The 115343-nt window shown below is 61.7% G+C and carries 103 protein-coding genes and 4 pseudogenes (2 of these 107 cut by a window edge); 54 read left to right on the top strand and 53 right to left on the bottom strand.

All coding sequences use genetic code 11. The features are described from left to right. On the bottom strand, window positions 1–648 hold the 5' end (the start) of the coding sequence (locus ACBG85_RS30105) for a DHA2 family efflux MFS transporter permease subunit (protein ID WP_372027954.1). 810 nt of this gene lie to the left of the window's left edge; 648 of the gene's 1458 nt are visible here — the first part of the coding sequence; it begins with the start codon at window positions 646–648; the stop codon falls past the left edge of the window. Window positions 649–725: 77 nt separating this feature from the next. Here ACBG85_RS30105 and ACBG85_RS30100 point away from each other — a divergent pair, with 77 nt between their 5' ends. The 6 genes from ACBG85_RS30100 (at window position 726) to ACBG85_RS30075 (ending at window position 6737) form a co-directional block, all read left to right on the top strand. Beyond that, window positions 726–1337, top strand: a complete 612-nt coding sequence (locus ACBG85_RS30100; protein WP_054186550.1) for a TetR/AcrR family transcriptional regulator — start codon at window positions 726–728, stop codon at window positions 1335–1337. Between the two features lie 420 nt (window positions 1338–1757). After that, on the top strand, window positions 1758–2165 hold the full coding sequence (locus tag ACBG85_RS30095; RefSeq protein WP_082661398.1) for a four-helix bundle copper-binding protein: 408 nt from the start codon (window positions 1758–1760) through the stop codon (window positions 2163–2165). A gap of 398 nt (window positions 2166–2563) precedes the next feature. Beyond that, window positions 2564–2983, top strand: a complete 420-nt coding sequence (locus ACBG85_RS30090; RefSeq protein ID WP_082661399.1) for a hypothetical protein — start codon at window positions 2564–2566, stop codon at window positions 2981–2983. 102 nt (window positions 2984–3085) lie between these two features. Beyond that, entirely contained in the window at window positions 3086–4201 is a 1116-nt protein-coding gene (locus ACBG85_RS30085) for a PLP-dependent cysteine synthase family protein (protein ID WP_054186548.1), read from the top strand. Further along, window positions 4198–5487, top strand: coding sequence for an MFS transporter (locus ACBG85_RS30080; RefSeq protein ID WP_054186547.1), 1290 nt, complete (start codon window positions 4198–4200; stop codon window positions 5485–5487). The genes ACBG85_RS30085 and ACBG85_RS30080 overlap by 4 nt, the downstream gene beginning before the upstream one ends. Before the next feature lie 557 nt (window positions 5488–6044). Further along, on the top strand, window positions 6045–6737 hold the full coding sequence (locus tag ACBG85_RS30075; protein WP_054186546.1) for a TVP38/TMEM64 family protein: 693 nt from the start codon (window positions 6045–6047) through the stop codon (window positions 6735–6737). Here the strand turns inward: ACBG85_RS30075 and ACBG85_RS30070 are convergent. Further along, window positions 6734–9586 (bottom strand): (Fe-S)-binding protein, encoded by a 2853-nt coding sequence (locus tag ACBG85_RS30070; protein WP_322943263.1) that lies wholly within the window; start codon window positions 9584–9586, stop codon window positions 6734–6736. The genes ACBG85_RS30075 and ACBG85_RS30070 overlap by 4 nt on opposite strands. Before the next feature lie 915 nt (window positions 9587–10501). On the opposite strand from ACBG85_RS30070, the gene ACBG85_RS30065 reads away from it, so the two are divergent. The 3 genes from ACBG85_RS30065 (at window position 10502) to ACBG85_RS30055 (ending at window position 14157) form a co-directional block, all read left to right on the top strand. After that, window positions 10502–10951, top strand: a complete 450-nt coding sequence (locus ACBG85_RS30065) for a hypothetical protein (protein WP_147343784.1) — start codon at window positions 10502–10504, stop codon at window positions 10949–10951. 96 nt (window positions 10952–11047) lie between these two features. Then, a complete protein-coding gene (locus ACBG85_RS30060) occupies window positions 11048–11836 on the top strand; it encodes an N-acetyltransferase (protein ID WP_054186705.1) in 789 nt (262 codons plus the stop codon). After that, entirely contained in the window at window positions 11833–14157 is a 2325-nt protein-coding gene (locus ACBG85_RS30055) for a transglycosylase domain-containing protein (RefSeq protein ID WP_181991982.1), read from the top strand. Before ACBG85_RS30060 ends, ACBG85_RS30055 begins: the two co-directional genes overlap by 4 nt. 294 nt (window positions 14158–14451) lie before the next feature. Here ACBG85_RS30055 and ACBG85_RS30050 read toward each other — a convergent pair whose 3' ends face one another. After that, complete coding sequence (locus ACBG85_RS30050; protein ID WP_051720984.1) at window positions 14452–14778, bottom strand: metal-sensitive transcriptional regulator; 327 nt, start codon at window positions 14776–14778, stop codon at window positions 14452–14454. 521 nt (window positions 14779–15299) lie between these two features. Between ACBG85_RS30050 and ACBG85_RS30045 the strand changes: the two genes are divergently transcribed. From ACBG85_RS30045 to ACBG85_RS30020, 6 genes are all read left to right on the top strand, one after another. After that, the gene (locus ACBG85_RS30045; protein WP_019747382.1) at window positions 15300–16142 is read left to right on the top strand and encodes a F510_1955 family glycosylhydrolase; all 843 of its coding nucleotides are present in this window, start codon (window positions 15300–15302) and stop codon (window positions 16140–16142) included. A 7-nt stretch (window positions 16143–16149) separates the two neighbouring features. Further along, on the top strand, window positions 16150–18075 hold the full coding sequence (locus ACBG85_RS30040) for a copper resistance protein CopC (protein ID WP_030537779.1): 1926 nt from the start codon (window positions 16150–16152) through the stop codon (window positions 18073–18075). 519 nt (window positions 18076–18594) lie between these two features. Then, window positions 18595–19266, top strand: a complete 672-nt coding sequence (locus ACBG85_RS30035; RefSeq protein ID WP_223304577.1) for a DUF305 domain-containing protein — start codon at window positions 18595–18597, stop codon at window positions 19264–19266. Window positions 19267–19451: 185 nt separating this feature from the next. After that, window positions 19452–20636 (top strand): Ig-like domain-containing protein, encoded by a 1185-nt coding sequence (locus ACBG85_RS30030; protein WP_019747378.1) that lies wholly within the window; start codon window positions 19452–19454, stop codon window positions 20634–20636. A gap of 399 nt (window positions 20637–21035) precedes the next feature. Then, window positions 21036–21395 carry a BlaI/MecI/CopY family transcriptional regulator gene (locus tag ACBG85_RS30025; RefSeq protein ID WP_019747377.1) on the top strand — a complete coding sequence of 120 codons (360 nt, stop codon included), beginning with the start codon at window positions 21036–21038 and terminating at the stop codon, window positions 21393–21395. Further along, window positions 21392–22339 (top strand): M56 family metallopeptidase, encoded by a 948-nt coding sequence (locus tag ACBG85_RS30020; protein WP_019747376.1) that lies wholly within the window; start codon window positions 21392–21394, stop codon window positions 22337–22339. Before ACBG85_RS30025 ends, ACBG85_RS30020 begins: the two co-directional genes overlap by 4 nt. Window positions 22340–22578: 239 nt before the next feature. On the opposite strand, the gene ACBG85_RS30015 is transcribed toward ACBG85_RS30020, so the two are convergent. After that, complete coding sequence (locus ACBG85_RS30015) at window positions 22579–23808, bottom strand: prolipoprotein diacylglyceryl transferase family protein (RefSeq protein WP_051720982.1); 1230 nt, start codon at window positions 23806–23808, stop codon at window positions 22579–22581. Window positions 23809–24409: 601 nt separating this feature from the next. On the opposite strand from ACBG85_RS30015, the gene ACBG85_RS30010 reads away from it, so the two are divergent. After that, window positions 24410–25159 (top strand): acyl-[acyl-carrier-protein] thioesterase, encoded by a 750-nt coding sequence (locus ACBG85_RS30010; RefSeq protein WP_051720985.1) that lies wholly within the window; start codon window positions 24410–24412, stop codon window positions 25157–25159. A gap of 149 nt (window positions 25160–25308) precedes the next feature. Here the strand turns inward: ACBG85_RS30010 and ACBG85_RS30005 are convergent, their stop codons facing one another. Together ACBG85_RS30005 and ACBG85_RS30000 are read right to left on the bottom strand one after the other, a co-directional pair. Further along, on the bottom strand, window positions 25309–26490 hold the full coding sequence (locus tag ACBG85_RS30005; protein WP_030537784.1) for an ATP-binding protein: 1182 nt from the start codon (window positions 26488–26490) through the stop codon (window positions 25309–25311). Then, a complete protein-coding gene (locus ACBG85_RS30000) occupies window positions 26487–27245 on the bottom strand; it encodes a response regulator transcription factor (RefSeq protein ID WP_030537785.1) in 759 nt (252 codons plus the stop codon). The genes ACBG85_RS30005 and ACBG85_RS30000 overlap by 4 nt, the downstream gene beginning before the upstream one ends. A 140-nt stretch (window positions 27246–27385) precedes the next feature. On the opposite strand from ACBG85_RS30000, the gene ACBG85_RS29995 reads away from it, so the two are divergent. The 6 genes from ACBG85_RS29995 (at window position 27386) to ACBG85_RS29970 (ending at window position 35992) form a co-directional block, all read left to right on the top strand. Then, on the top strand, window positions 27386–27655 hold the full coding sequence (locus tag ACBG85_RS29995; protein WP_030537786.1) for an SHOCT domain-containing protein: 270 nt from the start codon (window positions 27386–27388) through the stop codon (window positions 27653–27655). Between the two features lie 81 nt (window positions 27656–27736). Beyond that, window positions 27737–29320 (top strand): multicopper oxidase family protein, encoded by a 1584-nt coding sequence (locus ACBG85_RS29990; protein WP_030537787.1) that lies wholly within the window; start codon window positions 27737–27739, stop codon window positions 29318–29320. 514 nt (window positions 29321–29834) lie between these two features. Continuing rightward, complete coding sequence (locus ACBG85_RS29985) at window positions 29835–30062, top strand: heavy-metal-associated domain-containing protein (RefSeq protein ID WP_030537788.1); 228 nt, start codon at window positions 29835–29837, stop codon at window positions 30060–30062. A 48-nt stretch (window positions 30063–30110) separates the two neighbouring features. Next, window positions 30111–32414, top strand: a complete 2304-nt coding sequence (locus ACBG85_RS29980) for a cation-translocating P-type ATPase (protein ID WP_047270630.1) — start codon at window positions 30111–30113, stop codon at window positions 32412–32414. Between the two features lie 363 nt (window positions 32415–32777). Next, the gene (locus tag ACBG85_RS29975; RefSeq protein WP_019747368.1) at window positions 32778–35243 is read left to right on the top strand and encodes a cation-translocating P-type ATPase; all 2466 of its coding nucleotides are present in this window, start codon (window positions 32778–32780) and stop codon (window positions 35241–35243) included. After that, complete coding sequence (locus tag ACBG85_RS29970; RefSeq protein ID WP_019747367.1) at window positions 35240–35992, top strand: DUF305 domain-containing protein; 753 nt, start codon at window positions 35240–35242, stop codon at window positions 35990–35992. The genes ACBG85_RS29975 and ACBG85_RS29970 overlap by 4 nt, the downstream gene beginning before the upstream one ends. An 822-nt stretch (window positions 35993–36814) precedes the next feature. Here ACBG85_RS29970 and ccsB read toward each other — a convergent pair. From ccsB to ACBG85_RS29950, 4 genes are read right to left on the bottom strand one after another with little or no spacing between them, the layout of a single operon-like run. Then, a complete protein-coding gene (gene ccsB, locus ACBG85_RS29965) occupies window positions 36815–37792 on the bottom strand; it encodes a c-type cytochrome biogenesis protein CcsB (protein WP_019747365.1) in 978 nt (325 codons plus the stop codon). Between the two features lies 1 nt (window position 37793). Further along, window positions 37794–39419, bottom strand: a complete 1626-nt coding sequence (locus ACBG85_RS29960) for a cytochrome c biogenesis protein ResB (protein WP_054186706.1) — start codon at window positions 39417–39419, stop codon at window positions 37794–37796. Then, window positions 39416–40222, bottom strand: a complete 807-nt coding sequence (locus ACBG85_RS29955) for a cytochrome c biogenesis CcdA family protein (RefSeq protein WP_019747361.1) — start codon at window positions 40220–40222, stop codon at window positions 39416–39418. Before ACBG85_RS29955 ends, ACBG85_RS29960 begins: the two co-directional genes overlap by 4 nt. Further along, window positions 40219–40785 carry a TlpA disulfide reductase family protein gene (locus ACBG85_RS29950; protein ID WP_019747360.1) on the bottom strand — a complete coding sequence of 189 codons (567 nt, stop codon included), beginning with the start codon at window positions 40783–40785 and terminating at the stop codon, window positions 40219–40221. Before ACBG85_RS29950 ends, ACBG85_RS29955 begins: the two co-directional genes overlap by 4 nt. A gap of 227 nt (window positions 40786–41012) precedes the next feature. On the opposite strand from ACBG85_RS29950, the gene ACBG85_RS29945 reads away from it, so the two are divergent. Next, on the top strand, window positions 41013–41258 hold the full coding sequence (locus ACBG85_RS29945) for a hypothetical protein (protein WP_054186707.1): 246 nt from the start codon (window positions 41013–41015) through the stop codon (window positions 41256–41258). Window positions 41259–41485: 227 nt separating this feature from the next. Here ACBG85_RS29945 and ACBG85_RS29940 read toward each other — a convergent pair whose 3' ends face one another. The 3 genes from ACBG85_RS29940 to lnt form a co-directional block, all read right to left on the bottom strand. Next, complete coding sequence (locus ACBG85_RS29940; protein WP_029537714.1) at window positions 41486–42127, bottom strand: TlpA disulfide reductase family protein; 642 nt, start codon at window positions 42125–42127, stop codon at window positions 41486–41488. A gap of 130 nt (window positions 42128–42257) precedes the next feature. Beyond that, on the bottom strand, window positions 42258–42971 hold the full coding sequence (locus tag ACBG85_RS29935; RefSeq protein ID WP_019747357.1) for a M23 family metallopeptidase: 714 nt from the start codon (window positions 42969–42971) through the stop codon (window positions 42258–42260). Window positions 42972–43219: 248 nt separating this feature from the next. Continuing rightward, entirely contained in the window at window positions 43220–44740 is a 1521-nt protein-coding gene (lnt, locus tag ACBG85_RS29930; protein WP_054186708.1) for an apolipoprotein N-acyltransferase, read from the bottom strand. A 368-nt stretch (window positions 44741–45108) separates the two neighbouring features. On the opposite strand from lnt, the gene ACBG85_RS29925 reads away from it, so the two are divergent. Next, entirely contained in the window at window positions 45109–47283 is a 2175-nt protein-coding gene (locus tag ACBG85_RS29925; RefSeq protein WP_054186709.1) for an MMPL family transporter, read from the top strand. 129 nt (window positions 47284–47412) lie between these two features. Continuing rightward, window positions 47413–49197, top strand: a complete 1785-nt coding sequence (locus ACBG85_RS29920) for an N-acetylmuramoyl-L-alanine amidase (protein ID WP_054186710.1) — start codon at window positions 47413–47415, stop codon at window positions 49195–49197. 169 nt (window positions 49198–49366) lie between these two features. Here ACBG85_RS29920 and ACBG85_RS29915 read toward each other — a convergent pair whose 3' ends face one another. Further along, window positions 49367–49843: a hypothetical protein gene (locus ACBG85_RS29915; protein ID WP_054186711.1), complete on the bottom strand. Its 477-nt coding sequence runs from the start codon at window positions 49841–49843 to the stop codon at window positions 49367–49369. A gap of 503 nt (window positions 49844–50346) precedes the next feature. Here ACBG85_RS29915 and ACBG85_RS29910 point away from each other — a divergent pair. Further along, window positions 50347–51342, top strand: a complete 996-nt coding sequence (locus ACBG85_RS29910; protein ID WP_082661359.1) for a DMT family transporter — start codon at window positions 50347–50349, stop codon at window positions 51340–51342. A gap of 187 nt (window positions 51343–51529) precedes the next feature. Here the strand turns inward: ACBG85_RS29910 and ACBG85_RS29905 are convergent, their stop codons facing one another. The 6 genes from ACBG85_RS29905 to ACBG85_RS29880 all read right to left on the bottom strand — a co-directional run bounded on the left by ACBG85_RS29905 (window position 51530) and on the right by ACBG85_RS29880 (window position 58601). Further along, on the bottom strand, window positions 51530–52087 hold the full coding sequence (locus tag ACBG85_RS29905; RefSeq protein ID WP_147343785.1) for a hypothetical protein: 558 nt from the start codon (window positions 52085–52087) through the stop codon (window positions 51530–51532). 77 nt (window positions 52088–52164) lie between these two features. Further along, window positions 52165–53883, bottom strand: coding sequence for a cytochrome c oxidase subunit I (ctaD, locus tag ACBG85_RS29900; RefSeq protein WP_054186713.1), 1719 nt, complete (start codon window positions 53881–53883; stop codon window positions 52165–52167). Window positions 53884–54202: 319 nt separating this feature from the next. After that, on the bottom strand, window positions 54203–54649 hold the full coding sequence (locus tag ACBG85_RS29895; protein ID WP_181991983.1) for a rhodanese-like domain-containing protein: 447 nt from the start codon (window positions 54647–54649) through the stop codon (window positions 54203–54205). A 579-nt stretch (window positions 54650–55228) separates the two neighbouring features. Beyond that, window positions 55229–56842 (bottom strand): NlpC/P60 family protein, encoded by a 1614-nt coding sequence (locus tag ACBG85_RS29890; protein WP_172827046.1) that lies wholly within the window; start codon window positions 56840–56842, stop codon window positions 55229–55231. A gap of 296 nt (window positions 56843–57138) precedes the next feature. After that, window positions 57139–57462, bottom strand: coding sequence for a hypothetical protein (locus ACBG85_RS29885; protein WP_147343786.1), 324 nt, complete (start codon window positions 57460–57462; stop codon window positions 57139–57141). Window positions 57463–58238: 776 nt separating this feature from the next. Further along, window positions 58239–58601, bottom strand: coding sequence for a metalloregulator ArsR/SmtB family transcription factor (locus tag ACBG85_RS29880; RefSeq protein ID WP_054186626.1), 363 nt, complete (start codon window positions 58599–58601; stop codon window positions 58239–58241). Between the two features lie 98 nt (window positions 58602–58699). On the opposite strand from ACBG85_RS29880, the pseudogene ACBG85_RS29875 reads away from it, so the two are divergent. Then, window positions 58700–60720, top strand: a pseudogene (locus ACBG85_RS29875) (heavy metal translocating P-type ATPase). A 185-nt stretch (window positions 60721–60905) separates the two neighbouring features. Then, entirely contained in the window at window positions 60906–61082 is a 177-nt protein-coding gene (locus ACBG85_RS29870; protein ID WP_156423133.1) for a hypothetical protein, read from the top strand. 658 nt (window positions 61083–61740) lie between these two features. On the opposite strand, the gene ACBG85_RS29865 is transcribed toward ACBG85_RS29870, so the two are convergent. From ACBG85_RS29865 to ACBG85_RS29815, 11 genes are all read right to left on the bottom strand, one after another. Beyond that, entirely contained in the window at window positions 61741–62436 is a 696-nt protein-coding gene (locus ACBG85_RS29865; protein WP_054186625.1) for a TIGR02206 family membrane protein, read from the bottom strand. 252 nt (window positions 62437–62688) lie between these two features. After that, window positions 62689–63486 (bottom strand): hypothetical protein, encoded by a 798-nt coding sequence (locus ACBG85_RS29860; protein WP_054186624.1) that lies wholly within the window; start codon window positions 63484–63486, stop codon window positions 62689–62691. Next, window positions 63486–65447 carry a hypothetical protein gene (locus tag ACBG85_RS29855; protein ID WP_372027953.1) on the bottom strand — a complete coding sequence of 654 codons (1962 nt, stop codon included), beginning with the start codon at window positions 65445–65447 and terminating at the stop codon, window positions 63486–63488. Before ACBG85_RS29855 ends, ACBG85_RS29860 begins: the two co-directional genes overlap by 1 nt. Window positions 65448–65475: 28 nt before the next feature. Next, a complete protein-coding gene (locus tag ACBG85_RS29850; RefSeq protein WP_003941269.1) occupies window positions 65476–65778 on the bottom strand; it encodes a type II toxin-antitoxin system PemK/MazF family toxin in 303 nt (100 codons plus the stop codon). Further along, complete coding sequence (locus ACBG85_RS29845; RefSeq protein WP_003941254.1) at window positions 65779–65994, bottom strand: hypothetical protein; 216 nt, start codon at window positions 65992–65994, stop codon at window positions 65779–65781. It lies immediately after the preceding gene. Between the two features lie 142 nt (window positions 65995–66136). Further along, on the bottom strand, window positions 66137–66484 hold the full coding sequence (locus ACBG85_RS29840; RefSeq protein ID WP_003941264.1) for a hypothetical protein: 348 nt from the start codon (window positions 66482–66484) through the stop codon (window positions 66137–66139). A gap of 29 nt (window positions 66485–66513) precedes the next feature. Next, the gene (locus tag ACBG85_RS29835; RefSeq protein WP_003941272.1) at window positions 66514–67815 is read right to left on the bottom strand and encodes an AAA family ATPase; all 1302 of its coding nucleotides are present in this window, start codon (window positions 67813–67815) and stop codon (window positions 66514–66516) included. A 70-nt stretch (window positions 67816–67885) separates the two neighbouring features. Further along, window positions 67886–69073 (bottom strand): hypothetical protein, encoded by a 1188-nt coding sequence (locus ACBG85_RS29830; RefSeq protein WP_075836621.1) that lies wholly within the window; start codon window positions 69071–69073, stop codon window positions 67886–67888. Continuing rightward, entirely contained in the window at window positions 69070–69264 is a 195-nt protein-coding gene (locus ACBG85_RS29825) for a hypothetical protein (RefSeq protein WP_125053203.1), read from the bottom strand. The genes ACBG85_RS29830 and ACBG85_RS29825 overlap by 4 nt, the downstream gene beginning before the upstream one ends. Then, window positions 69261–70499 (bottom strand): VWA-like domain-containing protein, encoded by a 1239-nt coding sequence (locus ACBG85_RS29820; RefSeq protein WP_073513802.1) that lies wholly within the window; start codon window positions 70497–70499, stop codon window positions 69261–69263. The genes ACBG85_RS29825 and ACBG85_RS29820 overlap by 4 nt, the downstream gene beginning before the upstream one ends. Continuing rightward, window positions 70496–71596 (bottom strand): ATP-binding protein, encoded by a 1101-nt coding sequence (locus ACBG85_RS29815; RefSeq protein WP_084326104.1) that lies wholly within the window; start codon window positions 71594–71596, stop codon window positions 70496–70498. The genes ACBG85_RS29820 and ACBG85_RS29815 overlap by 4 nt, the downstream gene beginning before the upstream one ends. Before the next feature lie 805 nt (window positions 71597–72401). Between ACBG85_RS29815 and ACBG85_RS29810 the strand changes: the two genes are divergently transcribed. Then, window positions 72402–72776 carry a hypothetical protein gene (locus ACBG85_RS29810; protein ID WP_125461381.1) on the top strand — a complete coding sequence of 125 codons (375 nt, stop codon included), beginning with the start codon at window positions 72402–72404 and terminating at the stop codon, window positions 72774–72776. 78 nt (window positions 72777–72854) lie between these two features. Here the strand turns inward: ACBG85_RS29810 and ACBG85_RS29805 are convergent, their stop codons facing one another. The 3 genes from ACBG85_RS29805 to ACBG85_RS29795 form a co-directional block, all read right to left on the bottom strand. Beyond that, window positions 72855–73106, bottom strand: a complete 252-nt coding sequence (locus tag ACBG85_RS29805; RefSeq protein WP_084326105.1) for a hypothetical protein — start codon at window positions 73104–73106, stop codon at window positions 72855–72857. Window positions 73107–73280: 174 nt separating this feature from the next. Beyond that, window positions 73281–74411 (bottom strand): lipase family protein, encoded by a 1131-nt coding sequence (locus ACBG85_RS29800; protein WP_372027952.1) that lies wholly within the window; start codon window positions 74409–74411, stop codon window positions 73281–73283. Between the two features lie 366 nt (window positions 74412–74777). After that, a complete protein-coding gene (locus tag ACBG85_RS29795) occupies window positions 74778–75197 on the bottom strand; it encodes a hypothetical protein (RefSeq protein WP_256921939.1) in 420 nt (139 codons plus the stop codon). Between the two features lie 500 nt (window positions 75198–75697). Here ACBG85_RS29795 and ACBG85_RS29790 point away from each other — a divergent pair, with 500 nt between their 5' ends. Together ACBG85_RS29790 and ACBG85_RS29785 are read left to right on the top strand one after the other, a co-directional pair. After that, window positions 75698–76315 carry a cutinase family protein gene (locus tag ACBG85_RS29790; protein ID WP_084324754.1) on the top strand — a complete coding sequence of 206 codons (618 nt, stop codon included), beginning with the start codon at window positions 75698–75700 and terminating at the stop codon, window positions 76313–76315. 1430 nt (window positions 76316–77745) lie between these two features. After that, complete coding sequence (locus tag ACBG85_RS29785; protein WP_084324753.1) at window positions 77746–78534, top strand: hypothetical protein; 789 nt, start codon at window positions 77746–77748, stop codon at window positions 78532–78534. A gap of 756 nt (window positions 78535–79290) precedes the next feature. Here ACBG85_RS29785 and ACBG85_RS29780 read toward each other — a convergent pair. Both ACBG85_RS29780 and nrdF read right to left on the bottom strand, forming a co-directional pair. Next, a pseudogene (locus ACBG85_RS29780) lies at window positions 79291–79698 on the bottom strand (hypothetical protein); the annotation flags it as partial. 109 nt (window positions 79699–79807) lie between these two features. Then, window positions 79808–80776, bottom strand: a complete 969-nt coding sequence (nrdF, locus tag ACBG85_RS29775; protein WP_046380438.1) for a class 1b ribonucleoside-diphosphate reductase subunit beta — start codon at window positions 80774–80776, stop codon at window positions 79808–79810. Between the two features lie 257 nt (window positions 80777–81033). On the opposite strand from nrdF, the gene ACBG85_RS29770 reads away from it, so the two are divergent. Continuing rightward, the gene (locus ACBG85_RS29770; RefSeq protein WP_080945847.1) at window positions 81034–81429 is read left to right on the top strand and encodes a pyridoxamine 5'-phosphate oxidase family protein; all 396 of its coding nucleotides are present in this window, start codon (window positions 81034–81036) and stop codon (window positions 81427–81429) included. A gap of 91 nt (window positions 81430–81520) precedes the next feature. Here ACBG85_RS29770 and ACBG85_RS29765 read toward each other — a convergent pair whose 3' ends face one another. The 4 genes and pseudogenes from ACBG85_RS29765 to ACBG85_RS29750 all read right to left on the bottom strand — a co-directional run. Further along, on the bottom strand, window positions 81521–82057 hold the full coding sequence (locus tag ACBG85_RS29765; RefSeq protein WP_080945848.1) for a DUF6262 family protein: 537 nt from the start codon (window positions 82055–82057) through the stop codon (window positions 81521–81523). Then, complete coding sequence (locus ACBG85_RS29760; RefSeq protein ID WP_372027951.1) at window positions 82054–84153, bottom strand: tyrosine-type recombinase/integrase; 2100 nt, start codon at window positions 84151–84153, stop codon at window positions 82054–82056. Before ACBG85_RS29760 ends, ACBG85_RS29765 begins: the two co-directional genes overlap by 4 nt. Window positions 84154–84551: 398 nt before the next feature. Next, window positions 84552–85682 carry a site-specific integrase gene (locus ACBG85_RS29755; protein WP_046380351.1) on the bottom strand — a complete coding sequence of 377 codons (1131 nt, stop codon included), beginning with the start codon at window positions 85680–85682 and terminating at the stop codon, window positions 84552–84554. 143 nt (window positions 85683–85825) lie between these two features. Beyond that, window positions 85826–86236 (bottom strand): annotated as a pseudogene (locus ACBG85_RS29750) (hypothetical protein); the annotation flags it as partial. A gap of 144 nt (window positions 86237–86380) precedes the next feature. Between ACBG85_RS29750 and ACBG85_RS29745 the strand changes: the two are divergent. After that, window positions 86381–87370, top strand: a complete 990-nt coding sequence (locus tag ACBG85_RS29745; RefSeq protein ID WP_372027950.1) for a DUF2971 domain-containing protein — start codon at window positions 86381–86383, stop codon at window positions 87368–87370. Here the strand turns inward: ACBG85_RS29745 and ACBG85_RS29740 are convergent. Next, window positions 87367–88083, bottom strand: coding sequence for an SOS response-associated peptidase (locus tag ACBG85_RS29740; RefSeq protein ID WP_372027949.1), 717 nt, complete (start codon window positions 88081–88083; stop codon window positions 87367–87369). The two genes, ACBG85_RS29745 and ACBG85_RS29740, sit on opposite strands and share 4 nt — an antisense overlap. Window positions 88084–88249: 166 nt before the next feature. On the opposite strand from ACBG85_RS29740, the gene ACBG85_RS29735 reads away from it, so the two are divergent. Next, a complete protein-coding gene (locus tag ACBG85_RS29735; RefSeq protein WP_372027948.1) occupies window positions 88250–88378 on the top strand; it encodes a hypothetical protein in 129 nt (42 codons plus the stop codon). A gap of 276 nt (window positions 88379–88654) precedes the next feature. On the opposite strand, the gene ligD is transcribed toward ACBG85_RS29735, so the two are convergent. Continuing rightward, a complete protein-coding gene (gene ligD, locus ACBG85_RS29730; RefSeq protein ID WP_372027947.1) occupies window positions 88655–89629 on the bottom strand; it encodes a non-homologous end-joining DNA ligase in 975 nt (324 codons plus the stop codon). Window positions 89630–89694: 65 nt separating this feature from the next. Between ligD and ACBG85_RS29725 the strand changes: the two genes are divergently transcribed. Beyond that, a complete protein-coding gene (locus tag ACBG85_RS29725; RefSeq protein WP_372027946.1) occupies window positions 89695–89859 on the top strand; it encodes a hypothetical protein in 165 nt (54 codons plus the stop codon). A 138-nt stretch (window positions 89860–89997) separates the two neighbouring features. On the opposite strand, the gene ACBG85_RS29720 is transcribed toward ACBG85_RS29725, so the two are convergent. Beyond that, window positions 89998–90402 (bottom strand): phosphotransferase, encoded by a 405-nt coding sequence (locus tag ACBG85_RS29720; RefSeq protein ID WP_372027944.1) that lies wholly within the window; start codon window positions 90400–90402, stop codon window positions 89998–90000. Between the two features lie 439 nt (window positions 90403–90841). On the opposite strand from ACBG85_RS29720, the gene ACBG85_RS29715 reads away from it, so the two are divergent. Further along, entirely contained in the window at window positions 90842–91861 is a 1020-nt protein-coding gene (locus ACBG85_RS29715) for an aminoglycoside phosphotransferase family protein (protein WP_372027945.1), read from the top strand. A 168-nt stretch (window positions 91862–92029) separates the two neighbouring features. On the opposite strand, the gene ACBG85_RS29710 is transcribed toward ACBG85_RS29715, so the two are convergent. Further along, window positions 92030–92434, bottom strand: a complete 405-nt coding sequence (locus tag ACBG85_RS29710; RefSeq protein ID WP_372027944.1) for a phosphotransferase — start codon at window positions 92432–92434, stop codon at window positions 92030–92032. 228 nt (window positions 92435–92662) lie between these two features. Here ACBG85_RS29710 and ACBG85_RS29705 point away from each other — a divergent pair, with 228 nt between their 5' ends. Beyond that, entirely contained in the window at window positions 92663–92851 is a 189-nt protein-coding gene (locus ACBG85_RS29705) for a hypothetical protein (protein WP_372027943.1), read from the top strand. A gap of 337 nt (window positions 92852–93188) precedes the next feature. Here the strand turns inward: ACBG85_RS29705 and ACBG85_RS29700 are convergent, their stop codons facing one another. The 5 genes from ACBG85_RS29700 to ACBG85_RS29680 all read right to left on the bottom strand — a co-directional run bounded on the left by ACBG85_RS29700 (window position 93189) and on the right by ACBG85_RS29680 (window position 96757). Beyond that, window positions 93189–94361 carry an IS30 family transposase gene (locus ACBG85_RS29700; RefSeq protein WP_372027972.1) on the bottom strand — a complete coding sequence of 391 codons (1173 nt, stop codon included), beginning with the start codon at window positions 94359–94361 and terminating at the stop codon, window positions 93189–93191. A 116-nt stretch (window positions 94362–94477) separates the two neighbouring features. Next, window positions 94478–94663, bottom strand: a complete 186-nt coding sequence (locus ACBG85_RS29695; RefSeq protein WP_372027942.1) for a hypothetical protein — start codon at window positions 94661–94663, stop codon at window positions 94478–94480. A gap of 304 nt (window positions 94664–94967) precedes the next feature. After that, window positions 94968–95252, bottom strand: a complete 285-nt coding sequence (locus tag ACBG85_RS29690; RefSeq protein ID WP_372027941.1) for a hypothetical protein — start codon at window positions 95250–95252, stop codon at window positions 94968–94970. A gap of 22 nt (window positions 95253–95274) precedes the next feature. Next, window positions 95275–96492, bottom strand: a complete 1218-nt coding sequence (locus ACBG85_RS29685) for a hypothetical protein (RefSeq protein ID WP_372027940.1) — start codon at window positions 96490–96492, stop codon at window positions 95275–95277. A 37-nt stretch (window positions 96493–96529) separates the two neighbouring features. Further along, window positions 96530–96757 (bottom strand): hypothetical protein, encoded by a 228-nt coding sequence (locus tag ACBG85_RS29680; RefSeq protein ID WP_372027939.1) that lies wholly within the window; start codon window positions 96755–96757, stop codon window positions 96530–96532. Between the two features lie 109 nt (window positions 96758–96866). On the opposite strand from ACBG85_RS29680, the gene ACBG85_RS29675 reads away from it, so the two are divergent. The 6 genes from ACBG85_RS29675 to ACBG85_RS29650 all read left to right on the top strand — a co-directional run bounded on the left by ACBG85_RS29675 (window position 96867) and on the right by ACBG85_RS29650 (window position 100029). Continuing rightward, window positions 96867–97850 carry a hypothetical protein gene (locus ACBG85_RS29675; RefSeq protein WP_372027938.1) on the top strand — a complete coding sequence of 328 codons (984 nt, stop codon included), beginning with the start codon at window positions 96867–96869 and terminating at the stop codon, window positions 97848–97850. Between the two features lie 237 nt (window positions 97851–98087). After that, window positions 98088–98339, top strand: coding sequence for a hypothetical protein (locus ACBG85_RS29670; protein WP_372027937.1), 252 nt, complete (start codon window positions 98088–98090; stop codon window positions 98337–98339). Then, complete coding sequence (locus tag ACBG85_RS29665) at window positions 98336–98599, top strand: hypothetical protein (RefSeq protein WP_372027936.1); 264 nt, start codon at window positions 98336–98338, stop codon at window positions 98597–98599. The genes ACBG85_RS29670 and ACBG85_RS29665 overlap by 4 nt, the downstream gene beginning before the upstream one ends. Window positions 98600–98743: 144 nt before the next feature. Further along, on the top strand, window positions 98744–99049 hold the full coding sequence (locus tag ACBG85_RS29660) for a hypothetical protein (RefSeq protein ID WP_144440173.1): 306 nt from the start codon (window positions 98744–98746) through the stop codon (window positions 99047–99049). Continuing rightward, the gene (locus tag ACBG85_RS29655; protein WP_372027935.1) at window positions 99039–99431 is read left to right on the top strand and encodes a hypothetical protein; all 393 of its coding nucleotides are present in this window, start codon (window positions 99039–99041) and stop codon (window positions 99429–99431) included. The genes ACBG85_RS29660 and ACBG85_RS29655 overlap by 11 nt, the downstream gene beginning before the upstream one ends. Window positions 99432–99600: 169 nt before the next feature. Then, window positions 99601–100029 (top strand): DUF6301 family protein, encoded by a 429-nt coding sequence (locus ACBG85_RS29650; RefSeq protein WP_372027934.1) that lies wholly within the window; start codon window positions 99601–99603, stop codon window positions 100027–100029. 206 nt (window positions 100030–100235) lie between these two features. On the opposite strand, the gene ACBG85_RS29645 is transcribed toward ACBG85_RS29650, so the two are convergent. Further along, a complete protein-coding gene (locus ACBG85_RS29645) occupies window positions 100236–100796 on the bottom strand; it encodes a recombinase family protein (RefSeq protein WP_372027933.1) in 561 nt (186 codons plus the stop codon). Between the two features lie 107 nt (window positions 100797–100903). On the opposite strand from ACBG85_RS29645, the gene ACBG85_RS29640 reads away from it, so the two are divergent. The 5 genes from ACBG85_RS29640 (at window position 100904) to ACBG85_RS29620 (ending at window position 107263) form a co-directional block, all read left to right on the top strand. Then, complete coding sequence (locus ACBG85_RS29640; protein WP_054827568.1) at window positions 100904–102586, top strand: Mu transposase C-terminal domain-containing protein; 1683 nt, start codon at window positions 100904–100906, stop codon at window positions 102584–102586. Between the two features lie 4 nt (window positions 102587–102590). After that, entirely contained in the window at window positions 102591–103556 is a 966-nt protein-coding gene (locus ACBG85_RS29635) for a TniB family NTP-binding protein (RefSeq protein WP_054827569.1), read from the top strand. Next, window positions 103553–104791, top strand: a complete 1239-nt coding sequence (locus ACBG85_RS29630; protein WP_256670145.1) for a TniQ family protein — start codon at window positions 103553–103555, stop codon at window positions 104789–104791. The genes ACBG85_RS29635 and ACBG85_RS29630 overlap by 4 nt, the downstream gene beginning before the upstream one ends. A gap of 193 nt (window positions 104792–104984) precedes the next feature. After that, entirely contained in the window at window positions 104985–106151 is a 1167-nt protein-coding gene (locus ACBG85_RS29625; protein ID WP_024793402.1) for a site-specific integrase, read from the top strand. 368 nt (window positions 106152–106519) lie between these two features. Next, window positions 106520–107263, top strand: a complete 744-nt coding sequence (locus tag ACBG85_RS29620; protein ID WP_238704818.1) for a recombinase — start codon at window positions 106520–106522, stop codon at window positions 107261–107263. A gap of 138 nt (window positions 107264–107401) precedes the next feature. Here the strand turns inward: ACBG85_RS29620 and ACBG85_RS29615 are convergent, their stop codons facing one another. Further along, the gene (locus ACBG85_RS29615; protein WP_118606494.1) at window positions 107402–108430 is read right to left on the bottom strand and encodes an AraC family transcriptional regulator; all 1029 of its coding nucleotides are present in this window, start codon (window positions 108428–108430) and stop codon (window positions 107402–107404) included. A 109-nt stretch (window positions 108431–108539) separates the two neighbouring features. On the opposite strand from ACBG85_RS29615, the gene ACBG85_RS29610 reads away from it, so the two are divergent. The 6 genes from ACBG85_RS29610 to ACBG85_RS29585 all read left to right on the top strand — a co-directional run bounded on the left by ACBG85_RS29610 (window position 108540) and on the right by ACBG85_RS29585 (window position 114631). Beyond that, on the top strand, window positions 108540–108860 hold the full coding sequence (locus ACBG85_RS29610; protein WP_024793405.1) for a 2Fe-2S iron-sulfur cluster-binding protein: 321 nt from the start codon (window positions 108540–108542) through the stop codon (window positions 108858–108860). Between the two features lie 24 nt (window positions 108861–108884). Then, window positions 108885–110273, top strand: a complete 1389-nt coding sequence (locus ACBG85_RS29605) for a cytochrome P450 (RefSeq protein WP_094643793.1) — start codon at window positions 108885–108887, stop codon at window positions 110271–110273. Next, entirely contained in the window at window positions 110270–111478 is a 1209-nt protein-coding gene (locus ACBG85_RS29600) for an NAD(P)/FAD-dependent oxidoreductase (RefSeq protein ID WP_032370840.1), read from the top strand. Before ACBG85_RS29605 ends, ACBG85_RS29600 begins: the two co-directional genes overlap by 4 nt. Window positions 111479–111547: 69 nt before the next feature. After that, entirely contained in the window at window positions 111548–112288 is a 741-nt protein-coding gene (locus ACBG85_RS29595; protein WP_032370982.1) for a transglutaminase family protein, read from the top strand. 395 nt (window positions 112289–112683) lie between these two features. Beyond that, a complete protein-coding gene (locus tag ACBG85_RS29590; protein ID WP_142006809.1) occupies window positions 112684–113520 on the top strand; it encodes an SDR family oxidoreductase in 837 nt (278 codons plus the stop codon). A 46-nt stretch (window positions 113521–113566) separates the two neighbouring features. Beyond that, window positions 113567–114631, top strand: coding sequence for a BtrH N-terminal domain-containing protein (locus ACBG85_RS29585; protein ID WP_142006811.1), 1065 nt, complete (start codon window positions 113567–113569; stop codon window positions 114629–114631). A gap of 55 nt (window positions 114632–114686) precedes the next feature. Here ACBG85_RS29585 and ACBG85_RS29580 read toward each other — a convergent pair. Next, window positions 114687–114806, bottom strand: a pseudogene (locus ACBG85_RS29580) (transposase); the annotation flags it as partial. Window positions 114807–114994: 188 nt separating this feature from the next. Further along, window positions 114995–115343: the 3' portion of an integrase core domain-containing protein gene (locus ACBG85_RS29575; RefSeq protein ID WP_369293741.1), read on the bottom strand. 125 nt of this gene lie beyond the right edge of the window; 349 of the gene's 474 nt are visible here — the last part of the coding sequence; the start codon falls outside the window, past its right edge — the gene reads right to left on this strand; it ends in the stop codon at window positions 114995–114997.

The raw sequence follows: 115343 nt of genomic DNA, 5'->3' as shown, positions 1-115343 counted from the left end.
CAGCGCGCCTGCCACGTCGATCCGGCCGGCTCGATCCCCCTCCCCTGCCGGCAAGACAACGATTGCCACCCCGGCAGCGGTGATCGCGACCGGGACGTTGATCCAGAACACCCACGACCACGACAACACCTGAGTCAGGACTCCCCCCAGGATCAGACCGAGCGCGGTACCTCCAGCGGTGACACCGGCCCACACTCCCAAGGCCACCGTCCGCTCCCGGCCCGCCGGAAAAACTCTCATCAACAACGCCAGCGCTGCCGGCGCCATCACGGCAGCGCCGATTCCTTGTACTGCCCGGGCAGCGACCAGCAGCGCGGCTGTCTCGGCGCAGCCACCCACGAACGAGGCACCGGCAAATGCCAATGCACCGATGACCAGCATCCGACGGTGCCCGAACCGGTCGGCCAGACGGCCACCGAGCAGCAATAACCCACCAAACGCGAGCGTGTAGGCGGTGATCACCCACTGAAGGTCCTGAAGCGAGAAACCCACGTCGTCACGAATTGCCGACAGCGCCACGTTCACGATGGTCGCGTCGACCACGATCAGTAGTTGACTGCCCGCCAACACTGCCAACGCCCAAAGTCCACGCTTTCGATCCGGGACCGCTGGTTGCGGCGGCGGAGTCGCACTCGCTGTACCGGTCATCAGCAACCTTCCGATCGTTTCACTCAACGACCGTAGAGCGAAAGGCAGTTTCAGTCAACACCCGTAGAGTTAACGACATGGTGAAGGAAAAGCCCGAGAAGATTTCACGCGCCGAGCGCAAAGAACACACTGCAGCAAAAATCCTGTCGGCGGCCCGCAGACAGTTCGCCGAGCACGGCTTCGACCGCACCACGATCCGGGCCATCGCTACAGATGCCGGGATCGACCCGGCACTGGTGATGCAGCTACACAGCAACAAAGAGCAACTATTCGCCGCAGCAGCACAGGCCGACGTCGACCTGCACAGCTTGATCGAGGCGCCTATCGCCGATCTTCCCGAAGCTGCTGCGGCACACCTATTCTCAGGATTCGAAGACCCATCACAGCGAGACAGCTCAGAGGCGCTACTGCGCAGCTGCCTGACCCATCCCCTCGCTGGACAGGTTTTGCGCGATCAGGTCCTGGCGCCGGCTCAAGCGACCGTCGCAACGACGATCGGCGGTGACGACGCTGAGCTGCGGGCAGCGGTGCTCAACGCCTGCACACTGGGAGTCACTATTGCTCGGTATCTGTTGAAAGTCCCAGCCATGGCCCAAGCCGACCAAAGCGATCTTGAGCGAATCCTCCGACCGGCCCTCAGCGCACTGACCGAGACACACCCAGCCCCCCAAGGGGCACGACCCGCCTAACGGCACCTGCACGTCCCGACTGACATCGAATACCGGTATTCATCGCCAGATCAAACAGAACCCATACTCAAGGCGGTCAGCCACGGGTCGTGCAGTCGCCGTGATATCTCACCAGATCGAGAGGCATCGAGTCGCCGTTGCCGCAGGAATTGAGGCCTAAAACGCGTGCCCGCGCGAGGTCGGCGAATAGACTCGCAATGTTACTCACGCGTGCCGTTTTCAATGTGGTAGCGCCCCGCGTGCGCCACCTTGCGGCGGTTTACCGAATGTGAAGCAACTGACTATCTAATCTATTGCTACTACCCCGAATCCTGTCAATCACAGTTTGTCCGTACGTGGTAACGGGTAAACGGTGACCTGTATCAGCAGAATTTCGAATGGCACATCCTGCAGGCGCGCACTCTAAAGAGGGGAGTCATCGTGAGTACCACCTCATCCATGCTCGACACCTACCCACTGGATCTTGGAGGTATCGACCGTTCTAAATTGGTCGCCTGCATCGACTTGTGTACTGATTGTTCGCAAGCATGCACGGCGTGCGCCGACGCGTGTTTGAGCGAGACTGCCGTTGCCGATCTCACAAAATGCATCCGCACCAATCTCGATTGTGCTGACATCTGTCAGACAACCGGACGTGTGCTCTCACGCCACACCGGATCCGACGAAAGTCTCACACGCACGGTCCTCGAAACCTGCGCGGCGGCTTGCAAGGCCTGCGGCGCCGAATGCGTCAAACACGGGTCGATGCACGAGCACTGTGACATCTGCGCCAAAGCATGCCATCGTTGTGAGCATGCCTGCCGCGAGTTAATTTCCACGCTTGGTTGACGTCCACGCGCACCCGAATACCTCCCCAGACTCACGTGCGCAGAATGGTTCATCAGGCACTCCATGCCGGATTGCCCAGCCGTTGTGGGTGGCAAGGCACGGGCATAAGCACCATCCCCAAGAAGCGCGGGTGGCGCCAACCCGCCAGAACGGTCCTCGAAAATGAGGCATCGGGACTCATCTTCAGTTCTACCGATGCCTTGCGAGTCATCGGCTTCTTGGAACGACAGACAGCGGTAGTTCATCTGGATTCGGCTAGAGTCACACAGAAGTGACCTGAAACATGTGACGCCAGCGAAAAGAGTTGCTGGCCAAAATATTTCAACACTAGATAGAGTTCATGCCGTTTCCCGACGAGACCGTGCACCGATTCCCGCTGCTACAGTCGTGAAACTGTGATGGCATCTGCGATACGTACCCCGCATTCGCGGACCGTACTCGCGCTCGCCGCTACCCTCTATTTGCTCGCTCAGACAATTGCCCAGTGCGGGATCTCCCTGATGCACGCCCACGATGAGGGCATCGACCTCCACATCACGTCCGCCACCTCATCACTGACCGCGGAAACGGCTCCCGACCACGCGCACATCGACAACGGATCGACACACGTAGCGCACGAGGCGCACACCGTCGTCGCCATGCCCCGATCCGACAATCCACTCCGCCCGCTGACCGTCGCCGCGATCGTTGCGATGACCCTGGCTGTGGTGCTGGTGGCGATATCGGCTCCGCGCGCTCCGCGGGCCCCGCCGGATCTATCCATTCCTATCCGGCACGGCCGGATCCTCTTGAACGAACTCTGTATCAACAGGTGCTGATCAGCAGCCCGCAGGCCATCGAGGACTTCTCCTCATGGCCCAGCTCGTGCTGCCCTCACTCACCTACTGCCCCGTCGCAGTCATATACAGGGATTACTCATCATGAACACTGTTGTTCCCTCCACACTCGTTCCACCGTCCGCCGCCGCCCACCTGCTGACCACCGCTCACCGTTACCCACATCCGAGCACCATGGTCGGCAACACCCCCGTTCTGTGGATCAGTGAACCGTTCGCCGACCACGGCCGCGGCTTCTGGGCGAAACTCGAAGGCAGCAACCCTGGTGGGATGAAAGACCGCCCCGCGCTGCACATGGTCGAGAAGGCGAAGGCACGCGGCGACCTCGCTCCCGGCGCGATGATCATCGAATCCACCAGTGGAACCTTGGGCCTGGGCCTTGCCTTGGCCGGGATCACCCATCACCATCCCGTCACCCTCGTCACCGACCCCGGTCTGGAACCGATCGTGCACCGGATGCTCGCCGCCTACGGCGCCCACGTCGAATTGGTCACCGCACCGCACCCCACCGGCGGCTGGCAGCAAGCCCGGCGCGAGAAGGTCCGTGAACTTCTCGATGCACATCCGAGGTCATGGTGCCCGGACCAATACACCAACCCGGACAACATCGAGGCGTACGAACCACTCGCTCATGAACTCATGGCCCAGCTCGGCCACATTGACACCCTGGTTTGCTCTGTAGGTACCGGCGGACATTCCGCTGGTATCGCCCGAGTGCTTCGCCGGTTCTGTCCAGATCTGAAACTGGTTGGCGTCGACACCGTCGGATCGACGATTTTCGGACAACCAGCCAGCACCCGGCTCATGCGCGGACTGGGTTCGAGTATCTATCCCGACAATATCGACTACGCTGCCTTCGACGAAGTGCACTGGGTGGCCCCCCAGGAAGCCGTGTGGTCCTGCCGCACCCTGGCGTCCACCCATCACGCCAGCGGCGGCTGGAGCGTGGGTGCTGTCGCTCTGACCGCCGGCTGGATCGCTCGCACCAGCCCACCGGAGGCCCGGGTTGCGGCTGTCTTCCCTGACGGACCGCAGCGCTACTTCGACACCATCTACAACGACGATTACTGCGCCGAGCACGGTTTATCGGACGTGAACCCTCCGGCCGATCCGGCGACCATCGACCACCCCGCCGACCAGATCGTGAAGTCCTGGACCCGGTGTGCCACCGTGGTCGACCCCACAGAGAGCGTTTCATGAAGAACCTTCTGACCCAATTCCGCAGCTTCGACCGGCCGGCTCAGGTGTTGATGGTCAACCAGTTCTCCATCAACGTAGGTTTCTACATGCTGATGCCTTATCTGGCCGGCTACCTGGCCGGCCCATTGGGCCTGGCGGCGTGGGCTGTCGGTCTGGTTCTGGGCATGCGAAACTTCTCCCAGCAGGGGATGTTCCTGCTCGGGGGCACGCTCGCGGACCGCCTCGGCTACAAACCCCTGATCGTCGCCGGCTGCCTGCTGCGGGTCGCCGGTTTCGTGCTGCTCGCGGCGGTGGAATCGCTGCCGGCGATTCTGCTCGCGTCGGCCGCCACCGGGTTCGCCGGTGCGCTGTTCAATCCGGCGGTGCGGGCATATCTGGCCGCCGACGCGGGGCCACGGCGGGTCGAGGCGTTCGCGGTGTTCAACGTGTTCTATCAGGCCGGGATTCTGCTGGGCCCATTGATCGGTCTCGCTCTGACCACCCTCGATTTCCGGGTCACCTCGCTGGTAGCGGCCGCGGTCTTCGCCGTGCTGACAATCGTGCAGATCTGGGCGTTACCTGCCCACAGGTCGAAGACAACCGCAGCCAAGACCTCGGTCCTCGAGGACTGGCGACTTGTGATAAGGAATCGGCCCTTCGTGCTGTTCGCGCTGGCGATGATCGGATCCTATGTCCTCTCGTTCCAAATTTATCTGGCGCTGCCGCTGCAGGCGGCGGTTGTGGTCGGCGACGACCGCTCCGACACCGCCTTGGTGACCTCGCTGTTCGTGGTCTCGGGCGTGGTGGCGATCGCCGGACAATTGCGGATAACATCCTGGTTCTCCGGAAAGTGGGGCTCAGGACGAAGCCTGGTCGTCGGCATCACGATCATGGCGATGGCATTCCTGCCCCTGATCGTGCTGCCCAGTCCAGAAACTCTCGGGGGATGGGCTGCCGCCAGCGCCTTGGTGCTCACCGCTGCGTTGTTGGCGGTCGGCACCGCCGCCGTGTTTCCATTCGAGATGGATACGGTGGTCGCACTCTCGGGCGGCAAGCTCGTGGCCACCCATTACGGCTTCTACAACACCGTTATCGGGATAGGCATCCTGCTCGGCAATTTAGGTACCGGCGCTGTCTTCGGATTCCTCAGTGAAGCAGGTCTGGGCGCGCTGATCTGGGTGGCGCTATCTGTTGTCGGGGCGGTGTGTGTGATCGCCCTGTATCTGCTCGACCGGTCCGCCCGGCTCTCCCCTTCGCCGCTCAAGACCACGGTGACCGAAACCGATGAGGTACCGGCCCCCAGCTAGTCTCCGGGGCCTCGATGTAGTGAGGTCGCAATCCCGCCCAAGTACGCAGTTTCGAGTGGGTGGGGTTCTGGCAAACACCGGTACTCTGCGCTCGACCAGGAGTTGTGCATGATCAGACGAGTTCCCTGTCCCATCCGACTGTCCCCGAGATATCGACAAGGGCGGCGCAAAGGTCGTCGACGCCCGAGCCTTCGACGACGAGATGCGCTGACTGAAATCTGGCTGACTCGCGAGGGTTTGTCTCACACTGAACTGGGTAACGTCCTCCCGACCGAATCGACCAGCTGTCGGCGTGGTGTCGCACTGCGCAATGACAAGGGTGGGAGGCGGAGGCCACCCAGTGCGCCATCGCCTCCACAACCCGTTCGCCCCAACGACGGGATTCTCGCCCCACAAACCGGCACCGTTGTCTCCGCCTCAGATCTGGATGCAATTCGGTCGGGCGTCTACCCCCGATCGGCGTGGAAGATACTGCGCAGCGAGATGATTGCCTCAACGCAAAGACGAATGCGCGTTCCTACGCCAGATCCCCGCGCCGCGGTACCCGGCGAAGACCTATGATCCTGCGCAATGCACGATTCCTCGTTACCGTGGCGGTCCTCGCGGTGCTGGCAGTGGCCGCCGCCCTCGCCCCCCGCCCGTCGATCTCCGTGGTGCGGGACTGGGCGGAGTCGGTGGGTCCAGCGTTCGTATTGGTGTTCTTTCTGGTCCAGTCGGTGCTGACAATCGCTCCGGTGCCGCGAACGGTGTTCACCGTCAGCGCCGGGCTGTTGTTCGGTCCCACTGGCGGAGTCGCCGTCGCGATCGGCGCCACAACTGTCAGCGCTGTGCTGGCGTTCCTGCTGGTGCGGGCGCTTGGTCGCACGGTGGTACAAGCGCGGATGACGCACCCCGCGGTGAAGGCCATCGATGCCCGACTGGCCAAACGAGGGTGGCTCGCAGTCGGGTCCCTGCGACTCATCGCCCCGGCACCGTTCGCCCTGGTCAACTATTGCTCCGCACTCTCGGCGGTGCGCTTACTGCCCTACACCGCGGCTACGGTGGTGGGGATTCTGCCTGGCACTGTCGCAGCAGTGTTGCTCGGTGACGCATTGTCCGGGGGGGCGAACCCTGTCCTGATGGTCGTGACGTTGATAGGAATAGCGGTCGGGCTTGCGGGATTGCTGGTAGACGCCCGCCTGCCCGTATCGCGGGCCAGGCACTCCCAAGAGTCGGTCGAAACAGAGCCACACGAGCGGCAAATCCGTTAGGACCAGTCGCCGCCTTCGACTTCGGCAGCTGGCGGAGCCTCTGCAGGTGCAGCAGGTGCAGCGGCAGGTGCTTCAGAAGCAGGGGCTGTCTTCGCGCCAGGAGCCTTGGCGGCGCCCTTCATCTGCAGTCCCTTGCCGTCGGGAGCCTTGGCTCCGCCCGCAAGACCGAGCCCCTTGGGCTTTGCCACAGGTGTGGCCGGTGCAGCAGGTGCAGCGGCAGGTGCTTCAGAAGCAGGGGCTGTCTTCGCGCCAGGAGCCTTGGCGGCGCCCTTCATCTGCAGTCCCTTGCCGCCGGGAGCCTTGGCTCCGCCCGCAAGACCGAGCCCCTTGGGCTTTGCCACAGGTGTGGCCGGTGCAGCAGCTTCGGCAGCGGGAGCCGCCTTCTTGGCGCCGGGAGCCTTTGCCCCGCCGGCCATTCCGAGGCCCTTGCCTGGTGCCTTGGCGCCGGGAGCTTTTGCGCCTGGTGCTTTGGCGAGGCCCTTCATGGCCAGACCCTTGCCTGCCGGTGCAGCCTTGGCTTCCGGAGTCGCGGCGGCTTCCTCGACTTCGGCGACCCGATCCTGCTCGACAGTCTCAGCCTTTGCCTCAGCAGCGACCGGGGCCTTCTCACGCGGGATCACCTTGATGTTCTCGCCGAGCTGGGCGGGATCGAGGCGGGTGACGGAGTTCAGCATCAACTGCGCGACGTCGACGACCTCGACGCCTTCGCCCTGGCCTTGCTCCTGGCGGGCAGTGACGCCGTCGGTGAGCATGACGCGGCAGAACGGGCAACCCGTGGCGATCTTCTTGGGGTTGGTGGAGAGCGCTTCGTCGACGCGGTCGACGTTGATGCGCTTACCGATGTTCTCTTCCATCCACATGCGAGCACCACCGGCACCACAGCACATGGAACGTTCGCCGTGACGCGGCATTTCGACCAGCTTGGAGCCTGAGGCTTCCATGAGTTCACGGGGAGCGTCGTAAACCTTGTTGTGGCGTCCGAGGAAGCACGGGTCGTGGTAGGTGACGTCTTCGCTCACGGACGCAACCGGGATCAGCTTCTTCTGGCGCACCAGACGGTTGAGCAGCTGGGTGTGGTGCACGACCTCGTAGTCGCCGCCCACCTCCGGGTACTCGTTGCCGAGGGCGTTGAAGCAGTGCGCACAGGTGACGACGATCTTGCGCTTCTTCTGCTCGATACCGTCGAAGACCGAGTTGAGCATCTCGATGTTCTGCATTGCGAGCTGCTGGAACAAGAACTCGTTGCCGGCACGACGTGCGGAGTCGCCGGTGCAGGTTTCGTCGGCGCCGAGGACCATGAACTTCACTCCCGCGGTGGCGAGGAGTTCGGCGACAGCCTTGGTGGTCTTCTTGGCACGGTCTTCGTAGGCGCCGGCGCAGCCGACCCAGAAGAGGTACTCGTAGTCCTCGAAGCTGTCGGCGTCCTTGCCGAAGACGGGGATCTCGAAGTCCATCTCGTTGATCCAGTTGAGGCGATCCTTGGAGTTCTGGCCCCAGGGGTTGCCCTTGTTCTCGAGGTTCTTGAACAGGCCGGCGAGCTCGGAGGGGAACTCCGATTCGATCAGGACCTGGTAGCGACGCATGTCGATGATGTGGTCGACGTGTTCGATGTCGACGGGGCACTGTTCGACGCAGGCACCGCAGTTGGTGCAGCTCCACAAGGTTTCGGCGTCGATGACCGGGGCCATCTCACCTTCGACGGTTTCACCGACGAGCTTGCGGTCGGCCTCGAGGCGTGCGGCCTCGGGGATGGCTGCGAGTGCGGCTTCCTTGACGTTGCCTTCGCTGTCGACGAGTCCGATCTCGTCGCCGCCCATGTCCTTGCGTCCACCAGCGAGCAGGTACGGGGCCTTGGCGTAGCCGTGGTCACGCAGCGACATGATGAGCAGCTTGGGGGAGAGCGGCTTTCCGGTGTTCCAAGCAGGGCACTGGGACTGGCAACGCCCGCACTCGGTGCAGGTGGTGAAGTCGAGCCAGCCCTTCCAAGAGAAGTCTTCGATGTTTCCGGCGCCGAGAGTGTCGGTGTCGGGGTCGACGTTCTCCATCGTCAGGACTTTGCCCTTGGACATCATGGGCTTTGCCGCGCCGAGCGCGACGGTGCCGTCGTCTTCACGCTTGAAATAGATGTTGAAGAACGCGGAGAAGCGGTGCCAGGCGACGCCCCAGGTGATGTTGCGGCCCACAATGTAGAGCCACACCATCGCCGACATCAATTTCACGAACGCCATGACCGAGACCATGACCACACTCGCGGGAAGCAGTTTGGCGACCTGCATGGTGAAGAAGTCGGTCCACGGGTTGGCGTGACCGTAGGTCGCGATCTTGCCGGCCTTGACCATGATCATGCCCAGGCCCTCGACCAAGACGATCGTCTCGACGAAATAGGCGGCCTTGAAGTTGGAGCCGCCGAACCGGGACAGGCGCGCAGGCAGACGCGGGTGGTTGAGCTGACGGATCACGATCAGCGTGGTGATACCGACAACAGTGCCGAGACCCAGCAGTTCATCGATGAAATGGTAGGCAGCCCAGCCACTCACAAACGGCCAGCCCCCGGCGGGGTTGAAGGTCTGGATGTAGGCCTCCATCGCAACGAACATCCCCAACGCGAAACCGATCATGACGAGCCAGTGGGCCCAGCCGACGCTGCGGAACTTGTTCATGCGCGTGTGCGCGATGAACTCGATGATCATCTGCTTGAAGCGAGGGAAGAACGGGCGCCATCGATCAGGTGCCGACTGGCCGATGCGCACGGTGTTGAACATCCTCAACGCACCACTCACGAAGGAACTCCAGCTAAAAACACTTAGCAGCACACCAATTGCGCCGAGTGTGATGGTCAGGCTATTCATCGTCGTCTCTCTGTTTTGAAGGCATTATCGAAACCGGCCTCCGAGGTACTCAACTAGTACACACCACGTCAAGTTACTTGCCGGTAACTTATCGCGAGGTCATCAAAGGCCAGGACACGCGATGGCGCCAAACCTGTCGCAGCGATCGAACGAACTGGGGGTGCGTACCCCACCCGACACCAGGAGGAGACGGAAATCGCCGGGAAATTCGCAGCCGACCGACACTCTAAACTACTACGGACCTTAGTAGCTAAGGATGCTTCCCCCGAGATGCGGACACCAATTTCTATGCGACGATGGTTGACGTAGCTGATCGCTGCTCGTGCTCGATCGGACGGAGATCCGGCCGAGAATGCGGCGTCTACGTCGCATCCTGTAATACGTGTCCCAGCGGAAGACGGCGACGCAAGTCTCACCCGCCCATTGTTGATGACGATGCCCGACAACAGCATTGAACCAAGAGATCATATCGACAGGGGTACCCCGACCACACCCCACGATCGGGTTACACCCACCTCCTGGCACACGTCGGTGAACCCCGCCGACGCATTCCGGGGCCCGCTGTCGCCGTGGGAGATTGCGCCCCACCCCCTGCTGCGCCCCGGGACGGAGACGGCTCGGCGAGCACCCCGGCGCACAATTGGTTGGCGTTAGGTCAGCCCGGGAAACCCGTTCGAGCTCAGGCCCAATATTATTGCTAGACAACGGATTCCATCATCTTCGATAACGGGTAAGTGACGCCCCGGACGTACCTGATGTTCGGTGCACTCGCGATCAAATCCCGGCGGTATACCTTGTCCGTGCCCCTACCTCGTCAACTACCTCTGCATCTGGCACCGCCGGTCCGTCGTAGGTTTCGGCATCGATGGATGCGCACTTCTGAATTTGAACTCTCACCGATGCTATCTTTGCGGTGTGTGTCCGATACGAATACGCGCGGCGGTGCAGCGGGCCTTGCTCGGTGCCGCGATACTCGCTGCGGTGTTCACAGTGCTCATGTCGTCGCAGATCACGCACACGCCTACGAGTTCGTCGATCGCTGCGAGCCATGCCCCGATGGTCGCTGTCATGGAACTCGTCGCCGATGGACCCGACGCCACCAGCGACAGTGACAGCGTCCTTACCGGCCATGCTCACGACATACGTGGCGAGGGTGACAGCCCCGCTTCGGGGCTCGATTCGATGCACGTGCTGTTGGCGATTGTCTCGCTAGGGCTCGTCGTCGCCGCCTTGCGTCTACTCTGGGTCGCATGGGCATACCCCCACCCTGACGGTGAAAAGCAAACCAGCGCAATCTTTTCGGCGGTCGACGCGACAATGCGTCCCGTATCGATTCTCGACGCAGCCTGCGTGCTGAGGGTGTGACAGGTCTGCGTTAGCCAGCAGATCCTCCACACCCAACTCGGTTCAGCGTCTGCCATCTGTCGAGATGGCGCGCGATCGCACCACAGGAGCGCCGTCGTGCGTGTCATAGTCAGCTCTACCCGGCCCCCGTCCGCACCGGAACCACCCGGTGCACCACGACTCGGCCCCATCCATGTCCGCCACGCCGCTCTCCCCGACCTGTCCACCAGCGCCCGCCTGCACCTCGAGGCCCTACCGGTAGGCCTGTTCCCCCAACTCGGATATCGATTCCTGCGGCGCTGGCATGCAAGCTTCGTCGCACGACCCCATGCAGTTGCGTTCGTCGCAGCCGACGCCGACCAGAACATTCTGGGATTTCTCCTCGGAACACTCGATCACCGGGCGCACCTGAGTCAGGTATTGCGCGATCGCCGGACAGTGGTTTCTCTTGCTGCGCACGGATTCATCGCACTGGCAGTGCGGCCACGCCTCGCTGCTCGATTCGTTCGAACCCGAGCCCGGCCGTGGTGCTCAGCCGTGAGCGAACTGCTTTCACTCCGCCCGCCGAAAGCACGTAGAAACCACTCATCCGCCCGGGAACCCGCCGATGCAACGGCAGTGCTGGTCGCCATCGCCGTCGACCCCACACAGCGCGGACATGGGATCGGAGCGCAGCTCACTGTCGCCTTCGAAACCGCTGCGTCCCGATACGGCACACCGACCGCCGAACTCGTTACCGCGGTAGGCGACGACGACTCGGACAGTTCACACGGCTTCTACGACCGACTCGGATGGATACCCGCGCGGGTCTATCTCGACCGGGACGGGTGCCGCATGCAGGTCTATCACCGAGCACTTCCCGCGACTGCGCCCGCATCGAACTCGAACAAGGCAGGAACGACATGACCAGCGCACGACGAACCGTGACGAAACTCGTCGGTTGCACGATACTCGCCGGAGTCCTACTCGCGGGTGTACTTTTTCCTCTCGCCGGAGGCCTGGGATACGCATCGAACCAGGCGTCGAACACCGTCGAAAACGTCTCGTCCGAACTGGTTGAGGGCCTTGTTCCCGGTGTCTCGACCATGGTCGATGCTGCTGGCACCCCGATCGCCTGGCTGTACGAGCAACGCCGCTTCGAGGTGGCGAGCGAGAAGATTTCCAATGAGATGAAACTGGCGATCGTCTCCGTCGAGGACAGACGGTTCGCCGATCATCAAGGCGTGGACTGGCAAGGCACGCTCCGGGCGTTCTTGACCAACACCACAAGCGGACAAGTCGAACAGGGCGCGTCGACCATCAACCAGCAATACGTGAAGAACTACCAACTACTCGTGCTGGCCAAGACCGATTCGGAACGGCGGGCAGCTATCGAAACGACACCGGCCCGCAAGATTCGTGAGATCCGTATGGCGCTCACACTCGATCGACAACTCACCAAGGACGAAATCCTGACCCGATACCTCAACCTGGTTCCCTTCGGTAACGCATCCTTCGGAATTCAGGACGCCGCCCAGACCTACTTCGGCATCGACGCCAGCAAGCTTTCCGCCGTACAGGCGGCCATGCTTGCGGGCATGGTCCAGTCCAGTTCGGCACTGAATCCGTACACGAACGCAGAAGGGGTCACGATACGTCGCAACACCGTTCTCGACACCATGATCGATAACCTTCCCGACCGAGCCGACGAACTTCGGGCAGCCAAGACCCAGCCCTTGGGAGTGCTCCCGGAACCCAACGCACTGCCACGCGGTTGTATCGCCGCCGGCGACCGAGGGTTCTTCTGCGACTACGCCTTGCAGTACCTCGAAGAGGCAGGGATCAGCCGCGAACAAATCGACAAGGGCGGCTACCTGATCAGAACGACCCTCGACCCGGTCGTCCAAGGCTCGGTCAGAACTGCCCTCGTCGGCAACACGAGCCCCGACGTGGATGGTGTCGCGTCGGTGATGAATATCATCGAGCCCGGCCAGGAACAGCATCGCCTCCTCGCGATGGGTAGTAGTCGCATCTACGGGCTCGACGCCGATGCAGCTCAGACCGTACAGCCGCAACCATATTCGCTGGTCGGCAACGGTGCCGGCTCGATCTTCAAAATCTTTACCGCCGCCGCGGCTATGGAAAAAGGGCTAGGCAGCAACAGCGTCTTGCAGGTGCCGCGGCGCGTAGAAGTCAAAGGTCTCGGAAACGGCGGCGCACGCGGATGCCCCGTGGCCACCTACTGCGTCGAGAACACAGGCAACTACCCGGCATCTCTGTCACTGACGGACGCCCTGGCTCAATCTCCGAACACCCCGTTCGTGAAACTACTCGAGACCGTCGGTGTCACACCGACCATCGAGATGGCCGTACGCCTCGGACTACGCTCCTACAACGACCCGGGCACCTCGGGCCAAGGTGAACGCAGCATGACCGATCTTCAGAAAGAGCAAAATCTCGGTTCGTTCACCCTCGGTCCGACGCCCGTCAATCCACTCGAACTCTCCAATGTCGCAGCCACACTCGCATCGTCGGGCGTGTGGTGCCCGCCTACCCCCATCGACTCTATAGTCGACAGCGACGGCAACCCGGTGCCGATGACGCAACAAGGATGCGAACAAGTCGTCGACCCCGGGCTGGCGAACACCTTGGCCAACGCGATGAGCAAGGACGATCAACCTGGGGGCACAGCATCCGGCGCCGCCCAATCTGCCGGATGGTCTCTGCCGATGTCGGGAAAAACCGGGACCACCGAGTCGAACCGATCCTCTGGTTTTCTCGGCTTCACCAATCGCTACGCGGGCGCGGTGTATACCTATGGCGATTCGCCGACGCCGAGTGCCATCTGTTCGTTCCCACTGCGCTCGTGCAATTCGGGCGATTTGTACGGCGGCAATGAACCTGCCCGAACGTGGTACAACGCGATGGGACCGATCGCGAGCAACTTCGGACCCATCACGCTACCCCCGCTGGACCAGAAATATGTTCGCGGTTCGGCCGGGGATCAGGTACCCGACGTGGTCGGGATGACCGAGTCCGCCGCAACATCTCTGTTGCAGAACGCCGGGTTCAAAGTGACGGTCTCCCTCACGTCAAGTCCGAGCGCGAGAGGGACAGCAACCGCGACAGCTCCGTCGGGAGCGGCACTTCCGGGCTCCACCATCACCCTGTACATAAGTGACGGATCCTCGACACCGAGCACCACCACGACGAGCCCATCACCGTCAGATACCCCAGGCCCACGATAAGCCCGGGTGCGCCACCATGATGCTTCGGCGATCCCCACCCGGTGGGGACTGCCACCGCACGCGCTCATCATGAACTCGATTCCCGTCGAGGACCTCGGATCCCGGTTGTGGCGAGCAGAAATCGCTCCGGAATACGGAACATGCGGAGTGCTTCCCTATGTGCCGCCCGCTCCCGCATTCAAAAAACATGATTCGATCGTAACTACATTCTAAGTAAATGACTTTCGATAAAACGGCATCGAAATTCCGCCCCACCGACTAGTAGATCGTTTCGGACATCAGATGGGAGGGTCCTCACGAATTCACGAGCCGTCTGATCGCCTCGGCGGCCTCCCTGATCTTGGCGTCGGATTCGGCGCCCCCTCTTGCGGCGGCATCGACGACACAATGACTGAGATGGTCTTCGAGCAATTCCATAGCTACTGCATGCAGCGCTTTTTTCATCGCCGATATTTGGGTAAGGATGTCAATGCAGCACCTTTCTTCTTCAACCATTCGCTGCAGCCCTCGCGACTGACCCTCAATACGCTTGAGGCGTTTGAGGTACAAGTCCTTTGCGCTGATGTATCCGTGGGTCGCATAGTCACGACGGCCTGGACCAACCGGATTAGTTGTGCCCACGAGATTCCCCTGGTCTCGTCGCCCGTAGTGGGCCAGACGCGAAATCACGTCGTCTCCATGGTGGGCGACAATCGATTGGACCTGCCCTGGCTACGGTGTAGTGCAGCAGTGGCACACACGAAGGCACGTTGAGCAGCATCCCGTCTGTATGGGCGCTTCGCCAACTGCAAGATCTCCGGGTAAGTGACCACACGAGAAGAACTCTCAATCATTCCTGCCACCAGGGCTAGGCAGTACCGCTGCACCCGCCCTGTGTTCAAACTTCCTGCCCACCGCCGGTTGCGCCACCAATGACGCGATGCGCCGTCATCCCGTCGACCCGTGCGTGGGACCAGACCAATTGCACCTCCCTGCCGTATCAGATCAGGGGCTTCGACGGCGAGCATTTCCCTTGCACTAGACCATTGCAGGGGGTGAATTCGCAGCCAGCCAACACCCTCATCTACTATGCATCTTAGTAGATAAGGTACCAGTCGCCCGGAAATGTTGCCATCCCTTCGAATACAGGACGAGACACCCAGATGCCCAATAGTCGTCGTGCGCGAACGTCCCCAATCGTGGGGCTCGTCGGCGCCGCTCTCATCGCCGTTTCTCTTGCGGCTTGTTCGACGCAGGGAAACGACGACAAGGCCGGCCAGTCCATCGTCCCGCCCATACCAGGGGTGGAGCTCACACCCGAACTTGACCATCTGCACGGGTTGCATATCAACGCCGATGGCACCATCTTGGCGGGTACGCATCGCGGACTGTTCGCGATCGGAGATTCGGGCGACACAGTGCGAGTGGGTGATTCCGACGACGATTTGATGGGGTTGGCGGGCGTGGCGGGCAGTGACACGCTCTTTTCCTCAGGGCACCCGGGACCGTCCAGTACCGCAGCCAACCCACTTGGCCTACGCACCAGCAACGACGGCGGCCGAACCTGGACGGATAGCTCGCTCGCGGGACAGGTCGACTTTCATTCTCTGGTTACAGATGGCACGACACTCGTCGGCTTCGACGGGGCCAGAGGTGTCACGGTGTCGAAGGATCAGGGAAAGTCGTGGGAATCCGGCGGTGCCCTGGGTGTGGCGTCCCTCGCTCTCACCGAGAGTGGGACATGGGCTGTCACCTCGTCAGGGCTGCAGTACAGCAGCGACGACGGGCGCACCTTCACAAAGGTCGCTGGAGCGCCGTCCATGGTGCTGATCGCGGGCTCCTCGGATGCACTGTGGGGGGTCGATCAAGATGGATTCGCCTGGCGGAGCAGGGAGGGAAAAGGCTGGGAGAAGCGCGCTAATGTCGGAGCAGTCGAAGCGTTGACTGCGGCGAGTTACGACAGCGCGTACGCGGCGACTTCTCAGTCTCTGTATGCCTTGAACTGACCTGAACATGTCGTTGTTCGTTCGAATGTTCCAGAGCATCACACTTGTGCTCGTTGCGGGAGTCCTTGTGGTTCTGGGCGCCGGCATCGCCAACGCTCACCCCACGCTGCTCTTTACCGAACCTGGCTCGGAGACTGCCGTTTCCGAGCCTCCGCAAGCCATCACCCTGATCTTCAACGAACAAGTCACCGCCGGGACCGATGCGATCAAAGTCCTGGACGGCGCAGGCCGTGAGAGCCCGATGGAGGCAGCAGAGTCGTCCAAAGGTGGCCGTGCAATCACTTCCCGGCTCTCGGATGCTCCGTCGCCGGGCACCTACACCGTCCGGTGGCAAGTGATCGGCGCAGATGGTGACCTCGTCGAGGAAGACTTTCGGTTTGCCGTCGGCCTCGCTTTGACCGACAGCGGCGGTGGCGGTGGCGACGACAGCGCCTCGACCTCGTGGACGGAAACCGTGCTCCGGTGGCTGCTGTTCGTCGGGTTCGCCCTCGCGCTCGGGACACTTGTCGCGGAGAGATTGTCGTCTGTACCGCACGCCGAGAACCCTTCGTTGAAGAAGTTGCGCACCTGGTTTCCGGCCGGCGCTTGTATTGCTTTGGTAGGTGTTGCAGGCCTTATGGTTTCGCTCGCCGCTTCGTCCAGCGTTGCTGCGCTATGGCAAGAACGTGCGGGCATCATCTTGCTCGTAGAGACGTGTGGGCTCATGTTGGCCTTGGCGCTGAAAGCCGCGGGGAGCCCCAGACTTGCGAGCGCAGCCCTTCTGCTGGTCATTGCCGCCGAAGGGCTGCGCTCGCACGCAAACGTCGTCGCTCCCGGATGGGGCGCGTTTCTCACCGCCGTTCATCTCGCGGCAGCGGCAATCTGGGTCGGCGCTTTGCTCCACACGGTTCGCACTGCATTCGCGTGGCGGGGTCAGCATGCCCCGGTTCGGTGGGTCGTGGCCGGTTACACACGACTTGCGCTGTGGACCTTCATCGTCGTCGTGACCACCGGTACGATCTCGGCATTGTTGCTGATCCCCGTTGCCGCAATGTTTTCCACCCCGTACGGGCAACTTCTGACGGTCAAACTACTCTTCGTCATCGCCGCCTCGGGTGTGGCGATATCTGCACGGCGGACGATGCGCAGAACTGAACAAGTGGGCAAACTGCGCAATCAGATTCGTATCGAGAGCATCCTCCTGATCTCCGTGCTCGCCATCAGTGCTGCATTAGTCTCGACGGCGCCTGCCAATTCACCCGCCCAGCCGGGACCACCTGCAGCCATCGGTCCGGTTCTGCCGCTGGGAACATTGGCTGGACAGATTGGGGTGAGCGTCGCCGCCAGCGAAGGGCAGCTGGTGGTTCGACTGTCGACTCCGCGCCGCGTCGACTACTACGCTCAGGAACCGGACCAGGAATACACCTTGATCGGCGCACTGCGGGCGAGCGGGCAGAACACTTCCCTTCCCTTGCGCGGGTGCGGATCCGGATGCTTCGTGGCGCAAGCCGATTGGCCACTGGGTGAAAGCATGCTCACGCTCGAGGCCGCGGCGACAGGGTGGCTGGGCGGGACGGTCAGCATGTTAATTCCATGGCCTGTTCAGTCCGGGGACACCGATCTCGCTCGAGCCGTAGATATCACCCGCACTCAGAAGAATCTGACCTTTTACGAATCGGTGACCAGTGATGCCGCAAACGTCGGACCCGAACCTCAGCAACTAAGTCTGTCCAGCGAGTTCTTCCTCGCCCAGGAGCCGTATGCGGACGGGACTGCGCCCATCGCGGTGCGCTTACCCAGCGCCGGACGGCAACTCCGTCTGGCATTGGGCTATCCGGCTGCGGGTATGAACGTACTGCTCGACCTCGACCAAACTGGACGAATAGTTTCCGAAACACTAAGCGATGCAAAACATCTCATCACCCGCACCTTCGTCTACCCCGAAGTGAACTGATGGGGGAGAACTGACGAGATATTCACGTCCAGTGAACTGTCACCGTGCAATAGGAACGGAAGCTGCGATGATCTCCCCTTACTCGTTCATTCACCCCTGCCAGTTCTGTCGCACCCGCGCACTGGCCGCGCCCAGGCCTTCGAAATTCCTACGGCATACGCAGGGTGACGAACCGGTAGCGGTGGCTCTGGCCTGCAGTCTGTTCAACCACTCATCCCCTGCTGTCGCTTGTCTTGATCACCGCAACCTTCTGATTGCAGGTTCCACCGTCACCTCGCTGGTCCTGCCCGGCGCGCACGACACCACGCTGATCACCGCGACAGTCGTCATCGAGCGCGAAGACAAGGATCATACCGGCACGCGTGAGTGGAGGGTTGCACGTTCCCCTGTTGCCGCAGACGTGCATCGTGCACGACACCTTGCCCCTACACAACCAACTGTCGGCGCTGCGGATACGACAGACGCTCATAGCGGAACTACTGACCATCCGAGTCGACGGCCCCTCCCCAGAAGAATTTTTTGCACAACAACACATTCCAGGAGAAAAATATGATGCTTACACGTGCTGTTTCCACACGTATCGCAGTCTCAGCGGGGTCTGCCGCCGGTCTGATGCTGATCGCCGGCTGCGGCGGCCATGACATGAGCCAAATGTCGAGCAACGACAGCGGAAACATGTCCAACTCCTCCGCGGCCTCGCAGCCCAACGGCGCCAACAGCGCGGATATGCAGTTCGTCGCGATGATGTATCCACATCACGCACAGGCCGTCGAGATTGCAAAGATGGTTGACAGTCGCACCACCAATCCTCGAATACTCGAACTCGCCGCTTCGATCCAAACCGCTCGCGGGCCCGAAATGGATCAGATTGCAGCGCTCATCGAACAATGGGGTCAACCTACGTCCGACGCCACCTCCCCTGTGGACTCCATGGATGGAATGGACCACGGCGGGGTTGATTCAGGAATGATGTCCCAGCAGCAGATCGCTCAATTGGAGGGGCTGCGCGATGGGGACTTCGACACCGCGTGGCTGAAGATGATGATCGAACATCACTCCGGCGCGATCGCGACGGCCCAATCGGAACTATCCGATGGCGACAACGCCGACGCCAAGCAATTGGCTACCGATATCATCGCCGCACAGCAGTCCGAGATCACCGCGATGCAAGCACTTTTGCAACAGAACTGATCCGGAAACTGGCGAGTGGCTAGGCCTGTCCGTCGAAGCCTCTCTTCTCGTTGTCCGCTCTGATCTTCCATCTGATTACTTGCGTCCCTTGCGAATCACTGTCTTCGTCGGCGCTCCCCACCCACTGACGTGAAGGAACAATTATGGCCTCAACACGGCATACAGGGTTAGTCGTCCTTGTCCTTATGGTCGCAACGCTGACAGGATGCACCTCCACAGCACCGCAGTCCGCACCGAGTGACACGGGTGCGCCCGCCGAGAACGACTCTCCTGTCTCCGCGCTGGTGATGACTCCTTCCGGGGGGACAGATACCGTCAACCCCCTTGATCCGGTCACGGTGGAATCTGTTGGCGGGAGGCTCGACTCGGTAGTGCTCACCGAAGTGGGCGGGGCTGTGGTCGATGGCATCTTCACCCCTGACCGGCAGGTGTGGAAACCCGGCGCGTCCTTGGACTACGGGAAGACCTACACGATGACAGCGTCAGCCACCCAAAACGATGGCTCACGTCTCGATCAGTCCAGCACCTTCTCCACAGTCAAGCCGCGGAACCTGACCAAACCATCCTTCGTGACGGCCGGGGGTAACCTCCTCACAGATGGTGGCACTTTCGGGGTAGGGATCGTTATTGTCACGCATTTCGACGAGCCGATCCTCGATCGTGCAGCGGCGGAGAAAAGCCTGACTGTGCAAACGTCGGTGCCGCTCGAAGGCTCGTGGTACTGGGTGGATGACCAGAATGTTCACTGGCGACCTCGTGCGTACTATCCCCCCGGCACCGAGGTCACGGTCCGGGCTGCGGTCTTCGGCGTCCCGCTCGGTGGCGGACTGTTCGGACAGGAAGACGCCACGACTGCATTCACCATCGGCGACTCGCATATCGCCGTCGCCGACGATACGACCAAGCAAGTGACGGTCACGAGCAACGGCAAAACTGTGCGCACTATGCCGACATCGATGGGCATGGGAGGAACCGAGCTCGTCAACGGCCAAACGATCTCCTTCTGGACCCAACCAGGCATTTACACCGTCCTCGATCAGGCCAACCCCGTGATCATGGACTCGTCGACCTACGGACTTCCCGTCAATTCCCGGCTGGGGTACAAGGAAAAAATCAACTACGCCACCCGAATAAGCACCGACGGAATTTACCTTCACGAACTCGAAGACACAGTCTGGGCGCAAGGCAATACCAATGTTTCACACGGCTGCTTGAACCTCAGTCGCGCCAATGCTCAATGGTTCTATGATTTTTCGCTTCCCGGAGATGTCGTGGAGATACGCAATACCGGCGGCGCCCCTCTCGAATTGTGGCAGAACGGCGACTGGAGTGTGCCGTGGGACCGATGGTCGGAAGGCAGCGCGCTGTAAGACCTGTCGCCCTGCCGGCAAACGATGCTGAATCGCAAACAGAAGCTCCGCGCGAGACGTTCTCCCGTAGTCGACGCGAAAGTGCTGGATAAACCTTTTGACACTGTCAGAGCTGACAGGGGTTCGGCAGATCGTCACGGGAGGAGGTCGCCAGACACCGCCGCCGTATCGGGGCGGCGACGGGAAGCAGAACAGATAGTATTTCTACAGGGCTTCGGTTCGCCGTCTCGGCAACCTCCAGCGTGCAGAGTCGACACGACACCCTCATCGAGCGGTCCCACATCACTGTGACCGACGAATCACCGACAGCGCTGGTTGGGCCCCGTACGAAAGCGACGGAGGTTGCAGGTTGGGCACTCGCACGGTGCGGTGACGAATGCAGCTCTACGAGGAGGAAAAATGCAAGGTCTGGGAGAGCTCGAGGCGCTGGTGATGGATGTGCTGTGGCGCTCCACCGAACCGGTCCGTGTGCGCGACGTCATCGACGGCCTCGATGACGACCGTGAACCGGCGTACACGACGGTGATGACCGTCATGGACAATCTTCATCGCAAAGGTTGGGTGCATCGTCAGCGAAACGGGCGCGCGTACTGGTACGAAGCCACGCGAAGCCGCGAGGAAGCGGCAGCTGACGGGTTGCGCGCACTTCTCGAATCCACCGGAGACCCGACCGGGGTCCTGTTGCATTTTGTTCGCGGGACATCCGACGTCGAATCGAAGATCCTGGCGCGTGGATTGCGTGAACGAGGCAAGAAGTGACAGCCGTCCTCGCGTGGGCGGTCGGTGGCCTTCTCGTTGCCGCACTCTCCCCGCTGTTCCTCGGATCGATGATGCGTCGCGGCGTTGATCCGCATGTCGTCCTCGTCTTGTGGGGCGCTCTGGCACTCGGAACTGTAGTGAGTATCAGTGTCCCGGTGATCTTGAGCCTTTTACCCAGTCACGGTGGTGTCTCGTCGCTGATCGAATTCGCCCACAGCTGTTGGCTCGCCCTTCACGACGACGCGCCGGCCAGGCTCGAGACGGCGGTGGGTGTACTCGGTGGGTCAGCCCTGGTCATCGGGGCGGTGCGAGGCACCGTCCATCTGTTCAGCTTCTCCCGCACTCGCCGCGAGCTACACCAGCAGCACCTCGGGTTGCTGCGCATTCTGGGGGGTGCACGGTCCTCGTCACTGCTCTGGCTCCCGGTTTCTGTGCCCTTCGCCTACAGTATCGCTGGGCGCCCCGCGCTTGTAGTTGCGAGCGACGGATTGAGAGATCAACTCGACACCGAGGCTCTTGCTGCAGTACTCGCACATGAACGAGCACACATCACGGGGCGGCACCATCTGCTCGTCAGCGCAGCTCAAACGCTCGCCTACGCGTTTCCGTGGCTTCCGATCATGCGATCTTCGCCCCCATTGGTCCGTGCGTTGGTGGAAATCGAAGCCGACTCCCGAGCCGTTCGTCAGCATGGGCGCGAATCCGTGCACCGCGCACTCTGCAGTATGACACCTCACGAGGTGCCCGTGGCGGCTCTGGGAATAGCGCAGGATTGCCTGGCGTTGCGACTTGATCGTCTGTCCTCCCACCGCACCCACCACCCGGCGCCCATTCGCTACCTCCGCACCCTTGCTGCCTGCGGAACGGCGATCGTCCTACCTGCGGCGCCTCTTCTGGCGCTACTGGGTGCGATGGCGATGGCTTCATGCGCAGCAGGTGCTTGAAACAGTGCGAAACCGGGTCGTGGACGAACAAGGAGTCCGGCCCGCAGGGGGCCAGTGCTCAAGGCCGGTTCACCCCCTCCTCGAACTGAACCGGCCTCATGCACCGAACGCGGCGCCAATCGAATTGGCCAGATCCCGCGCGAAACTTGATTCGTGGCCATCCCAATTTTCGTGAGACTCACCTTCTGCGCACGTGGCATCGGCAGAAAAGCGCAAAAGGCTACTACTCTGGGTCACGATCACACCACGCCCAGCAGAATCGTCGCGACGATGACAATTCCGCATGCCGCGCTGGTCAGAAGCCGCCCGCGCCGTGTATGAGGGTCCGCACGATAGGGGAACAACCCTTGACGGACCCACGTGTAGATAGCCGCGGCGACAACGAATACTGCTCCGTCATAGGGCGTTTCGGTGCCGTAGAGGACGAAAATCAGTGTCGCGAGGCCGATGATCAAGCCTGCGAACGCTTCGATCAGTTGCACGGGGATTCGGCGCACCGCGAGAGTCCGGTCCGAAGCCCACATTCCCCATCTCGACCTGGTAGGTCGACCCGAACAGCATCCTGTCAAAAAGCATCCCGGGCGCCCGATCGCAATCCCGAGAAACAACCCGGGCGTTGTCATGTCCAGTAACACACCGACGCCCAGACCGAAGGCTGCTCCGCCGAGCACCAATACCGCGAGCGACACCACCAAAAATCCTTGTATGCATGCGCCGGCAGAGACGAATTTTCGAAGGCTCTGGCGGTGAAGTGCCAAGTACCAGAGCTTCGCACCCACGTAGCCGAGAAGGCAGCCGAGGATCGAAATGAGAACTGCCGCAGTGGCGTTCTCGCTCATACGGGTCAAGAGCAGTGCCTGCATGACGATGGCGAACACTGCACCCAAACCGACCAACAGCGGCCACGTCCAGAGTCGCACGCCGGGCCCGTGCACCAATGGCGCTGCGGTAGTCCAGGCCGTGGCGGTCTGCGGAGCTGCGATGTCGAACTGCCCGGTGGTGTCGTCCGGAGTTTCGATGCGCTCGGCACTGACAGTCCAACTACCAGTGGCGATTCCGCGGATTCTCGCAGTCACCGCGAAGCGTTCCCCCGCTGGAACACCGTTGACGTGGGTGACCCTCTCGAAACGTTCCGGTTCGCTGCCCGGGCTGTTGCGGGCTCCTCGGAACAGAATCGACAGATCGGAAGTAACCTCGGGCGATTCTCCCCAGTACGTTGCTGCGAGCCCCTGTGGTTCTATCTGCGTGAACGCTTCAGCGCACCCACCGCCGGGCGCAGCGAGTTCCGTTGCAGCGGTCGACTCGTCGTCACCCAATGGCCGGGCAACGCGTTCAGTGCCCGATGGCTTGGTGGGCATCGCCTTTTCGGCGATGGCCGGCGCCGGCGGTGCTTGAGCCAAGGCCGAGGCTGGCGTCGGCGCTGCTTTACTCAGATACGCCGCTGCGGCCGCTGCGGCCAGTTCTTCCACGGCACTACCGGCCGGACTGGGCCTAGCACGGGGTGTTGTGCCGACTTCGTCGTGCGGTCGTGAAGTGGGGTTCCGCTTCGGTGACGTGGCGCGTCGGGCTCGACTCTGCGTCGTAGACCGCTGTTTCGCGCGGGTTTTGGTTGATTTTTTGCTCACCGTCGCCCCAATCTCTCGGTTGGCGCGGATGCCCACCGAACTACTAAGGTCGATAGTAGCTGAACTACGAACCTGGATAGTAGGTAGAGGTCGAGCGCGAACGCGCGGGTGGGCACTGCGGCGAGACGAGGCGCTTCGAGGCCGAGCCGAGGAATATGGGAATTCCATGGTGCCGCAACGATCTTGGGCACACTCAAGAAGGACCTGGAAAGGACATCGAACGTCAACCGGCAATCGCGCGGACAGTGTAGTAGTTTGCGAGACTGGATAGGCTCCTTGTTCACCATGTTCGGAGACCGGGCACGGACTACTGGGTACGACTGCGGCAGACCCGGCGGCTGATGCGGGACTGGGCGTAGGGATCGCACTACGTTGCAGCAAGGGTGTGCAAAGTATCGAAGCGAACAATCACATCTAAGGGATCTGCAAAATGGAAGCTGACGCGATGCGCAACCACCGCCTGGTGGATTTGCCGACCAATGGCGCGGTGTTCGAAACCTCTCGGCCGGTACGGACGGGAGATATCGACGTCTCCGGGACGGTGCGACTCGATGGCGTTGCACGTTATCTGCAGGACATCGGTTTCGACGATCTCGATGCGAGCGGCGCAGCGGCTGCCCACCCGGTGTGGGTCGTGCGCCGCACAGTCATCGATGTCATTCGTCCGGTCAGCTGGCCGGCTCGTGTGCGCATGCGCAGATGGTGCTCGGGGTTGTCGAGCAGGTGGTGCACGATGCGTGTCCGCATCGAATCCGACGGCGGCGGCTTGATCGAGACCGAAGGATTCTGGATAAATCTCAATCCGGTCAACGGGATGCCTTCCAGGATCGAAGAGAGTTTCATGGCCGGACTCGGTTCGACCGCCAACGATCACCGATTGAAGTGGAAACCCTGGCACACCGCTCATCCGGGCGATGGGGAGGAAACGACATTCGTCTTACGATCGAGCGATATCGATCCGTTCAACCACGTCAACAACGCCACGTATTGGCAGCCTGTCGAAGACCTGATCAGAGATTGGGCCGGACCCCGAAATCCACTCCCCTACCGAGCGATTCTCGAATATCGCTCTCCCATCACCGCGGGAAACGACGTGACCGTGCGGTATCACAGTTCAGGGGAGAGCCTGAGTAGTTGGTTCCTGGTCTCGGGTTCGGTGTGCGCGAGTGCCTACGTCACAGCGATCGAAGTGTAAGTCCCCGGGCCGGGTCACCTCTGCGCTCTGGTCTCTTGAATCGTCATTGATCGGTTCACCTCACGAGTTCTTGACCAGGTGTGCCGGTAGCGGCGGGGTGAGTGGGTGTTCCCGGAGCGTTTCCATTACCTCGAATGTCGCGTCGAATGTCACGCATCGACAGTTCCCCGGCAGTCGATGTGCCGCCCTTTCGGACGATGTACTGGCAACGCGATAACGAAGGTGGTGCCTTGCCCGGCTCCGTCACTCGCGGCGGTGATCTGTCCACCGTGTGCTTCGACGAGTGCTTTCGCGATGGACAGTCCGATCCCTGCCCCTCCGTGAGCACGATCGCGTGCTGCGTCGGCGCGATAGAAACGCTCGAACAGATAGGGGAGGTGCTCGGCGGCGACTCCATCGCCTTCGTCGGTGAGTGTGAGGATGAACCGATCCCCTTTCACCCGTCCCCGCACCTTCACTGTGCTCTGTGATCGACTGTGGCGCAGTGCGTTGTCGAGCAGATTGCTCAACACTTGCCCTATGCGCTCCGGGTCCAGCCACACCGACGGCAGATTTCCGGGGACGTCCACGCTCAGAATGACTGCTTTCGTGTCGTATCGTTCTTCGTGCGCCGCTACCGCTGAGCTCACCAGTACCTCAGGTCTGGTCCATGTCGGTTCGATTGCAGCTCGATTCGTCTCGGCATCGGACAGCGCCGAGACGTCGCCGGAAAACCGTGCCAGACGTCGGGTCTGATCTCTGAGCATCGCAATGGTGTGATCATCGAGAGCTTCCACTCCGTCTTCGAGCGCTTCCATGAATGCTTCGAGAACAGCTACCGGCGTCCGGATCTCGTGCGCGAGATCTGCCAGCAACCGTCGACGCATCGACTCGGCAGACTCGAGACGGACCGCCATTTCGTTGAAGGCCGTCGCAAGTGCGTCGAAGTCGTCACCGAGCTGCGGCGGCGGGACTCTGGCCGCGTAGTTTCCCGCCGAGACTGCCGTGGCGGCAGTTGACACCGCAGTCACCGACCGCTGCAGCCGACGACTGAGATACCAGGTCACAGCCAGCGCGCACAACGCAGCTGCGCCGATCGCCACGGACAACGAGACCGCAGTTGCCGAGCGATATGCCTGCTCGGCATGCATTTGCTCCTCAGACATCGGAGGCACGCCCGCGCGGCGCAGATGCTCGCGGAACAAACTCGGACCGACAGTGACTGCAACGACCCATGAGGTGGCCGCTCCTGCCACCAAGACCAGCGTTTGGGCCATCAACAAACGCACGCCGACACCGAGTCCTCGGCGGGTACGCCCCTGATGAGACGAAAGTTCTTCCAGGGTAGTCATTTTCCGGAACCCATTCGGTACCCGATGCCGCGCACGGTATTGACATACAAAGGCGCGGCGGGATCATCGCCGAGTTTGCGGCGCAGATGACCGATATGAACATCGACAAGATGTTCGTTCCCCGTCCACGCAGGACCCCACACTGCTTCGATCAGTTGCCGACGGCTGAACGCCATCCCCGGCCGAGCGGCCAATGCCGCCAACACGTCGAATTCCGTCCGAGTCAGCAGAACCGGTTTCTCGGCGACCGAGACCTCTCGCCCGGCAACGTCGATCCTGAGCACCCCGAACGTCATTGGCGGACTCTCCTCGTCTCGGGTTACCGCTCTCGCAGTTGTACCGTGCGCGACTCCGCTGCGGGGTCTGCGCATCATCGCGCGGATCCTCGCTACCAACTCTCGGGGGCTGAACGGCTTGCTCATGTAATCATCGGCACCGACAGAAAGCCCGACGATGGTGTCCACTTCCTCACTGCGAGCAGTCAGCATCACCACGTATGCATCCGAAAATGTACGAAGTTCCCGGCATACCTCGATGCCGTCGATACCGGGCAACCCGAGATCGAGGACCACCACATCAGGATCGACCTCACGTGCCAGGGCGAGAGCGTCGAAACCGTTGTAGGCCACACTCACCTCGAATGACTCTCGTTCGAGGTAACTCGAGATGATCGAGGCCAGTGGGCGTTCGTCGTCGACGACCAGTGCCCGAAAACCTGCGTACCCGTCGGTTGACCGTGTTGACGTACTGTCCATGCCACCATCGTGGACTGCTCAGTCGCCGCTGCGCACGCGATACACGGTATGCGGTCACCTCTTCAGCGAATCTTCATAGAAAGCACACCGATCCCAGAGGGTTCGGCGAGCACTGTCGAAGGTGAGGAGAGTGAACGGACATGATGTGGTGGAGCGAGAATTCGGGTTATGGAATGGGTTGGGTCAGCTGGATTCTGATGGCGCTGGCGATGATCGCATTTTGGGGGTTGGTCATTGCGGCCCTACTTGCTTTGTTTCGTCCCAGGCGCAGTACCCGCAGCGAACTCCGTGGTACGAATGCGCAGCATCTGTTGGATGAGCGCTACGCCCGCGGCGAGATCGACGATGACGAGTATCGCTCCCGCAGTGAAGCTTTGGATCGATCCTCTCGTCGACACGAGAGTCGTTGACCTCTGCCGCACGCGCGCCCCGGGCTCGGTGGCGTATCAGTTCCGTTTCTCCACAACGACTAGACAAGGACAATCACAATCATGGCTATTGCGCCGTTCACAGGATCGGCTTTCAGTCGACGTACGTTTCTCGCCGCCACGGCGGCGGGGGCGGGTGGCCTGGCGTTGACCGCATGCACCACCAGCGGATCGTCCAACCCGAACCCCCCGCCGTTCGACAAGAATGCCATCACGTCCGCTGAGGCAGCGCGCCCGCATACCGGTCGCACCGTGGACTACACGCTCAATCCGCAGGGTGCCGATATCGATCTCGGCGGCATCACGGTGCGCACTCTGGCATACGGCGACAGTGTTCCCGGTCCGTTGATTCGCGCGAATGTCGGTGACGAGTTGGCGATCACCGTCAACAACGGACTCGATCATCAGACATCGGTGCATTGGCACGGCATCGCGCTTCGCAACGACATGGACGGCGCCATGCCGGCAAGCCCGAACATCGAATCGGGGCAGAACTTCACATACCGGTTCTCAGTACCTCATTCGGGAACGTATTGGGCTCACCCGCATGTCGGTCTCGACACCGACTACGGCCTGTATCTCCCCATCGTCGTCGACGACCCCCGCGAGCCCGTCGACTACGACGCCGAATGGATCGTGGTTCTCGACGACTGGACGGATGGAGTCGGCACGAGTCCGCAACAGATCCTCTCCGACCTTCAGTCCGGAAACGGCATGGGTTCGATGGGCGGATCCGGGATGGGCAACATGCCTGGCATGGGTGGAATGAACCACGGGTCGGCCGAAACCACGCTGCCCGCCACCTCGGGTGGCCCTAACTCGGTAGAATCAAGCGCTCTGCTCGGTGGGGACGCGGGTGACGTCAGCTATCCGTACTATCTGATCAACGGGCGGATAGCTTCTGCACCGACAACTTTCTCGGCCGCTCCCGGTCAGCGTGTGCGTATTCGCATCATCAACGCGGGTGCGGATACCGCTTTTCGAGTCGCCCTTGCCGATCACGTGATGTCCGTGACCCATACGGACGGTTTTCCGGTCGTACCGACAGAAGTCGATGCGCTTCTCCTCGGCATGGGTGAGCGCTACGACGTGATCGTCACGGTCAAGGACGGTGTATTCCCGCTCGTCGCCGCGGCCGAGGGTAAGAACGCTCAGGCTCGGACGCTGCTGCGTACAGGCTCGGGCGCTGCGCCCGACGCGTCGTTCCTCCCTCGGGAATTGGCAGGTCGAGTGGGCACGGTCGAGTCGTTCACTGCAGCCGAAAGTGTCGTTCTGCCGCGAAGCGATGGCACCGGTGTCGATCTCGTGGCAGACCTCGGGGGGGACATGATGAGCTACCAATGGACGATCAACGGTCGGAACTACGACCAAACCGAACCTCTGACCGTCAAAGAAGGGGACCGAGCCCGGCTCACGTTCACCAACATGACGATGATGTGGCATCCCATGCATCTGCACGGGCATACGTTCCAAGTGGTCAAAGGTGACGGCGGTGTCGGCCCTCGTAAGGACACAGTCATCGTTCGTCCGATGGAATCTGTCGCTGTCGATCTCATCGCCGACAACCCGGGCGACTGGATGCTCCACTGCCACAACGGATATCACCAGGAGTCGGGTATGATGACCCGCTTGGGCTACATCGTCTGACACGTGGAGACGTCCGAACACACGATCACACCAGCACGGGAGGCGCGACCTGATTGGGCCGGCATCTCATTCGATGCCTCTTCCTACCCCGTTCGGCGAGGTGAGATTGTGGCCGCCCCGGCATCGGGTCAGCGTCCCGGAATCCCCGGCCTCTGCCCTGCCGCTGGACTGGGATCGAAATCCCGCGAACGGCGCAACTGCCCATGGCTCCGGTGTACACCTGGCGACACTCCACGGGCGCTCGAAATTCGACGTTCTCTGCGCGGGCGAATACACGAGGGAGAATCCGACCAAATGTCCGACGGAAGTAGTCGAGGCGCAGCCTTGACTCACCTTCTCCTAACGCGAGTATAGTAGAAACAGGTACCCCCCTGGGGTACCAGACGGGAAGGGAATCATGAGCGGTCAGACTAACTCGCAGCCGAATCTACTCGATAAGACGCAACGCGGCTGTGGATGCAACTCGACGAAGAAATCACCCACGACATCCGCGCCCACCCCTACGGAGGACATCATGTCTGCAACCAACAACACGTTCGCGGTCACCGGCCTCACCTGCGGGCATTGCGTCGGCGCCGTCACGGACGAGCTGCGCGCCCTCCCCGGAGTGAGCGAGGTCGAGATCGATCTCGTCGCCGGAGGAGTCTCCACCGTGACCGTCACAGCTTCAGCGCCACTGACCGAGGAACAAGTAACTGCCGCGCTCGACGAAGCCGGCAACTATCATCTCGCGAACATCTGACCGGGCGCCCACACCGCCAGCGTAGGCAGGTCAGGAGAGGTACATCTGATGAGCACCCTGGACAACACGACCGTCGCTGCCGAGTCCGCACACAGTGTCGAACTGGTCATCGGCGGCATGACCTGCGCCTCCTGCGCCGCGCGAATCGAAAAGAAGCTCAACAAGATCGACGGCGTCACCGCGACAGTGAACTACGCGACCGAAAAGGCGAAGGTCGATTTCACGGGTGCGGTAGCACCTGAAGACTTGATCTCCACCGTCGAGGCAACGGGATACACCGCCACCTTGCCTGCCCCCAAGGGCTCGTCCGGGGAGGTCGGCACTACCGACGGGGTGGACGCCCGAATCCAGGACGAGGCTTCGCAACTGCGGACCCGACTGCTCGTCTCGCTCGCATTGACTGTGCCTGTGGTCGCATTGTCGATGATCCCGCCATTGCAGTTCACGAACTGGCAGTGGCTGGCCTTGACGCTCGCATCTCCCGTCGTCGTCTGGGGCGCACTCCCCTTCCACCGCGCTGCACTGACGAATGCCCGACACGGCGCGGCAACAATGGACACTCTGATCTCGGTGGGGGTGTCGGCGGCCTACCTGTGGTCACTGTGGGCGTTGTTCTTCGGTCATGCCGGAATGGCCGGCATGAAGATGGAGTTCAGCCTGTTCCCACAGCAGGAGGGCGGAGCGGACCACATCTATCTGGAAGTCGCTGCTGCGGTCACCGTCTTCATACTGGCGGGGCGATATTTCGAAGCCCGCGCCAAGAAGCAGTCGGGTGCAGCCCTACGCGCACTGATGGACATGGGAGCCAAAGACGTAGCGGTGTTGAGGGAACACACCGAGATCCGAATTCCCACCGAACAATTGGTGGTCGGTGACATCTTCGTCGTACGCCCCGGCGAAAAGATCGCGACCGACGGCATCGTCACCGACGGCACATCTGCGGTGGACGCCTCCATGCTGACCGGCGAATCCGTGCCAGTCGAAGTGCGCCCTGGCGACGCCGTTGTCGGCGCCACCGTCAACGCTGGAGGGCGACTCCTCGTTCGAGCAACTCGTATCGGCGCCGACACTCAGCTCGCTCAGATGGCACGACTGGTCGAAGATGCACAGAACGGCAAGGCTCAGGTCCAACGTCTCGCCGACCGCATCTCCGGAATCTTCGTCCCGGTCGTCATCGTTCTCTCACTGATGACGTTGGGTGCGTGGCTTTTGACCGGTCACTCGATGGTGACGGCGTTCACCGCCGCCGTTGCCGTGCTGATCATCGCGTGCCCCTGTGCATTGGGGTTGGCAACACCGACGGCGCTGATGGTCGGAACGGGCCGCGGCGCCCAGTTGGGGATTCTCATCAAAGGCCCCCAGGTTCTCGAATCCACCCGTCAGGTCGACACCATCGTGCTCGACAAGACCGGGACCGTCACCACCGGGCGCATGAGTGTCGATTCGACAGTCGGCGCAGATGGCGAGAATATCGACGAATTACTTTTTGTCGCAGGAGCGTTGGAGGACGGCTCCGAACACCCGATCGCGCAGGCCATCACTCTTGCAGCTCGGGCTGACGGCCGGCCGTTGCCGAGAATCGAAGGTTTCTCCAACCACGACGGCCGAGGCGTCTCCGGTGTCGTAGACGGCCGAGCCGTTGCTATAGGTCGGCGAACCTGGTTAGAGCAGGACTGGTCTCTCGTCGCACCCAAGAATCTGGAAGTGGCCGCACACGACGCGGAAGCCGACGGAAAGTCCCCGGTGTGGGTTGCGTGGGACGGTTCGATCCGCGGAATCGTGGTCGTTTCGGACACTGTCAAGGACACCTCGAAAGAGGCCATCACTGCATTCCGAACCTTGGGACTACGTCCCATCCTGTTGACCGGCGATAATGCTCGCGCCGCCGTCGCCGTCGCAAAACAAGTGGGGATCGAAGCCGCCGATGTCATCGCCGAAGTCTTGCCCGCGGACAAAGTAAGCGCCGTCAAAGACCTCCAAAGCCGTGGGTATACAGTCGCTATGGTCGGTGACGGTGTCAACGACGCCGCTGCTCTGGCACAAGCAGACTTAGGTCTGGCCATGGGCACCGGCAGCGATGTCGCCATCGAAGCCTCCGATCTCACCCTTGTCCGAGGCGACCTGCGCTCCGCCGCAGATGCGATCCGTCTGTCGCGCTCGACGTTGAAAACCATCAAAGGGAACCTTTTCTGGGCCTTCGCCTACAACGTGGCGGCGTTGCCTCTGGCGGCGCTGGGGTTGTTGAACCCGCTGATCGCCGGCGCTGCCATGGCTTTCAGCTCCATCTTCGTCGTCACGAACAGTTTGCGCCTACGACGATTCACCAGTCATGCCACAAGCTCCGATCACTGATTTGATCCCGAATTCGACTGCCCCGATGACCTTCCGTCTGCCCTGAACTCTTCGGACGCGATGTGCGGGAGAGGTCCCACTGTCCACCCGCAACGAATCCAAAGGTTTCACTTCACGACGACCACCATCACGGACGAGGGCAGTCGTCGACTGCTTGGGACACCATGGTCCTTCATCGAATCTTCACCAAACATCTAACCAAGGCATATCCGCCACCGGCAGGCTCAGTATTGAGACACACGTGGACCCCACAACATCACGCCCCAGAGGTGCCGACGATCTGCCACAACACGGGAACATGCCACCGAGGTATCCGCACAGTCGCTGCCGCAAGAATGGCGGTCACAACGAGAGGGCGCAGAGATGAATCGAACCACCGTTCTCGAAGTACAAGGATTGCAGTGGGCGACATCGAAAGCCGCAGTCGAATCAACTCTCCTTCGCCGACGTGGCGTCGTCTCTGCTGAGGCCAACGTCCTCAACCAAACTGCCACGGTCACCTACGACCCGGCTGCAACCTCGATACCCGAACTGTCCCAATGGATCCGGGACTGCGGCTATCACTGCGCAGGGCGATCAGTGCCCTCCCACAGCTGCGACCCCCTCTCCGAACCAAACGACAGCACCAGCGCCACGCCCTCTGAATACCACGTTCATTCAGACCACGCCGACACATCAACCGACGCACCGGTCGAACACCCCGGCGAATCTCCTCACGGCGAACACACAGCGCACGAACCACATGCTCAACACTCTGCACAGGACATGATGGGGCACGGAGGCGCCCACGCCGGAATGTCGATGGACGACATGGTCCGGGACATGCGAAATCGCTTTCTCGTCGCTCTCGTTCTGTCCATTCCGATCATGCTGTGGTCCCCGATGGGGCGCGACATGTTCGGATTCACAGTTCCCGCCCCGTTCGGACTCCGCGACGACGTATTCACCCTGATACTGAGCTTGCCAGTGGTGTTCTACTCGGCCTGGATCTTTTTCGACGGCGCTTATCGGGCTCTGAAGGCCCGCACCCTCGACATGATGGTCCTCGTTGCCGTCGCCGTCGGGGCGGGTTGGCTCTACAGCGTCGCCGTCACCTTCACCGGCGGCGGCGAGGTCTTCTACGAGGCCGCGTCGGTGCTGACGGCTTTCGTCCTGCTCGGACATTGGTTCGAGATGCGAGCCAGAGGTGGAGCCAACGACGCGATTCGCACACTGCTCGAACTGACCCCGCCATTGGCAATCGTGTTGAGAGACGGCGAACCCGTCGAAGTTCCCACCGCCGACGTTGTCGTCGGAGACCTGTTACTGATCCGACCAGGCGGCAAAGTCCCTGTCGATGGAACGGTCGAGAGCGGAACTTCCGAAGTCGACGAGTCAATGGTGACCGGGGAAAGCCTTCCCGTATCCAAAGAACCGGGATCCGCAGTCATCGGGGCTTCCATCAACACGACGGGCACACTTCGCGTCCGAGCAACCAAAGTCGGTGCCGACACCGCCCTGTCCCAAATAGTGGCGTTGGTCCAGGAAGCGCAGAACTCGAAAGCGCCGGGGCAACGGTTCGCTGATCGGGCCGCGTTCTGGCTCGTCCTTGTTGCTCTGATCGGCGGCACCGGCACCTTCCTTGTCTGGTGGGCGGCGGGTGCAGGAGTGCAGACCGCGCTTCTGTTCGCAATCACCGTCGTTGTCATCACCTGCCCCGACGCTCTCGGTTTGGCCACGCCCACCGCCATCATGGTCGGCACCGGACTCGGAGCTCAACGAGGAGTGTTGTTCAAAAATGCCACCGCGCTGGAATCCTCGGCGCGCATCGAGACGGTAGTGATGGACAAGACCGGCACCCTCACCAAAGGCGAACCCGAAGTCACCGACGTCGTCGTCGACGGTATCGGCACCGATGAACTCCTTTCCCTTGTGGCCGCGGTCGAACGCGAGTCCGAACACCCCCTCGCCGGCGCGATCGTCCGCTACGCGGCCGAACGCGGCGCCCCGGAAGTTCCACTCACAAATTTCCGTAATGTGCCAGGTCACGGTGCGGCTGCGGAGGTGGACGGTCGTCGAGTGGCGGTAGGCAACCGCAAACTGATGATCGCCGAAAACGTCGACTTCGGCACATTGATGGGCACACGCGACGACCTCGCAGCCAGCGGGCGAACAGCAGTACTCGTCGCCGTCGACGGACACGGCGTCGGGGTGATCGCACTCGCCGACGCTGTCCGAGAGACTTCCGCCGCCGCAGTGGCGGCGCTGCACGACTTGGGCGTCGAAGTCGTCATGCTCAGCGGCGACAACGAAGCCACCGCACAGCGCATCGCGGGCCAGCTCGGTATCGATACCGTCATCGCGGAAGTGCTCCCCGGCGACAAAGCCGCCAAGATCGTCGAGCTGCAAAATGCCGGCAAAAAAGTTGCAATGGTCGGGGACGGAGTCAACGATGCTCCCGCGCTCGCACAAGCGGACCTCGGTATCGCCATCGGCGCAGGTACCGACGTCGCAATCGAAACAGCGGACCTCGTGCTGATGCGGTCGGACCCACTCGACGTACCGGTCGCACTACAAATCGGGCGAGGCACCCTCCGCAAGATGCGACAGAACCTCGGATGGGCCGTCGGGTACAACGTCATCGCCCTCCCCATCGCCGCTGGAGTCTTCGAACCCTCCCTCGGACTTGTACTTCGCCCAGAGATCGCAGCGCTGTCGATGTCCGGGTCCAGCTTCATCGTCGCCGTCAACGCACTACTGCTGAAGCGACTACGACTCCCTTCTCCCCCGGATCAACACCGGCCTTCACCAAGCACTACCCCGAAGACGACCTCACAGAACGCCTCATGACCGGACAACCGATCTCCCAACGAAAGGGTTTCCCCGATATGAAGAAGATCCTCGCAATCAGCGCTGCAGCAACTGCGGCACTATTCGTCCTCACCGCATGTAACAGTTCCAATTCCGATGGAACCACCTCCACACCGATGTCAATGAGTGTCGAGTCCAGTAGCTCGGCGGACGCGAGCACTCATAATCAGGCAGATGTGACATTTGCCGAGCAGATGATCCCGCATCACAGTCAAGCCGTCGAGATGAGCGACATGCTCCTCTCCAAAGACGGTATCGACCCCCGAGTGACAGCGTTGGCTGAACAGATCAAAGCGGCGCAGGGCCCAGAAATCGAGCAGCTGCAGGCCTGGTTGACCAGCTGGGGACAGAGTTCGTCCTCCTCTGGCATGGATATGCCGACCACCTCTCACAACATGGAAGGCATGACACCCTCCAGCAGCATGAACATGCCGATGCCCTCCACCAGTATGAACATGCCCATGCCCTCCGAAAGCATGGGAACGATGCCCGGCATGGAGGGGATGATGTCCGCCGAGGACATGACTGCACTGCAGAATGCGCAGGGAACAGATGCCGCGAAACTGTTCCTCACACAGATGATCGACCATCACCGCGGAGCAGTCGCGATGGCGCAAACTGAAGTTGATTCCGGACAGTATCCAGAAGCGATCTCCATGGCGCAGAACATCATCCGCACGCAAAACGAGGAAATCACCACCATGGAAGACATTCTCGCCACGCTGTGATCACAACTTCAGGCGGTCGTTACCGAGATCTCACTCGGATGTGAGCGCACGCGGCTCGGTGTCTCTGCTCGACGAGGATCCCGGCAGAGGCACCGAGCCTTCTCGGCGACAGGCCAATACCCCTCTGAGGACGCCGAACAGTCTGGAGGCAACCTCATGTGGAGGGATTGGTCATCATCCGCCGATATCTGGAGATCAGCGTGCGCGGGTCACATTCGTCGTTCCTCAAGACGAGGATGGAACGCGAACACAAAGGAACCGACGCCTGAAACCGAGCCGAATCGATTCATTTACATCCTGAAACGGTTCAGGCGCAAACCGTGCCCATCGACCAGCGAGGGACTGATCGGGTACGCGAACGAGAACAGACGACGTGGAGGTCGCAATGCAAGACGTTCGGCGGGGGATGACCGACTCCGAGCTGATCGCGGAGGCGTACCGACTCGAAAGCCAGCCGGCACTGAGCAGGTGCGACCATATCAGATTGACAGTGATACACGATGAACTCGAGTGCCGGCGCAGGTTGCCGGGCAAAAATACTCCCTGACGCGCCCCACAACGACTACCTTTCGGGTAGGGGCCAAGTGTGCACGATTCACGTTTGATCACCTCGTACAGAAAGCAATATCAGAATGGGTTTGCCGGTCCGCTCGGCGGCGCAGTTCCAGCCGTCCAGTGACCGATAGTCGAACGCAAATAGTTGTTTTGCAGCGGGTTTCACTCGAATTGCCCAGCGTGAGCCGCCTCGGGTCGCGCCGGCCCTTTGCAGGCGCGGTGCTCCCCTGAGTTTTATGTTCCGCGTCGCTTTCACCCAGCTCGCTCTCAGTTGAGTCCGGCGTATGAATGGAGGCCGGAGACGACCATATTGATGATGAAGAGATTGAACAGCATTGCGACGAAACCGGCGATGTTGATCCAGGCGGCACGGGTATCGCGCCAACCAGAAGTGGCGCGCGCGTGCAGATACGCGGCGTAGATCACCCAAGCGATGAAGGAGACCGTTTCCTTGGGGTCCCACCCCCAGAACCTACCCCAGGCCGCTTCCGCCCAGATGGCTCCCAGAACCACTCCCGCCCCGAAGAGCGGGAAGGCGAAGATCGTTGTCTTGTAAGCCAATCGATCCAACACGTGCGCCTCGGGTAGGCGCCGCAACCATGTGCCGAGCTTCGAGTCGACACCACGGTCGTCATATCGGACTCTGAGCAGAAACAACATGCTCGATACGCCCGAGATCAGGAACACCCCACTACCGATCGAGACGATCGAGACGTGGATCGGAAGCCAATACGATTGTAGGGCAGGAACGACGGGGGCGGCATTCGCGTACAGGACAGTTCCTGCCACGAACATGAGAACGAGGATCGGTATCAGAGCGAAGACCCACAGTGTTCGCAGATCAGGTCGCCGTAACAGCAGCAGTCCGGCGAGTACTGCTGCCGCGCATGTCAAGGTGACGAATTCGTACATGTTGCCCCAGGGCACTCGTTGCGTCGCTACCCCACGGAGGACGAGCGCACCGAGATGGAACACGAATGCGACTACTATCAGAGACAACCCCATGTTGCCGAGCCGATCCGACATCGATCGGGGAGAAGATTCGACGATACGCCCAGGGGCTCTCGCATCGGGTGCGGTCGGTACAGGACCAGCGTTGACGCCCACCCTCGCAGTCGGCGTGAGCGACTGTGTGCGTACCGAGGCGAGTTGCGCGCAGAAGAGAATAAGGGCAAGTAGATATACGAGGAATGCCGTGCCGTAGCTGAGATCGCTGTATCGGGAAAGGGTTTCATTGATCGTCATGTCACTCTTCTCTGCGGGCGGGCTCTTCGGATTGCCAGATGCGTCTGTGCACGATGTCGAATTCTGCGCCCCATCCGGCGTGGTCCGTTCTCGCCAGTCCCCCGAGTTCGATCAGCGATACGGGACCCGGGCCTGATGTTGTCGAGGTGATTCGCACCCAAATTCTGCGACGCTTTATCACCAGTGACGTGATCAGGCCGGTAATCATGGTGACGGCGAAGACTAGTACCCAAATCTGTGCCGGGTCGTGGGAAACTTGAAGATTGGCGAATTCCTTTGCGCCGTCGAATGTCACGCGAGTGCCATCGGGCAAGTTCGACGATTCTCCTGGCCGTAGATTGACGCGCGCTTGCTTGGTGAGGCGGCCCTGGTTGATCATCTCGGTGTTGAGGCTGAAGATTGACTGTGGAATGCCGGTATCGAGACCTGTGTCCCCTTTGTAGATGTCGATGGCGACCGCAGGGTCGCGCATGTCGGGAAAGGCAGACGTGAGAAGGTTACCGTTGAATGCCGCTGTGGGTGCGAACAAACCCTCGACGGCGATCTGATTGGTGCGACGCTCCTCCGCTGATCCGTATGTCCCGCCTGGGGGGTCGAATCGCAGTGCGCCGCTGCTGAGGAAAGTGGTGGCGTCGTCCGGGCGGAATTGCAGTGATTCCGTCCGTGTCTGGCCGTCGGGGAAAGTGACAGTGAATTGGGGCGCGTATCCGTGTCCTGTCAAGTACACGCGTTCGCCGCCAATTCTCAGTGGGGAGTTCACTTTCAGTTGATAGTTGTTCCATTGACCGTCGTCTGTCGCGTCCTGTTGGTAGGAAATGTTGGAGGTGAACATCGAAGCTTGGCCATTGTCTAGATAGTCGGCGGCGAAGTCGTTGACCCTGATACAAAATGGTTCGAGACCGGTTCCGTCCGTCGCATTTCCGGTTTTGAACGAGTCGTAGACGGCGGGTGAGGTGTTGCAGAATCCGGGTCCTCCATCGGCGATGACGATGACGGAGCCCTCATATCCGAACAGCTTTCCGATCGCAATCGTAACCAGCAGTCCGAGGAGGGAGAAGTGAAAGAGGAGGTTGCCGGCTTCTCGGAGATAACCTTTTTCGGCCGAAAGCTCAGTTGTTCCGTCGTCTGTTGTTCGCACCGCGAGCCGCCATCGCGGCAATGCCGCACGGACGCGCTCGACTGCGGCTGTGGAATCTGCAGTCAGTTCCTGCGCGGCGTGGTGGTGCGGCAGGCGGGACAGATTGCGCGGCGCGCGGACCGGCGTGCTGCGGAGGGCTCGGAGGTGCTCTGCCAGGCGCGGGATCAAACACCCGATGAGTGAGACGAACAGCAGAACGTAGATGGCGGTGAACCAGGAGCTGGAAAAAACGTCGAACAGTTCGATCTTGTCCATCCACTGTCCGAGGCTGCCACGTGCTGCAATGTATGTGTTGACTTTGCCCACGTTGAGGTTTCGCTGTGGCAGGAGGGCGCCGGGTACTGCGGCAAGCGCGAGCAGGAACAGTAGCACCAACGCGGTACGCATCGAAGTCAGTTTGCGCCAGGTGTTGCGGACCAGCGCGATTGCTGGGCGGAAGAACGAGCGGTGGTGGGGCGCCTTCGTCTCGTGAGTGTCCTGTTGTGTCATATCGGTAGCACCACGTTGCTGACGAATTCGTCACGAATCCAGGAGACGAACAGTTCCCAGAATCCGGTCAACAATGCCAATCCCACGAGGATCAACATGACACCACCGAAGATTTGGATGCTTCGCGAATGTCGACGAAGCCATCCAACTCCGCGAAGCGCTTTCGATGAGCCGAAGGCGAGTGCGATGAACGGAAGACCCAACCCCAGGCAGTACGCGATGATCAACACGACACCGCGTGCAGCAGTCGCGCCTTGTGTACCGGCGGTGACCGAGAGGACTCCGGCCAGGGTCGGCCCCAGACACGGGGTCCACCCCAGCCCGAAGACGGCTCCCAGCAAGGGGGCACCTGCCAAGCTGGACAGACGGCGCGGTGTCGGACGGGTGTCGCGCTGAAGGGCAGGGACCAGACCGATGAAGGTCATGCCCATGACGACGGTGATCACGCCGCCGATCCTCTGCAGGAGTTCCCGGTTGAGTTGCAAGATCCCCATGACTCCGAAGACAGAGGCAGTGGCGAGGACGAAGACCACCGTGAATCCGGCCACGAACAACACAGCGGCTCCGGTCACCCGCCAGCGGCCAGTCGTGACTGTTGTCGTGTCGCCGTCGGCGACTGCTGGCGTCTGCGCCCCGGATATTCCTGCGAGATATGACAGATATCCCGGAACCAGGGGGATGCAGCAGGGTGAGGCGAAGGAGATCAATCCTGCCAGGGCCGCCGCGAGGAGCGCCACGAACAGTGGACCTGTGGACACTGCATTCTGGAAGGTGGTTCCCAAGTCTTGTGCCAGCACGGTCATTCCGAGGCCACCCGTTCGATCACTGGTGTGAGATCGTCTGCGAGCAGCGCCTTCAGGAAGACGCCGGCGACTCGGTGTTGACGATCGAGAACCAGGGTCGACGGAATCACACTCGTCGGATAGTTCCCGCCCAGCGCGGCCAAGGTGCGCATCGGCGGATCATAGATGGATGGGTAGGTCACCTGGTTGTCGACGACGAAGTCTTGCGCTTTGTCGCGTTGTGGATCTCGGACATTGATACCCAGGAATTGGACGCCCAGATCGCGAGTGGCTTCGTACGAGGTTTCGAGGTCGTCCGCTTCGGCACGGCACGGTGCGCACCACTGCCCCCAGAGGTTGATCACGACGACTTTGCCGACATAGTCGTCGAGTGACACCCGTTGTCCTTCCTCCATCAGGTTCGGACCTGCGAGAGCGCCGATCGTTCCGCGGATTTCTGGTGGGTCGTAGAAGATTTCGGTTTGTCCACCGGGAGACACGAAGTCGAAGCTACCGCCTTGCGCGACAGCGTCTGTGCCGGTGGCACACGACGACGCGGCCAGGACGACGGCCGTTGCAAGCACCAGTCCTCGCAGGATTCGGTGGGAGTGTTTCACACACGGGTGAGGTGATGTGGATTCGGCCGTCACAGATCGTCCTTCTGCCGAGAACAGTCGAGTTCGACTATCGGACTGAACTTTCCGACCGGATGACTGGTTATGGGCACTGCGCAACCCTTCGGTGAACTACGTACTGTAATACTAAGTAGCATAGTAGCTGGGTTGGGATCCGAACTGCACGGAGGACTGAGATGGCGAAAGATTCCCTGTACACAACCGAGTATCGCCGTGAACGTCGCCGTCAGGTGCTCGGATGGATTCTGGTCGGAATCGGGGTGGCGATGGCCCTGCTTCACGTCATCACACACCTCTGCCAACTTCATCTTCTCGCTTCGGCGGGAGGGCAGGACCTGCTCTTGGGTTATCCGATGGCGTTCTTGATCACCGGACTCGGATTCCTCTGCGTGCTGACACGCGCGAGACCATCACGGAACTAGTGCGGCCCTCACCAAGGACGAACCACGTTCCGACTCTGGCGACTCGCTCCTCCAGCAGCCTGACGAACTTGCACCCCTCCCCACGGCCGAGCTGCCGTCCCGCATCCGTCCCCGACTTTCGGGAGCTGGTCAGAAACTACAGGCAGTCCGACAACGATCGGCGAATGCCCGATCGGACGCAGTTCCGGTTCGGTTCAGGGTCTGCTTTTTCGTTCTCCCCCAACGCATTACCGCACCATGCGCGCAACTGCGTCGCGAATTTGCTGGGTATTGCGGAAGACCGGAGGATCGGTAACCCGCTCGACACTGCCGTCGCGTTGCACGACGAAACTCAGGGGCAGAACTGGAGGTGCGACAAGTGTTCCTTGAACCTCGTCGGCGTCGCCGTAGGAGGGGTAGTGCACTCCGAGGTCGGCGAGCAGCGCCAAGGCTGACGATTGACTGTCCTGTACGTTGACACCGACGACCCTCACTGAATCGGGTTCCTCAGCATAAGCCCCCAGAATGGGGATTTCCTCTCGGCAGGGTGCACACCACGACGCCCAGAGATTGATCAATGTCGGTTCGCCGGCGAGGGCGTCTCCTACATCGAATTTTTCCCGGGACCCGAGGCATGAAACATTCACGCCGGACAGTTGTCCCGAGGTGGTCCGTTGCGGATCAGGTAGGGGGCATGGACGCAGTGCCGCCGCGACGGCAAGTGCAGCGAGCGAAGCGCCGTCGGCCGTGGCAGATCCCCCGGCATGAGAGGCAGTGGCAGCGGGCGGTTGCGCAACTTCAGTCGATTCGCGTCCCCGTGGCCACATCGCTGCTATGAGCAGGGCGACGACCGCAAGAGCAAATACCGTCCACCGCCATTGAGTGCGCATCTGATCATCTTTCATCCCTGTCGATACCTGGCGGATACCGACCTTCTCGTCGACTCAAATCCGAAAGCGATGTTTGAAACATGAAGTCTCGGCGTCACGTTGGAGCCTGGTGGGTGCACCTGGCCGTAGTTCAGGAACTGGTGTAGTCCGTAACTTCCACACCCCGAGACGCAAGCCACTGCTTGGGATCTACCTTTTGCCCCGAGGGGTCTGCAATCTCGAAGTGCAGGTGCGGCCCGGTGGATTGACCGCGGTTTCCCACTGTCGCGATCTGTTCGCCCACGCGTACCTGCTGCCCGACGCTGACGAGGGTTTCGTTGATATGGCCGTAGGTGCTGATCGAACCGTCGTCATGTTGGAGCCGAACCCATAACCCGAATCCGGAAGCGGGCCCGGAATCGATGACGGTCCCGTCTGCGACAGCGTAGATCGGAGTCCCGATCTCGTTCGCGATATCGAGACCTGTGTGTGTGGTTCCCCATCGAGGTCCGAAATCTGAAGTGAGAGTGCCTGATACAGGCTTGATCGTGCGCGCCGCCGATCCGGTGGATACAGATCCCGTCGAGATGGGGATCGAGACCGCGGATTCGAGCGCGTCCCGTTGTTCCGCCAGCCATGCACCCTTGGCAAGCTGCTCGACCATCTCGCCGGCACCGGCCGTGGTCGGAGAAATGAGTGCTTGCGGCGGAGCTGCATCCGCAACAGTGTCGGGCGCCGGATCGGGTGTTGCACGAGACTGGTCGGACTCGTCGTGAACCGTGTGTGCATTTGCCAGGGCGGGGCCGGAGATCTGGGTTCCCGCGGCGATCAGCGCTCCTGCCGCGACTGCCATCGTGGCTGCCACGACCGCATTGTCTCCATGGCGCGTAATCGTGCGATGTCTCCCACGAACGGCGACCTGGCAGTTTCCCGACCCGACGGATATTGCAACGAGCTCACTGACGTGCCGGGATGTGGCGCCGGCTTCCTTACGGTGACGGGACAAAACTGCACTCCTCCGGGTTGTCGTACCACGCATGTTTTGCGATGTGGACCACCCGCGTTGAGCAGCGCCTCCATCCGAATGTAACGAAACGATATACGAAACCGCTCTCAATTACTATTCATCTTAGTAGGTGGAGCGGCGCGGGTAACCCGGAAAGTGACGCTCACCAGCAGCGCTCCGAGCGCGAGCAGTGAGATCACGATTTCGGGCACAGGACCGATCCGTGTCGCCAGAGTCATGTCCGAGCGCAGTTGAACATCGCCTACCAGTACGTCGTCGGTGAAGATGCCGCTTTGCTGAAGTACGGCGCCGTGGGACTCGATGATCGCACTGACACCGCTCGTCGCGGCCACAAGCACGGGGCGCCCGTGTTCGACCGCCCGAACCCGTGACATCGCGAGTTGTTGGTACGTCATATCGGTACGCCCAAATGTCGCGTTATTTGTTGGGACGGTGATGACTTGGGCACCGCTTCGCACCGAGTCCCGCACCAGGTCGTCGAATGCGACCTCATAGCATGTGGCCACAGCAGTGGGAGTGCCGTTGAGAGTAACGACACCGTTTCCGTCACCCGGCACAAACTTTCCCGCTCGAGCGGCATACGAGGACAGCGCATTCATCACACCGGGTAGCGGCAGATATTCACCGAACGGGACGAGCTTTCGTTTGACGTGCTGCTCCCCGGGCCCGGAAGCAGGGTCCCATACGATCGCGCTGTTCAAGGTCGTTCCGTCCTCGCGCGTCAGCACCGCACCGACCAAAATGGGCACACCAACCGCTCGCGCAGCATCGGTGATGCGCGTTGCCGCATCACCGTTACGTAACGGGTCGATATCCGAGGCATTCTCCGGCCAGATCACCAACTGCGGCCGAGGGAGCCGTCCCGCGTCGACATCCCTGGCCAATTCCTTTGTTTTGGCGACGTGGTTGTCCAACACCGCGCGGCGTTGGGAGTTGAAATCCAGACCAAGCCGTGGGACGTTTCCTTGAACGAGGGCAACTGTGCTCATCGCCGCAGGTGCGGGCGTAGGACGTGCGGAAAGCAGCATCGCCGACATCAGCGGAACGGTCACAATCGCCATGCATGCGAACATTCGCATCCAGTGCCGACCGCTCAACGCTGTTATCAGCCCCGCAAGTCCACAGCCCAGGAGCGCGACGGCGAAACTCAGGCCGGGGGCTCCAGCTACGCCGGCCAGGGGCAACAGCACACCGTCCGCCTGACCGAATGCCAGACGCCCCCAAGGAAAGCCGCCAAAGGGAAGTCGCGAGCGAACCCCTTCGAGGAGCACCCACACCGAGGCGATCCACACCACCGAACACGGCAGTCGACTCAGCGCCGCCGCCGTCGCCCCGAAGAGCCCGATCGACAATGCTTCGATCGCCGCAAGAACCAGCCACGGGAGCGCTCCGACGTAGACACCTACCCAGGGCAGCAATGGGACGAAGAACGCCAATCCGGCGAGATACCCGTACCCGAAGCCAGCTCTCACCGATCGGCCGCGAAGGACCAGCACCAGAAGAGCCAACCCGACGGGAGCCAGATACCACGCTGAGTACGGAGGGAAACTCAGATACAGCGCTCCACCCGCCGTCACTGCGCCCGCGGCCCGCCCGCTCACCTGCATCCACCCTCGACGAGGTGGTTGCTCTACCGGAGTTCGACGGGGGACGTTTTCGACGAGATCGACCATCGTGATTGATGCCTTTCGTGATGTATCGGAATCCGCATCGCACGCGACATGTACTACTATGCACCATAGTAGTACATGTGGTTTGATTCTCCGGGCGCACCGTACAACGCTCGGCATCCGACAGACCGTGCGTCACCGTCGACCGTTCATCACTGAACTCGGTCGTAAGTTCCTGCACAGCAACGCCATACCGTCAAGAAGACAGTACGGACAAAACCGGTTGCGCATCGGCGTCGTCGGGGTCCTGCCGCAGGGAACAGTCTCGATCCAATCCACCGTCCCGCTCGATATCACGGAGAAAAATGACACGTTGGGCATTGTTCGTCGTCTCCCGCCCCTGGTGGATTCTCGGTGTCATCATGGTGACAGTCGCCGCCAGCGGGATATGGGGCATCGGAGTCTTCCGCGAGATGGGGCAGAGCGGATTCACCGACCCGGGTAGCGATTCCGCCGAGGTCGCGCGTACCGTCGAGGCCAATTTCGGGCCACAAACCCCCGACATCGTCGCGATCTACACCCCCGCGGCAGGTGTTGAACTCACCGACCTCACCAGCGGGGCAACGGAGATGCTCGACAAGTTCACCGCATCGGTACCCACTCATTCGGTGAAGTCGTATTGGTCATCGACCCCACCCGAACAAATCCTTCTGCGTTCGACAGACGGAACCAAAGCCGCCATCGCAATCACCCTCGCCCCAGGACCTCGAGGTCAAGAAGCGAACACCGCAGAGATGCTGCCCCTACTCGAACTCCAGGGAGCGCAAGCGGAATTCGCTGGGGGGTCGATAGTCGGGACGGCCTTCAACCACCGGCTGCAGTCCGACCTCGTCCGGGCGGAATCGATTGCACTGCCCATCACACTTATTCTGTTGATCTTCATCTTCGGTGGGTTGGTCGCTGCAGCGGTTCCCGTCTTGGTCGGGATCTTCGCGATCATCATCTCCCTTGCAGCTCTACGACTTCTGACTCTACTCACCGAAGTGAATTCGTTCGCCCTCAACGTTGCCTCCCTCATCGGGCTCGGACTCGCGATCGACTACGGGCTTTTCATCGTCAGCCGTTTCCGTGAAGAACTCACCGCATCCGGAGGCGACGCTCGCGAAGCGGCACTCCGGACGACCACGACGGCCGGGAGAACGGTCATGTTCTCCGGCTTGCTTCTCGTCTGCGCATTCGCGGGCATGCTGGTTTTTCCTCAAGCCGTGATTCGATCGTTGGGCTTCGGGGCAATCGCCGCGGTCGCCAGTGCCGCGATCTTGTCCGTCGCGGCGGTCCCCGCCGTCCTCGCCGTCCTCGGAAGCCGAATCAACGCGCTCACCTGGCGTAAACACGCCGTGCACTCAGGAGAAGCCCGAGCTCGCCGTTTCTGGGGCACGGTCGTGGCATGGGTCATGAAACGTCCTGTCATCGTCGCAGTCACCATAGGGACGGGCTTGATGCTCATGGCCACGCCCTTGGCCAGCGCCTCACTCGGAGAGGCGACCTTCACCGCCCTCCCCGCAGACGACCCGGCACGCTCGGCTGCACAGACCTTGGTCTCCGAATTTCCCTCCACCGGAGACGGAGCGACCCTTCTCTTCCGAAGCCTGAGCGGAGCCACCCCCGATGCCGGAGCGGTCAACGCAGTCGTATCGGCTGCTGCCCGAATCGACGGAATCGCCCAAGCATTCGTCGTCGCCTCGAGGGACGACACCGTCATTGCCCAAGCGCTTTTCGCGGAGATCCCCTCCGACCAAGCCAGCGCCGTGATTGCGAATCTACGGGCACTACCTGCACCTGCAGATACGGAATATCTGGTCGGGGGAAGCCAAGCAACCTTCGACGACGGAAACTCCGCGATCGAGCGCTGGCTTCCGGTGATGGTGTCCATCATGATCGCCTCGACGCTGGCGCTCTTACTTCTTGCATTCGGCTCGATCGTCCTGCCCCTCAAGGCTGTGGCGATGGCATGCCTGAGTCTGGCCGCAACTTTCGGAGCGTTGACATGGATCTTCCAGTTGGGCAACGGAGCCCAGTGGATTGGCGTCACACCGGCACCCCTCGAAGCGACGTTCGTGGTCCTCATTCTCGCAGTCGTGTTCGGTCTGTCCACCGACTACGAAGTGTTCCTCATGGCACGAATGTCAGAAGCCCACAGCGCAGGAGCAACGACGGAAGAGTCAGTCCGTATCGGTGCGGAGCGCACAGGCAGGGTGATCACCGCGGCGGCGCTCCTGCTGATCGTCGTGACCGGAGCCTTCACATTGTCCGGCCTGTCGATCATGAGGTTCTTGGGTGTCGGAATGATTCTGGCATTGGTTCTCGATGCCACCCTCGTACGGATGCTCCTGGTCCCGGCGTTGGTGAAACTGATGGGAGAAGCCAATTGGTGGGCGCCTCTATGGTTGTCGCGCATCCATTCACAGATCGGCATCGGCGGCTCTTCCACAACCGCGCCACCACCTGCCGACCACATCCACGCCGCAACCCTCAAGTAACAGTCGAGACTTTATGGCAGAATGACGATGTCGGGCCTCATCCGACCCGCCCGGCCGACACCGGACCTCAACAGTCGACGTCGGTGTGCGAATCGCCGAAAACTCCCGCATCACAGGAAGTTCTGCCATATGCCCCAACGACGACGATCAAAATTCTCGCTGGTCCTCGGCTCCGTCGCAGCCCTCGCCGTCGCCAGCCCCTTCATCTCCCATGTCACGACGGACACCTCACCCGAAGTCCGCTCCGCACAGTCTTCGTCGGCCTCCGAATCTGCGGCACAGATAGCCGACGTCGCCCTTACGAGCATTCCGGATCTCTCGATACCCCTCAAAGAGTTCACGGGCATCGACCTCTCAGCCCTGCTCAGGCTGGGATTAAATGTCCTTGCCGCAGCCACCGGCACTGATCTGCCCACCGATGATCCACGTTCGAAACCGAAGGTCGATTCCGAACCGTCACCGAGGCAGGAGATCCCTTCGGAGATGTCGGTCAAGGAGATCACCAGGGAAGAGCCATTTCGGATGGTCGCGTTGACATCGAATGGCCCCACAGCGCCGGCAGCGGCCGTACGAGCGCGCCAATCGGACGGAGGCTGGGGCCCATGGCTTTCGACCGCGCCAGCCGACACATCGCCGGGCCGGCACTTGCAAGGCACGGACCCGGTATTCGTCGGAACCACGAATACCGTTCAACTCCTCGTCCCCTCCATCCAAAATCCGGCCGTGCCGAGTGAGCAACCACGACCACCGCTTCCCGTCGTCCCTCCCCTCGTTACCGCCTACACCCCTGCGGCCCTGACACAACCATTGGTCCGCTCCCCAGCGAAAGAAGGTGATCTCTCCGCCGTACTCATCGAGCCCGGCAGCGGTCCCGCATCTCCCCTGAAATCAGCCGACACCAATGCAAGTCCGGGATTCTCCGTGATCACCCGTGCACAATGGGGAGCCGACGAGTCCCTTCGATGCGAGGCACCCGTCTACGACGAGTTCCTCGGGGGAGCTGTCGTTCACCACACAGCCGGAAGCAACGAATATTCCAAGGAAGAATCCGCCGACATCGTGCGTGGTATTTATGCCTACCACGCACAAACGCTCGGATGGTGCGACATCGGCTACAACGCGCTCGTCGACAAATACGGTCAAATCTTCGAAGGCCGAGCCGGCGGCCTGGACAAGCCCGTCCAGGGAGCACACACCGGCGGATTCAACGAAAACACAGTAGGCGTGGCAATGATGGGCGACTACACGTCAACCCCGCCGACCTCCTCCGAAATCAACACCGTGGGAACCTTTCTGGGGTGGCGACTGAAACTGGCCGGCCTGGATCCACTAGGACGCACGACCATGTACTCGGAAGGAACCGAATTCACGTCCTTCCCCGAAGGGGCCGCCGTCGACATCCCGATCATTTCTGCGCACCGCGACCTCGGCAACACCGCCGATCCCGGCGAACAGGGGTACGCACAAATGGATACCATTCGAACTATTGCGGCCTCATACGGCGACGGTTCCGACCCGACGCCACAGACCGCCACCCCCTCCGACAACTCCAGCCTGAACCCCCCTGTCAGCACAACACATTCGAACCCACAAGAGTCCGCAACCGCGACGAAGTGGGCCGCCTCAGGCGCCCAGGACGGACCCCTGGGAGGTCCGGTCGAAACCGATTCCCCCACCCCAGGCGGCCTCATCCGAACCAATTATCAAAATGGCGCTATCTACGAAATCGCCGGCAACGCCTGGGTAGTCCTCGGCCGAATCTACGAGGCATGGAAAGCCGCAGGCGCGGAGAACAGCATGCTCGGCCTCCCCATCAGCGATGAGTACAACACCGTGAACGGCCCACGCTCCGACTTCGAGGGTGGGTCCCTGCTGTTCGACCCACATACCGGAGCGGTCTCTCGGCTACCGTGACATCGCCGAGAGAGTCAAGGACGCCACGAGTCCTTCTCTCGCAGAAACGGACTCAACTGAACGCCCACCACAAAGAGTGGAGTTGACACTCCCGAGTCCCTCGCAGGATTCGGGAGTGCGACAGACTTCTCGGGGGCTCACTCGGGACATCGCAACTGTCAATGTCGTCCTAGGACCGTTCGGGGACCGCAGTGCCGATCAAGTCCTTCGATACAGGAGGGCGCACTCTGCACGCCCGCTCACCTTTCAGCCGCTGCCGAAACGCGCCCGCCATCAAAGCCAGTGAAATCAGTCCCACGGCCGGTTGTATCGGTGCCCACAGATTCAACGCACCCGTCACACCGACAGTCATGATCACCAATTTGTTGCACACCGGACAGCCGACGGCCAACAGAGCCAGCGCATTACTGCCAATGCTCACACGCGAGGGGGCTGCAGAACTGGATTGCGTGCGCACGTACGTCGCGAGTATCAATCCACTCAATATCGCGGTCGCGATCCACACCGGATAGTTCCACCACAGCACCGGAGTCATCCGCTGGTAGAACGAGGTCGGTACTATCCCGGCGGGGACGCCCACGATGAGCGCTGCAACCACCGCCCCTGCCGACGCCGTGATCCAACGCCAGAGCGACCAATTCGTCATCGCCGATGCCCCCTCGTACAGTGAACTACTAAAAGAGATAGTAGTTCACTGTACGAGGCGACCGGAAACGGCAATCCTTCACATCGACGTGCATCCCACCCGAGGCGGGGTATCACCTGACGTTCAGGTCGCATCACTCGTAGATCTCCACCATATTCAGTGCACCTCTCGTCGGTCTCTCGACCGCCGCACGCGCTGGACACACCCGATGACGAACGTCATTTCATCCCGTCGTCGGGCGCACAATGGGATGAGCTGATCGTTGCACGGTTACACCCCTCACAGACCTTGCACATTCGTGGACTGCGCCGCCCCACGCGAACAGGAGGGCTACCAATGGAGTTCACCATTACGATCGCTACCGGTGCGCCGTCAAACCCGGTCACCCATCCACTTGTGCGGGCCGGTTCGCCCACGACGGCGCTGTTCTGGGCCGAGCCGGTCTCTGCTGGTGTCTCGCTACCGCGCCGCGGATCCAAGTCGGGGTCAGGAAACGCCCCCCGATGACCGGCTCATCCGGTGAGAGCGGGTTCACTGCGACATTCACACATCGCCCGGCACGACTACGCATGTTCTGGATCACTGCTTCTCTCGGAGCCTGTTTTCTCGGCGTCCGGTGGGGGCTCCGTGACGCGCCGTTATTGTGGTTCGCCGCACTGAGAGCCCTGCTCGGTGGAGCAGCCCTGGCTGTTGTTGCCATCACCCAGCGCCGATCACTGCCACGGTCCGCAGCTAGCTGGGGCAGGATCGGGCTCCTCGGGCTTGTCAACGTCAGCCTGGCGTTCTGGGCGATGTTCGCCGGAATCGCCGGGCTCGCAACCGGTACTGCTGCTGTACTCGCGAATGCGCAGCCGCTGCTGATTCTGCTACCTGCTTGGTGGCTGTTCGGCGAGCGTGTGACGGCCCGGACCGGCTTGGCATTGGTGGTCGGGTTCGGAGGGTTGTTGGTGGTGGCGGTCCCGGGCGGCGGCGGCCAGGGTGCGGTGTTGTCGCTGTTGTCCGCCGCCGCGGTCACTACGGGGACACTGATGGTGCGCCAATTGGACGGCGACGTAGTGGTCGCGAGCGCAGCACATTTATTGTTCGGGGGGACGGTCCTGGCGAGCGTGGCATTCGTCATCGAGGGCGTTCCGCGTATCGACTGGACTCCACGGTTCGTGGCAGTTCTGCTTTTTCTCGGGTTGATCGCGACTGCAGCGACCACCTTGGCCTGGTTCGTAGAGACCCGGCGATGCCCTCTGTCCTCGCTCACACCCTGGATGTTTCTTGTCCCCGTCTTCGGCCTGCTCATCGGCATAGCGGCCCTGCGCGAACGACCTGACGGATGGATGGTGACCGGAATTGTCTTGGTTCTGCTCAGTATGCGGGTGGCCCTCACGAAACATGCCACCGCCGGGGCGGGTCCACCGGGCCACTTGTATGTTGCAGACTCAGATTCAGCCGAGCCTGAGGTCGAGGTCCACCGCAAGTCTCCACATCCGCCCCTCGATGATCGATGACCACGATCACCTCTCCCCGCTCCGGTTCTGGTACCGCTACCTCACGTCGACGGTTCGACTACGCCGTCCGTGTGAACAGTCGCCGCCGGTACGACTTCCCCGATGCAACGACAGTCCTCAATCGCCGTTGTCCGAACGAATGATTCCTCTCGCCGGTGGCCGTTCCGATCTTCCGAACGGTAGTTCGTCATCGGTTCCGCAGTTGGACGTGCACCTCGAGGTCCGTACTCCACAGCAGTGCAAGCACCCCGCAGTAGGAATCACGGACCGCATAGTATGCATCCGGTGTCGACAGATCACCCCGGCCGGTACCGATGACCGCACCGGCCGCGAACAGCGCACGATTGGCCAATGATGCTATTTCACAGCCACTTTCGTCCAGATCACCGCTCAGCCGCGCTACCGCGTCCATCACCTGCTCTGGCATCACCCGTGCGGGTGGGACGGCGACCCCTGCGCTGCCGTGCGTCGGATCTTCGATCGCCCCGGCATAGTTGTCGGCCAGTCGTGCTTCCGCAGCGCCGATCGCTGTCCGTAGTGCCCGTGTGTGAAAGCGAAGTCTCCACGGCGATCGAATACGACGTGCGGTGACAGAGGGGAGCTTGCGCAGTGTCGAGGCAGGGCGACGGAGGCCCGCGCCGGCAAACATGAGCGGTAAGAGTTCGCGTAACAACCAATCGGTCAGTGCGGCTGTCGTCTCATCTGTCGCCGGCACAGTCATCACCGAAATTGAGTCCTGCCTCATAGCGACTTCGTACCCTCACTTCTTCCCGAGACACGTGCGACATATATTGCGTACGTGCAGTTTGCGGACGAGACGGCTCACTCGGATCCGGTCCCCGACAGTGTGCTCGTTGTGGGCTGGAACCTTCCGGTGTGAGCTTCGGCGCGCATCCGATCCACCATATGTGGGTAGTGCATCTCGAACGCCGGACGCTCAGAGCGGATGGGGGGAAGCTCGGTGAAGTTGTGACGTGGCGGCGGACAGCTGGTCGCCCACTCGAGGGAATTGCCATAACCCCACGGATCGTCGACGGTGACGACCTCACCAAATCTGTAGCTTCTGAAGACGTTCCAGATGAACGGCAAGGTGGATGCACCCAAGACGAAGGATCCTATGGTCGAGATGGAGTTCAGCACCGTAAAACCGTCCGAGGGTAGGTAATCCGCGTAGCGGCGCGGCATCCCCTCTGCGCCGAGCCAGTGCTGCACGAGGAAGGTCATGTGGAATCCGACGAACGTCGTCCAGAAATGCCATTTACCCAGCCGCTCGTCCATCATGCGGCCAGTCATCTTGGGGAACCAGAAGTAGATACCCGCGTAGGTGGCGAACACAACCGTGCCGAAGACCACGTAGTGAAAATGTGCCACGACGAAGTAACTGTCGGTGACCTGAAAATCGAGCGGTGGACTGGCCAGCAGCACCCCCGAAAGACCACCGAAGAGGAAGGTGATCAGGAAACCGATCGAGAACAGCATCGGCGACTCGAAAGTCAATTGTCCCTTCCACATTGTCCCGATCCAATTGAATATTTTCACCCCCGTGGGGACCGCGATGAGGAACGTCATGAAGGAGAAGAAGGGGAGAAGGACCGCCCCGGTCGCGTACATGTGGTGAGCCCAGACAGCGATCGACAAGGCGGCGATAGCAAGCGTTGCGTAGACCAGTCCTGTGTAGCCGAATATCGGTTTGCGGCTGAAGACCGGAAATATTTCCGACACGATGCCGAAGAAGGGCAGCGCGATGATGTACACCTCGGGGTGTCCGAAGAACCAGAAAAGGTTCTGCCACAGCAAGACTCCTCCGTTTGCTGGATCGAACAAATGCCCACCCAATTGACGGTCGACCAGGAGGCCGGCCAACGCTGCAGTGAGCAAGGGAAACGCTACGAGGATCAGGATGGACGTGATGAAGATGTTCCAAGTGAAGATCGGCATGCGGAACATCGTCATTCCCGGCGCGCGAAGGCAAATGACCGTCGTGATCATGTTGACACCGCCGAGAATGGTCCCCAATCCCGACAGCGCCAACCCCACGATCCACATGTCCGCGCCCACACCCGGCGAACTGACAGCCGAACTCAGAGGTGTGTACGCAGTCCATCCGAAGTCGGCTGCACCTCCCGGGGTGACGAAGCCAGCCGTCGTGATAATCGCTCCGAACAAGTACAACCAGTAGCTGAAGGCGTTCAACCGCGGAAATGCGACGTCGGGCGCGCCGATCTGCAGTGGGAGAACGAAATTGGCGAAGCCGAACACGACCGGCGTCGCATAGAGCAGCAACATGATCGTGCCGTGCATGGTGAACAGTTGGTTGTACTGCTCGTTCGACAGGAACTGCATCCCCGGTATTGCGAGCTCGCTGCGCATCATCAGTGCCATCAACCCGCCGATAAGGAAGAAGGCAAACGAGGTGAACAGGTACATCACTCCGAGCGTCTTGGGGTCGGTCGTGGTGATCATTTTGACGATGAACGACCCCTTGGCTCCCTTCGGAGGGTAAGGCCGCGCGACCACCGGCGTGGGTGCGAGGACGATCATGAGTTGCCTGCTTCCTGTCGAGTCGTTCGTAAAGACACATGGCGAGCATAAACCAACTACTATGTTGCATAGTAGTTGAGGGTCGGGGCTACCACAGATTCCGCCACAGCCCTTTGGCTGCAACATTTCCCATCGTTGATGTTCACGACGGCGGCGACTACAAATGTGATGCAGGTGCGATCGTGGAAGGGCGGAACACGAATTCGGCCATCACCACGCCGTCGTATCTCCGGGCCGAGTGGGCAGGATTTTGTGTGCTTGACGAGGAAAGCGCTCGTCCACACCGAAGGCCGCTCGTTCGACGTGAGCAGCTAGGCTCCTACGCGCCGGGCGGCAGCAGTTCTCGGCCCTCCGCCTTCCACGCTTTCATACCTCCGCCGAGTTCGACTATCTCCGTGAACCCCAATGCGGAGAGCGTTCGAACTGCAATTTCGCTCATTCTTCCGGTCATGCAGTACACCGCAATCGGAGTCGATCTCTCGCGTGGTAGTTCTGCAGCACGCCGATCGAGCTGATCGAAGGGAATCCGTGCATTCGTCCCCGGAATCGATCCCTCGTCCGGCGTATGAACGTCCACGACGAAATAGTCCTGCGAGGAGACCGCTCCGGCGAAGGTCGGAACATCAACCGTCATCGGAAGTCCGCCCTGCTCGACACGCATGGTTGCCGGAAGGTCGGTTCCACAACCGGCTACCAACACAAGGATGACCAGGAGCAACGAGACGCCGATCCACCGATCACCCCTGCGAGCCCTGCGCCATTGCATCTGAGAACGCGAACGACCCACTGACCACGTCACCTTGCCCATCCACGGCACCTGTCTCACGATTCGGCGAACGTACTGTCATGACCCGGTGACCCCATCGCGCCGAAATGAACTACTACCGCACATAGTATATCGAGTCGATCTGCAATGCCAGGAGAGATCGACTCCACTGCAACTGCCTGAAACTCGCCAAAGTCGATTCTGCCCAGAAGGTTTCGTCCTCGCGGAGCCTCTCGAGAGAATCCCGCCAAGTCGCCTCAATCTGGAATGAACTAGGCGCCGCGCGCGGTTCTACCCGAATCTCACCCCACCACTCTTCGATTCACCTGGGCAGGAATTGCTTTCCAGATTCAAACCTGCGAATGCGGGGTGACAATGCTCTGCGGGACCGACTTGGCCGACCCGGCATTGTCGGGGTTGAGGCCCGCGAAAAGCTGGGCCCACAACAAAGTCTGCCCCACCTTACGAGCAGCTCGACCGCACGTGTCCAGATTCGGAGCACAAACATGTGAACGACGCGCGTGCAACGTTTTCGGCCGACCTCGAAAGCCTACCCATACCACCGACGGTGAAGAGCGCCTAGAGAAGCCTGGTCACGTTGGGAACCATGCCATCCCAACGCACCGGGGAAACCTTGACCACATCGCCGGACTGCGGGGATTCGAGCATCTGATTGTTGCCAAGGTACAGCGCCTCGTGCTGACTTGCGTTGGGCCCGTAGAAGATCAGGTCTCCTCGCTTCATCTGAGAAGCTGGCACCTGTCTTCCCGCGGTGTACTGGTACCCGGAGTAGTGCGGAAGTGAAATTCCCACACCAGCAAACGCGTAGATCATAATTCCGGAACAGTCGAAGCCTGCATTTTCGAAATCACCGAAAGTGTCCGCCACTCCACCGTCACGAATTCCGAAGGTAGGCCCGTTCGCGTCTCCGCCTCCCCACGAATAGCGCACACCGAGTTGCGACATGGCCCGGTCGATGACGGTTTCGATGGCACCGTCACCCGTGGCCGAATTCTGGCCGTTGTCCCCCTCGCCGTCACCGGGATCCGTCGTCGTGGCCGGAGGAGCAGTCGGCGGTAGCGTCGTCGCCGACGGCGGAGCCTTCGTCGGAGAAGCAGTCGGCGGTAGCGTCGTCGCCGACGGCGGAGCCTTCGTCGGAGAAGCAGTCGGCGGTGGCGTCGTCGCCGACGGCACTTCCGTCTCCGAGGGGCCGTCGTTGATCTGTGTATGCGGGCGCTGCCTGCTGGCGATGTCCGCGGCTCGATCACGTGCTATTTGATCCGCAGCAACCCGAGCCGCAGCTTCCGATGCTGCTTGCTGAGCTGCTGCGATCGCCGCTGCGGTAGCTGCTTCGTCTGCTCGGCGCTGAGTGTCCCATTGGTCGTAGACCTGTCGCTGGTTCTGCAGTCCCGTCACGCTGTTTCTCGCTGCATCCAACTCGCTTTGCGCCGAATTGCGCTCCTTCATGACCACTGCCTGTTGGTCTGTTGCCGACTTCTGCACATCTGTCACGCGCTGGATTGCTTCCATTGCAAGGGCTTTGTTGTCTTCTGCTCTCGCTGCAGCAGCGTCGGCAGTGGCCTGGGCTGCCCGTGCCACAGACTCCGTGTTCGAGCGCGACGTTCGTGCGCGCTGAAGCTCGTCCATGACGGCGTTATGTTTCTTCGTAATCATCCGCACCAGATCAGCTTTGGCCAAGAGATCGTCAGGGCTGTCGGTTCCGAGGAAGGCGGTCAGCGAGCCGGCGGTGCTGCCTTGCCTGTAGCTGGCGGCAACGAAATCGTCGAACTGCTGCTGCGCCACCTCGATCGCCTGCCCAGCCACTCCCATGTCAGTGCGTGCAGAGGCCACAGCGGCAGTAGCAGCCACCGCGACATCACGTGATGACTGAAGGTCCACCAACGCCTTGTTGACATCCTCCCGCTTGATCGCAACCTGGGCGGCGATCTCGGCGAGTTGCGCATTCGCCGACGCAACGTCGTTGATCAGATCGCCGATGCGGCCCAGAGTTTGATCCACGCGCGAGTCCGCCTGTTGCAACTCGGAATCGCTCGGATTCGGTGGTGGTGGTGGTGGGGGAACCGCTGTCGCGATACCGGGAATGGTTGCGACGATCGAGCTTGCGAGAGCCAGACCGAGGACAGTGTGAGCGACTCTCGTGCGAGCACGCGTGGGTCGATTCCGTTGCCTCACACACACCCCGTCCTCGATTATTCACCTGAACTCGACACCCATGTACTAAGGACAATAGTAGATAAATATCACCAACTGCCCCATATGACAAAAAGCGTCACATGTTCCCCTCGAGCACCACAGATCGGCTGACCGTGCCGTCGCACCGGATTGGACCAGAACAGCAATACTCGTGGGCTCGGGACCGTCCGCACCCGCTGCGTGGAATCGCCACCGCGCCTTGGTCAGGAATGTCGGGTGCACGCACGAGTCGCCGGCGGCACCTCCCGATCGTCCTTGCGCCTGCTGAAGGTTCGTTACAGAGCGACGGTGATCGCCGCGGTGTGCAGCTGGCCCCGCGCCTGGAACTCGATGAACAGCCGCCAGTCGCCGGACTTCGAGAGTTTCGCAGGCACATCGAATTCCGAACCTTGCCGACCGCTGGCCAGCGGCGTCAAATCAGCAAAGGCCAGAGTCTGTGCGTGGATTGCAGTGACATGGATATCGGCATCCTCGTAGCGCTGCAGGTCGAATACCGGCTCGCCGTCTCTGGCAATGTCCACCGTGAGCTCGCCTGCCTGGCCGGGCGTGAGTTTCCCCGCGACCGTGAGCGTGTAACCGTCGATCTCTGTCGACGGCATGGCGTGAGGAAGCCTTTCCGGAGTACCCTCGCCAGGGACTGTGACCAGCTGCGAAAGCACCTGTGTTTCAGAGGTTTTCCCGCTGAGAGTCCGAAACTGGGCGTATGCGCGGTATCTCCCGGGCACGAGGCTCAAGATCGGTGCGCTCCAGTTGCCGTCATCAGCCATCGTCGGATGCAGATGCGCGAATCTCGTCGAGTCGTCCCGAATGAAATACAGATGCATGGGCTGGCCGTGCTCTGCCTGGTACTCGGTTATCGCGCTGCCCCCGGAATCGTCGATTCGAAATCTCCACGTCGTGGCTTGACCGGCGGGAATCGTCGAATCGTCAGTAACTAGCGTCGTGTCGGATGTGCTGGACTCGAGCCCATTCATCGCTGCCGAGGATTCGCCGGCCGTGCTTGACGATGGCTGAAGGGAGGGCGCCACGCTATCAATAGCGCTGTTCGCGCAGGCCGTCAGTGATGTCACGGTCGCGACGACCAGAGCCGTCACCGTCATGTACCGAGGCAGACTACGAGTATCCATCGGGTTGGATCGCTTTCGTTGTTCCACCGACCAGGGGAGGAGATGTCAGGGGTCGAAATGAAGGGTAACCCGATCAGGGGAATGCCGATTGATCAACACATTCACCTCGACCCAGCGGAGAGATCGAGGTCGGTCACACCACTGCACCATGGCTTCAGCGAGTTTGTCGCCGCACGCACTGACACCAGGCCGTCAGACGCGCCGCCGAGGGAACGACGGCGTCGATTGGCCGCATATGGAGCAAACCTCTACAGGGCACGGATCGGGTCGTCGGCGATTCCGAGCCCGAGATGTTCGATGTGATAGACCGCTTCGTCGAGAAGCATCGCCACATGATTGTCGTACAGGCTGTACACGACGTTGCGGCCCTGCCGCGTCCCCGTCACCAACCCCATCGCACGCAGCAGCCGCAATTGATGCGAGACAGCGGACTGCTCCATCCCCACCGCCTCCACCAGGTCACCCACAGAACACGCCCCGTGCCGCAGCCGAGTCAACATCCGCAGTCGACTCGGCGTCGCCAACGCCTGCAACGTGGCAGCCACCGTCGCGGCCGACTCCGCATCGAGCTGCGCGGGCGGCGTGGCTGTGCCTTCGACTCCGTGACCCATGTGAGGCATCCTACCCATCATGATTACATGAAGAGGTCTTCATATTTTCCTGTATCGTGGCGTTCGTTCCCACCCCGCCACCAGCCGGAAGCCGTGCCATGACCACCCCCGTACGCAGCGATCCACACACCGGCCCCGCCGCGCCCCGGCCCGCAACCGCCGCCCGCACCCGAGCATTCGCACTCCCGGAAGTGCGGTGGGCAGCCATCGCGACCGGACTGTTCGCCCTCGGGCTCGCCGCTCAGTTCGGCGGTGCCCCGACCTGGCTGTGGTGGACGCTGTATCTGGGCTGCTACGTCACCGGCGGGTGGGAACCCGCACTGGCGGGTCTGCAGGCGCTTCGAGAGAAAACCCTCGACGTCGACCTGCTCATGATCGTCGCCGCGATCGGCGCCGCGGCGATCGGCCAGGTCCTCGACGGCGGCCTGCTGATCGTCATCTTCGCCACCTCCGGCGCGCTGGAAGCATTCCTGACCCAGCGCACCGCCGACTCGGTGCGCAGCCTGCTCGATCTCGCACCCGAACGTGCCACCGTCATCGGCCCTGACGGGCACGAAACCATGGTGGATGCAGCGTTTTTGACGGCAGGTGATGTGATCGTCGTCCGTCCGGGCGAGCGGATCGGCGGCGACGGCCGGATCATCTCCGGAAGCAGCGATGTCGATCAGGCCTCGATCCCCGGAGAACCCCTACCAGTGGCAAAACATCGCGATGACGAGGTGTTCGCCGGAACCCTCAACGGGACCGGCACTCTGCGAATCCGGATCGATCACGCGGCATCGGAAACGGTCGTCGCGCGGATCGTGGCGATGGTCGAAGAAGCGTCCGCCACGAAAGCGAAGGCGCAGCTGTCCATCGAGAAGGTCGAGCAGTACTACTCGGTCGGAGTCGTGGCCGCGACCCTCGCAGTGTTCTTCATCCCGTTCGGGCTCGGCGGCGCCCTGCAACCGTCGCTGCTGCGGGCGATGACGTTCATGATCGTCGCCTCCCCGTGCGCGGTCGTGTTGGCCACGATGCCGCCGCTACTGGCGGCGATGGCCAACGCCGGCCGCAACGGCGTGTTGGTCAAATCCGCCGTCGTGATGGAGCAGCTCGGTTCGGTCACCACCGTCGCATTCGACAAAACCGGAACCCTCACCAAGGGGTCCCCGGCCTGACGGACATCCGGCCGATGAGCGGGGCGAACATCGCCGCCGACGAGCTGCTCACGTTCGCCGCCGCTGCCGAGCATCCCAGCGAGCACCCGCTCGCCGCCGCGATCGCCGCCGCCGCCCGCCAACGCGGGCTGAAGGTGCCCCCTGTCGAAGAGTTCGACTCCGCCCCCGGCCGCGGAGTGCGAGCACGCCTGAACGGTCGCCGGATTCAGGTCGGCAGCCCCGCGTACCTGCTTCCAGCCGCGTCGGCCGCGATCGCGGACCGTGACACCGCCCAAGCGATGTCTGCGGCCGCCGAGATGGAAGCCGGTGGAAAGACCGCGATCGTGGTGATTGTCGACGCCGCACCGATCGGAGTACTCGGACTGGCCGATCAACTCCGCGACGGCGCCCGCGGTGTCGTCAATGAACTGACTTCCCTCACCGGACACACTCCGGTTCTACTGACCGGCGACAATCCCCGCGCCGCCGCTGCGCTCGCCGCACAGGTCGGGATCCCCGACGTGCGGGCCGGACTCCTCCCCGAGGACAAGGTCACCGCCGTCGCCGAACTCGAACGCAGCGGCGCGAAAGTGCTACTGGTCGGTGACGGCGTCAACGACGCCCCCGCACTCGCCGCCGCGCACACCGGCGTCGTCATGGGCCGCGCCGGATCCGACCTCGCCCTCGACACCGCCGACGCCGTCATCGTCCGCGACGAACTCGCCACCATCGCGCGCGTGATCGCCCTCTCACGCCGCGCACGCCGCATCGTGATCGCCAACCTCGCGATCGTCGCCACCTTCATCACCACCCTCGTCCTGTGGGACCTGTTCGGGCACTTACCGTTACCCCTCGGTGTCGCCGGACACGAAGGTTCCACCGTCATCGTCGGACTCAACGGAATGCGACTCCTCAGACAAAGTGCCTGGCTCCGAACGCGAACCGGCCCACGCACAGTGCCGCCCGTCGCCGCGAGGGGTTGAGCTCGTTCGGCCAAAACCCCTAACCGAGTCACGCACTCGCGTGCGGCACCGGCGGCACGCGAGCGTGCCAGCGCAGGCGCGCGCACCCTCCACGGGGCCTCGACCCTCCACCATCTACTATGTTCGATAGTAGTAACTGATCGTGGGTCACCGCAGACCATTCGATCCGACCAAAAGGAGACCCCATGAGTTTGATGCCCTTCCTCGTCGTGGTTCTCGGGATTCCGGTCGGAATGGCCACGATGGTGGGGTTGATGTCCGTAGGTCACGAAAATGGCCATCGCAAGTCCAGAGCTGAGCGAAGGATGCACCGCCTGCGTTCGGAGGTCAGTCGACTCAACTCAGAGAATGTCGCGCGCTGACCCCCTGATGAGTACGGTCCAAATCCGCAACAACTTGCCGTTCTGCGCCAGGGGATCCCGTGGCTTGGCGCCTCTGGACGCGATTTTGTTGCGATCACTGCTTGCTCGTTCGACTGGACGCTGTGAGTTATCACGGTACAGCGATACTCGCCCCGGGCGACCTACTACTTGCGTCGCTTCCTACTTGGCCGCTTCGCCTGCGGAACGCTTCTCCGGATGGATGCAAAGTAAGAACTTGGGCGACAAGTTAGGACTCGTTCAGTTTCGCGTGGGCCTGCAGCCAGTCACTGCCATGGAAGCGACGACGTAACCGGCCCGCTCAACCGCGACCATTCGATTAGGCACATCAGAGCCGGCAGAAGTCCACTGAGACATCGACATGAGGTGATGTTCCCCCGTAGGTGTTCAGTGCCCTGCAGCCACGAGGCAGAGTGGCCGCAGGGCACTGAACGGGCAATCCAACTCACTTGTTTTGGGTATGTGCAGCTACCGTGAACCCCACAGCCCAGTCAGCCGAAGAGACGCCTCTCATCGCATCCGCTCAATGGCCGACCCACTAGCACCCAAGGCCGCTGGGCGCCAACACATTCCGCATCCAGTTTGTCCTTTGGATAGAAAACGCGGCGAGAAGCCACTATCTGTTCAGATGACATCTGCCTCACCCAGGACGCCGAAGCGACGGTTGCCACAGCCACGTCATCAGGCCCCACACCAGCAGCAGCACTGCCGAACCGGTCGCCAAGTACACCGGCCACGGACCCATCACGTCCAACAGCGATGCTGTCACCGGCTTCGCATTGAGAAATCCGTAGTTGGTTCCCGCAACAATATTGAACGTGAATGCGACGGTCGCCCAGGCTGCCGTGGACGCGATAGCAAATTTGTAACTGCCCCATCCTGGCCGCATCCCCCTGCCCCACGTGAGATAGATCGCCGCCCAGACCACCAACAGATGAATCGCCCAGAAAGCGAGAAACTCGTAACTTGGGAAATCTGGCCCCGCCAGAACCGGTGAGATCAAAGCCTGCGTACTGAGAACCAGACCCCAGTAGTAGGTCAATGAAAACGCCCAATGCCGCTGCGACCACAACGCATAGGCCGCTGCAGCGGTCACCAAATCAGTAAGCTGCAAAGGCACCGAACTACCGATAGAGAAAGGAATCGCCGAGTAGACCATCGCCGATCCGTAGATCGCGCCCGTCACCGCCCCGAACAACCGACCGAAGCGCCGAGCCTGCACCTCCGTCTGTCGACGTCCAACCAGGACAAGCAGCAAGGCCCCGGACGCGAACAGAGCAATAACGGCCCAGTACGACGGCCCGTACGCTGAAAACGCCTGCTGCGCAATGTACAAAAGTCACCTCACCTCCGCAGAGTCTGCACGCGAGATCGTCCTCTGGCTGTGCGGTCGAGCAAACCCGTGTTGTCGCCGCTTAGGTATAAACATCATCCACTGTTCCACAACGAAAACCGCCTGCCGCGAGTAATGCGGAAAAATCCTCGCTGTTCGCGCTCGCCGCCGGTCAGAAGAATCTCGGCGTTGCACCCGAAATCCGCCATCGCAATACTGTTGGGTAACTAAGGGTGACGATTTGAGGACCGCACACTAGTTCCAGTCGATGTGGACGGATTCGATGGAATCGAAGTGAAATCCGAAAGTGTCGCCGTACTGGTCGAAGCCCTTGTTCTCGGGGTAATCCATCGTGGCGTGACGTTCGAGGATGGCAACCACCCGGGCATGATCGTCGTTGGCCAAAGCCATGGCGAGTTCTCGTGTTTCGTCGAGACTGAAGGGGCTGTCGGAGTTCGCGAAATCGAGGGTACGCACTCGATAGTCGTAACCTTCTTCGGAACCGTTGCGGACGGACACTCCCCCGCGGACTCGGATGGTGGCCTTTTTGGGTTGCCCGTCGGGTCGTAGGACGCCGGCGCGGTCCATGATGTCGCGAGCTTTGACGTTTTTGAGTTTCTTTTTCGCGTCAGCGCGCAGCTCGTTCGTTTCGCCGGAACGGTAGCGAGAGACCGCTGATCGTGAACGGCCGATTTTCTTTGCGACAGCGTCGATTCCACCGAGGCGTTCGATGGCGGCTCGCCGTTGTGCACGTTCGGTGACGTCGGGGTGCGGGATTCGTCCTTGCTGCGCCCAGCGGCGCAGTGTTCGGTCAGAGGGTGGCTTTCTCCCGGCGTCGACAGCTGCTTGCCGTAGGCCTTCTTTACCGATTTCGGTACGGAGCTGGCGTACGGAGACTTTGCTGGTGAGTCCGGCCAATCCCCCACTTTTGACCGATTTCGATTTTTCGACACCACTGGTCGCTGCTGTCGAGACGGATACGTTGAGTCCGTCCAAGCCGACGGTCTTCTGTGCGGGTTTGGTTGATCGCGGTTTCGGAAGATGCAGGGCCACTATATGTTTCCTTCATCTTCGTCGGTGAACGCAGCTTTGAGTGCGAGGTTGATCTCGTGGGTGTCGCGTGCGTCGGTCAGCATGACGGTTATGTTTTCGGTGAGCGGGGCGCTCTTTTCCAGAGTCATTTTCCCGAGTGCGTCACTCTCGTCTGCGATGTCGATGCCCGGGGGCAGGGGGTAGACCCAGGAGTCGGTGACGGTGCGCAGTGGCCAACGCCCGGTTTCGCGTGCGATGCGCATCGCGACGCGGCGGCCTCGCCAGCGGCAGTGTGCGATGATCGCTGCTCGCCAGAGCGGTTGGTGATGGTGTTGCATTTGTTTGGCGGTCCACATGTCGGGGTTGACCATTCGGCCGATGTAACCCTTGTAGCAGGCGCCGATGAACCGTTTCATTGCTGTGTCGCCTGTGTCGACGGCAACTTTGCGGGCTTCTCGCAAGAATTTCGCCCACTTGTCGAGGGCCCGTCCCTGTTCGGGGTAGACCCATGCTTCTGCGATGTCGAGGTCGTCGAGTTCTGCGCCGATTCCGCCATCGGCGATGGACGTTTGAAGTGCATCGAGGCTGACGGTGGTGATCCAGGTCTGCACAGGTTGGTCGGCGAGCATGTGTGGGTGAGGCAACGGTAGAGCGGGTGGGAGCGCCAGCATGTCACCCGGTGGGAGGGTTACACGCCAGAGTCCGAACGGGGTTTTCGATTGCCGCGCAGCGTCGAGCGCGTTCTCGCCGCGAAGATGTCGAGGTTTTCCGTAGCCGAATTCGAGCATGCCAGCGGAAGCGAGGTACGCAGCTCGTTGGTCTATCGATACCAGTTGTGTTGCGTCGGAAAGTTCTTCGAGGTCCGGGATGCGGGTCCATCCGAGGGCAGGTTCGAGATCTCCGCGGGGTTCGCCGTCCAGCGGTGGGACCGGTCCACCGACAGTGACGACGATTCCTTTACCGCTGCGGGTGCGGTCGCGTTTGATCTTGTCGACGATGGCGGCGCCGGTGCGTGCGGGGGTGGGGCCGGGTAGCACGCCGAGGTGTTGTGCGCACCAGGCGAGTCGGCGTCCCAGTTCCTGCGCAGCGGGGAGGTCGTCGTCGGGGAGGTAGGTTCCGGCGGTGGGTGATCCGAGAATTCCCATGTCTCCCACGCGATTGCCCCATCCGAAGTCTTTGTTCCAGTAGGTCCATACATAGGGTTCGATGAAAATGTCGACCATGGATGTGAAGTTCCCGGTGGTGCGGGAGAGGTGAACGACGTGGCCGGGTTCTCCGCGCAGTTCCCATCCTGCGGTCAGCATGGGGGTCAGCGTGGCGTGGAGGATCGCGGTGAGTTCTTCGGCAGCGCGGGTGCGGAGGATTTCCATGTCGTCGACATCGTCTTCGCTGCCTGGGTCGATGATCCATCCGAGCATTTCGCAAGCTTCGATTCCGACTATCCAGATCTGTGCCGGTGCGCCCAGCGGGGTGAGCGTTGCCCATCTGATGAGTTTGTCGAGTTTTTCGATGGAATCGACTGGGCCGGTGAGTGTGTGGCCAGACGGTGTGTAGGTGCCGGCTGCTGTGACAATGACGGCGTGGCCGTCTGCTGCCTCGCTGGCGGGAGGAAGGGTGCCCGATTCGGTTGCGTCGAGTTCAGATGCCTCGGTGGGTTCCGAATCCACCTCAGCAGTGAGCTCGCTTTGGGGCACAACTGTTTCCGTGTTGTAATCCGAAGACCGTGACGAGTCCGTACCTTGCCGCGCTATGGGGGCGCTTTCGCCTGCCACTGGTTCGACCTCTGGTTCCGCGGCGACACGATCCTCCGCAATCGGCGCACGGGCATCCATCACGTCAGCATCGGGATCCGGCGCCGTGGCGTCTTCGATCCCGAAGAGAGCTGGTTCAGAATCGAGCTCAGAACCTTCGCCATGAACTTCGGGCACCGGAGGAGGATCGAGGTCGAACAGGGGAATCTGCTCCCACTTCTTCACCACCATCTCTCCCCCATCCTCGCTGCTGATTTCCTCATGATTCGAGATCGAATGCTGATCGCAGCGCCCTGCTCAACAACACTTCCTGAGCCGGCAGGAGAAATCCTCGGTTCGCACCGAGTGCCGACACGGGGATGGTCGTCACCCCGTCGCAGTCGGCAACAGATCCGTCCTCGACGCCGTTGCCTTCACCTAAACTCAGTTCGGTCGACAACCCCCGCCCCTTCGAACGAATGGGGGCAACAGTGACCGTCCCCAGGTGGGGCCGAACCAATTCCCTCGTCAGGACCAACACCGGACAAAGATCTCCGAGTTGCGCCTCGTGGATCGGGCGCACTCAGTTCTTCTTCCCGTGCGCGGCAGCGATATTCACATCGCTACCCGCGCCGTCAGACAGGATCTCCACGTCGCGGACCGCCAACTGTCGACGCTGCTCACGCTCCAACGCTCGAAGCACGACTTGAGCACGGCTTTTCGCACGCCCACCGCTGACCTCACTGTCGAGAAACGCCACGATGTCCTCGGGTAGCCGTACCGCGATCTGCGTACTCATAACCATCATGATACCGAATTGGGATGTAAACCGGTACCAGTCCCACATCCATTCATCTCCTTGCAACCACCGCCCCTGACACTCCCGGTGCCGGGGACTGCCGGCCGAACGTCCGTGGATTGTCCGACCGTCAGTGCCCCGATTACTCGGCGCCGTACAACTCGGCGGTGTAATGCCCCTCCCCATTGCATGTGGCTTCTTCCCAATCGACGCCCAACGCGTCGGCCAGGTGGTGCGCATCGGAGAGGAAATCCGCGAACACGGTGGGCAATTCTTCGGTGCCGGTTCCGCAGCGGCGGGCATACGCGATCATTCCGTCTGCTGCCCGCACAGCGCGGACGCCGTTGTCGTGGATCTGCGACTCGGGGTCTTGCTCGTAGCGGAAGTCATCGTGCTTGCTGCCGCCTGCTGTCGATGCCGCGACTGCGTCGAATGTGTCTATTCCTTCCCAGGCGCGTGCACGGTATTCGGGCTTCGTTGTTTCGGACATGTGTTGTGTCCCTTTCCCTTGCGGGTGAGCTACACAGCGGGGGTGCTGTGCAGCGCGGCCAACAGGGCGGTCTGGACCTCGAGCGCGGGCGACGGCGCACCGTGTGCAAGGACGCTCGCGGTCGTGTCATCGATGACGACGGACATGTGGGCGCGGTGACGCGAGAGCATCACGCAGGTGCGGCCCGCGTCGAGGTTGAAAGGTTCGGCGGTCCGGTATCCCGCCAACGGGTGCAGCACCACGACGGCAGGGCGCTCGAGGCCTTGCAGCGAGTTGGCGGTGCCGACCAGTACGTCGGGGTGCTCGCTGAGTAGGGCACGGATTGCCGCAGCCTGGGTCACGTGCGGGACCACCACGGCCACGTCGGCGGCCGTCATTGGCCGCTGGCCTGCGGTGGTGACCAGATCCGCTGCCAGTAGTTCCGCCGCCCGCGCGGCGCATGCGGTCACCAGGGCCGGATCGGACGGGCCTCCGCAGGCTGTGATCGGGCGGTGCGCCAATTCGGGCCACACGGCTCCGCTCGAATCGGTGAGGTGTTCCGGGGGACGCTTGGAGGTGAACGGCAGGTCGGGGTAGAACAGTGGCGCGATCAGTGCTGTGGTGTCGGGTCCGAGTCGCCAGGTGTGCGCCAACCGCACCATCCCCACCGCGTCGCCGTGCGCAGCCAACAGTGCAATCGGGGCGGGTAGATCGGGTGCGGTTTCGCTTCCCTCCCAACGAGATACATCGCCGGTCACCACCGGGTCGATCTGGCCGGGATCACCGACGCACACCACCTGTTTCGCCATGGCTCCCAGCGCTCCCAGATCGGCGTAGGTGCATTGCCACGACTCGTCCACGATCAACACGTCCGCACCGACTCGGTCTGGGTCCGAGAACAACCATCGCGCCGTCGTGCCGATCAGAATTGCACCGACGTCGCCCTGCCAGCGCACTTTCTGTCCCGAGACCACCGGTGTGTCGCCGCTGTCCGGTGCCGGTGCTTTCGCTTTCCACATCAAGGCGGCGCGGTCGGTGAGTGTTCCCAACCGGCGTGCAATCTCCACCGCCTGTTCGCGGGTCTGCGCCGCGATCCCCACGCGCAGATCCGCGCGGTGCGCCAATGCCGCAGCCAGTAATGCAACCAAGCGGGTCTTGCCCGCACCGGGAGGGGACGGCACCACCACCGCCGGATCACCCGACCACACCGAAAACAGCACACGCGCTGTGATCGGGTCGGCCATGATCTCCGACCCCGGCCACCCCGTCAGCGACGGGACGGGCGGACGGGACGACGACGGCACCGGGCCGGAGGGGGCAGCAATATCGGACGACGAGGCAGTAATGCGCATGACGAATCAAACCTTTCGTGAAAAAAGTCTCTGAACTGGCTATTTACCTAAGGCAGGTATGCTGCCGGTGCTATTCCTCTGCGCCCGCTATGAGCACGTCCAACGGCACTTCACGCCGGGAAGGGACGGGTGTCTGCCCCGTCGAAAGCCAGGACCGCCGCCCTCGGTAGAGCCGCCAGTACCGGCCACGACCAGCGCGCATCGTGTGCGGCGACGCCGCTTGCGGCATCAACACCACCGACGCGCCACTCGGCGGCGCATACATCCCCACCGAACCGAGTCCGAGCACCAACTTCCCGCCGACAACCTCGGTCGATGTGACCTCGACAGTGAACTGCTCGAACGGACGCCGTCGCGGTGTACCGACCCACCCGGTGACAGCAGATCCGACCCGCAGGCGCGAATCCAGACGCTCACACGTCACCGACAACGACCCGTTGCGCCGACGTGAACCTTTCGGTGGCGGCGTCATCGATGCCACACCCACCGCGACGTGGCCGGTGTGCAATGCGCGCTCGCGCCACATCGGATCATCGAGCAAGGCTGATGACATCACATCTGCTGCGTCACAACGACTTCGCAGACCCATCGCGGCGCTGGCCGTGTTGTCGGGACGCGACCAGTCGTGACCGTCCACCAGTGCGGACTGTGCCCGAGAAAACGAATAGGCGTCGTCTTCACCGATCGCAGCGAGCAGCGGTAACAACGGGCCACTGCCGATCGCACGCGCCCATTCGTGCATCCCGGCGACACTCTCGTCGGTGATCTGCAACCACTTTCGCCATACCCGCGCCGACCGCTGCGCTTCCGGCACCACTCCGAGCACGTAGCGGGCACTGGAGGCGGCCGGAAGATTCACCACCGCCGATGTGCCGGGATGATCCGCGCGATCTGCCCACCACCCCACCATCGCGGCGCTACCGGAGATGTTCGGGTCACTGTGGTGAGCGTGCGCCCGCGCCAACCCCACCAGGGCCGGGATCGTGCCGGTGTCGTCGGTGAGCAACATCGCCGGGGTATCCGCCGCCAGTGTGCCGCCCAACCGTGCGAGCAACGCCAACCCTGCCTCGTCGCACGCGGTTTCCTCACCTCCACCGAACGACGCAGCGGACACGCTCACACTGCCGCCGCGTACCGTCGCCCGCACCGCCAGCGCCGACGCTGACGGGGTGAACGTAGTGTGTGCGAGCCGAGCAACGGGGCGCCCTGTTTCGGCGGCATAGAGACGCTGAGCCAGATCGAACCATTCCACGCTCACGACACGTCCTCCGTCTGTTCGCACGCCCCGACCACCGGATTCGCAGCGCACTCCCACCCCGCACGCAAGGCCCGCGCCGCCGCATCCTCGCCGGTACCGGCGACCACGCTCGCCACCTGATCCGGCGCGTGACCGGTACCGGTCAACACCTGCTGCGCGTACCGCAACAGATCACCGCTCACCGCGTTCACAACGCACCGACCGGGATCTGCACACTCGACGCCCATTCCGGGGTCCGTGCCAGTGCAGTGTCGTTGCCGATCACCGCGCACACCAGATGCGCCCGCGACGGCCGATCCGGCCACGGCGTATCCCCGTCCGTCAACACGATCACCACGTGCGGGGCAGGACGGGCCGCGTTCGCCGCATCGATCCCGACGCGCATATCCGTACCGCCGCCGCCCACCAACACCACATCAGCCACCGACCGCACCGCCTGCGCAGACGTCGATGCCGCATCGCACGAGAGAATCCGTACCCGCTCCCGCGCCACACCGCCCGCACGCAGCACACCCGCCACCTCACCCATCGCCGCCGACAGATCACCCGCCGACATGGACCCCGACGTGTCGATCACAATCGACACCGTGATCGACGGACCCCGCATCGCCGGGGCCACGATCCCCGGCAGGCTGCGCCGCGACGGACGCGCATAGCTGTAGTTCGTCCGCCCCGACTGATCCGCCAGCGCGCGCCGGATCACCGCACGCAACACCCGATCCCACGGCACGGTCGGCGGCGTGAGAACCTCACCAGCCCACCGCGCCAATCCTGCCGGTGCGCTCCCGCGCCCCTTCCCTTGCGCCGCCTGCACCGCCCGCGCCACATGACGGCGCACCAGATCCGCTTCCGCGCCGTCCAACCCGTCCGCGACCTCCCCCGCTGCCGCACCCAACTCCCCCGGCACCGGCGCGCACCCCGCACCGGACCCGCATCCCACATCGTCGTCGTCTGGAAACTGTTGCCCCGTAGCCGGATCGATCAGGTGCGTGTAGTAGTCCTCTGCGATTCCGCCGTCCTCACACCCGAACGATTGTGGAGTGATCACCCCGTCCGGTAACCCGACGCCCGCCGCCAGCAAGTCGTCGTTGATTTCCGCATCCGCCGCGTAATTCCACGCCACGTGTTGCACCGGCTTCGGCAAGGACTGACCCCGCGCACCGTGCGCCCGCAGCAAGTGCCCGACCTCGTGCAACAACACCGCACCCGCCACCGGCACCGGCCACGCACCAGCCCCCACCAACAACGCCGGATCGAGATACAGCCGCCACTGCGCATCCACCGCGAACGTGCCCAACCCCGGTGCAGCAACAGGCTGCGCCGCGAACAACGCCCGCATGAAATACGGCATCTGTTCGGCAGAAACCAGCCGTGCCAGGCGAAACGCCCGCAACTCATCCGGCGCGAGCGCCCGAACCCCGCTCATGCCGCCGCCTCCATCAGACCCGCAGCGGTCAACATCGGCGCGAACCGACGTGCAGACGCCGGGACAGTCGCCTTCGCCGGTCGCGCCTTCGCCAGCGTGCGCGCCGCCGCGCCCGCCACGTCCGGTGCGCCCGCCTCCGCAGCCGCGATCAGCGGACCCCACGCACTGCGCCAGGCCTCCACCGTGCCGCGCCCCGCCGCCCACGCCGTGACACCGGACAGCACCGCCCACACCAGATCAGGACGCGACTGCCAATCGAACGCCGAATCGGGATTCTCCACCACCGCAACCGGATCGGGAAGATCCGCGCTACGCCGCCACTCCAAGAACTCCACGCCCGCGCCCTCACCGATCAACCCGAACACCGCCGTGTTGATCGCCGCGTTGTCGTCCTCCCGCAAATGCGGCAACACCGCCGCCAACATCGACCACGTACGACGCGACGGCCACGCACCACCGGTCTGCGCAGCCGACGACGGAAACGCATCCAACGCATCAGGATTGCGCTGCACAAAGCCGGTGATCGAACTGCGCACCAACGCAACCCGCTGCTCATCGGTGGCCACCGCACGCGAGGCAGGCGGTGCACCCCACCCCGTCGACATACCGTCCAACCACTCATCCACAGACGGCGTGAACTCCACATGGCAGAACCGATTCGCCAACGGCGCTTCCAACTCGTACCCACCAGCAGCGCAATCCGGAGGGTTCGCCCCCGCAATCACCCGAGTTCCCTTCGGCAACTGCACATCACCGACAGTCAGATCCAGCGCCACCGCCAACATCGCCGCCTGCACAGCAGGCGGACTCGTCGTCAACTCGTCCAGAAACAGATACCCGCCACCCCCGGCAACCAATTCCTTCGCCCACGCCGGAGCCTCCAGCGTCACACCGTGCTCCCGCACCACCGGCAACCCCGCGAAATCCGACGGCTCACGCAACGACCCCAACACCGTCTTGCACAACACCCCATCCGCCGCCGCCAACCCACGCACCAAACTCGACTTGCCCATCCCCGGACCCGAAATCAACAACGACGGCACACCCGCCCGCCCGTTCGCATCCAACACAGTCACAGCAGTAGCCAAATCAGCCACAGGAATCCTCCAGAATCGAGCGAACTGGTCAGGTCCGCTACCGAATTAGACTCCCCAATTATATAGGTTGACCTGCGCAAATAGGCGCTAGAATCGTTTCTCACGTCCCCGGCGCACCCTGTGCCGGGGACGTGAGAAACGACCACCTCGCCGACTGCCGGCACCACCGCGTACGAGGTACAAAAGGCCGCCAACGACGTGGAGTGCCAACTCTTCGCACTCGATCGAGCTGCGGTCCTAACTGCCTGGGTTCGGCCTTGAGCCAGGATTTGGGAACACTTCGTATCGTCTGAACCCCCAGCGAGCCAGACAGAACCAGTGATCCCGCAGCCCCGAGACAATCACGGTCGCCTCCGCAACCGTCTAGGTGGCCGGCACCGCAGTGATGGCGTCCACACAAGTGACGAGCGCGTCGATCAGGATCGGAAGGACAGAAAAAGGAAAAAGGATCTTTTCACTTGTACAGAGCGGAGCGAAGCGGAGTGCTCTTCGGGAGACACCGCAGGCCGGCCGCCGGGCAGGCGGATGCAGTAGGTGATCCGACCGACCGGGTTGAGTGCTAGGCATTTACTCATCTGGAACTGAAAGCGGCAAGCGGGCCGTTTCCGCCTCCGCACCTAGGGACGATCAGCCTTGTTTCGCCTAGTCATAATCTATGAATGCCCAGATTGCGAGGCTTTCGCGCTACTGCCGACGTGACCGACGTCATGTTGTCGCAAATGTTCGGTTATCAAGTTTTGCGCTACCGTCAGTTACATCAAAGTGGGTTGCGGCCGATGCAGCCTTCACGTCGTAGGAGGTTTACATGTCCCGTTCACGTATGGCTGTAGCTGCGCTGTTGGTCCCGGTCGCGGCCGGTGCTGTCGCACTGCTCGGGGCGGGTGCCGCATCTGCCGCAACCCCGTACTCCGGCAACGGGTATGTCGGCATTCGATTCGATCCGAACGAAACTCAATTCATTGCCGACACCAATGCCGCGGATTTCCTCGAGGTCGTTCCGAACGACTACTGGAGCATCGCCCTCGGCGAAGGCTCGATCTACAAGGGCGACGGCCAGCACGTCTACGCCAGCATCGATCAGTTGGTCGAGGAAACAGCGTCCCACCGAGGTGAGATCTCCTTCTCGCTCACCGATCCTGCGATCTGGAACAACAACATCTACATCCTTCAGAACTGGTGACATAGGTCGAGTTCGTACGCGTAGGGCCGGTGAACGCATTACTCACCGGCCCTTTTCGCGTATCCGTATTTGCCCCGCTCAAGTGGTGGCCGGCACTTCCGCGATGGCGTCGGCGGTCACGAGCATGTCGATTTCGACGAGGTTGGTTCCGCCGGCATCGGTGACGCGCACGGTTACCCCGGCCAACCATTGCCCATCGTGCATCCGTGCCCAGAATTTGAGAACGCCGTCGAGGTATCCGGACATGTAGAGCGCGGACGTTTTCACCCGCATGCTCACGTGATCGGCGCGTGAGGCTCCCCCACGCCCGAGTGGGAGCGCGCGGCCCATCTCTTGTGCACTACTGGACAGTGGCCAGTGAATCGGAAGGCGTCGCCGCTCCGCATTTCCACCACACAACCGACACTTTCATCTGAACGAACCGCAAGATGTCAGACGCTCGACTGGAGGCCCCAGCCGAGCACGGTCAGGGCGATGATCGTTGCGACAACCGCATGAATTCACCTACGGCTGGAAGAGATTTCGGACGAAGGAGAGGCTTTCGGGGAGCGCTGCCCGCATCGTCTCGATATGACCGGTCGGATATGTGCGGAATGTGACTGGCTGGCGGTTGGCGGCGAGTTCGGCCGCAAGTTTCAAAGCCAGCGGTGCCGGCACCATCTCGTCCGTCAGCCCCTGCCCGAGGAACACTGGCCGGTCGTACCCTGTCGTCGGGATCTCCAGCATGCCGCGAGCAGCAGCCAGCACCGCGAGATCGTCGAGGGGCCGGTTCACCAGATCGCCGATCGTGACGTCGCCGAGCCCCGATGCCATGTCCTGGTAGCAGTCGGTTTCGGCTCGGGCAAGGGCATCCGTGCCGCGCGGTGTCAGGTAGCGATCGATGTCGAGATCGGGTCGCGCCGCCCGGAGTCCGGCCAAGAGGTACGAGACGAACACGGTGCTGCCGGTCAGTGGCAATCGTGGAAAGTCCGGCCCCACGAGTGGTGCAAGGTTCTCCAGATTGGACGGCGCCCCGGTCGCGACCGCGCCCCGGTAGTCCAATTCGGGTGCGTACCGTGTGGCCATCGCTGCCGTGACCATAGCGGCCTGCCCGCCCTGAGACTGTCCGAGTGCCGACCACCGCGGTGAGAGCGACGGTTCGACCGCACGCGCGGCGCGCACCATGTCGATCACGCTGTGCGCCGCCGACGGTCCGTCCAGGTACGCGTGGATTCCCGGCGTGCCGAGCCCCACGTAGTCGGTCGCGACGATCGCGTAGCCCTGCGAGAGCCAGTTCGTGAGGTATGGACTGCCGACGGTCCCGGTCACGGTGGGAGCGCACTGGTCGGAAATACCTACAGTGCCGTGAGCCCACGAGATGACCGGCCAGCCGCCTTCGGGTGGATCGCCGGGGGGCAGGAAGAGCGCGCCCGTACTCAACGCGGGCTGGCTGCGCGGTCCTGTGGACCAGTACGTGAGCTTTGATGCGTTGGCTGCGCCGGGAATCCAGAAGGAGTGTGGCAGGGGAGTTGCCGCGGTCACTGTGCCCGGCGTCGTGATTGGCGCCGGTTCCTGCGCGTGGACGGGCGCGGTCGAGACGGCCGCGGAGGCGAGTGCGATCACCATCAATGCTTGGCCGAGTCGTTGTCGGATCATCGCATCGCTCCCGTGGTTCGTCGGTGTCTGCGCCGACTTCCATTCTGCGCGAACCGGCGGTGCCGGCGTACCGGTTCGACCATCTTCGGGTGCTCGTACAGCAAGATGACCGGACATGTACAGCACGGACGTTCTCACCCGCATACTGACGTGATCGGCAGGTGACGTGCCACCCCGACCGAGCGGGAGCGCACGGCCGATGTCTGGTGCACTACTGGCACTACTGGACAGTCCATGACGCCTTCCAGTCGTAGGGCACCGGACCTCTCGCCTATTTCACCGTTGTTGTGATGAGGTAGCTCGCTACGACGGCTGGAAACGACTTGGTTCGGATCCCACGCATCAGTGGACCAACGGGGCCCTCGCCTACGGAACGTAAACGGTCACGAGGCCCGGTGTGTAGGGGCCGGCATTTGAAGTGGCGGCGATGACGACCTGCCCAGTTCCGGTCGGCAGGGTTGCTTCCGGGTATCCGTCCCTTCCGGCCGACATCCGGGCGGTCCCGGAGGCTCCATTCGACAGGTTCAGCCAGTGCATGTCGCCCGGGAGTAGGCACGCCCTTATGCCGTCCTTCGGGCCGGTGATCGTCACGGTCCCAGGCTGTTCGTCGACGACGGCCCAGCAGCGGATCGAGGGAACGTCGAGGCTGCCGTTCGGGTTTCCGAACGGCGCCGGGTTGATCTGGAACGGAACGGTGACCGCTGCGGAGGCGACGGCTGCTGGCGCCAGAACCGCACCGGCCACGATCGCAGCGCCGGCGACCCATCGGCGAACGAAATCGATCATGGCGACCTCCCAAACAGTCGGGGCCAGGCTTCGTCACTCTACTGCTCACCGCCCGTGTTGCTCGCCCTATTCGTGCAGCTGGAACACACCCACCCGGCCCGGCGGTCCAATATCTAGCTGAACTTACGACTCAGACCAACCTGGCAACTTGGATGTCACCCTCCGCGAAGCGAGCGATCCGATTTCGGATTCTTAAATCGAGTGCACTCTCAATAGATTTTAAAGTGCGCAGGAGAGGATTTGGGAAACGAATCGAAATACCAATCGCGGTCGCCCTCATTGAAACCCGGTTAGTACGGAACGGGAATGAAACGGTCCTGGATCGGAGTCGCACCCATTTCTGTCGGAAGACTCTGCGCCAATCCGAATCTAATTCAAGGAAACGGAGGCATATCCACCTGGCCAGATGGCCAGAAAGGGCGATATCTCAAGAAATGCATCGAGTCGCGACCGGAAATCGAGCGACCGAAGCATGACGAAATCTGAGGGGAACGGGAGTCATGAAACGACTCATCTTCGCATTGGCAGCGATGCTGGGCTTACTGGGCGTGTTCATACCCACAGCATCCGCAGAAACTCCGATCAATCAATGCGTCGGCACCTGGTCCGTCGTCGTCGGCGGACTCAACAACAACAATTCGGACGGCTTCTTCAACCAGAACCAGCGTGTCGGTTACAACAGCTACGACACCCGAGCCGGGGTCAACGAGCTGAACCGGCTCACGCGGGATCATCGCCGGTTCTGCCCCGGCGACCACATCAAGATGGTCGGCCACTCCGGCGGCGCTGCGGTCGTTCATGTGTGGCTGACCGAGAACGGCACCGGGTTCGGAAATATCAACACCGTTTTGCTCGCCGACCCGAAACGCCCTGCGGGACCAGGTGGCCCGGGCTTCGCGCAGACCGACTTCCCGTTCAACCTCTATCCGCCGCTCGCTGGTGCAGACAACTTCTACAGCGGGGTGCCGGTGTGGACGGTGTGCAACAACAGCGATCACATCTGCAATTCGCAGGCGACCTGGGACGGTTACTTCGTCGGCGGTACACACGACGCCTACGACAAGGACGTCAACCACTACTCCGACTGGGGTAACGGACAGGACTACCGCTGGTTCTGAGACCGGGCTACCGGCGCGGGATCTCGCAGAAGGTCGTCTGCCGTAGCTTCCTGCATGGTCGCCTAGCGGCGGCGCTCCATCGAAACTGCGGCCGAGTCAGTCATGTGGATGCACATGGCAACCCCCTCCGCGTGTGTGTCCCGACCACGTCCCCTGACTGAACCGTGGCCTGGGGTTTTGTCTGTTTGGCGGGAAACGAGTGCATCGTCAATACCGTTTGAACATGGGGGCACTACTACAGGGGCGGAGTCGCGCTCGGACTCGACAACGTCATCGCCTACTGCGTCGACTGTGCCGTGGGCTCAGCGGTGTTGCGGCGAAGTTCGCACACCAACTCCGCCGTCTGCGTTGCTCTTTGAGGTTCTCGCGACATTCGGTGCCCGATCGCCTCGGGATGGTCGCGATCCCACGGACATGGTCTCCGGCGTGTGCCCATACGAAGCGGTGGAATCGGCGACAGCGCATCCCCAGCGTTACCGACACCGGCCAGGAATCCGAGTCTCTTCGAGCGGCGAGTTCGCAGTAGCCGAGCTACTACGAACTTGCCGCTTTCCGCGTCTCTAACCACTCATTTTCGCGGATATGGAGCAAGGACATGGCCACAATTTACATCGATGCCACACGGTTCTCCACGGTCGTCGTCTGCACCTGCGGTTGGCGGGGCATCACTGGCAACCGCGTGACCGCCTGGGGCGCCGCCGCAGCCCACTTGAGGATCTGCCACGAAGACCTCCCCTCTGCACGTCGCGCCTTGCAGGCCGCACGCGACGCCCGATACCGACGACAGTCGAAAGCCTCTGGACAGCAAAGAGACTCTGCCGGCAATGGTCCTTCCCCACGCGTAGACCGCACCACCCGCCCACCCCGGCGTCCCGACGCGGCCACCACCGAGACCGAGTCAAACAGGCCCGCACAGGACTCTCCCGGCTCGACCGCAGGAGCGCGAACCTTCTGTTAGCTCGAACATTCGGGAAACGAGTGCACTCTCAATAGATTAGATATTGCGCACTAATGGCCGCCCTCAATAACAGAAAGGTATCCAGAGGCCCCTTTCATCAGCTCTCGTTTCAGCCGATTGAATAGCGCAAATAAAAACCATCCGGGCCGAACAGCTCTGCTTGGCGTGCCCGTGAAATACGGATTCGCGGCCCGGAAACTTCGCCGCGATGAGGCGTCCCTCAGCAATACCTCATCGCCACAAGAAAGAGGAAGAAATGAGAAGAACACTCGAAGTCTCGCAGTCGCCGTCAGCACATTCCTCACGTGATGGTGCGCCCCGGCATGGCCTCACAGGGGCCCGTCGACGGCCGAGGATTCACTCCGGTCGCCAATTGAACACGAATTCTCGGGCCGTTCGCCCTCCTGATGAAGCAAGACCCGTGATCCACGATCTCCCTCAAGTCGTCAGGTTCATCAATAAAAGGAGAATAATGAAGCGAATTCTGATCCTTCTCGCGTCGATCGCAGCCTTCGTCCTACCGATGCTGGCATTTGCTCCGGCAGCCCAGGCTGCGACCGGCGTCGTCACCAACGGTACGGGCTGGACGGGGAGCCTAACGGCCAACGGTCCGGAAAACCGGTGCACACTCGCGGCGGTTGGCTACGACCAGTACGGCAACAAGATCGCGATCTCTGCGGCGCACTGTGTGAGCCAGTCGCCGGGCCCCCTGCCGGGTGGCGGTTGGTCGAACGGGAACTACGTGCCCGATGGTGGACCGGTCTATGAGTGGACGCCCAACAACGGTCCCCGCAAGCACATCGGAAACATCGCCTATCGGAGCTGGAACGGAACCGGATACCCGGTGCCCGTCGACCAGGTCAACCCGAACTCGTTCGGCACCGACTACGTCGTGATCAAGCTGAACGCAGATGCCGACCTCCGGTCGAACGGTCCGGGCGCGCGGATCGACGGCATCGGCGTGGCCAACCCCGGCCTGTTCACCAACATGTGCAAGGACGGGATCGGCTCGGGCATCACTTGCGGGATCGTCGTCGGCGACAGCCCCACGCGGATCTTCACCGCTGGATTATCGACTGGCGGCGATTCGGGTGGTCCTTTGTTCGCCGCGGGTACGACCAAGATCAGCGGCTATGTGCGCGGCATTGCTGCCAGCGGAACGTCGTTCGAGTACGTGAAGTTCTCGGCGGTGCTCAACGAGATCAACTCCCCGGGTAGCCCCCTCCCTGAGGGTAAGGGCTTCAGCCCGGTCAACAACTGAACACATGCGACAGCGGGCCAGCGATCAAGTCGACTGCTGGCCCGCTGTCGCTCTGGAGTCAGTCGACCGGCACGCCGAGTAACGAAAGAATGTAGACGAGCGGCGCGTACGGTCCCCAAAAAGCCCAAGCCGTTGCTCCCATTTGACTCACCTCCAATCAGGGGCAGTGTCCGCCGAGGTCGCACGGGATCACGGCCCAGATCGGGCGCCGACACTCCCACTGCAATAGGAGTCCCCGCATCCAGCCACTTGAATCACTAACGTCCCTGAAGGGGGCTCCCGATCGTCCGACCCTGTCAGGTCAGGCTAGACCCCGGAAGTGGCCGAACGGAAGGTTCGAAGGGACATTCAATCCACCTACCGGTGGAAACAGCTATCAACGCGGCTTCGGATCGAACTTCTGACCCCAAATACTGTCTCGCCATCACCGTCACCCCGACGTCCGCGTACCGACTATCCAAATGCAGCAGACGGCATACAGAAGAACGCCTTCAACGTCGTCCGCTGAAACAACACCCGCACCACTGTCACCTTTTCGAACACGCCCACCTCGACCCCGGTGTGTCGACCCTGAGGCGACGGCGGCGTAGTTACGAGAGTGGTCGACACCAACAGGTCCGCCGAATCACATCGACACTGGACATTGGACACGCTCAAACCCGGTCTACAAGATGTCGACTTTCACTGCCTTCGGCTCGTCGAATGTCCTGATCACGGGGTGATCGGGCCAGCGTTCGGTCCAGTGGTCGGTGTTGATCACTGCGCTGCCCTCAATGGCGGTACCCCGGCGGCGAGGGTGTCGTCGACGGTGGCCCAGCGGAGTTGTCCGCTCTCGTCCCGGATCTCCAGGGTTCCGGTGCGTTGTTGGAATCCTTTGCCGGCGGCCGCGATGTCGAGTCGAACGCCTGTCACACGCCCCCTCCCCGCTGACAATCCCGTGTATCTGGCTACTCGGGACGAGATCCGCAGATCCGGACCGTCCCATTGCCCTTCCGTGACAATCAACAGTGATCCCTTGCTCCTTGCACGCGCGGCCACAGCCCGTCCGCGAGAAGGCGTTACAGCGCCACCAGAGAGCCCCAGGACAACCACGTCGAAGCCCTCCAGCAAAATTGCGGCGCAGTCGATCGCAGCATCCTTTGGCTGCGGCACGAGCGCGACTTCTCTGGGGGTATGAAGCTGTTTCAGCCGTCCATGAACCATGGTTTGCGCAGTTCAGGATGCGAGGGGTGGGCAGAACACATTCAATTGAATGTGGTGCGGTGATGCGTGCTCACCAACTCCAGTCGTCGCTGGTGGTGTGTTCGGTCTTGCCGATGACGTAGCTGCTTCCCGATCCGGAGAAGAAGTCGTGGTTCTCGGCCGCTCCCGGGTCGAGCGAAGACAGGATCTCGGGCGCTATCTGGCATTGGTCACGCGGGAACAGGTCCGCGAATCCGAGGTTGGCGAGAGCTTTGTTGGCGTTGTACCGCATGTAGGGCAACACCGGTTCGGTCATGCCCAGGGGGTCGTACAGGTAGTGCGCGTAGCGGACCTCGTTCTCGTACAGGTCTGTGAGCATGGAGTACGCGAAGTCTTCGAGTTCGGCTCTTCGCCCGGTGTCGGCGAGGTTGTATCCGCGTTGAAATTTGTAGCCGATGTAGTAGCCGTGGACTGCTTCGTCGCGGATGATCAGGCGGATGATGTCGGCGGTGTTGGTGAGCATCGATCGCGCCGACCAGTACATCGGCAGGTAGAAGCCGCTGTAGAACATGAACGATTCGAGCATCACGGAGCTGATCTTCTTCTTCAGCGCGTCGTCACCTCGGTAGTAGGACAAGATGATTCGTCCTTTGCGTTGCAGGAACTCGTTCTGTCGTGACCACGCGAAGGCGTCGCGGATTTCCTTGCTCGAGCACAGAGTCGAGAAGATGGAACTGTAGCTTTTGGCGTGCACCGATTCCATGAATGCCATGTTCGTATAGACGGCTTCTTCATGGTCGGTGACGGAGTCGGCGAGCATCTCGATGCATCCGACGGTCCCTTGCATGGTGTCGAGCAGGGTCAGTCCGGTGAACGCCCGGACCGTCAATGTTTGCTGTTCGGGGGTCATCGCCTGCCAGGTCGGAAGATCATTCGACAACGGTACTTTTTCGGGGAGCCAGAAGTTCGTGGTGAGCCGATTCCACACCTCGACATCCTTCTCGTCCGGCACCTCGTTCCAATTGATTGCCTCGATCGCATCGCCCGGGATTTGGTTCATGTACGCAGCTCCTTCGTTTGTTCGGTGAACGCGGTATCCGCCTGTGCCGGCAGCCGACATTTCTCCAGTTTCCACATCCGGCAACCCGAAAAGGGCACTAAATATAGACATGATCGGGACATCATGCACAACATATTGCGTTACACAGGCAGAATAGATCATAGTTCGTCGAGCCTGATAGTTTAGTTTGGCACACCGAAATTTGAGTCGGAGTGAGTTCGAATGACAGGTAGACGACCGGAAAGGACCCCATTTCAGTGCCCACCCTTACCAGTGAGATGACCGCAATGCTCAGCGAGCAGCTACCGATCCTGGCAACCGTCACAGACGGAGCGCTGCCGAACATCGGCCCGAAACGATCCCTGCGGGTATACGACGACACCACACTGATCTTCAACGAGAACACCGGCGGGCAGACCCTGCGCAATATTCGTGCCGGCTCGAAAATCGCGGTGGCGGTCATCGACCGTGACGCACTCGACGGATATCGTTTCCTCGGATCCGCGCAAGTGCACGATTCGGGCCCTGCGTTCGACAACGCCGCCCACTTCGCTTCGGAACGAGGAATGTCCGCCCCCAAATGTGCGGTCCTGATTCACATCGAGGAAATCTTCACCCTCAAACCCGGAGCCACCGCAGGCACACGTATCTAGGTGAGAAGAAGAACACTCGGTACCCTTCTGCCGCAGGAAATTTCATCACACGCCGAACGAAATGCTGGTGCCCAGTTCGGGGCGAATGAAACTACACACCACCGAGTCGATGTTGCGTATTCATGTTGGTGAAAAGTTCCCGGTTCGCGGCGCGGGCTGCGTCGAGTTCTTGATCGCGTTCTTCGAGGCGGCCGGTGAGGTCGACGACCTGCTGCTCGAGCGAGGTGATGCGGCGTTGGAGTTGTTCGACGTCGGCGGGTGCGCCGAGCCCGGACTCGCGCCAGACCTGTTGCCCGAGCAGTTCGGAGAGTTTCCGCTCCAGGAGCGCGTTGTGGGCGGCGAAGCGGGTGATGCGTTGCTGTGCGTTGGCGAGGTCCGCGTGCAACGATTCTCGCGTTACCGCAGCCTCATTCGCCGTAATGCTTGTCGGCGCAGCTTGAGCGGTATAGATCTGAGAGAGCAGGTCCTTGTGGCGGTACAGGAAGGTGCGGTCCACTCCCGCTGCTCGGGCGATCCCGGCGACACTGATCTGCGTTCCGACCGCCACAGCGCCTTCGAGTGTGGTCAGTACTCGTTGCCTGCGACGAGAGGTGTCAGCGCGGCGTCCGTTGATCATCGGGTTCGTCATTGCTCAGATGTCCTGTCCGGCCGGACATCGGGGAGCGGTTGCCTGACCTGCGGTGTCCCGAGACCGACGACGGTGGTGCGGGCCCGGCGCACGATTCCGATCGATTCCTCGATCTGAGCGCGATCCGTGGTAGGTAAGTCATCGACCTCGGTTTTGATCTGTGAGATCAGGCGACGGATGCGGGAGATTTCCGCTTCCGAGGGCATCGCTTCTGCCGTGGCCCAGTCATCGGCGACGAACGCACCGCGAAGTCGCTCACGGCTACGCAGCAACGCCGCGAGATAACCTTCGAGGTCGGGCAGGTACGACACATCGGTCGAGAAGTGTGAGCAGCCGACGCATCGAAACCGGATCGGGCAGTCGTGCCCGCCGGCGGCAACGTTGCTCGGTTCGCTGCAGCTTCCGTAGGGGACGGCGACCTCGCCGACCGCGCGGCGGAGGTGTTCGGAATCGAGTAGCGCGGTCGCTTCACGCCAGATCCTGGTTCCGTGTCGGTCGAAGTGCATACTCGTGAGCCGATCGACGGCTTCCCTGCGTCTGTCTTCACCGACGCGGTAGTACACCTGTGTCGTGCCGATGTAGCGATGACCCATCAACTGGCACAAGACATCCACGCCGACACCTGCGTCGGCGTGGCGCTGGGCGTATGTATGCCGGTAGGCGTAGAGAAATATCTGGGACCGATTGAACGGCAACATTTTCGTCACCCGTTTGCCGTCGGATTCCACGGTCATCGGGATGCTGATGTCGGGGAGAGTGAGGATCCACTCGTGATGGCGTTTGCTGAGGTATTTGTCATTCAACGCCCGCCGTCCGTGCGGATTTCGTGTCGGAGCGGAGATGAGTTTGAGCGTCTCGATCGGCTCATCGGGGAATCGGGCACGGACGCGCTCGCATTGGGCGATGATCGTGGCAGCAGTGGCTTCGCCGATCGGCAGACGTGCACCCCGGTGATCGGCTTTGAAGTTGGTGTAGACGAGGACAGGTTTGCCCTGCTCGTCCCGGTCCAAGCAGTCGAGGTCGAGCCGGCAGATCTCATCCGGGCGCCGTCCGGTATCGATGATCAACTCCACTGCCACTCGAATATCTCTCGTGCTTGCCTGCTCCAATTCGTCGAGATGTTCGCAGATATGCCGCATCACCTCGATCGGAAGATCCCTGCATTCCTTCTCGACATCACCTTCCTGAGGTATGTCTTCCGGATACAGGATGAAGTCGTCCGGAAGTCCCTGCATCGGCTGACCCGGGCGGGTCAGGCCCAGCGCACGCATCTTCCCCGTCAATCGACGAAGATCCTGCACCGTGACATGCCGGGTTTTCGCGCTGATCGTTCCGTCCGCGCACAGGAACGTCAACCGATTCAGAAATCCACACATATCGCTACGGGAAAGCAGGTGCGGTTCGTTGCCGTGGTCACTCGGTCGTTGCAACCGTAAGCTTTCCGACAATCTCGCCAGAGAGCGGAGGTCGTTCTGCGCGGCAGCTTTCGCGTTCAGTGAGCGCCGCTGAGGCAGATCGTTGTACGCCCAAATCTTGGCCGCTTCCCGCAACCACGGTTGCGAGATCTTCCCGAACCGCAGCGTCCCTGTGTAACCGAACACCGAAGTGTCCCAGTCGTCTTTGACTCGTTCCGTTTCCGGAGTCAACCTCAATCGCCGCACCGACTTGACGATGTACCGACAAAGGATCTTCGAATTCTCCGCCAGCTGCGTCGGATCCACCTCCTCAACCGACCGACACTCTTCGGCCAGCAGTTTCGCGATCAGCGGGCGGACGTGCTCGGGCAGCGTCTTCGCACCCCACTCCGTCCGGTGTTGCACGCCGAAAAGTACTTCGGCGACAACGCGATCCGGCAAGCCCCGCAGGCTGCATTCGTTGACCGTGGGAATCGCGGCAGAAGTACGCCGAAATCGTGGTTCGTCCACCTCCTGCCCACCGATCGCGGCATCAGCGATCAAGCGGTTCCAATGCAGAGAGTGGTTGACGCAGTACGCCCCACTTGTGCTGCGGTCGCGGGTGCATGCCGCTACCTGACACGGTCCGAACGACGGTAATGCGACCACCCCGGACCGCGCCAGAAACTCCTCCAGGGACACGTTCGCCGTCTTCACGCGCGACCAGTGGTGCGAATGGCACAACACTGCGTGGCGCGAGACCCACGGTCTCGCACAGTCCGGCACTGCGCACCTGCCCGCACCGGACTGCGTCCACTGCCGAGGTTTCTTCGCGAACTCCTCGACAGGCAGGCGGCCATCGGCAATCCACCGCTTCCGGCAGAAAGGACACAAACTTTGCGGATTGTCGGCCTTGATCCCACAACCGGTCACCACGCATTGCCTGCATCCCAACTGCGGATGCTCACGTGGAAAGTACGTGACCCTTCGCTCAGTCCATCCCAACACTTCCAGGAAGTCAGGTCGGATCTGTTCCCACAACGACGCGACAACGGCATCGTCGTCCCTGACATCGAAGAGGGGCAACGCCTGTGAGGTCGTCACGACAAACCCTCGATCATCGCGCGCGGGGACGGAACCCGCTCGACCGCGTCCCGCAACCGATCCGGTGACGGATGCAGATACGGCTGCGCCGACATCGGGGACGCGTGCCCGAGCAACCCCTGTATCTCGTCGAGCAACGCGCCGGAATCGGCCAGATTGCTGGCGAACCCGTGCCTGCACTGATGCGGCGAAATCGGCCGGCCCAGCTGCGCCCGCGCACACAACGCCTCGAACAGCTCGTTGATCGCGCCCACCGTCATCGGAGCACCCAGCGGCTCCCGAAACAAGTTGACCAACAGGAAGTCGCACTCTGCGGCAGCAGGTTTCGTCGCGCGCTCAAGCAAGTACAGATCGAGAGCACGTACCACCAGGAAATCGAGCGGAACCGCTCGTGGGTGACGCGATTTAGCCACCGCACCATTCGAATTCTCGCGCCGCACCACGTGCACATGCGCCCCACGAATCAGACACCGATGCACCGCATTATCCGGCAACAAATGCACATCACTGCGGCGCACACCCACGAGCTCACCACGCCGCAACCCTGCACGGGAAAGCAGCAACACAATCAACCGATCCCGCGCAGACCGACACACCCGAAAAAGCGCGACGAGTTCGTCGTCGCTTGCCCGATCGACGTCTGTTCGGGGTTCCCGCAGACTGTGTCGGGCTCGCAAGCGGTAGCGCAGGATTCCGTCCTCTCCCTGCGCTGCCAACGGCAGATCACGGGTGTCGGCGAGCTCGTAGAGCTGCTCGAGCACCGCCCCCGGCGCTTCCTTCGCCACCACCGCGAACGAGAGGAAGCCGCGAACCGCAACAAGAATTTGATTGATCCGAGAAGCACCCCGAACCGGTTCGGCACCCGGCCCCGCCACCACCGGCGAGCCGTCCACGCGCGTGTACTTCAACCACACGATGAACAGACCCATATCTCTTGCCGCAGCGGGCCATTGACGGCCGGTGCGATCGCACCATCGGAGGAACAATGCGATGCTCTGCGCGTACGCCTTCGTCGTCGACTCCGCTCGATCCCGACCGAACCGCAACTCCCGCAGATAGCGGTCCGCCACCGCCATCACGTCGTAACCGCCGTCGACCACCGTCCAATACCGCCCACCCGACGGCATCCGCACCAGAAAAGCCTTCACAGCATCTCCTCTCCTGGCACCACAGAGAACAACAGCAACCACACCCCCAAAGAAACGGTGCGAGAACGCCCTTCGTGCATCCTTGCACGACATCACGCCACAGAACTGAAAACCCGAGAGAACGCGACCTTCGCCAAGTCGCCACCTTGCTCGTGGAAGGCGAGGAGTCCGAGACCGGGCATTCCGATCACCGCCACGTGCCCACCGGCAGCAGTGATGGTGGCGAGGAGTCCAATCAGGACCGATGCTGCGCCGTCGACGCTGACGACGGTTCCGCGGGACAACCCCCCACGTGGGAGCAGATCACCGATCGGCGCCGGAACGGGCAGCAACCGGAGGGTCGATTGCGCGGTGGCCACGATCGGAGTCGGCTCGCGCTCGCCTACGGGTTTGAGCATCACCGACGGCGTAGCAGGTTCGGTGCCGTCCGAGCGGGCGGGAATCGAGGCCATCTTGCGGCGGAGCTGTTCAAGCTTTTCCGCCTTGCTGACCGACGCGAAAGTCGGCGCGATGCCGTCGGGCGACTCCGTCATGACGATCTGCCCCCGCTTTCACGCTGCTCCAACCTTGACACCATACACTTTACTCGCACATATGTTCGAATTTAGCCTCAAATCGAACCCTCGGCGATAGCCAGTAAAGGCCCAACGGAGATAGACCTGTGATGGACTTCCACTGTGAACGCGCCGTCAACTCCGGAACTACCTGAGACCCTGTGGCATTACACCGACGCAGCCGGCCTGCTCGGGATCCTGGGGCATGAAGTCACACCCGCTGACCCGAACATCGTCGGGTCAGGCAGTTACAAACCCGTCTTGTGGGCGTCCGCGGCCCAGTTCCTCAATGATCGACGGGAGCTGGTTCACGGCCTCGAACTGGTCAAAAACTTCGTCAAGGATGGACTCAAAAAGGCCAACATGTGGGCAAGCGCGCACCCCACTACCCAGATACCACCGGAAGCCGATTTCATCACCCGTGAGTGGTACACCCTCTTGCTGTCAACAAGGGCGGCAAACCCGACAGCCATCGAATTTCTTAAGAAGATTTGCCGAACGATCGATGACATCATCGATCGCAAATATGAGACCTACCTGCACTGTTGCACAATATCGTTCTCCGAGAATCCGGACGTACTTAGTCAGTGGCGCGCTTACGGCAACGGCATCGGTGGATTCTCCATCGGTTTCGACCCGAGCAAGTTTCCCCGGTCGGACGGGTCCCCTGCGCATCTCTCAGGCTTAGGGCTACACAAGGTGCAGTACACAAGAAATGAGTTGACACCGGCTCTGAAAACCGCTGTGTTCGAACTTTTCAATGACGAGTTCAGACTGCGGGGTCGCTCGGCCAATCCCGGAGATCTGAGCGCAGCAATACAAAAGCTGGCATTCTATGCTGCGAGCGTCAAACACCAGGGTTTCGAGGAAGAACACGAATGGCGCTTCATCGAACCGGGCTCTTTCGACGCGCCAGAGTTCCGTGCAACACCTTCGGGTCTCGTCCCGTATCGCAAGCTCGACGAGTTACCTAGTGATGCAGTCACAGGTTTGTATGTCGGGCCGGGCCCAAAGCAGTACGAAAATCTGGTGGCAGCAACGTCGCTTCTGCAACGATATGGATACACAACTGCCAGCGCCAATGTTCACCCCTCAGAAACACCGTTCCGCTAATTCCTGACTGGCTCAAGCAGTCTCGGATCGTTGTTCCTCGGAGAGTTCACAGCGGTCGAGACTTCGTAGGGTTCGAGGTGCGGCTCCGGAACGGAGTTGATCATGGCCTGGACTTCACCTTTGTCGGTGAGGTTCGGGTCGAGCCAGTGTTCCCAGAACGATTCGGGCAGGATCAGCGGGGATCTGTCGTGTATGTGTCCCGTGGCATCGCTGGCTGGCCGCGTCAAGACTGTGCAGGTCCATACCCACTTGTTTGGATCATCCTCGGGCAGTTCGGGATCGGGCCACAACTCGTAGAGGCCGGCCATGGCGAGAATGTCGTCCTCGCCGTGAAGGAAGTACGGAATCTTGGACCCTGCTTCACTTTTCATCCATTCGTAGTATCCTGCGACCGGGATGATGGCACGCCGTTTGGATGCACTACTTCTGAATGATGGTTTCTCCGTGACACTTTCACTGCGGGCATTGATCAGCTTGGACGCCATCTTCCGATCTTTTGCCCACGCAGGCAGCAGGCCCCATTTGACCGTCCTGAGCTGGCGCTGGGGCTCGGCGTCGGGTTCCTCGTGGGGGGTTCGTTCGAGGATCACACGGACAGGTTGTGTGGGGGCGACGTTGTAGGACGGTGGCAGTTCGTCTCCGACGGTCTGCATCGTGTCGAAGAACGACTGCAATTCCTTGTCTGAGCTTGTGCTTGCATATCTCCCGCACATGGCCTGACCTCCTCGTAATCGGTTTCCGTCCCATTGAACAGCGTGGGTCCGACTTCCACGTGAAACGGCGTGTGATGATCTGTGCGAGTACGTCGTCGACTGTCGCGGAAGGGGAAGTGCGATCTCCAGTCCTCGGCCGGCGCCCGCGGATGTCGCGTTGGCGATTGTGGCCGCCACAGTCCTCGGTGTCACCGTCGGGGTTCTCCTCGCCGACGTGGTGGCCGGTGTCGCGGTCGGAGCCGGTACCGCGGTGGTGTTCCGCATCGTTCTGCGCTCGATCATCACTAGAAAATGAGCTAGTGCGCTGGTCAGCGGTGCGGAATAACCCTGCAGGTGTGGTCGTTGTAGAGGCTGTCGGTGTTCGGTTCTTTGCCCCGGGTACCACCCCAGAAATGCCGCTTCGAGCGGCCACTTGCCGAGAGGCGCAAGACGGGCACCGACCCTGTGAAGCCGCTGGACACCTTTCGGTGTCGGCGGCTTCGTCATGTCTGGGTGGGTCAGGGAGGCGGGTTGCATCAGATGCACGATTGATGCATCTGATGTGGTGCCGGTTGCCTGTCGTTTCCGGTGGTCAGTGGCGTCCGGGGAGGTCGACGTCATCGGCGGTCTTGTCGATGCGCATACCTTTGAATGCTGGGTGTCTGAGTCCGCCGCCTGTGTACTCGCGGTACTCCACGTCGCACACTAAAAGTGGCTCTGACCAGCGGGCTTCGCGGGTGATTGCTCGTGGTGGCGCGATCGCGAACGGGCTGGTGGGTCGCTCGATCTCGATGAGTTGTTTGCGTAGTTCGCGGCGTTGTCTCGCGGAAAAGCCGGTGCCGACGTTTCCGATGTAGGTGAGCGATCCGGAGTCGTCGTGGGCGCCGAGGATGAGTGATCCGATTCCGCCGGCGGCGTTGCCGGATCCGGGGACGAATCCGCAGATGATTCCTTCGGTGTTGGCGCGGAGCGGTGTTTTCAGCCAGCTCGGGGACCGTTTTCCGGGTTGGTAGGTCGAGGTGATGGATTTGGCGACGATGCCTTCGAGGTGGTGTTTGCGGGCGACCTCGAGCATGGTCGGTCCGTCGACGTTGAGCCAGTGGGGTGGGACTTTGATGCGCGGGTGCACAAGGCTGAGGTTGGCGAGCGCTTCGCGGCGTTCGAGGTAGGGCAGATCGGTCGTCGATGTTCCGTCGATGTCGAGGACGTCGAAGACGTAGTAGGTGGTCAGGGCGTCGTTGCGGAGCTGCGCGGTGGGTTTGAGGACGTGCATCCGCCGTTGCAATCGGGAGAAGGACGGGACACCGTCGGGTCCGAGTGCGACGATCTCACCGTCGAGGACAGTTTCGCGATGGTCGAGCACGGCGCTGAGTGCGTCGACGATCTCGGGAAACGAGGCGCTGAAGTTGTTGCCGTTGCGCGACCACAGTGCCGGCGGTTTGGTGCCGGTAGTGGCGATGGCTCTGACGCCATCCCATTTCGACTCGAATGCCCAGCGCTCCCCCGTTGGTGGATGCCCGAGTGTGGCGAGCATCGGCGGCACTGGCTTTCCGGTGGCGGCGCTCATGCCTTCCACTGTGCGCGGGTTTGTACTGGTTTCGGCCGGTTTTCCGAGGTTGAGACAATAGTGAGATGAGTGAGAGTGCAGAACCCGATGAGGTTCAAGGGTGGAGCCCGGCCCCGGACGAGGGCCAGGCCGGCACGGTGTTGACGAAGGACGGCCGGTGGGCATACCGGTACAAGGATGGTGCGGAGCTGATCATGATGAAGATGCCGGAGCGTCCTGCATCCACGTAGGAGTGCAGCAGAAAGGCCCGCACCGAACCGGCGGATTCCAGGGATCGTCGCAACACGATGAATGTCCAGCCTACTGGCGTGCGCTCTCTCAACCTCCGAAAACCCGCTTGCCTAGCGAGAAGAACTCTTACCGAATGCTCACCGGGTGAGGTGTCCGATCAGCGACTTCGCGTACACGGGTTCGGTGGACCAACACGTCGCAATCTCCCACGCCCATGCAGCACGCTGCTCGAGTTCATCGGACGGTAGATCGAAAAGCGGGTCATCGACGCGGGCTTCATCCCAGTCGATCAGCACGCATCGACCGCGAGTATCGACAATCGCGTTGCGCGGACCGCAGTCACCGTGCACAACGCCAACCCGTCCTGAGCCTAACGCAGACCCCGGCCGCTGCACCCACCCGATCGTCTCAGCGTGAACCGCCCTGACAGTCTCGGTCAGGCGCGGATCATCCGAACGGGGCGCTTCACCTTCGATGTACGGATAGACGTGCCAGCCGTCGATGTCGACCCGGCCGTCGACGGAAGGGACCAAGCGCGGCACACCTATGCCCGCTCGATCCAAGTGCTCCAACAAGCTCCATTCCCACGCACGAGAAATGTCAGACCTGCGTGAGTGCCTCAGAATTACTCGACGGCTTCCGATGAATCCCGACCACACCTCAGTTCGTGCTCCCCCACTCACACGGTTGACCACCTGAAGACCTGGCCAACTCGAACGAAGTTGATGCTCCACGCCGGCTGCGCCCGACTTTGGTTCACACATCCGTCCATGCTGCACTACCAACAGGTGTCACCCGCTTCCGCCCGCCAAGAATCGGAGCATGCAATTTCGTCAGGAAACCCTGACAGTGTCTTTGATTCATTACCTTTCGGGGCCGGATGAAAATGGGACTCGTGCCGAGACACGATTGCCTCGGCATCCCCGTAATAGTGCAAATTCACCGGACGGCGCGGCAGGGTTCCCACCGGAGGACTGAGCAGTGTTCTGGGAGGTGCGCATCTCCCCACCTCACAGCGTGGCGTTGCATGGTCGCAAGGTGAGAGTCCCTCTACTCTCTGGGCCCACTGATCGTGTTCGCTCGACCTTGTTCAATATCGCTTGGCACGCAAGGGGTTTGCCTGATGCTGATTGGCGCACACATCCGTGTCAATCAGCCGAACATCGCGACGACGAAAGACTCTGCGATCATTGGGTGGTGCAACTGACGCCGGGACTGTCCGCCACTACTCTTGAAAATGCAGCTGCCCGAATGGGTCTCATACTCGACGGGCCTCATTTTCAGACACAAACGTCCTTGCTCTGCCCGGTCACTCTCAATGGACAGCGCGCCTTTTTGAAGATCACCAACGACCACGATGAGCTGATCGGGGCAAAGGCACTTGAGAAATGGGAGGGGACTGGCGCTGTACGGATTCTCGCTCAGCACGAGAATGCATTTGTTCTCGAGTATGCAGGTCAGACACTGCGGTCAGTGATCCCAGAGGACACTGCGGCAACCAAAGTGTTGTGTTCCGTTGCCGACCAACTTCACTCTCGCGATCCCGAGAACCTCGACGACTTCCCCACCCTGCGACGCTGGTTCTCCTCGCTTTTCGCCGATACCGACTCCCAGTTCGACGAAATCCGGGTGATTGCCGATCGCCTCCTCAACCGCAACTCACATCCAGTGCTGCTTCACGGGGATCTGCACCATGACAACGTGCTGCGCAGCTCACACAGAGGCTGGCTCGCGATCGATCCGAAAGGAATCGTGGGGCCGCGAGAATTCGACTACTGCAACATTTTCACCAATCCAACACCTCAGGTGGCAGTCAGCCATTTCGACGCTCGGGTGAGATCCGTTTCCGATACAGCGAACATCGACCCCGGAGATCTTCTCCGCTGGATCGCATGCTGGGGCGCACTATCGGGCATCTGGCATCTTGAGGACGGCGACACAACCCAGGCCTCGCTCCCCCACACCATCGCCACTCTCGCAATGGAAAGACTCCAACGGTAGCTTGGCACCGCGGGTTCATCTCGATCACGCTCGAGAAACTCGAAAGGCCCCCACCGGACGGCGGATTCCAGGGATCGTCGCAACACGATGAATGTCCAGCCTACTGGCGTGCGCTCTCTCAACCTCCGAAAACCCGCTTGCCTAGCGAGAAGAACTCTTACCGAATGCTCACCGGGTGAGGTGTCCGATCAGCGACTTCGCGTACACGGGTTCGGTGGACCAACACGTCGCAATCTCCCACGCCCATGCAGCACGCTGCTCGAGTTCATCGGACGGTAGATCGAAAAGCGGGTCATCGACGCGGGCTTCATCCCAGTCGATCAGCACGCATCGACCGCGAGTATCGACAATCGCGTTGCGCGGACCGCAGTCACCGTGCACAACGCCAACCCGTCCTGAGCCTAACGCAGACCCCGGCCGCTGCACCCACCCGATCGTCTCAGCGTGAACCGCCCTGACAGTCTCGGTCAGGCGCGGATCATCCGAACGGGGCGCTTCACCTTCGATGTACGGATAGACGTGCCAGCCGTCGATGTCGACCCGGCCGTCGACGGAAGGGACCAAGCGCGGCACACCTATGCCCGCTCGATCCAAGTGCTCCAACAAGCTCCATTCCCACGCACGAGAAATGTCAGACCTGCGTGAGTGCCTCAGAATTACTCGACGGCTTCCGATGAATCCCGACCACACCTCAGTTCGTGCTCCCCCACTCACACGGTTGACCACCTGAAGACCTGGCCAACTCGAACGAAGTTGATGCTCCACGCCGGCTGCGCCCGACTTTGGTTCACACATCCGTCCATGCTGCACTACCAACAGGTCCTGCCGCGCGATATCGGCATCGGTCGACCGGGCTTGCAGGCTCGTCTCGATGCCGTTGGCGAAGACTGGTATCACGGCGATGCGGCAGGTCTGCCCGGAGCGACTGAACGAGTGGAGAGTTGGCCGGACATGCTCTCCGCGGCTGGACTCACCTCGATGGGTAGTTGATCGTTTCTGGTGGATCGGCCGGCGCCGGCCGACGAGGACATACGCCAGATGCTGCATACGACCTTGACCGACTCCGAAAAACAGGACCAGGTCGGCTCGACGAGACCGATCTCGCCACCGTGGATCGGCTACTCGATCCTCATGACAGTGCTGGCGTGCTCAAGCGTGCCGACGTGTTCTACCTGGCCGCGACTACCGTGCACGTTGCGCGAGCCACGTGATTGCGCGCCTGACCGCTGGTTAGCATCGCCGTCGCATCTGGGATCGATTACTCCTCGCCCCTGCGATAATCCCTTCGGTCTGGGTCTTCATCAGAACAGAATATTGGCGGATGAGGTCAGGCGGTAAGCAGCGCCGTGAGTCGCTCGGCTGGCGTGTCCCAACCGAGTGATTTGCGGGGACGGTTATTGAGCTCAAAGGCGACCGCCTCGACTCTTTCGTGGTCATGAACCGACAAATTCGTGCTCTTGGGAAAGTATTGCCTGAGCAGGCCATTGGTGTTTTCGTTGGAGCCGCGTTGCCAGGGACTGGCAGGGTCGCAGAAGTAGACAGGAATCTGGGTGTCGAGCGTGAATCGGCGGTGGGAGGCCAGTTCAGATCCCTGGTCCCAGGTGAGTGATCGAACTAGATGTGCAGGAAAGGTTTTCATCCGTTCGGTCAACGCAAGGCGTACCGACTCTGCGCCTCGGCCGAGCGGGAGGTGCAGCAGAATCAAGTACCGGGTGCTGCGCTCGACGAGTGTGCCAATCGCGGAAGTGCTGTCTTTGCCGATGATTAGATCTCCTTCCCAATGACCGGCCACGGCTCGATCTGCCGCCTCGTCGGGCCGTTCGCTGATCATGACCATCGGATACGTAAAACGCGGCCGCCGCGCGGTAGCCCTGCGATGGGACCTTCTTGCGGTGCGGCCAGTCCTCAGTGCAGCGGAAACTTCACGTCGAAGTGCGCCACGACCTTGAAAATAGAGAGATCGATAGATGGTTTCGTGGGCCACCTGCATCTCATCCTGGTGCGGAAACTGCCGCCGGAGGGTCTGGCAAATCTGTTCAGGACTCCACCGCAAACCCAATCGTTCCTGAATAAATTGCCACAGTTGCGGATTCGCGGTGATCTTACCTATCTTCGGCCTCGGCTTTCGTGCGTCTGCTCGTGTTTGTGCAGCGAAGGGGCGGTAGTCGCCGCTAATCGGATGGCGATTTCGACGGATCTCTCGACTGATCGTGGAAGGACTTCGGCCTAACTCAAACGCGATCGTGCGGATTGTCGCGTTCTCGCGCAATCGATCCGCGATGTGCACCCGATCGGACGCCACGAGGTATCTGCTGGGGCCAGCAAGGGGAACCACCGAATCGATCGGCGGCGCCGCTGCACTTACTCCGGACGCGTTGCGTCCATTCCTCCAACGCCGGCCGGTTTTGGGATTGATTCCAACGATTCGGCAAGCTTCGTTGTTGCTCAGTCCCTGTTTCATGAGCTGCAAGTATGCCGCTCGCTCGTTCCGGAGCGGCATACGTCCTTGCGCGCTGCTTCGATTCGTCCGGATCTCGAATTCCATCGCACCTCTTAAGCTGCGGTGTTGCGACGATCCTTAGAACCCAAGACCCGGCGCGGGCCTTCTTTGGTGGGCTATCCCCACTTGCTGTTCATGTTGTTCGCAAGCCATTCCGCGTCCGACTGGACCATCGGTCCTCGCAGGCAGTAGCGGCCCTCGTTGTCCTCAACGAAGTGGGTGAAGCACTCGTTCTCGTATCCGCCGTGTTCAGCGGTGCGGGGTACAACGACAAAACGTGTGGCGGTAGCTGTTTCGGTCATGATGCAGCCTTTCTGAGAGTCGGAAGAGTCGCAGCCTGGGGCCAGCAGAACGAGGGTGGGCTGTCCACCCCGAAGAGTGCAGGGTCGCCGGAGATCACTTTCAGGCGAAGCCACGGGTTGAAAGTGGTCGGAGCGCGTGGGCGACGAAGGAGAACGCGCGGTAGTGCCCGGAGCGTGGGTGGACAGGTCGGGGTCCCCGGTCTGCTGGACTGAGGCGACTCGTACGACGACCTTGGTGACCACTCGGGGCCGCGGAGCGGCGACGGCGCCGAAGGCGGCGTTCGGTACTTGCCCGCAGGCCAGTTCAAGCGTGGTTGCGGCGGCGTTCGCGACTGTTCAATGCCAGGGCAAGGAGCAAGACGCTGAACCCGAGGATCGTCAGACTCAGCGATATGCTGCCGGTAGTGGTGGTGGGTTCGCTGATGATCGTGGTGATGATTTCGACGAGGGCCGCGCCGATGATCAGGAGCGAACTGGCGATCATCAGGAGTGTGCCGGCCGTCTTGCTGCCGGTGAACAGTCTTCGCGCTTCGATCGTGCCGGTAATGCCGGAAATGACGATGATCACGAACCAGAGGATGTTCGGCATGGTGCCCTTTCGGTGCTGACGCTCAGACGGTTTCGGTTCCGTACAGTTTCAGGGCGTTCAAGTCGCCGGAGAGAACGCTGACCTGCGCTTGGATCGCGGCGTTGAGGTCTTCAATTTCGCTGGTCAACGACTCGACATTGGCGGTCGCCATCGCGTCGACGCCGGTCTGACGAACCAACTCTTCCAGTTCCGGAGTGAGCTGAATGTTCCGCTTCAACGTCTGCAGGACTGCGTATTCGTTGTCGAGGGTGTGCAGCTCGGCCGCGTATCGGTACAACGCTGCCACACGGTTGACGAGCGATTGTTCGACGGTGTCGAGGATCCGGTTGTTCGAGTCGTATTGCTGCTGCGCCCGGTAGGCGGCATCACTGTCGCCTGCGGGCCTGGCACCTGCTTGTGCCCGGAGAGCGCTGATGCGGGTCGCGTGCTCGATGATTTCGGCGGCTTCCGCCTCAGGATCAAGTTGAACGCGATGCATGTCCAGAAAACTCGATTTCCAGGCATGCGTGCTGGTGATGGCCCTACTCAGTGCGACGGAGAGCTGCGCAAGTTGGTACTCACGTGTCCCTTCCATCGGGCGCGGAGCCTCGACGGTTGCCATTTCGAGGGCTGCCCAGTCGGCGCTCATCAAGGACGTGGAAAACATATACCGCCCCTCGGCGGCCACCGTCAGTCCGAGAAAGAGCGCGAAAACTCCGATCGCGGCGGGTGCTCCGAAAAAACCTGCAACGAAGAAGGTCGCGAGCACAGCGAGAACGTGTGTCGCTTGGATACCGCTGTCGCCGTGTAGTTGTTGGATCTCGAAATGCCGCAACACTTTGGCCGGCAACGTGATCGGAGCCTCACGCTCCCCGGCATCATCGAAGGGGATCTGATCGCGCAGCTCCTGTTCTTGCGTCGGAGTCAGTTCGCGGCCGTCGTCGATGGGGTTTGTGGCTGCCGCATTCAGTGGGTCCCGCTCATCCTGTACCGCGAACCATCGCATTTGACGGTCGTCGTAAGCCGCAATCCTCGATGCCCTGTAGGCGTGGAGCGGGTTGGCGATCCCTGCCGCGGTCCGCGCTTTGAGCTTCCGCGCTGTGGCAGCGGGAAGCAGATCACGGTTCAACTGCCACTTCTTGGGCAACTGATCGCGCAGCATCCCCTGGGTCAGGCATTGCTGAACCAGCTCGACCGATCGTTCCTCACGGTTGTGAGCGTCGGCTAGTTCGGTGCCGGCGCTCTCTATCCACTCGTCCATCGGACTCCCCCTGCGCTTGCGTGTAGTCGAGGCACGGTCAGTGCTCGGTGTCGGTTGTGTTGGTATCAGGATGTTCCGACACCTGTTGCGCCCGGCTGACGTCCAATTGGGCTGCCTCCACGACTTTGGCCCGCATGTATTGCCCTAACCGAAGATTGGCGAGGTCAGCTGCTTTTTTCGCCAGCTGATGTTCGGAGTTGGTGAGTCGAACACTGGTGATGTTGTTCGCCGGGTCCTCACTCTTGGGTCTGCCTCGTTCTGCCACCCACATAATTTACCACCTACGTTTATTGCGTTTTTTGAATTATTCACCTACATTAATTATTAAGCAAGCCCGCCTGAGGCACTTTCCATCCCAAAACCATTGGAGAACAATGCATCTGCAACTTTTCGCCGACGCCGCTCCCTCTGCTTCCGAGTCATTACCTGCCCTGTCGGAAGACCTGATCAGCACTGTCCACTGGATCATGTGGGCCTTCATGGGCATTTGCATCGGTTGGGTCATCTTTCAAGGCGCGAGATACGCCGTCGCGAGCTCGCAGGGTCGACATGAACCCGAACAGCTCACAAGGGCCGTTTCCGGCCTATTCGGCCTGATAGTCATCGGCGGCGCCCAGCTCGTGGTGTCCTCCCTGGCCGGGGACGGTGAAGCAGAGCCGCAGGACGCTCCCATAGAACCTCCGCTCACCCCTGCGCCGCCTGTTCCTGCCGCACCAGCGCCGGATGAACCGATGAACTGGACACCGTTCATCGCCGTCGGCGCGATCATCGCTGCTCTCATCGGTCTCGCGCTACTGGGACTCATCGCTTTTCGTGCCCGCAACCAGATCGCCGACCGGAAGGCGGCGGCGGCGGACCGCGAAAAGGATTGGCACACAGCACGAACGATCTTCGATCAGACACGAACCAAGTTCGCCGACTATCTGGCAGATCCCCACGCGGTCTTCGAACGCCCCACTCTCGACGATCACACCGACCCGTTCACAGCTGCGTTCCTCACTGCACTTGCGGACGCCGAAGCACTGCACACGGAAACCGTCCCCCGCTCGGCACAACGGATCGACGAGTTCCGCACAGCTGCAGCCACCCTGGCCGCAGCATGGGCCGCAGCCGATCAGAACGCCCGCAAGATCGGGATGGGTGTCCTGACCCGCGGTCAGCGCAAGACCCTGACAACGATCAAGAGGGTGCTGGCAATCGCCCTCGACGAGAGCGCCACGGCTGGCGAACGTGAAACCGCGATGCGCACCGTCACCCGATTGGCGGGAGAACTGCCGATCGCTGTGAACACCGATCGGATTGTCCAGAAGCTCACGTTGTCGCTGGAGAATGCGCAGCGTAAGGCCCTTACCGTCTGATGGGCGGGTCGATCGTGTCGCTGCTACGTGAAGCGATCGACCCAGAGAACACCGAACATACGAAAATCAGGGGGACGATCGACCCGGCGGGACCGAACACGTTTGGCGGCGTATCGACGGTCAAACGGCGGTTGAGATAGCTCCTCCGCGACGTTTCGTGCGGCGCGGGCACCCGCTCATCCCGAGCCCTCAATGGTCTTCTCCGATAGACACTGCGAACGTGGAAAGGCACCCATCGTGAACGAAGTTTCGGCCCCGGGAAATGCCCTGCAGCGGACCATCCACTACCTGTTCACGCTGAACTGGTGGAAGTCGATGATCATCCCCCTCGCGTTCGCTGTCATTCTCGCCGTGGTGATCACCTTCTCCGTACGGTGGGCGATCACTCTCGGAGTCGTGTGGCTCATCGTCGTAGGCGCTATGGCTGCCGTGGAGTGGCGCTATACCAAGACGCTGCGGGAAGACGGAAGTGACGGTGTTCCAACATGATCGAGAACTACCACGCCGATTTCGTCGCGGGCATGACCGCCCTCAAAGAGAAGCATCCCCTCGATCCGGATACTGCGTCACCACTTCCTGGCGGTCATCACCCGATCGACGCGTTCAACATCGTGGTGACGCTTGCCGACGAGGAAATCTATCCCCTGTTCATCGGGTTGGCCGGCGTCCGCAGCGCGCGAGAGTTGTCAATAGTCAGGGCCATGCCGCAATCCTGGCATCGGGCAACAACTTCGCCAGGCGCGCTCTAAGGATCGAGCCAAATGGCTTCGGGACGGGTCCGCTCGCAGCTCGCGATCTCATCGGATATACCCACGACAGTGCCCAGAATCAGTTCGGTTCCTCAGAGGCTCGCAGCGACGGAGGTGTCGGTGGGCGCGGATATAGTCGGCGGCGTGTCCGTGCAAATTGGTGTCCACGTGGAAATCTCCGGGTTGCGCGACGACCGGGAGCAGGTTGGCATGACGATGCTGCTGACCAAGGTCATGCGGGAACATCGAATGGATGACGAAGTATTCGTCAGCATGCGGGGCAAGGGGGCGGACCTGTCCGTGCACGCCGATTCCGGCGATCACAAGCTGATCTTCAGCGGGTTCTACCGCTGGGCGCCCGACTTCGAGAAAATGCTGACGGCGCGGGCTACCCAGCTGGTGTCGCACGCGCAGGTGCACTACGGCTGGGAGTACGAAGATGAGTTCTGATCCGCGCTTCGCCGGACCGTGGGACGACCGTCTGCCGGATCCGGTGCCTGTCATCCACCGCAATCTCGACGTGAGTGTGGGCGGCCTAGAGCTGACGACGCTGACCCGTGAGCACCTCGAGTACTGGGTGCGTTGCATCGAACTGCAGCGGGGTAACACCTTCATGGTCGTGGCCCGAGCTGACGAACCCGGTTTCATCCAGACCTATCGCAACAGCGCCACCGACTTCAACCTCGAATGGTGCGATGCGCCGCCGCCAGCTCCGAGCAGGCAGGCTGTCGTCAACGACGAAGCACAGATCGTGGCCCTGCTGTGGGCCTGGCTCGAAGGCGATTACACCGAGCTTGACGCACTGGATTGGGAGTCGGTCGACCGCAACTGACAAGCCACGTGATCGTGCAGAGGCATTGAGTACGCATGTGGGAAGGCGGATTAGGACCGAATGCGTCTCTGAGGTACCGACGGCAGTGCCTCAGAATCGTTCGTTTTGGCGCCACTGTGCGGCATTGGGCCTTCGTCAAAAACGAGCAACAAGGAATTAGCATCCACACATGCACGTCGACATCGAAGGCGCCACCCGGATCGCCCGCCTCGCCGCAGAATTCGACTGGACCTGGGCCGTCGACGACCTGGAACCCTTCTGCGCACAAGCCGGATGGGAGCTCGTCGAACTCAGGCAAGGTGGCGCCTCGATACGGACGAACTTTCATGTCAGCTGGCCGACGGCGAGCATGTTCGGGCGGCAACACAGAATGGATTGGATCTCGATCTTCGTCACGGATCTGGCAGATGATGCTACGCCCATGACAGTGGTGCGTCCGCTGCTGGACGAAGGGTTCACGAACCTCGATGTGGCATTTACCGCACTCCTGGGGACAGCCACGAGCGCCGAACCCGGACCTGAGGCAACTATCCGGTGGGATCTGCCGAAAGCGGTCATCACACTGCATCGGGTGTCAGTGCGACCCACCTGCGTCTGACGAGTCCGGGATATCAGGCATGGGTGGATGAGCCCGAACCGGAGTACGAGGACGAGGACTAGCGATCGAGGTCGGCGAGATCGCATCCGGTGCGGGAACAGGTTTTTCCAGCGGCCGGTATAGCGGCTGCAGGTCAGCTGGGAAGAAAACCCTGCCAAGTTGTTCAGCGAGTCACGAACCCGCTAAATCACGTCAAAGTTGTTTTCTCACTGCAAGTTCCGGTACAGGGTGCTGCGGGCGACGTTCAACACTTCCGCAATTTCGGTCATGGATACGCCTTCCCCGCGCATTTTGTTCGCCTGCCGCCTCTTCGCTGCGGTCAGCGAGGATGGCCGGCCTCCGACGCGGCCGCGATCGCGAGCCGCAGACAGTCCTGCCATGGTGCGTTCACGGATGAGGTTGCGCTCGAATTCCGCTAGGGCGCCGAAGATGTGGAAGATCAGCTTGCCGCCCGGCGTGGTCGTGTTGATCTCTTCTGTCAACGATTTGAACGCGACCCCTCGCGCTTCGAGTTCGGTAACCGTCTCGATCAAGTGAGGCAGTGACCGGCCGAGTCGATCGAGTCGCCACACGACGAGCGTGTCACCGGGGCGCAGTGCGTCCATAACGGCGGCCAGCTCGGGGCGATCCGTTTTCGCTCCTGATGCTTTGTCGGTCCATATGCGAAAACAGCCGGCCGCTTTCAACGCGTCCTGCTGTAATTCCGGGTTCTGGTCGGTGGTTGAAACCCTGGAGTAGCCCATGTCAGTTTCAGAAGTGGGCGTCATAATTTCCTGGGGTTTTACCTCCGATTGCAGTCGTCTTCTGACATTCTGACTGCAGAAGTGGACTGCACAATCGGTCGATCACACAGGCCTGGCGTTCGGAGGCTGCGATGGACGCGGACAAGTTCGACGTCGCAGAGACTGGTGTGCTGACCGCGTCGGCCGAGCAGTGGGAGCAGGCACGGTCACGGTTCGCAGTGCTCAGCGAACTAGCGGATCGATCCTCGATCGGCACCGCAGTGGTCGAGGATGCAGCACAGCAGTTGGGGGTCTCGCCCCGGCGTGTGTACGTGCTGTTGTCCAAGCTCCGGAATGGGGGAGGGTCGGTCACAGATCTGTTGGTCTCCGCTCCTGCAGGCGGGCGCGGCCGTTCCCGCGTGCCGGCCGAGGTGGAAGAAGTGATCGCCGAGCACATCAACCGCGAGTTTCTGGCTCGCCAGAAGCTCAGTGTCGCCGCACTGCATCGACATATCGCGCTGGCCTGTCACCGTGCGGGACTCCCTATTCCAGCCCGCAACACAGTCGCCGCGCGGATCGCAGCAATGCACCCGGGCCGCGTCGCACGGTCACGTGGCGGACCGGATGCCGCTCGATCGCGGCAATCCGCTGGCGATGTCCCGCCGCCGGTGACGGCGGTTCTCCAGCAAGTCCAGATCGATCACACCGTGGTCGATCTGATGATCGTCGACGAATACGACCGGGTGCCGATCGGACGTCCTTATCTCACGATTGCTATCGATGTCTTCAGCCGCTGCGTGCCGGGCTTCGTGGTCACACTCGACTCGCCGTCCGCAGTGTCGGTCGGGTTGTGTCTGGGCCGGGTGTGCTCGGACAAAAGCGTATGGATCGACGCTCTGGGGCTCGGCGCGGATGTGCGGTGGCCGATGGCCGGAAAGCCGCGCGCCTTGTACGTCGACAACGCCGCCGAGTTCAAAAGTGAAGCGCTACGGCGGGGTTGCGAGCAACACGGTATCGACCTCGGCTACCGCCCACCCGGCAGGCCGCAATACGGCGGGATTGTCGAACGCATCATCGGCACCGTCATGACCCAGGTTCACGAGCTCCCTGGCACCACGTTCTCGAATCCAACGCAGCGGGGCAGCTACGACTCGGAGGGCGCGGCAGCTCTGACGTTACGAGAACTGGAACGCTGGCTGATTTTGGCGATCGCGGCCTATCACGCGGACGTGCACACCGGCCTGAGCCGGAGCCCGGCTGCGCAGTGGACCAGCAGCACCGACGCCGATACCGCTCTGGCGAGCTCGACAGTGGTGGATGAGACCGCATTCTTAGTGGACTTCCTCCCCGTCATCCGGCGCCGACTGACCCGGACAGGGTTCGTCATCGACCACATCCAGTACTTCTCGAACGCGCTGAAACCATGGATCGCCAGGCGAGAGAAGTTGGGTCAGTTCGTTATCCGGCGTGATCCACGTGATCTGAGCAGGGTGTGGGTCCTGGACCCCGACAGCGGCGGCGGGTACGTCGAGGTGCCATACCGGACGATGTCACATCCGGCCGTGACAGCGTGGGAACACCGGGCAGCGGTGGTGCGCCTTCGAGAACAAGGCCGAGCAAGTATCGACGAACACGCTCTGTTCGCGATGATCGAGCAGATGCGTCAGATAGCCACGTCCGCACAGAGGTACACCAAGCGGGCCCGCCGTAATCGCACTCGCCGTTCTCATCTGAGCAGCATCACCACACCACCGGACACGCAGAGCCCGCCCGAGCTCGGCCCAGGCACCGACGACGTGCCGGTTCCGATCTTCGACGACATCGAAGAGTGGTGAATGGATGAACCACGACCCCCGAAACGCTCCCGCCGGCGACGATGACGACCGTAGTTGCGAAGACATCGACGTCGTTCGTGCGGACCTCACCCACCTGCGAAGTTCGGTCAGATCGATTGCGGTTCTTCCTGCCGCGCAACGCATCAGGCATATTCGTACTGAACGGTGGATCGGGTATCCGCGTGCACGGTCGGTGATCGAGCATCTTGAGACGTTGCTGGTGTGGCCGGATCGGCAACGTATGCCGAACGTGCTTCTGATCGGACCGACGAACAACGGCAAGTCGATGATCATCGAGAAGTTCCGGCGTGCGCACCCTGCTGTCAGCTTGCCCGATCGCGAGCAGATACCGGTGTTGTGTATGCAGATGCCTCCAGACCCAGCACCCGCACGGTTCTACCTGGCGATGCTTGCTGCACTCGGAACGCCGATCCGCCCGCGGAGCCGAGTCCACGAACTCGAACAGCAAGCAATCTCGCTGCTGCGAGCGACCGGGGTTCGGATGCTGATCATCGACGAGCTCCACAATGTTCTCGCCGGCCGCGACAACGTGCGCCGAGAATTCCTGAACCTGTTGCGGTTTCTAGGCAACGAACTGCGGATTCCTCTTGTCGGAGTGGGCACCCGAGAGGCGTACCTCGCGATCCGTAGTGATGCACAGTTGGAGAACCGTTTTCACCCCATGACGCTGCCGATCTGGACCAACGACATCGACACCCGCTCCCTGCTGGCGAGCTTCACCGCCAGCTTCCCGTTGCGTGCGCCCTCGCACCTGACGTCGGCGGAGATGACCGATTACCTCCTCACCCGGTGTGAGGGCACCATCGGCGAACTGGCCACGCTGTTGACCGCGGCCGCAGTGACCGCAATAGAGGCTGGCGAGGAAGCGATCACCTCGCAGGTGCTGACGCAGACTGCCTACTCCGGGCCCACCGAACGCCGTCGCCACTTCGAACGGCATCTGGCATGACATCAGCCGATGCCTCGCCAGCGCCTACAGCGTTCGACCACAGTGGGCATCCGCGGTGGCCGCTGCACCCGCAACCATTACCTGGTGAGACTCTGATGTCGTGGCTTGCCCGGACTAGCAGACTGTATTCGTTGATCGGTACAGCGGATCTTCTCGACGGGCTCGGTGTCGACACTTCGGGCGTGGACCTCGACCGCTACACACCCGAGCCGGTGCTATCCGCGCTTGCCCAGAGGAGCACCTGCACAGCGGAACGGCTGCGTGAGATGACGTTGGCGGGCGGTACGCCCTGGCTGCTCGACAGCACCGACCCCGGCGGATGCGACTTCGACACCTACGTCCATCAGTTCTCTGTCCTACTACCGGCGGGTCTGGCAAGGTCAGATCGACGTCGACGCGCACCGCCCGCCGGCACGTGGCTTCCCTGGGTGAGCAAGCTCGATACGCGGGCATGCCCCTTGTGTATCGACGACCTCGACACAGACGCCGACATCGCGGTCATGATGGCTCATCAGTACCCGATGCTGACCAGCTGCACGAAACACCTCTGCCGGCTCGAATTCTGTGCTGTCATACCCGGCCGACTGGTCTTTTGGGACAGGACACCGCCAGGCTCGGACGAACACGCACCACCGATACCCGTACCGGCAGTCGTCGCAGAAATCGACAGACGCACCGCCGTCGCGTTGACGTGCGGGTCGGTCGAGCTCGGCGGAGGCCGTGTTCATGCCGGAGTGTGGTTCAGGCTGCTGCGTACCGTCGTCGACGAGGTATCGACACCGCTGGTCCGCACCGGATGGTGGGCGAAGCCACTGAGCGCGATCTGGAAGTCCACCGGCCATTCTCGCCCGCTGCGGACATCGTGGGTTCCGTTCGAGCAACTGCGGTGTGACGAGCAAGCGAAGGTTTTGTTTGCTGCCGCGACCGCGATCAATGCGGTCGAGAACGATGAGATAGCCGCGAGCGGTGCTGATGCCTGCTTGCTGCGGCCGCGACGGTACGAGCCGGTCGATCCGGGGGCCGCTCCGACGAGGTCTCGCAGTCCGGTACCCGCCCGCAGCGCTTGGGACGGTGTGATTGCGGCGATCGATGCCGCTGTCGCCGCCGCCCGCGTCGACAGCGATGCCGCCCGATCTTTGTTCGGATTCGCTCGAACGGGGTGCCGCACCGAAGATGACGTCGATGAGCTGGCCTATGCCTTCGTCGAGCTCGGTATTCGACTGGACTGGGACTGAAGCGCGCTAGATCGCAATCGCCACACGTTTCTCTGCGCTTTCAGGCGGAATTCGATCGCACCCTGTAGTCACCCACGGTTTGTGTGCGGTGACCCACGAGAATTTTCCTTCCCGCACCATGATCGCGAAAAGGCCTGCTCAGCGTGTTTTCGGCTCGAGAAGTCTGTCGGAGGTGCTCGCTACAGTGCTTGTCATGGCAGAACGGCAGCTCGGTGAGGTCGGGGACGCGGATTCACTCGTCTCGGTGGGTGGTGTGGCAGTGTTCCCGGACCTACCGGTCGAGGTCGCCGCTCGGATAGAACAGTCGATCGCAGCTTCTCGTTCGGCCGGAACACGCCGTGCCTATGCCTCGGCGTGGAGTCGATTCGAGAACTGGTGCATCGTCCTCGGGCACCAGGCTTTGCCGGCGCATCCCGCAACGGTGGCGGCGTACCTCGTCGGCGCCGCCGATACGCTCACCGTCGACGGGACGCGGGCGTATGCGCCGTCGACGTTCGACAAATGGATCGCGGCGGTCGCGGACCGCCACCGCGCTACCGGCCACGACAACCCGTGCGGGCACGAGATGGTCCGCGCCACTCTCTCGGGTATCCGGCGGGATTACGCGTCTGCGGGGGAGCGGCCCCGCAGACCCCGTGCCCCGCTCCTCACCGCTGACATCACTACGATCGTCGACCACGCCCGACGCACTGCAGCGGGCTGGGCGTCGGAGGTCCTCGAACGCCGCGACACCGCGCTACTGCTGATGGGCTACACCGGCGCATTCCGCCGCAGCGAACTCGTAGCGCTCGAATGCCGCGATGTCCACCGCGACCGCCTCGACGGCGCGCACGTACGTATCCGCAAATCGAAGACCGACCAGGACGGCACCGGAACCGTGAAAGCACTCCCGTTCACCGACCGCCACGAGTCATGTCCGGTCTGCGCGTGGGTGCGATGGCTGCAGATCGTCGCAGCGTTCGACACCGGCGGCAGAGTTGCTGTCATCCGAATACTCTCCCGCGCAGTGGAATTCGACTCCCATATCTGCCGCGGCACCCTTCCTGTAGTCGAGAAACGGTCCCCTCTGTTTCGGTCCGTCCGCAAGAACGGCAACCTCTCCGACACAGCCCTGTCCGGAGCCGCGGTGCACGCGGCGATCCGCCGCCGCGCTACTCGAGCTGGATACGGCCCCGACACCGTCGCCCAGCTCGGCGGGCATTCCCTCCGTTCCGGCTTCGTCACGCAGGCCTTCCGCAACGGTGCCGACGCGCATGCGATCATGCGCCAAACCGGGCACACCACACCCGCAATGGTCGAAACATACGCTCACGAGAATGCGCCACTGGTCGGCAACGCCGTCACCGAGCTCGGCCTATGACCAGGCACCCGACCGAACCAGTGAGCGGCGACGGGACGACAGGGGTAGATGCTGACCACGACGACCGCCCTTGTCCGATACGTGCATCGGACATCACGAACACGTCGATACCGAGGCGGGATCGGCACACGTGGTCACTGTTCGAGGACTGGTGCACCGCCCATGGCGAACCCCCATTGGCGGCCTCTCCTGAGTCACTTGCTCGGTTCCTGTATGCGCACCCCGCCGCGCCGACGACCCAACGCCGCCGGATCGCGGTGATCGACTCCGCTCATCATCGGCATCTATTACCTCCTCCAGGGCGCGCTGAGACCGTCCGGGCTGCGCTGGATGGGGCCCGCACGTCGCGCCTGCAGGAGGTGGCAGCCGTGATCGGCGGAATCATCGCCCGACTCCCCGAATACGGTTGGCCGTCAGCGTTGTTCGCGCGCAGAGACGCGCTGATCCTCACGCTCGCTACGACAGGTCTGCCGTACACGCAGATCGCGGCCCTGCGGGCATGCGATGTCACCGCCGATGCGGGTCTCGACGCCCTTCGCATCGAGACAGGCCGCGGCGTTCATACCCTCACCTCCCTCGCGCTGGCGGGGACGGGCATTTCTCCGCGCACGGTGTACCAGCGCTGGTGTGAGGTGCTCGGCCATCAGGCCCGGTATCCGAGCACCCGAATGCTCGCCGACGCTTTCGATGCCGTGGACGGCACCGGGCTCGGCGGATACGACCGGTATTTCGACCCGGCCGGTCAACATCCGCTGTCGACTGCGATCGACCGGTGGGGCCACACCCCGTTGGCTGCGACCCCGCTGACCGCCCGCGCGGTAGCGGGCATCGTGCGAATGCACTGGGACGGAAGGGCACCCACCCACCTGCAGCCCACTGCGCGGTCACAACAGCCGGAGCAGAGCACTGCACCGGATCCAGTACCGCGGGTCGTGCTCGACCCCGGCTACTACGAACGCGGAACGCTTGCGCGTAGACACGCCCACGGTCTTCTCGATGACCTGGACTCTGTCCTGGCCGATGTCGAAACCCGCGCGGACAGCCTGTTGGAAGCACTCGTCGACTTTCTCGCATCGGAGACCACACGCGTGCCGACCGACACCGTCGAGTGACTAGTGGTTGGTACTCCGGTTTGCACACACTCTTCTTCTCATGGCACGGAGGCGGCGACGTCTCCGTCATCTCCGAGACGAAGATCGATCAGGTTGCGGACGAACGGAGGCATCGATCTCGACCCCGTTCTGCGGGGTCTACGTCGAAACCGGGTCGTCTGAGAGTCGGGGATTTCGGAAATCTTTCGGAGAGCGTCCGGTCCAGCGTTTGAAGGCGTGAGAGAAGTTGGCGAGGTCGCTGTATCCGAGTTCGGTAGCGATCTCGCTGACCGAAACCGATCGGTCGAGGAGCCGTAGCATCGCGCGCTCGTACAGCAGCGAGTGGCGCACCTTGCTATAGGTGGTTCCTTCTTCGGCAAGCCGCCGTTTCAACGTGCTACTCGACATCGACAATGCTTGTGCAACATCATGGTTGGTTCGCTGTCCGAGGTCCTTTTCCAACTGTTGCCTCACCTTCTCGGCGGATGACATGGACCCACTCCGCTGGGCGAGTGTTCGCTGCAGATCAGCGATAGCGAGACGATATGCGAGGGGGTCCGAGAAGCGACAAGCCTTGTTGAGGGTCTCCTCGGGTACGTGGATGAAGGAAATCGGAGCGTCGAAGAACCGGCGATTCGCCCCCGGACCTTCGTCGTGGCTCACCTCGGCCGGCTCCGGCCAGCTCAGATGGAGTGTCACCGGCGATATGTCACCGGCGAGCATGTCCAGCAGTCGTAGTAACGCCGACCCACCGTAGGTGATGACCAAGCAGTCCAGTGCGGAATCGCCTGTGTGCGCAGTGAGCCCGACGATCAGACCGTAGTCGCCGGTGTGGAACTGCGACTTCAACGCCGTGGAGATCAATGGTAGGTATGTCAGGAGATCGACGATCTCGGCGACCGAACCAGCGCTGATCAAAGGTGAACTCAGAGGCCCGAACGATGTCAACTGGGCCTGCTCGGCAAACGCAAATCCGAGTCGAGTGGCCTGGGCGATATCGAGTTCGGGATAGACCTCCCGAAACCACCGTATCGGTGCCTGAACGTCATGCTGAATGAGCGTCGCTTCACTGGTTCCTTCGCGGTGCATGATCACACGAAGCCGCGCGGCGGCGTCAGGGTCGAGTGCGCGGCGTTCGAGCAACTGAACGAACGCAAGCGGTGGCACGCCCTCGTCGCTCAGCTTCACGGTGACCCCTTTGACCCGAATTCACAAGTTTATGACTCCACCGAACATAGCCGTCACCCGCGTTTGCGACGACACTTTCGTCAATCACGCCGGAAAACGAGGAGTTGACATGGCAGCTGTAATTTTCGTCGCCCACGATGGTGAGAAGCACGAGGCGGCTCTGGTCGAAGGTCGCTCGCTGATGCAGATTGCAACCGACAATGCTGTGCCGGGGATCGATGGAGACTGTGGGGGCGAAACGGCCTGTGGCACCTGCCATGTGATCGTCGACCCGCAGTGGTCAGGAGAGGTGGGTCTGTCCGGCGCCGACGAGGAGGAGATGCTGGCGATGAACCCCGAGCGTGAACCCACGTCTCGGTTGTCGTGCCAGATGGTGGCCTCGGAAGCGTGGGATGGCCTGATCGTTCGAACACCTGAATTCCAATTGTGATGTGCGAAAGGCAGGCACGACAGCATGAAAGTTTCTGAGTCGATCGCCGACAAGGTCCAGTCGACCATCCCGATAGGGCTGCAGATCCAGGGCGCTCATTTGTACGACAAGACCCGACGGTGGGTGACTGGCACGAATGGCAAGAAGATCTTCGTCGAAAGTCCCATCCCACCGGTCGAGGATGTCGAGCTCGCCGACATCGACCTCAGTAACCCCTTTCTTTACAGACAAGGGCGGTGGCAGTCGTACTTCGAGCGCGTGCGGAACGAGGCACCGGTGCACTACCAACCCAATAGTCCGTTCGGCCCGTTCTGGTCGGTCACGCGCCATGCCGATATCGTGGCCGTCGACAAGAATCACGCTGTGTTCTCGGCCGAACCGTTCATCGTCATCGGCGTTCCGCCCCGGTTTCTCGATATCGAGATGTTCATCGCGATGGACCCACCACGCCACGACAAGCAGCGCGCTGCCGTCCAGGGGGTTGTCGCACCGAAGAACCTCCGGGAGATGGAGGGACTGATCCGATCGCGCGTACGGGAGGTATTGGACGACCTCCCCTTGAACGAGCCGTTCGACTGGGTGCAGAATGTCTCGATCGAGTTGACAGCTCGGATGCTCGCAACTCTTCTGGATTTCCCCTACGAACAACGCCGCAAACTCGTCTACTGGTCCGATTTGGCAACCTCGATGGAGCAAGCCAACGGTGGGCCCTCGGACAACGACGAGGTGTTCGAAGGCATGCGTGACATGGCCCGTGGCCTCAGCGCTCTCTGGCATGACAAAGCAGCCAGGAGGTCTGCAGGGGAAGAGTCCGGTTTCGATCTGATCACCATGTTGCAGAGCAACGAGGACACCAAGGATCTGATCGATCGTCCGATGGAATTTCTGGGCAACCTCGTCCTGCTGATCGTCGGTGGCAACGACACCACGCGAAACTCGATGAGCGGTGGCGTTCTTGCGTTGAACCAATTCCCCGACCAGTTCGAGAAATTGAAGGCCAATCCCGATTTGATCCCCAACATGAACTCGGAAATCATCCGATGGCAAACACCCTTGGCGTACATGCGCCGAATCGCCAAAGCCGACACCGTTCTGAACGGACAATTCATCCGCAAGGGTGACAAATTGGTGATGTGGTATGCCTCGGGTAACCGCGACGAACGCGTTTTCGAGAATCCTGATGATTTCATCATCGATCGTGCCAATGCGCGCAATCACATCGCGTTCGGATTCGGTGTGCACCGGTGTATGGGCAATCGGCTGGCCGAAATGCAGCTGCGGATTCTGTGGGAGGAGTTGCTTCCCCGCTTCGAGAACATCGAGGTCGTCGGCGACCCCGAGTATGTTCAGTCGAATTTCGTGCGGGGCATCAGCAAGATGATGGTGCGCCTGACGCCTACTTCCAGCGCATGACATCGCAACGGGCGATCATCGTCGGCGCAAGCCATGCTGGGGCACAACTGGCAGCTAGTTTGCGCCAAGAAGGTTGGACAGGCGACATCGTCCTCATCGGTAACGAGTCTGCCGCTCCCTATCAACGCCCCCCGCTGTCGAAGGCATACCTGGCGGGCAAATGCGTACTCGACGATATCGCCATTCGCAGCACGGACTTCTACTCCAAGCAAGGTATTCAGCTCCTGAACGCGCAGGTGGAGACCATCGTTCGGTCGGAAGGCAACGTCGTTCTCGACACCGGGGAGAAGCTGGCCTACGACAAGCTCGCGCTGTGCACGGGAGCCCGCCCTCGTCGGCTCACCGTTCCCGGGGCCGATCTCCACGGGGTCTACTACCTGCGCACCGCAGCGGACGTCGAGAGGATCCGTATGGCCACCGGCCCTGGCCAGCGGGTGGTGATCGTCGGAGGCGGCTACATCGGACTCGAGACAGCGGCATCGCTGCGCGCACTGGGCGTACAGGTCACAGTCCTCGAGGCAACTGGGCGTGTGCTCGAGCGGGTCACTGCTCCCGAGGTATCGACGTTCTTCGAGCGGATACATCGCGAACAGGGAGTCGACATCAGAACGAACGCGATGGTTCAGGGCCTGTCCGGGGACCGTGAGGTTCGTGAAATCACCTTGGCCAGCGGAGAATCGATCCCCGCAGATCTGGTCATCGTCGGTGTCGGCGTCGAGCCGAACACCGACCTCGCCGCCGATGCGGGTCTTGTCATCGACAACGGCATCGTGATCGACGATCACACTCGGACCAACGACCCCGACATCATGGCGGCGGGGGACTGCGCGAGCCACGACATGGCCCGTTACGGCCGTCGACTACGGTTGGAGTCCGTCTCGAGCGCAGGAGAGCAGGCCAAAGTCGCTGCGTCGACCGCCTGCGGGAAGTCCAGAAAAATCGAAGCGTTGCCGTGGTTCTGGTCGGATCAGTATCACTTCAAGCTGCAGATCGCCGGCCTCAACACTGGATACGACGAAGTGGTTCTCAGCGGTGACCCCACCCGCGACAGTGATTTCAGTTGCTTCTATCTCCAGGCCGGTGAGCTCATTGCCGCCGACTGCATAGGTCGCCCGCGCGAGTTCATGTACAGCAAACGGGTGATCGCCCAGCGACTCCCCGTCCAACGCGAAGACCTGATGCTCGGCGGACTCGCGCGCAACTGACCGATCCTTCGGTCGTTGTGCACACAACAGCAACCGGTTTGCTCAGAGAAGGGAACATCAGCGATGACCATGACAGACCGCCCGCCCGGAGCACATACTACGCAGCCACCACACGCATACCTGGGAGCAACGGACTTCCTCGACATCGAGCACGAATCCGTGCGGGCGTTCACCGCCGCGGCAATCGGAGATGCGAGCAGCGACCGTGACAAGGCCAGACGCCTCTTCGCCGCCGTCCGCGACCGAATCTGGTACGACCCATACACCGTGTCGGACGATCCGGCCCACTATCGAGCGAGCTTCGTCCTCGAGGCCGGGCGCGCTTACTGCGTCCCGAAGGCGGTGCTGTTGACCGCAGTGTGCCGGGCGGCGGGTATCCCAGCACTGCTCGGCTTCGCCGACGTCCGAAATCACCTGCAGACCGAGACGTTGCGCACGCTGATGGGCGGCACCGACCTGTTCGTCTACCACGGCTACAGTCGCCTCTACATCGAGGGCCGGTGGTTGAAGGCCACGCCGGCATTCAATGTCGAGTTGTGCGCTCGTTTCGGCGTGCCGCCAGTGGAATTCGACGGCGATCGCGATGCTCTCATGCATGCCTTCACCGCAGACGGAGCCCAGCACATGGAGTATGTCCGCGAACGAGGAGTCTTCGACGACCTACCCTTGAACGCGATCTTGACGGTGCTTCGGCACGCCTACGGCCCCACGATCTTCACGGGCGCTCACCCACTCGATGATGTTTTCACCGGCCGCACCCGGCCGGACGAAACTCCCGGGGATCGAAACCTTCCGCGGGAGTCTCGATGAACACAAGCGGTGAGAACATACGTCTTGAACCCCGTATCGCGGCCGACTGCCGATCGGTCGGAGCTCTCTCCGCGAACAACCACGGCGTGACCACTCGGACTACCTCGGACACCTTCGAATCGGGTGAGCCGATACCTGCTGGCAGAGCTGTGCCGTATGACTGTCTCGTCGGCGCGGCCGTGTTGAGGCCGACACCGGAAGTTACACCGAACAGACGAGACTCGCTCTGCCGCTGGAATTGCGGCTGCGGGCGATGAACGACCGATCCGAACGCCTCCCCGGGCACGAGACGCCGCGCGATACCCATATCCCTCATTCGTGTGCGCAGCCACCACCGCGAGAGCGGCCCGAACGGCGTCTACCGATGTCTCTTATCTATGCAAGGAGCGCAGCAGATGACAAACAACGCACCTCACACCCCCGCCAGGACCGTGGCGATCACAGGTGGAGCTCGAGGCATCGGCTATCAGACAGCGAAGGAGTTGATTCGACGAGGCCACCGGGTCGCCATCGGCGACATCGACGAGGCACGTGCGAAGGAGGCCGCCGCCGAACTCGGGGTGAAGGTCGTCACCCGACTCGACGTCACCGAACCTGACTCGTTCACAACGTTTCTGGACCTGGTCGAACGTGAACTCGGACCCCTCGACATCCTGATCAACAACGCGGGCATCATGCCTACCGGCCACGCCCACGAAGAGGACGATGCAATAACCCGGAGGCAAGTCGAGATCAACATCCTGGGTGTCATCTTCGGGACCAAACTGGCTCTTCAGCGAATGCTGCCACGCCGCACCGGACACATCATCAACACTGCGTCATTGGCCGGCGAGCTCGCGGTACCTGGTTTGGCGACCTACTGCGCTACCAAGTTCGCAGTCATCGGATTCACAGAGGCCGCACGACTGGAGTACCGCAAGTCAGGGGTTCGACTGTCCACAGTCCGCCCGACGTTAACCAACACCGAACTCGTCGCCGGAACCGCCGGCGCAAAGGGATTACGCAACGCCGAGCCGGAGGAAATCGCCCGCGCGACAGCAGATCTGATCGAGAATCCACGCCCCTTCGTCCGCGTCACCCGTCTCGCAGGCGCAATGGTCGCGGCGGTGAAATTCGTCCCCCGGCGGCTGGCGACCGGACTGGGTGCGGCCCTGAACACAGATTCGGTGTTCCTCGCGGACGTCGACATGACTGCTCGCCGAACGTATCTCGACAGAATCCAGAACAGCTGAGCATGCCGACACGCGCGCTCGACCAACCACCCGAAAGGCAGCCACAGTGCCCCACACGACTCTGATCGAGAACTATCCCCACCGGATGGGAGGGCACTGCGGGTCAGGTGCAATGCGAGACCTTCTCCATTGGCACGGTCTGGGATGGGACGGACCACCCGACGAGGGGTTGGTGTTCGCACTGGGTGGTGATCTCGGTTTGTCCTACCTGCGATCGGACGACCTGGTCCCACCGATGTACCTGGTCGGCCGCGGTGCCGACTTCGAGATCGACTTACCGCGCAGGCTCGGCGGACAAGTCGAGGTTCTCACGACCGACGATCCCGGTGAGGGATGGTCATGGGTTCGCGACGACATCGATGCGGGACGACCCAGTCTGGTCTGGGCCGATATCGCTGAGCTGCCCTACTTACGGGTGAAACTGCAGATGAGTCGCCACGACATCGTGGTGATCGGCTACGACGAGATCGGGGGGACTGCCTCGGTCGTCGACAACGATCGGGCCGACGTGCAGAAGATCCCGCTCGACGCGCTGGCTCGGGCGCGATCTTCCACCTCGTTCCCGCAACCGACACGTCACTGCACGTACCGAATCACGTGGCCGCAGACACTGCCGCCCGTGTCGACTGCCGCGGCCGCGGCCTTCGCCCGATCCGCCGCCAGCATGCACGCCCCATCGACACCGGGAATAGCCGACCACATACCAGCAGCCGGTGCCGACGGTTTGGCCGCGGTCGACCAGCTGGCAACCGACGTCAAGAGCTGGGTCGACCTTCCGCCCGATGACCTCGAGACGCTGCTGTTCAGTCTCGGTATCTTCATCGAAAAGGCCGGAACCGGAGGCGGGCTCTTTCGTCGGCTTCTCGCCGACGGCTGTACCGAAATTGCACGTCTGACCGGTGATCCCGCTACCGCAGACCTCGCGGCGGCCGCCGATCACTGCGCCCAGGCCTGGACCGAAACTGCCCGCGCCGGAACACAACGCGGTCTCGATGCACGAACACGCGCAGCTGCGGTGGCCGTGTCGGCTGCCAGACTGCCTGCACTCGAGCTGATCCTGGCGGAGTCCCTGGAGTCTGCTTCACGCTCGCTGTCCGCCATCACGAGATGATGCCCACCGTCGTCCAATGGCGCGCGGTACACGGGGCGCATCGCACTGTGCTGCAGCTGTCGTCGCCGACACCGTACGCCCTGGCGACCTCACTGATCGGCTTGGAAGAGTCGATGACCTCTCGGCACAGTTCGTCTTTGAACTCGGTGCTGAACGATCGACGCGATCTGCTCATGCTTGTTGGACTCATGTCGGTAGATCCCTATTCCAAGCGGGTCCAGTGTCCGAATCCTTGGGCCGACCAGATCACGACGCCAGCCACTGGGCTGCGGGGTGGATGACCCTCATCTGCAACCTCGCCGACGTTTTCAACGCTCGACGAGGCGACCTTGGCAGGTCCCCGATAAGTCGGGCCACCGTGTTCTAGATCCACGGTGTAGTTGATTCAGCGACCTCCCAGCCCTCGACCGGTTGGTGGTTGTGGGTGCATCGGGCAGCGTACGCCCCCGCAAGCGGGAGGGACCCCCAGGACGGCGTGAGGTATCCGAGTGATGAGTGCCGGTGTCGATGGTTGTGGTGGTCTTTGAAGTCCTCGATCACGACCCTCGCTTCGAGCAAGCTCGTCCAGTGATTGCGGTTGAGGCCCTCCGTAGTCGATTGTTGACGGATTCGATGTGTCCGTTGTTCCACGGCGTCCCCGGCTGGATGTAGGAGATACCGACACGGTCGCGGCAGAAATGTTGCAGCACATGGGAAATGAACTCCGGACCGT

It is taken from the genome of Rhodococcus sp. NyZ502 (assembly GCF_041464245.1).
GTDB lineage: Bacteria > Actinomycetota > Actinomycetes > Mycobacteriales > Mycobacteriaceae > Rhodococcus_F > Rhodococcus_F qingshengii.
The sequence above is the reverse complement of the archived record's forward strand: the minus strand, read 5'-3'. Positions and strand labels throughout refer to the sequence as shown.

Excerpts from the sequence above, each read along its gene's own strand:
- ACBG85_RS30025 (WP_019747377.1), top strand. The coding sequence starts at position 21,036 with ATGCAAGGTCTGGGAGAGCTCGAGGCGCTGGTGATGGATGTGCTGTGG.
- ACBG85_RS29805 (WP_084326105.1), bottom strand. The coding sequence starts at position 73,106 with ATGGGCCGCGCGCTCCCACTCGGGCGTGGGGGAGCCTCACGCGCCGAT.
- ACBG85_RS29625 (WP_024793402.1), top strand. The coding sequence starts at position 104,985 with ATGGCAGAACGGCAGCTCGGTGAGGTCGGGGACGCGGATTCACTCGTC.
- ACBG85_RS30100 (WP_054186550.1), top strand. The coding sequence starts at position 726 with ATGGTGAAGGAAAAGCCCGAGAAGATTTCACGCGCCGAGCGCAAAGAA.
- ACBG85_RS29635 (WP_054827569.1), top strand. The coding sequence starts at position 102,591 with ATGAACCACGACCCCCGAAACGCTCCCGCCGGCGACGATGACGACCGT.
- ACBG85_RS29630 (WP_256670145.1), top strand. The coding sequence starts at position 103,553 with ATGACATCAGCCGATGCCTCGCCAGCGCCTACAGCGTTCGACCACAGT.
- ACBG85_RS29870 (WP_156423133.1), top strand. The coding sequence starts at position 60,906 with ATGAGTTTGATGCCCTTCCTCGTCGTGGTTCTCGGGATTCCGGTCGGA.
- ACBG85_RS29605 (WP_094643793.1), top strand. The coding sequence starts at position 108,885 with ATGAAAGTTTCTGAGTCGATCGCCGACAAGGTCCAGTCGACCATCCCG.
- ACBG85_RS29920 (WP_054186710.1), top strand. The coding sequence starts at position 47,413 with ATGCCCCAACGACGACGATCAAAATTCTCGCTGGTCCTCGGCTCCGTC.
- ACBG85_RS30085 (WP_054186548.1), top strand. The coding sequence starts at position 3,086 with ATGAACACTGTTGTTCCCTCCACACTCGTTCCACCGTCCGCCGCCGCC.
- ACBG85_RS29800 (WP_372027952.1), bottom strand. The coding sequence starts at position 74,411 with ATGATCCGACAACGACTCGGCCAAGCATTGATGGTGATCGCACTCGCC.
- ACBG85_RS29975 (WP_019747368.1), top strand. The coding sequence starts at position 32,778 with ATGAATCGAACCACCGTTCTCGAAGTACAAGGATTGCAGTGGGCGACA.
- ACBG85_RS29995 (WP_030537786.1), top strand. The coding sequence starts at position 27,386 with ATGATGTGGTGGAGCGAGAATTCGGGTTATGGAATGGGTTGGGTCAGC.
- ACBG85_RS29925 (WP_054186709.1), top strand. The coding sequence starts at position 45,109 with ATGACACGTTGGGCATTGTTCGTCGTCTCCCGCCCCTGGTGGATTCTC.
- ACBG85_RS30000 (WP_030537785.1), bottom strand. The coding sequence starts at position 27,245 with ATGGACAGTACGTCAACACGGTCAACCGACGGGTACGCAGGTTTTCGG.
- ACBG85_RS29840 (WP_003941264.1), bottom strand. The coding sequence starts at position 66,484 with ATGTCCGAAACAACGAAGCCCGAATACCGTGCACGCGCCTGGGAAGGA.
- ACBG85_RS29845 (WP_003941254.1), bottom strand. The coding sequence starts at position 65,994 with ATGAGTACGCAGATCGCGGTACGGCTACCCGAGGACATCGTGGCGTTT.
- ACBG85_RS29980 (WP_047270630.1), top strand. The coding sequence starts at position 30,111 with ATGAGCACCCTGGACAACACGACCGTCGCTGCCGAGTCCGCACACAGT.
- ACBG85_RS30010 (WP_051720985.1), top strand. The coding sequence starts at position 24,410 with ATGCGCAACCACCGCCTGGTGGATTTGCCGACCAATGGCGCGGTGTTC.
- ACBG85_RS29600 (WP_032370840.1), top strand. The coding sequence starts at position 110,270 with ATGACATCGCAACGGGCGATCATCGTCGGCGCAAGCCATGCTGGGGCA.
- ACBG85_RS29820 (WP_073513802.1), bottom strand. The coding sequence starts at position 70,499 with ATGAGCGGGGTTCGGGCGCTCGCGCCGGATGAGTTGCGGGCGTTTCGC.
- ACBG85_RS29590 (WP_142006809.1), top strand. The coding sequence starts at position 112,684 with ATGACAAACAACGCACCTCACACCCCCGCCAGGACCGTGGCGATCACA.
- ACBG85_RS29655 (WP_372027935.1), top strand. The coding sequence starts at position 99,039 with ATGAGTTCTGATCCGCGCTTCGCCGGACCGTGGGACGACCGTCTGCCG.
- ACBG85_RS29790 (WP_084324754.1), top strand. The coding sequence starts at position 75,698 with ATGAAACGACTCATCTTCGCATTGGCAGCGATGCTGGGCTTACTGGGC.
- ACBG85_RS29985 (WP_030537788.1), top strand. The coding sequence starts at position 29,835 with ATGTCTGCAACCAACAACACGTTCGCGGTCACCGGCCTCACCTGCGGG.
- ctaD (WP_054186713.1), bottom strand. The coding sequence starts at position 53,883 with ATGATCGTCCTCGCACCCACGCCGGTGGTCGCGCGGCCTTACCCTCCG.
- ACBG85_RS29795 (WP_256921939.1), bottom strand. The coding sequence starts at position 75,197 with ATGATCGATTTCGTTCGCCGATGGGTCGCCGGCGCTGCGATCGTGGCC.
- ACBG85_RS29910 (WP_082661359.1), top strand. The coding sequence starts at position 50,347 with ATGACCGGCTCATCCGGTGAGAGCGGGTTCACTGCGACATTCACACAT.
- ACBG85_RS29650 (WP_372027934.1), top strand. The coding sequence starts at position 99,601 with ATGCACGTCGACATCGAAGGCGCCACCCGGATCGCCCGCCTCGCCGCA.
- ACBG85_RS29700 (WP_372027972.1), bottom strand. The coding sequence starts at position 94,361 with ATGCCGCTCCGGAACGAGCGAGCGGCATACTTGCAGCTCATGAAACAG.
- ACBG85_RS29685 (WP_372027940.1), bottom strand. The coding sequence starts at position 96,492 with ATGGACGAGTGGATAGAGAGCGCCGGCACCGAACTAGCCGACGCTCAC.
- ACBG85_RS29765 (WP_080945848.1), bottom strand. The coding sequence starts at position 82,057 with ATGACGAACCCGATGATCAACGGACGCCGCGCTGACACCTCTCGTCGC.
- ACBG85_RS29835 (WP_003941272.1), bottom strand. The coding sequence starts at position 67,815 with ATGCGCATTACTGCCTCGTCGTCCGATATTGCTGCCCCCTCCGGCCCG.
- ACBG85_RS30030 (WP_019747378.1), top strand. The coding sequence starts at position 19,452 with ATGGTCGCAACGCTGACAGGATGCACCTCCACAGCACCGCAGTCCGCA.
- ACBG85_RS29915 (WP_054186711.1), bottom strand. The coding sequence starts at position 49,843 with ATGACGAATTGGTCGCTCTGGCGTTGGATCACGGCGTCGGCAGGGGCG.
- lnt (WP_054186708.1), bottom strand. The coding sequence starts at position 44,740 with ATGCAGGTGAGCGGGCGGGCCGCGGGCGCAGTGACGGCGGGTGGAGCG.
- ACBG85_RS30005 (WP_030537784.1), bottom strand. The coding sequence starts at position 26,490 with ATGACTACCCTGGAAGAACTTTCGTCTCATCAGGGGCGTACCCGCCGA.
- ACBG85_RS29940 (WP_029537714.1), bottom strand. The coding sequence starts at position 42,127 with ATGCGCACTCAATGGCGGTGGACGGTATTTGCTCTTGCGGTCGTCGCC.
- ACBG85_RS29905 (WP_147343785.1), bottom strand. The coding sequence starts at position 52,087 with ATGAGGCAGGACTCAATTTCGGTGATGACTGTGCCGGCGACAGATGAG.
- ACBG85_RS29705 (WP_372027943.1), top strand. The coding sequence starts at position 92,663 with ATGCTGCACTACCAACAGGTCCTGCCGCGCGATATCGGCATCGGTCGA.
- ACBG85_RS30055 (WP_181991982.1), top strand. The coding sequence starts at position 11,833 with ATGACCAGCGCACGACGAACCGTGACGAAACTCGTCGGTTGCACGATA.
- ACBG85_RS29645 (WP_372027933.1), bottom strand. The coding sequence starts at position 100,796 with ATGACGCCCACTTCTGAAACTGACATGGGCTACTCCAGGGTTTCAACC.
- ACBG85_RS29690 (WP_372027941.1), bottom strand. The coding sequence starts at position 95,252 with ATGCCGAACATCCTCTGGTTCGTGATCATCGTCATTTCCGGCATTACC.
- ACBG85_RS29885 (WP_147343786.1), bottom strand. The coding sequence starts at position 57,462 with ATGCCGTCGACAGAGATCGACGGTTACACGCTCACGGTCGCGGGGAAA.
- ACBG85_RS29665 (WP_372027936.1), top strand. The coding sequence starts at position 98,336 with ATGATCGAGAACTACCACGCCGATTTCGTCGCGGGCATGACCGCCCTC.
- ACBG85_RS29895 (WP_181991983.1), bottom strand. The coding sequence starts at position 54,649 with ATGCAATGGCGCAGGGCTCGCAGGGGTGATCGGTGGATCGGCGTCTCG.
- ACBG85_RS30040 (WP_030537779.1), top strand. The coding sequence starts at position 16,150 with ATGTCGTTGTTCGTTCGAATGTTCCAGAGCATCACACTTGTGCTCGTT.
- ACBG85_RS29955 (WP_019747361.1), bottom strand. The coding sequence starts at position 40,222 with ATGACCGTGCTGGCACAAGACTTGGGAACCACCTTCCAGAATGCAGTG.
- ACBG85_RS30070 (WP_322943263.1), bottom strand. The coding sequence starts at position 9,586 with ATGAATAGCCTGACCATCACACTCGGCGCAATTGGTGTGCTGCTAAGT.
- ACBG85_RS29675 (WP_372027938.1), top strand. The coding sequence starts at position 96,867 with ATGCATCTGCAACTTTTCGCCGACGCCGCTCCCTCTGCTTCCGAGTCA.
- ACBG85_RS29595 (WP_032370982.1), top strand. The coding sequence starts at position 111,548 with ATGACAGACCGCCCGCCCGGAGCACATACTACGCAGCCACCACACGCA.
- ACBG85_RS30075 (WP_054186546.1), top strand. The coding sequence starts at position 6,045 with ATGATCCTGCGCAATGCACGATTCCTCGTTACCGTGGCGGTCCTCGCG.
- ACBG85_RS29945 (WP_054186707.1), top strand. The coding sequence starts at position 41,013 with ATGGCGAAAGATTCCCTGTACACAACCGAGTATCGCCGTGAACGTCGC.
- ACBG85_RS29785 (WP_084324753.1), top strand. The coding sequence starts at position 77,746 with ATGAAGCGAATTCTGATCCTTCTCGCGTCGATCGCAGCCTTCGTCCTA.
- ACBG85_RS29695 (WP_372027942.1), bottom strand. The coding sequence starts at position 94,663 with ATGACCGAAACAGCTACCGCCACACGTTTTGTCGTTGTACCCCGCACC.
- ACBG85_RS29855 (WP_372027953.1), bottom strand. The coding sequence starts at position 65,447 with ATGGTGGTGAAGAAGTGGGAGCAGATTCCCCTGTTCGACCTCGATCCT.
- ACBG85_RS29755 (WP_046380351.1), bottom strand. The coding sequence starts at position 85,682 with ATGCCGTCGGGTGGGCGGTATTGGACGGTGGTCGACGGCGGTTACGAC.
- ACBG85_RS29725 (WP_372027946.1), top strand. The coding sequence starts at position 89,695 with ATGAGTGAGAGTGCAGAACCCGATGAGGTTCAAGGGTGGAGCCCGGCC.
- ACBG85_RS29880 (WP_054186626.1), bottom strand. The coding sequence starts at position 58,601 with ATGGGTCACGGAGTCGAAGGCACAGCCACGCCGCCCGCGCAGCTCGAT.
- ACBG85_RS29640 (WP_054827568.1), top strand. The coding sequence starts at position 100,904 with ATGGACGCGGACAAGTTCGACGTCGCAGAGACTGGTGTGCTGACCGCG.
- ACBG85_RS29810 (WP_125461381.1), top strand. The coding sequence starts at position 72,402 with ATGTCCCGTTCACGTATGGCTGTAGCTGCGCTGTTGGTCCCGGTCGCG.
- ACBG85_RS30045 (WP_019747382.1), top strand. The coding sequence starts at position 15,300 with ATGCCCAATAGTCGTCGTGCGCGAACGTCCCCAATCGTGGGGCTCGTC.
- ACBG85_RS29990 (WP_030537787.1), top strand. The coding sequence starts at position 27,737 with ATGGCTATTGCGCCGTTCACAGGATCGGCTTTCAGTCGACGTACGTTT.
- nrdF (WP_046380438.1), bottom strand. The coding sequence starts at position 80,776 with ATGAACCAAATCCCGGGCGATGCGATCGAGGCAATCAATTGGAACGAG.
- ACBG85_RS29960 (WP_054186706.1), bottom strand. The coding sequence starts at position 39,419 with ATGACACAACAGGACACTCACGAGACGAAGGCGCCCCACCACCGCTCG.
- ACBG85_RS29610 (WP_024793405.1), top strand. The coding sequence starts at position 108,540 with ATGGCAGCTGTAATTTTCGTCGCCCACGATGGTGAGAAGCACGAGGCG.
- ligD (WP_372027947.1), bottom strand. The coding sequence starts at position 89,629 with ATGAGCGCCGCCACCGGAAAGCCAGTGCCGCCGATGCTCGCCACACTC.
- ccsB (WP_019747365.1), bottom strand. The coding sequence starts at position 37,792 with ATGACGATCAATGAAACCCTTTCCCGATACAGCGATCTCAGCTACGGC.
- ACBG85_RS29740 (WP_372027949.1), bottom strand. The coding sequence starts at position 88,083 with ATGTGCGGGAGATATGCAAGCACAAGCTCAGACAAGGAATTGCAGTCG.
- ACBG85_RS29970 (WP_019747367.1), top strand. The coding sequence starts at position 35,240 with ATGACCGGACAACCGATCTCCCAACGAAAGGGTTTCCCCGATATGAAG.
- ACBG85_RS30080 (WP_054186547.1), top strand. The coding sequence starts at position 4,198 with ATGAAGAACCTTCTGACCCAATTCCGCAGCTTCGACCGGCCGGCTCAG.
- ACBG85_RS30090 (WP_082661399.1), top strand. The coding sequence starts at position 2,564 with ATGGCATCTGCGATACGTACCCCGCATTCGCGGACCGTACTCGCGCTC.